Consider the following 95,125-nt stretch of genomic DNA (forward strand, 5'->3'; position numbering starts at 1 on the left):
GGCCCGGCCAGGACCCACTTCGAGCTGTAGCCGGCCCCTTACGCCAAAAGTAGCCATTGCACACGGCTGTGATGCATGCCATACTTTTCCTCGATACGCATCGACGATGCGTATCGACGGCGGCCCTGAATGGCCCGCAGCCCAGACGGCCGGGAGTTCGGGGCCACATCGCACAGGAGAGGCGGGAAAGCCATGCCAACCAGCAAAGACGTCGCGGAGGCGGCCGGCGTTGCCCAAAGCACCGTCTCCTACGTCCTGAGCGGCAAGCGGCCCATCTCGGAAAAAACCCGTAAGAAGGTCGAGGCTGCAATTGAACAGCTGACCTACCAGCCCAACGCCGGGGCGCGGGCACTCGCCAGCCGCAAGACGCGCGTCATCGGCCTGGTCATCCCCTTCATTCCTGAACTCGAGATGGCCTCGATCATGGAATTCGTTTCCGTGATTGCCTCCACTGCCCGGCAGTACGACCACGACATCCTTCTGGTTACGGAGGACGAAGGCGCCGCCGGGCTCCGCCGCGTGGTGAGCCAGCAGATCTGCGACGGCCTGATCCTCATGCAGGTGGAGGACGAGGACGAACGGCTCCCGGTGGCCCGGACCCTGAACGTCCCGGTGCTGCTGATCGGCATCCCCCGCGATCCGTCCGGACTCGTCTGCATCGACGCGGACTTCGAAATGGCCGGCGAACACTGCGTCCGGGACCTCGCCGCCGCGGGGCATTCCGTCATCTCGATCATCGACTGGCAGCCAGCCGTGGTGAACCGCCACGTGAACTACGTGGACCGGTTCATGGGCGGTGCCGACGCGGCCGCCAGCGCTTTGGGAGTGTCTGTGCAGCACCTGCCCGGCGGCCCGGACCAGGCGACGATTGCTGATTCCGTGGACAAGGCCCTGGCCGCAACCGAGGGCGTACCGGCGTTCATTGCCCCCGACCGCACCATCCAGGACATCCTCCGCCGCGCGCTGGCTTCCCGAGGCCTCACTCCGGGAGTGAACGTCTCCGTCATCGGCAGCGCCACCCCCACCCTTGCCGACCTCCAGCCCATCCCGCTCTCCACCATCGACCTGCGCCCGGCGGAAGTTTCCCGCCGAGCAGTAAAAATCATCTGCCAGCTCCTCGAAGCCGATTCCCAGGGACCACACGAATCCCTGGAGTTGGTACCCACGGTCATCACGCACCGTTCCAGCACGCTCCGTCCACCCCACGGCGCCTAGCACGACCTTTCCCTGCCAACACCTTTTTATTTCACCATCGTCGATACGCATCGATGATTCGCTTTTCGGACAATTCGCAAACCCAACAACACAAGGAACAGACAATGAAGTCAGCACTCAGGAACAGCCGTCCCCTGGCCGTGGCCGTGACCGCCCTCGTGGGCCTGCCCATCCTGCTCTCAGGCTGCGGCACCGCCGCGTCGTCCTCCTCGACGGAGTCCGTTTCGGAGATCTCGGTGATGGACTACTACAACAACGAGCCGGACAAGAGCTTCATCGGCGATGCCCTCACCGCTTGCGGCACCAAGGCCGGTGTCACCATCAAGCGCGAGACGGTGCCCGGCAAATCCCTGATCTCCAAGGTCCTCCAGCAGTCCTCCTCCAAGACGCTGCCCGACGTCCTGATGCTGGATAACCCGGACCTGCAGCAGATTGCGGCCACGGGTGCCCTGGCTCCCCTGGCTGATTTCAACATCAGCACGGCCGACTTCGCCCCCGGCGTCCTCAGCGCCGGCACCTACAAGGACAAGGTCTATGGGCTGGCACCGACTGTGAACACCATCGCCCTGTTCTACAACAAGGACATCCTGGCCAAGTCCGGCGTCACCCCGCCCAGCACGTGGGACGAACTCAAAGCCGCGGCCACGAAGCTGACCTCCGGCGACCAGTACGGCCTGGCGTTCAACGCCAACCCCACGTACGAAGGCACGTGGCAGTTCCTCCCCGTCATGTGGTCCAACGGCGGCAACGAGAAGAACATCGACACCGAGGAAACGGCACAGGCCCTGCAGCTCTGGACGGACCTGGTGAAGGACGGTTCGGTATCCTCCTCGGCCCTTAACTGGACACAGGCTGACGTCAAGGACCAGTTCCTGGCCGGCAAGGCCACCATGATGGTCAACGGTCCGTGGCAGATCCCCTCACTCGATAAGCAGGCCTCACTGCAGTACGGCGTGGTGAAGATCCCGGTCCGGGAAGCCGGCCAGACCGCTGTTGCCCCGCTCGGCGGCGAAGTCTGGACCGTTCCACAGACAGGAAACAAGGCCCGCCAGGCCAAAGCCGCAGAGGTGGTCGCCTGCCTGAACAGCGACGAAAACCAGCTGGCCATGGCCAAGGTCCGGAACACCATTCCGTCCAAGACCACCCTTGCCGCCAAATTCGCCGACGAGAACCCCAAACTTGCCACCTTCACCGAACTGGTGAAGACGGCCCGCGCCCGCACCGGCCAGCTCGGCGAGGAATGGCCCGCCCAGGCCACCAAGATCTACACCGCCATCCAGACCGCTCTCACCGGCAAGGCTTCCCCGTCGGACGCCCTGAAGCAAGCGCAGGGACAGTAGGCGGGCATGTCACTGACAACAGATTTGCCGCAATCCACTCCCCCGAACGGGAAGCCTGGACCGGGAAAGGCCGGGGCCAAGCCAGGCCCGGGCCGGGCCGGCTCCGGGGACGGCGCGGGGGACGCTGTTCCCTCGCCGCGGCGCCGCAGCCGGCAGCGGCGGGAGCGCCTCTTCCAGTGGCTGTTCCTGGTCCCCGCCGTCGTCTACATGGCATTGTTCTTCGGCTACCCCGTAGTCAAGAACGTCGTCATGAGCTTCCAGGACTACACCACCGCCACGTTCTTCACCGGCGAGGCCCCGTGGGTGGGGCTGGCCAACTACGTGACGGTCCTGTCGTCGTCGTTGTTCTCCACTTCCCTGCTCAACACCGCGCTGTTCACGGTGGGGTCCATCCTGGGCCAGTTCGTGATCGGGCTGGCACTGGCCATCTTCTTCCAGCGGAAATTCCCGCTCAACGGGATCCTCCGGAGCCTGCTCCTGCTCCCTTGGCTGTTGCCGCTGATTGTCTCCAGCGCCGTGTGGCGCTGGATCCTGGACAAGGATAGCGGTGCGCTGAACCGGTTCCTGGGCGACTTCGGCATTGTGGACACCGGGGTGCCGTGGCTGACCAGCACGTCGCTTGCGCTGATCGCTGTCGTCGGGGTCAACATCTGGATCGGCATTCCGTTCAACCTGACCATCCTTTACGGCGGCCTGCAGGAGATCCCCGACGAGCTGTATGAGGCGGGCTCCCTGGACGGCGCCACGGGCTGGAAAGCGTTCCGGCACATCACCTGGCCCATGCTCCGGCCGGTGGTGAGCGTGGTCCTGGTGCTCGGCGTCGTGTACACGCTCAAGGTCCTGGACATCATCCTGGGCCTGACCAACGGCGGCCCCGCAAACTCGACCCAGACCATCGCAACGCAGTCCTACGCGCTCTCCTTCCAGGAGTTCAAGTTCGGCGAGGGCGCAGCGCTGGGCAACATCCTGGTGATCATTTCGCTGGTGTTCGCGGTCCTGTACCTGCGTGCCAGCCGGCGAGCCGTAGATGAGTGAGGAAACCATGACGACGACCATCACCTCCCGCCGCGGACCCGCCCGCGGTTCGGGCAACGGTACCGGGCGCGGTTCGGGACGCGGTACCGGGCCGGCTCCGGATCGAAAGAACTGGGGTTCCACGGCGCTGGCCATCCTTTTCCTGGCCATCATGCTGTTCCCGGTCTACTGGATGGTGAACGCCTCCCTGCAGCCGAACGGCACCACCCTGGAAACATCCTGGCTGCCGCTGAAACCGGACTTCACCGGTTACGCCACCGCCATCAGCGAGCAGGGCGGCAACCTGGGCACCAGCCTGGTCATTTCGCTCGGCAGCGTGGCGCTGAGCCTGGCCATCGCCGCTCCGGCTGCGTACGCCCTGGCCTACTTCAAGGTCCGCGGCGCCAGCATTGTGCTGTTCGCGATCCTGATCAGCCAGATGATCCCCGGCATCGTGGTGGCCAACGCCCTGTACACCGCCTACAACGACCTGGGCCTGCTCAACTCCATCCCGGGCCTGATCCTGGCGGACTCCGCGCACGGCATCCCGTTCGCCATCCTGATCATCCGAGCCTTCATGAACGGCATGCCGGCGTCGGTGATCGAGGCCGCCCGGGTGGACGGCGCCGGCCACATCCGTGCCTTCTGGTCCATCGTGCTGCCGCTGAGCAGGAACTCGCTCATCACCGCCGGGCTGTTCACGTTCCTGTTCGCCTGGAGCGACTTCCTGTTCGCCCTGACCCTGACCACCACCGAGGCCGTCCGGCCGGTGACGCTGGGCATCTTCCAGTACATCGGCGCCTACGTGAACGACTGGAGTTCGGTGATGGCGACGGCGGTGCTCGCCTCCATCCCGGCCATCATCCTTCTGGTGGCAGCCCAGAAATACATCGCGGCGGGCACAACCGGCGGAGCCGTTAAGTAACAGCGCCGGCAAGTAACGCACCGGTGCAACCACACCCACAACTTCAAGGAGAATCATGTCTGAAACCATCCGCGTCACCGTCTGGAGCGAGAACCGGCACGAAAAGCGCGACGAGAACGTCGCACTGCTCTACCCCGACGGAATGCACGGCGCCGTCAAGTCCGGCATCGAAGAAAACCTCGGCGCCAAGGTAAGCGTCCGCACTGCCACACTGGACGAACCCGAGCACGGCCTCACCGAGGAAGTCCTGGCCAACACCGACGTCCTGACCTGGTGGGGGCACATGTCCCACGGCGACGTCGACGACGAAATCGTGGAGCGCGTGCACCGCCATGTCCTCGCCGGCATGGGCCTGATCGTGCTGCACTCCGGGCACTGGTCGAAGATCTTCACCAAACTCATGGGCACCTCCTGCACACTGCGCTGGCGCTCCGAACAGGACCGCGAACTGGTCTGGACCGTGGACCCCACCCACCCCATCGCCAAAGGCGTGCCGCACCCCATCGTGATCGACCGGCAGGAAATGTACGGCGAATTCTTCGACATCCCCACCCCCGAGGAACTCGTGTTCATCAGCTCCTTCAGCGGCGGCGAGGTCTTCCGCTCCGGCTGCACCTTCCGCCGCGGCCATGGCAAGATCTTCTTCTTCAGCCCCGGCGACCAGGACTACCCCGTCTACCACCACAAGGACGTGCGCCGCGTCATCGCCAATGCCGTTGAGTGGGCGGTCACCGACCGGCCAGAGCGTGCCTACCCCGAACTGCTGCGCTACGACACGAACGATTTCTTCAACGGCAAGAGCTACCAGGGGGCCACCGCGTGAGCACCCCCTTCGCCACCATCCCCGACGACGGAACTCCGCTGCGCGTCGTCGTCGTCGGCGCCGGCGGCATGGGCCGCGCCTGGCTTCGGACCGTGGAAGACTCGCCGCTGGTGGAACTGGCCGGCATCGTGGACCTTGACCTTGATGCCGCCCGCGCGGCAGCCGCGGCGGCCGGACGCCCGGACCTTCCGATCGGCACCGGGACCGCCGCACTGGCGTCCGACGTCGGCGCCCGGGCGGTCATCAACGTCACCGTCCCTGCCGCGCACCATCCGGTGACCACCGAGGCGCTGGCCGCCGGACTGCCAGTCTTGGGCGAAAAGCCTGTGGCCTCCACGGTGGTGCAGGGCCTGTCCCTTGCCGCCGCCGCGGAACTCTCCGGACAGCTGTTTATGGTCAGCCAGTCCCGGCGCTACAACCGGCACCTGTTCGAGGCGAAGCGGCTTTCCTCCTCCCTGGGCTCCGTCGGGATCGTGTCGGCAGAGTTTTTCAAGGCCCCGCACTTCGGCGGCTTCCGTGACGCCATGGACCACCCGCTCCTGTTGGACATGGCCATCCACCAGTTCGATATGGCCCGGTTCCTGCTCGATGCCGACCCGGTTTCAGTGTTCTGCGAGGAGTACAACCCGGCCTGGAGCTGGTACCGCGGTGACGCCGGGGCCAGTGCCATCTTCGAGATGACGGGCGGCGAGCGCTTCGTATTCACCGGCAGCTGGTGCAGCCCCGGACAAGAGACGTCCTGGAACGCTTCGTGGCGGATCAGCGGCGGGAACGGCACCGTGCTGTGGGACGGCGACAACGAGCCCACGATCGAGTCCACCGGGGCGGCAGCCGGCTCCCCGGCTGGAAGCCCCGATCCCGGGCAGGAAATTGCCGGCTCGCTGCGGGACTTCGTAGCAGCGCTCCGGACCGGCAGCACACCCATGGGGCAGGTCCACCGGAACATCATGAGCCTGGCGATGGTGGAGGCTGCAGTGCACAGCGCTTCAACCGGTACCCGGGTGGCCGTGGATGCCCTACTGGAGGAGTCCTACCGCGAGGCTATCCTTGCCGAGCGCGATCCGGGCGTGCTGGAAGTCCTGAAGTCCTGGCCTTCGGTCCGGGCCGCGTTGTCCGCTCCTTAGAAAGCGCGCTAGAACATCGGCAGCAGGAAGCCGATAACCAGGGCGGCCGCCCCGATGCCGCTGAGGATCCAGCCCAGGACCCCGGCTGCCTCGCCGCGCACTTCCGGCGCACTGGTCCGCCAGCGGGTGGGCGTCTTCACCGCGTAGTGGATGGTGACGGCGTCCCCCGGGGCCATGTGCCTGATGTCATGCGGGGACATGGGCGCATTGTGAACCTGGTGATGGTGGTCATACCAGCGGAAACCCACGCCGCTCTCATCGGAATATACGACGCCCTCGGACTTGGCCCACTGATCCTCGAACCGCCTCATCGTTTCCACGGCCACCAGGAGGATCAGGCCGGCGGGCAGGCAAATCCAGGTCAGCACTTCCAGGATGGGACCTGCAATGTCGAGAACTCCGGGCATGGTCATGATGGTACCGTTCCCGCGCATTTGCGGGCCACCTCAGCGGGCCGCCCCCAGGGCCAACGGGGAGGCTGACGTGCCACACTAAGGACCAGGAACGGCGCATGCCCAAGGGGGGCAACACATGGTGACGCGGCAACGCACGCACTGGCTTGGCAGGGAAAGCTGGCGCGGTAACGGCCTGTCCAGTGAAGACGTCTCCGAACGTGTCCGGGGCGGGTTGACCAACCTGGTCTCCGACGCATCCAGCCGCAGCCTGTGGGACATCCTCCGCGCCAACGTCCTGACCCTCTTCAATGCCATTGTGGCCGGCAGCTTCGTGCTGCTCCTGGCGCTGGGGCAGTGGCAGGATGCCCTCTTTGGCTTCGCCGCCGTCGGCAACGCCGTCATCGGGGTGGTCCAGGAACACCGGGCCAAGAGATCACTGGACCGTCTTGCGGTGTTGAACTCCCCGCACGCACGGGTTCTGCGGGACGGTGCCATTCAAGACATTCCCACGGGGGAGGTGGTCCTGGATGACGTCATCCTGCTCTTCGCAGGCGACCAGGTACCCGCGGACGCCGCGGTCTACGACGCCCGCGGGCTGGAAATCGACGAATCCCTGCTCTCCGGCGAATCGAACCCCGTAGACAAGGCACCGGGATCCGAGGTGCTGGCCGGGTCCACCGTTGTGGGCGGACAGGGCCGGGCCCAGGTCATCCGGGTAGGGGACGACTCCTTCGCCGGCAAGCTCACAGTGGCGGCCAAGCGTTTTTCCCTGGTCCATTCGGAAATCCGCACCGGCTTGAACAGGGTCCTGCGCTGGATCACGTGGGGCCTCATCCCCGTCATGGCCATCGTTGTCAACGGCGAGATGCAGGCCCAGGGAGGCTGGGACCAGGCGCTGGCCACGGGCACCTGGAAGACCGCGGCGGTCGGCGCCGTGGCAAGTGTGATCGCCATGGTTCCGCTGGGCCTGGTGCTCATGGCCAGCGTGGCTTTCGCCCTGGGCGGGCTGCGGCTCGCCCGGGACAAGGTCCTCATCCAGGAACTCGCCGCTGTGGAAGGGCTGGCCCGGGTGGACATGCTTTGCCTGGACAAGACCGGCACGCTCACTGAAGGAAAGATCATTTTCGACGGCGCGCACGGCGTCGGCACCACTCCGGCGCTGGGGTGGGAGGAGGCCCTGGGATGGCTGGGGGCCGACCCCAATGCAAACGCCACCGCCCGCTGCCTCGCCGCCGTCTACAAGTACGACGGCGGCCTCCGCCCCGCATCTTCCGTCCCCTTCGCGTCGTCGCGGAAATGGAGCGCGGTCAGCTTCACCGAGGGATCGGCGCCCGGTTCCTGGGTGCTGGGCGCACCGGAACTGGTGCTCGAGGCCACCACCCCGGCAAACGTCCCCGTCCTGGCCTCGGCAGCGGCGCTGGCATCGTCCGGTCTCCGCGCCCTGGTCCTGGCCCACGCCGTGCGTCCCATGGCCGCCGGGGAAACTGAGGATGCAACCTTGCCGTCGGCTCTGGTGCCGGCAGCGCTACTGACATTCCGCGAAAGAATACGGCCCGACGCCGCCACCACCCTCGCCTACTTCCGGGAGCAGGGAGTGGACCTCCGCGTCATTTCCGGTGACGATCCGCGGACCGTGGCGGCTGTTGCCCGCGCCGTGGGCCTGGACTCCGCCAGCGGCTACGATGCCCGCGAGCTGCCCGAAGATCCAGAGCTCATGGCGGACGTCCTGCAGAACCACAAGGTCTTCGGCCGCGTCACACCTGCCCAAAAGAAGGCCATGGTCGCTGCCCTGCGCAGCCGCGGCCACGTGGTGGCCATGACCGGGGACGGAGTAAATGATGCCCTGGCACTGAAAGAAGCGGACATCGGGATTGCCATGGGCTCCGCCGCGGCCGCCACCAAGGCCGTCTCCCGGCTGGTGCTGCTGGACAGCCGCTTCGACCGGCTCCCCGGCGTCGTGGCAGAGGGAAGGCGGGTGATCGCCAACATCGAGCGCGTCTCCATGCTGTTCCTCGCCAAGACAGCGTACGCCGTCGCCCTTTCGGTGGTCTTCGGCGGGCTGCTGTGGGGCTTTCCGTTCCTGCCGCGACAGCTCTCCGCCACCGACGGGCTCACCATTGGCATCCCCGCCTTCTTCCTCGCCCTCATGCCCAATGCCCGGCTCTACAGGCCAGGCTTCCTCAAACGCTCCCTGGCTTTTGCCGTCCCGGCAGGGCTCATCATCACCGCCGCGGTCCTGGCACTGAATGCCTACGCGGCGATTACCGGCGGGTACGGGGAGGACTCCGTGCGGACAGGGTCGGTCATGGTGCTCGCCCTCGTGGCGCTCTGGGTGCTTGTGGTGCTCTCCCGGCCCCTGAACCGCTGGCGGCTCCTGATCGTCATCGCAATGTATGCCGGCCTGCTCCTGCTCCTCATCGTTCCGGCCGCCGCAGACTTTTTCAGCTTGGCCTGGCCGCCACGCCCGCTTCTCAATGCCGCCCTGCTGGCGGCGCTAGGCGGGTGTGCCGCCATCGAACTCGTGTTCCGGTTCCGCCGCCGCAGCGTCTGACGCTCCGGCGGAAGACCGTGGACGCCGGGGGCACCATCACCGACGAGTAATGGCAGCGTCACGGCCGGGACCTTCGCCCCTTCCTTTTCCGAGCATCGGGAACCACTCTGGTCACATGGCAGCCTGCCCCGGGGGAACCGACACCGGCGGGCAATGATCGGTACAGGCGGCGAGAGCCATGGACGAGCCAGTGGTGCACATCAGCGGTTTCCGGATGGACTTCGCGGACACCACCGTGGTCCGCGACCTGTCCTTCGACGTGCGGGCCGGCGAGACCTTCGGCTTCCTGGGCAGCAACGGCTCGGGCAAGACCACCACCATCCGCGCGCTCCTGGGCCTGTACGAGCCCACGGCCGGCGTCCTCCACATCAACGGGCGGCCCTTCAAGCCCGAGCACGGCAGCCGGCTGGGCTACCTTCCGGAGGAGCGCGGGCTCTACAAGAAGGAAAAGGTCATGGACGTCATGACCTACTTCGGCCGGCTCAAGGGAATGGACCGGCACTCTGCGCGGCAATGGTCACTGGCCTACCTGGACCGCGTGGACCTGTCCGGGAAGGCCGCCACCCAGGTGGACAAGCTCTCCAGCGGCGAGCAGCAGAAGGTCCAGCTCGGCGTCACCATCATGAACCGTCCGGAACTCCTCATCCTGGACGAACCCACCAAGGGGTTCGACCCCGTGAACAGGCGCCTCCTGATGGACATCATCGCGGAGCAGAAGAACGACGGTGCCACGGTGGTGATGGTGACCCACCAGATGGAGGAAGTGGAGCGGCTGTGCGACCGCATCATCCTGCTCAAGGACGGCACGTCCGAGGCCTATGGCACCATCGATGAGGTCCAGAACAAATACGGCGGGAGGGTGGTCCGCATCCGGCACACCGGGCCCATCCCGCCGTCGCCGCACTATGAGGTGACGCTGGAGGAAACCAACTACGCGGAGCTCTCCATCACGGACGACACCGACGAAGCGGCCATCCTGCGCGAACTCATGGACGCCGGCATGGTCATCCGCAGTTTCACCACCACGAAGATCTCGATGGAGGACATCTTCATCCGCGTGTACGGGGAACACAACGAGTCCCCGTCCCCCGCCCCCGGGCGTCTGGCCGCAACACGGGGTGCGTAGCCATGGCCCAGCACAACCTTGGAACTGTCATCAGCTTCGAATTCGTCCGCACCGTCACGAAGCTTCGCTTCTGGATCGGCACCCTGTCCGTGCCCGTCATCATGGCCGTGGTGTTCGGGATGATCTTCCTCAGCAACACCAGCACCAGTACCGCCGCCGAGGCCCAGAAGAACGCCCAGTTCAGCATCTCCTACACGGACGCCTCCGGCCTGATCACTCCCGCTGACGCGGCCGCATTCGGCGCCGTTCCCGCAGCCTCGTCCGACGCCGGGATACAGGACGTCCGGTCCGGTGCAGTCGAGGCCTACTTCGAGTTCCCCGCCCATCCCGAGTCCGCCGCGGTGAAGGTCTACGGCGCGGACCGGGGGTTGTTTGAGAACGGCAAATACGCCGCCGTCGCCCAGGCCATGCTGGCCCGCGCCGTGGCCGTGAGAATCGGTTCGCCCCAGTTGTCCGGGCTCGCGGCGGGGTCGGCGCAGGTGGAAACGGTGACCTACCAGGGGTCCGAGGTGGCCGGCGGCATGAACTCCGTGATTCCGCCGATGGCGTTCCTGGTGGTGTTCTACGGGCTGGTGGTGCTCCTCGCCGGGCAGATGCTTAACTCCACGCTGGAGGAAAAGGAGAACAGGGTCACCGAGATGATCCTCACGACGCTCAAGCCCACCACCCTGATCACAGGGAAGGTGCTGGCCCTGTTCATGGTGGGCCTGGTGCAGGTGGCCGTCTTCGCCTCGCCCATCCTGATCGGCGGACTCTTCTACCGTGATGCCCTGAGCATCCCGGCGTTCGAATTTTCCCAGCTGGTCTTCGACCCCCTGCGCATGACCGTCGGATTCCTCATCCTCGTGGGCGGCTTCGCCTTGTTCACCACCACCCTGGTGGCCATCGGCGCCGTGATGCCCACGGCCAAGGAAGCCGGGAATTTCATGGGGGTGATGATCGCCCTGATCTTTATCCCCTTCTATTCGGTCAGCCTGGTGATCTCCGAGCCGCACTCCCCGATCGTTCAGGTGTTCACCTACTTCCCGTTCTCCGCGCCCGTCACGGCGCTGTTGCGGAACGCGTTCGGATCGCTGGGCGTCCTGGAAGCCGCAATGGTGATCGCCATCCTCTACGTCGGGGCCGCCGTGATGCTCCGGTTGGCCGTGCGGCTTTTCCAGTACGGGTCCATTTCCTACACCTCGAAGGTCAGCATCAGGACCGCCCTCAAAGCTGGCTCCCGGCACGCTGTGGCCGGCCCGGCGGAGAAGTAGCCGGGACGTTGGAGTGGCCGGAGGCGGACCGTGCGGCTGGTATTCCTTGGTGACGTGATGCTGGGCCGCCTGGTGAACGAGCGGCTCAGGTCAGCCCCGCCCGCGTACCCCTGGGGCGATACGCTTCCGGTCCTGGCGCAGGCGGACATGCGGTTCGCCAACCTCGAATGCGTCCTGGCCGACGGCGGGACTCCCCAGCCCGGAAAAGTCTTCCATTTCCGCTCGGACACCAGCAACGTTGCAGTCCTGGCCGCGGCGGGCATCGACGCCGTCTCGCTCGCCAACAACCATGTGCTCGACTACGGGGAGGCCGCCTTCCACGAGATGCTGCCCGTGCTGGACCGCGCTGGACTCCTCCACGCCGGAGCCGGCCCGGACCTGGAGGCGGCGCGCCGGCCGGTGATCAGGCGAGTGGGCCGCACCGCCGTCGGCCTCATTGCCTTCACGGACAACCAGCCCGACTGGGAGGCGGCACCGGACCGGCCCGGGGTGTTTTACGTGCCCGTGGACGAGCGGCACCAGGACGACGCGAGGGTCCAGGACCTGCTGGCGCTGGTCCGCCGCACCAGGGCACGCGCGGACCTGCTGGTCGTGTCGGCGCACTGGGGCGGCAACTGGGGCGCCGAGGTGCCGCCCGCCCACCGCGCCCTGGGGCGGGCGCTGGTGGATGCGGGAGCCGACGTCGTGTTCGGGCATTCGGCCCATATCTTCCGCGGCGTGGAGCTCTACCGCGGCCGGCCCCTGATCTACAGCGCCGGCGACTTCATCGACGACTATGCCGTGGACCCGGAGGAACGCAATGACCAGTCGTTCGTCTTCTGCCTGGAAATGCCTGGCGGCGGGCCCGTCCGACTGCAGCTCCATCCCACGGTCATTACCGGGTTCCAGGCTCGGCTGGCCGGAAGAAGTTCACACCGGATCGCAGGCCGGATGCAAGGGCTTTGCGCCGAACTGGGCACCCGGAGCATCTGGGCGGAGGAAGGGAACGTGCTGGAGATACCGGTGGACGGTTAGTCCCGCTTGTCCCGTTCGCTGAATTCCTCGTCGAGGTCGTAGTGCCGGAACTCGGTCTCCGGATTCGGTTCTCCCTCGGCCACGTACTCGTAGTCCAGCTGGCGCTGGACCTGGCTGTCGAGGACCTGCAGTTCCTTGTCGTCCACTTTTGAGAGATCCTCCGGAAACTCGTCTTCCGGGGTGAGATGCAGCTTCTCTGTCATGTCGTGCCTCTCTTGGCCAGGAACTGGGGGTGCTGTTCGTGCAGCATCCTGGCATGTCCCAGATTATCCGCACCTGCGGGCGGGCGGAAGTCCAGCGGGCGGAAGTCCAGCAGGCAGCAGCCTAGCCGGCGGAAGCCTGCCCGCCGGCCTTGCCGGCCGCTGTCCGCCGCCAGGCCGCCGCAAGGAGCCAGCCGGTCCATCCGAGGATCAGCACGATGCCCGCCAGAGTGGGCAGGCTGTTGGATGCGGAGAAGCCCTCGGCGCCGATGATCCAGCCCTGCGCCAGGTACGATGCTCCGGACAACACCATCAGGTAACCGATGAACCGGGAGATCCTGCGCGTGGCGGCGATGCCGGCGCCGAACAGGACGAGCGCTGATCCCAGCATGAAGCTTTGGTAGCTCCGGACTCCCCATTCCAGCCACCGGATGTCCTCCGCGGCCGCGAAGCGCAGCGCCTTCTCCCCTTCGGCCGCGCCTGCCCAGGCATCGACGGCATGCTTCAGGGCAACACCGTCCACACCCTGCAGGACGCCGTAGAGGGCGAGCGCGGCAATGGCCGCCGCGGCACCCAGCCGCACCGCCCACCCCGCCGCCCCGTGACGGACGTTGAGGGCATAGGCCAGGACCAGCAGTCCGCAGAGGAGCAACGCCATGCCAACGAACTGCCCGAGGTGGACGGCGATCCAGGCGTCACTGGCCGCGTACTCGGCGAATGTCGCAGGGTGGTCGTTGGCGCTGGCCGCGTCCGGATGCTGGAGTCCGGCCAGCAGCGAGGCCACGACGCCGGCGAAGAGGAGTGTGGCGGACAGCCGCAACTCGGGGCGGCGGAGCCCGCCGTCGTTCGTGGTGTCGTCCATGTCCGCAAGTCCCTCCTGACGGCTGACGGCTACGGGTTTGCTGCCCGGTAGGGCGGGATGCGCCGCCGGCGCAGGGCATGTCCGCTGCTGCCCTGGCCGGTGGTCCGGGACCTTGCGGCGAGGTACGCCGCCACTGCCGCTGTCAGCACCGCCACCGCCGGGATGAACTGCCACCAGTCCGCCGTGTCCATGCCTTGGGAGGCGTTCATGGACCCGTGCAGGAGCCCCAGAATCAGGATGCTACCGCCGGTCCCCACGAACACCATACCCAGTAGGTAACGTGCCACGGCGGCGAAGCCGAACAGGACTCCCCACGAGAGGGCGACGTCCGCCCAGGGCGTGTCCGCGAACCCGCGCGCGGCGAAGGCCTGGGGCAAATGGATGAGGGCGAAGGGAATGGCAGTCAGCAGTGAGCCCGCGAGCACGCCCTTCCGGTCCATCAGCCGGCGCTGGACCACCCCCGCCCAGGCCAGTTCCTCCCAGACGTTGCCCAGCAGGGCGCCGATGACCACTGCCTTCAGCAGGTACAGCCCCGCGGTGGCGGCCCACCCGCTGCCGGGCTCACGAAGCGTGCCGGTCACGACGGCGGTCAGGAGAGTCAGCAGCGGCAGGGCCAGCAAGGCCATGGCGTACCAGCCGGCGCCCACCCGCCAGCGGACCACCCCGCTGAAGAGGCGACGGACGCCGGCGCGGCCGTCCGCGGCCGCCGTCACCAGGACGGCTGCTCCCAGCAGGACCAGCAGTTCCACCAGGAGCCCGGGAGTAACGTCCTGCAGCAGGACGATGGCCAGGACCTGCGCCAGCCAGGCCAGCGGGATGGCAAGGAGCAGGAACGCGGCGACCGGGTGCGCGGCCATGCGGTCCTTGATCCGGGAGCGGATGCGACCGGCGGTGTTCGGAGTGGGGTCAACGCTCATCACGTGCCTCGGTTCAGGCCAAAATCACCAAGTGCTGACAGGTGCAGGTTACGCCCGTTGCGCAGCCGAATCCATGGTTCCCTGCTTGGCCTGTGCTGACGCTAGCTGCTTCGCGTGCTCCGGGCCTTGCTCTTCCGCCCGCCGCGGACCAGCTGTCCGTGTAAAGGGTGGGCAACGGCGGTGCTGAACCGGGCCGCGCGGCGGGAAATGTGGTGCAATGGCTGCCGGCGCGGAATCACGGCGGGCCGGGCAGGGGGTTGCTGTGCTGCCCGGGCGAAGAACCAGCTCTTGGCGAATTCGACCATGACCAGGTAGACCACGATCATGCCCAGGAGAGCCAGGAAGAAGGGCGTAGGCAGCGGGTCGAACCCGAGGACACCGGCCAGCGGAGATAGCGGCAGGAAGATGCCCACCACCACCACGCCCAGGGATGCCCCCAGCAGCCCGGCTGACGGCCGGCTCCGCAGGAACGGAACCCGCCGGGTGCGGATGGCAAAGATGATGAGCGTTTGCGTGGCGATCGACTCGATGAACCAGCCGGCCCTGAACTCTCCGGGCACCGCATGGAACGCGAACAGCATCAGGGCGAAGGTAGCGAAGTCGAACAGGGAGCTGATGGGCCCGAAGAGGAGCATAAAACGCCGGATGAAGGCGATGTTCCAGTGCGACGGGGCCAGCAGCTGCTCCTTGTCCACGCGGTCTCCCGGGATGGCGAGCTGGCCGCTGTCATAGAGCAGGTTGTTCAGCAGGATCTGGCCGGGCAGCATCGGCAGGAAACTCAGCACAACGGATGCCGTGGCGGCACTGAACATGTTGCCGAAGTTGCTCGAGGTTCCCATCAGCACGTACTTGATGGTGTTCGCGAAAATCCGCCGCCCTTCCATCACGCCCTCGGCCAGCACTGCCAGGTCCTTGTCCAGCAGCACGACGTCGGCCGCGTCCTTGGCGACGTCGGTGGCGCTGTCCACGGAGATGCCGATGTCCGCTGCGTGCAAGGCGAGCGCGTCATTGACCCCATCGCCCATGAACCCGACGGAACCACCGCTCCGGCGCAGCAGCCGGATGATCCGGGCCTTCTGTTCCGGCGAGACACGGGCGAAGATGCTTGCCTCGCGGGCCGCAGCTGCCAGCTCTGCATCAGAGAAAGATTCCACCTCGGCGCCGGTGAGCGTACCTCCGGAGAGCACCCCGAGCTCGTCACAGACCTTCTCGGCAACCTTGGCGTTGTCCCCGGTGGCGATCTTGACCGTGATGCCGAGCGCTTCGAGCTGGTCCAGTGAAGCCCTGGCGTTGGCTTTGGGCCTGTCCAGGAAGACCAGCAGCCCCTCCAGGACCAGGTCCTTCTCGTCGGCCGGTCCGATCGCTGTCAGCCCTGCGGCCGGCCGGCTGGCTACGGCCACCACGCGTGATCCCGCGTTGAACTGTTCGTCCAGCATCGCCTGCACACCTGCCGGGATGTCCGCGCAGAGCGCCAGGACATCTTCCGGCGATCCCTTGGACACCAGCTGTGCAGCGCCGCCCTGTTCCCTGACCAGCACGCTGGTCCGGCGGCGCAGGTGGTCGAAATCAATGACGTCCAGGCGTTCGTAGCGGCCTGGCTCGAAGCCGGCCGCATCGGCGGAAGCCCACAAGGCAGCGTCCAGCGGATTCAGTCCCACTGTGGAGACCTTCGCTTCCGTGTACTCCGCTTCCGTGGCGAGAAGGCCCAGCGTAAAAAGGAAGTCGGGGGCCACTCCGTCCCTGGCGGGCAACGCTGCGGTGAAGCTGATCCTGCCCTCGGTGAGGGTGCCTGTCTTATCGGTGACGAGCACGTCCATGTCCCCGAGGTCCTCAATGCACACCAGTCGCTTGACCAGCACTTTGCGCTTGGCCAACTGCCGGGTTCCCGTGGCCAGGCTGGTGCTCACCACCGCCGGCAACAGCTGCGGCGTAATACCAACGGCAATCGCCAGCGAGAACAGCAGCGATTCGATGACAGGACGCTGCAGCAGCAGGTTGGCAACGAAGATCAGTGTGGTGAGGATGACGGCCACCTGCAGCAGCAGGAAGGAGAAGCGTTTCAGGCCCAGCTGGAACTCGGTCTGCGGCTGCCGCTCGCCGAGCCCCAAAGCGATCCGGCCGAATTCTGCCCGCCCGCCTGTGGCCACCACCGCGGCGGTGCAGCTTCCGGACTGGACCACGGTCCCCATAAACAGGCAGGAAGTGAGGTCGGCGGGTGCAGCGGAGCCGCGGACCGGCGCCGGATCTTTGCTGACAGGCAGCGATTCACCCGTCAGGATGCTTTCGTCGCAGAGCAAGTCTTTGGCCGTCAGCAACCGCATGTCCGCCGGGACCACCGCGCCGATGGCCAGATGCACGACGTCGCCGGGCACCAAGGCTGTGACGCGGACTTCTCCCAGGATCCCGTCGCGGAGAACCGCGGCCAGGTGGGTGACACGTGCATGCAGCGCCTCGGCGGCGCGCTCGGCCCGGAACTCGTTGACGAAGCCCAGCCCCACACTGGCCAGCAGAATCACGCCGATCACAATGGAGTTCGTGGCGTCCCCCAGGAATAAGGAGAGCCCGGCAGTGACGGCCAGCAGGATCAGGATGGGGCTGCCCAACTGCCGCGCCAGCACCGACCACCCGCTGGCCTCGTGTGTTCGCACCGCGTTCGGACCCACGGCAGCCAGCCGCCTGGCGGCTTCGCCGCTGGCGAGCCCCGCGCTGCCGGTTTTCAACTGGTCCAGGACCTCTTCCACGGGAAGCTGCGCGGCGTGCGCGATGGTCACTTGCCCGGGCAGATGCCCCTGGACGTCGAAGTCCGGCGCGTGGAGTTCGGGCACGTCAGGACAGCCGCCAAACGTAGGCGTAGGGCTGCGGGAACTGGGTGATCCGGAACGCCCGGACCACGATTTTGGCAGGGCCCGGCGGCATGCCCGTCCACAGGACCTGTTCCACGTTGTTCGCGTGGTCGAAGCCGGCGGAGGTTCCGGAATTTCCGTGCCGCTCGCTGCCGTCCGCTGCCTGCACAATGAGGTCGAGGTCGTTCTGCAGCTGGGGACCGGGCGGATCGGACCACACCAGGGTGATCTTCAGCGTCACCCCGGCGGCGGTGAGTTCCGGGTCCCCGGCAGGAGCCCCGTGCCGTCTTCCCTTGGCAGCAACCTTGGGGACCTCCGCGGGGATGTCGATGGCGAAGGAGTCCTCCTCCCCCTGCTCCAGCGGCCCGCCTTCGCCCAGGCCGGCGTTGCCAGGCTGCCCGGGAAGGACCACGGACCGGCCCAGGTTGACCCGGCCCCACCCGGAGTTCCCGTTCGGGGACTCCCCGGCTTCGCTGGGATTGTACTGTCCCGGCAGCACGTCGGCGCCGTTGATCAGCAGGGCCTTGATCAAGGCGGCGCTGGGGGCGGCCAGCCCGTTCTTCACCAGGGTTTCCCGCAGCACCGCCGCGCAGCCGGCAACCAGCGGTGTTGCCATGGACGTGCCGGAATCGAAGAAGAACAACGGATCGGTGGAGGTGCCGAAGGTGCTGCCCATCGGGGCGTTCCGCGAAAGCGTGGACAGGATGCTGGTTCCCGGGGCGACGACGTCGGGCTTGATCCGGCCTTCCTTGGTGGGGCCGCGGCTGGAGAAGGCCACCATCCCGTCCGGGTTGTTGGCCTGCTTGTCGCGTTTGACGGGATTCGCGGGGAAGTCGCCCGGCCAGTACGTGCCGTAGGAGGGCGCGAAGTCCTTCCGGAGGCTTTCGCTGGCTCCCACGGTGATGCAGTTCTTGGCCGCGGACTGGGAGCCGATGGAGTTCGAGTCCACGGTACCGTCGCTGTTGCCGTCCACGCCGTCATTCCCGGCCGCGAAGCAGATCACCTGGTCCGGGTGGTTCCACACGAACTCGTCGATCTCCCGCGAGCTTGAGTCATAGGGCAGGTTGAGTCCGGGCACCCCCCACGAGTTCGTATGCACGCGGGCGCCGTCGTCGTACGTCTTTTGGAAGAGGTCGTTCAGGTTGACCGGGATGCCGCCCAGGCCGCCGTTGGCGTCGAGCAGGCTTTGCAGGATCAGCAGGGCCTCAGGTGCCGTGCCGTCAATGTTCCCGCCCATGGTGGCCGAGTTTCCCCGGCCCAGCACGGAGCCGGCCACGTGCGTGCCGTGGCCGTGCGGATCGTCCGCCTTGTCCGGCGCCGTGCGGCCCAGCGCATAGAGCGTCTGGACCCGTCCGGTGAACGCCGGATGCGGGTTGGCGGCGTCACCGGTGTCGAATCCGGTGTCCGCCACGGCCACCACTTCCCCGTCGCCCCGGTACGTTGTCCCGTTGACCAGCACCTCGGCATTCAAAATCTGCCGGGCAACATTGTTGAAGAGCTGGCGCTCGCGGACCGGGTGGATCTCGCGGATCTCGTCGATCTTCGCCAGTTCCGGGAGCTGGTCCACCGAGGTGGTGATGCGCAGCTTTCCCGGGGTGACCGCCACGGCGTCCGGCTCCACCCTGGCCGCCAAGGCAACCCGGGCGATCAGGTCCGGGGTGGCCTCGATGCCCGGGTGCAGCAGCAGGTCCACCTTTTCCAGCCGGCGGTCCGGATGCGGTTCGTGGTCCGCCAGCGACCGGACGTTGCCGGTGTCCGCCCCGCGCGGCAGCAGCGGCGGCGGGATCTTGAAGACCCTGGAGTAGACGTCCGCCCAGCTCACGAACGGCAGGGCGCGCACCCGGTCCAGGTCCGCCGGCGGGAACGCCGCAAGGTAGGTGTTGTCCGAGACGTATTCCTGCATCTCGACGTCGATGCCGGCAAGTTCCGCGCGCTGTTCCGCCGTCAGCGGCTCCGCGGTCTGGATGAGGATGTGGTCCGACTCCGAGGCGTCCTCGGCAACCAGTCCGGCGTCACGCAGGGCACGGTTCTGTTTGATCGGATCAATGGTGATGCCGTTGATGGTGATGTCAGACATGAAGTTGTGCCCCCTGGCGATCAGCCCGAATAGCGCCGCCGGAAACAACCTCGGCACCCGGTGGCCGCGTGTGCTCTAGAAGGAGACCCGGACCCCCGCCGAGCGGGGGCCCCGGAAGGTGAGCGTCAGCATACGCTCGGCGCCCTAGGCGGTCAACGGCGCGTGGAAAGCTGCCCGGCAGCGGACACCTCAGCGGGCAGCTCAGCGGGCATTGTCCCGTCGTCCTCGTACGCGCCGGCACCGGCGAGGTCGCGGCCGGCGATGTAGCCGAAGGTGAGGGCCGGTCCCAGGTTGATGCCGCCCGCGGGGTAGTGCCCGCCCATCACGTTGGCCTGGTCGTTGCCCGCAACGTAGAGCCCTTCGATCGGCCGGCCGTCGTTGTCCAGGACGCGGCTCCGGCCGTCCGCCTCCAGTCCGGCGAAGGTGCCGAAGCTGCCGGGAACCACGCGGACCGCGTAGAAGGGACCCTTCTCGAGCGGACCCAGCGAGGGGTTGGGCCGGTTCCCGGCGTCGCCGCCATACCGGTTGAACGCGGTCTCGCCGCGCCCGAAGCCGGGGTCCACGCCGTCGCGGGCGTTGCGGTTGAACTCCTCCACGGTGGCTTTGAGGCCGGCGGGGTCGATTCCGCACTTCGCCGCGAGTTCCTCGATGGTCCGTCCCTTCGTGAGGTAGCCGGAGCGCAGGTACGGGAAGAGCGGGACCGGCAGCGGCTTGGCCATGCCCAGAGGGAACCTGCGGACGAACCGGCTGTCGGCAATCTGCCAGGACTCCGCGGTTCCGCCCTCGGGGGTGGCGGCCATCATGGCGGCCACGTAGTCGTAGTAGCCGTTGGCCTCGTTGACGAAGCGCTTGCCGTTTGCGAGGACGCCGATGCTGCCGGGCTTGGCGCGGTCCATGATGTGCGGGAAGGTGCCGGTGCGGCCGTTGCGGTACGGCACCAGCGACACGGGGCACCACGCGGCGGCGGATTTCACGTCGGTCTTGAACCGGGCACCCACCGCCTGGGCCAGGGTGATGCCGTCGCCGCTGGTCTCCGCGGGTGCCAGCGTCCAGTGTTCCCGGCCGGTGGGGGTGTGGGGAAACAGCTCCTTCCGGCGCTGGATGTCGTGGGGGAAGCCGCCGGCGGCGAGGACGACGCCGCGTGCAGCGTTGATCTGCAGCTCACCGTCCGGGGAGCCGACGACGGCGCCGGTCACCTTGCCGGTGTTGTCGGTGAGCAGCCGTTTCGCGGGAGTGGAAACGCGGATATCCACGCCGAGATCGTCAGCGGACTTCAGCAGGCGTCCGGTCAGGGCGGTGCCGTTGACCAGTTGCATGTTGCGGCGGTGAATCAGCAGGTCCAGGAGGTGGAGGCCCATGCGCCAGCCGGCGTGGAAGATGCCTTTCGGATTTCCCTGCGAGGCGGAGAGGAACTTGCTGAGGTCCGGTCCGGCCATGATGCCCATGCCCAGGAAGGACGTTTCGTAGAGCTGGTGGCGCATTTTTGCCCGGAGTTCCGGCCTGATCCGCCGCGCGTTGATCGGTTTGGGGCCCACCGAGCGGTTGCCGGTGCCTGCGCCCGGCTCCTTGCCGTAGATGTCATTGATCCTGGTTCCCGGGACGAACTGCAGGGACGTCTTGTCCTGGAAGAAGCCCACCATGTGCGGGACGGCCTCGAGGAAGGCGTCCACCTTGTCCGACTGGTACTCCTCCCCCAGGGTGTGGCGCAAATAGGTGCGGAACGTTTCCTTGTCCTCGTTTACGCCGGCAGCCTTGGCGAGCGGGTTGCCGGGGGTCCAGGCCCAGCCTCCGGACCAGGACGTGGCCCCGCCGCAGACCCCGGCTTTTTCCACCACGATGACTTTGAGGCCGTGGTAGGCGGCGGTGACGGCGGCGGACAATCCGCCGGCGCCGGACCCGACCACCAGGACATCGCAGTCCAGGGCGCCAGGCCGGCCGTCCTGCTCAGTTGGGGCCGGTGTGGCGTCGGTGCTCTCGTTCATGGGGTTCTCCATTGTGGTTCTCTCGGGTGTCTCTTAGCGGCCGAAGTGGTTAGTGGCCGAAGGTGTCTGAATCGAGGCGCGGCGGGGCGCCGGTTTCCAGCGCATCAATGGCGGCGAGCTGCTCCGGAGCCAGCTCGAAGCCGAAGATGTCCAGGTTCTGCCGCTGCCGGTCGTCGCTGGCGGATTTCGGCGTGGCGATGCGGCCCTGCTGGACATGCCAGCGGAGCACGATCTGTCCGGGCGTCCTGCCCAGTTCCTCCGCCGGCCCGGTGATGGCGGGGCTGGCCAGGAAGTCGCCGTTGCGGCCAAGCGGGCTGTACGCGCCGGTGGCAATGCCGTGCTCACGGTGGAAGGCCAGCTGTCCGGGCTGGCCGTGGGCCGGGTCCACCTGCACCTGGTTGACCGGCACGGCGAGTCCGGCCCTTTCGACTGCCAGCAGGTGGGCGGGCTTGAAGTTGGAGACGCCCCAGGCGCGGATGGCGCCGTCGTCCGCCAGCTGCCGGAGGCCTTCGCAGGCCTCGACGAACCGGCCCAGCGCGGGGTTGGGCCAGTGGACCAGGAACAGGTCCAGGTACTCCACGCCGAGCCGGGCCGCTGAGCGTTCAAAGGCGATTCGGACGCCGTCCCGGCTGTGCCAGTCCCGGTTGAACTTGGTAGTGATGAAAATGTCCTGCCGGGCGATGCCGCTGCGCCGGAGGCCCTCCCCCACGGCCTCTTCATTGCCGTAGTTCTCGGCGGTATCGATGTGCCGGTAACCGTTGGCGATGGCGCGGTGCACGGCATCCGCGGCGTCCTCCCCCACCATCGGCCAGGTGCCCAGCCCGATCAGCGGAACGCGGACGCCGGGGGCAAGCTCCGTCGTCGTGCTTTCCAGAACTTCGCTCATTTGGCCCCTGCTTCCTGAAGGTTTTCCGCTGCCGCTAGTACGGCGTCAGCGGCGGCTTTCAGGTTCCGGGCCCAGCCCGGTCCACCGAGTTCGGCAACCCGCCGGTCCGACGGCGTCTCGACGCTCACGGGCGTCCCTGCCGGGAAGGCAGCCACCAGCGCGGCGAGATCGAACCCGCCTTCGCCGGGGACGCCGCGTTCGGAGCGCGACTCTGTCACGAGGTCCTCGCGGGTGGCGGGCCGCTGCACCGGGCCGTCGCACAACTGCAGCAGCGGGACAAGGTCCGCGCTGGCTGCCAGCTGGTCGAGCGTGCCGCCGAAGCGGTTGAAGTGCAGGGCGTCCACCACGATCTTGCAGCCGGCGGCGCGGGCCAGTTCCGCCGCGGCGGGGATGGAATCTACCGCCTGGTAGGAGATCGGTTCCAGCGTGGGCACGATGCCGAAATCCCGGCCGTCCGCCGTCATCCGGGCCAGCGTGTCAGCCAGCCGGGCGGCGTCCGGATCGGCACCGGCAACGGTCAGCGAGCCGGCACCCAAGGCCTGGCCTGCTTCCATCATCCGCAGCCAGGCCCCGCGCTGGTCACTGCCGTCCAGGAGCAGGAACTCGATGTCCTTCACCGTCACGCCGGTGTCCCGCATCCGGGCCAGGGTTTCCTTCAGCATGGGTGAACCGGGCTGCAGGTCATAAGCACGTTCGGCCGCGGTAACCGGCCGCACCCGGGCGCCGATGAAGTCGAATCCCGCCCCGGCGGCGACGGTCACGAGGTCCGGCGGCGCAGTTCCTACGAGGGAAAGCTGGGCCAGGCCCACCTGGCGGCGTGGCGGGGTGTTCATGATGCTGCTCCGTTCAGGGAAAGGTTCGCTGGATCTCGACGGGCCCGATCACCGGTGGCCCGGGCCCGCTCACCGGTGGCGCCGGCGGCCAGTGCAGCGGCCACGCGCTGGGCGGCGTCGTACCCGCTCTTCACGGCGTTGGAGGCGATGGCCGGGGTCTGGTCCACCACCGTTCCGGCGAGGGTCACGGGAACCCCGGCCGCGAAGCTCAGTGCGGCATCGCGCTCGCGGGCCGGCATGGCGCCGTCCAGCGGGGCAACCGAGCGGGAGACCAGCAGGGGCCCCGGGGCGTCCAGCCACTCGCCGCTGCTGAGCCGGACGCGGCCGCCGTCGTACTCTTCGATGGAGCTGCCCAGCCGGATCCGGACCCGCGGGTTCTGCTCCAGCCGGGGCACTGCCAGGATCTTGGCGCGGCGGCCGGACTCCGGCGCGATGACCTCCTGCGGCCCCACCAGCAGCACGGCGGCGCCGCGGTCCGCCAGGGTGTCCGCCACGCTCATGGCCACGGAGTCGGCGCCCCAGATGGTCACTGCCGCGGGGACTTCGCCGGCGGCAGCACCGCTGTCGAGGACGCCGGGGTGGGCGGCGAGCCATTCGCGCACGTCCGTGACGTTCGGGGAATCTCCGCCGGTGAACCCGGCAGCCGGGCGCAGCCCGCCCGTAGCCAGCACGACGGCGTCGGCGCCGGTTTCGCGGACCAGCGCGGCGACGTCGTTCGTGTCTACGTGCGTGCCCGGCCGGACGTCGACGCCGAGCCGGGCGTTCTCGGCCGCCGACCATTCGGCGAAACGGTGGAAGTCCGGGGTGGACTTCATCCGCTCGGCGAGGGCGAACTGGCCGCCGGGGCGGGCGCCGTCGTCGAGCACTGTCACCTGCGCGCCGGCTTCGGCGAGTTCACGGGCCGCGGTGAGGCCTGCGGGGCCGGCTCCCACCACCACAACACGGGACCCGTCACGGACGGCGGGCGTGGGGACGGGGACGCGGGAGCGGCCCACGGCCGGGTTGACGGTGCAGGTCACCTGGCCGAGTCCCAGGTTGTCGATGCAGACGTTGCAGGCGATGCACGGGCGGTAGCGTCCGCCGTGCAGGACGCCGCCCACAAAGGCGGGGTCGGCGTGGATGGCGCGGGCCAGGCTGACGAAGTCGCAGGTGCCGTCGCGGAGGACCTCTTCAATGATGGCCGGGGAGTTCAGCCGGCCGGCCATGCCCAGGGGGAGGCCGAACTGCCGGTAGGCCTTGGCGTAGTCGGCCAGGATGCCCGGCTTCCATTCGCCTGACTGGACGATCCATTCACCCGCCTCGTAGCTGCCGGCGGAGATGTCCAGGAAGTCGAGGCGCTCGAGGTGGGCCTTGGCGATGATGGCCAGCTGCTGCCCTGCGGTGATGCCGTCCGCCGGCCCCTCAACCACGGAGACGCGCATGCCGATGATGGCATCGGGGGCCTCCTTCCTGACTTCGTCGATCACCAGGTTCATGAAGTGTTCCGGGGCGGCGAATTCGTCGGTGCGGTGGTTGGAGATCGGGGACATGAACTGGTGGATCAGGTAGCCGTGGGCGCCGTGGATGTTGATGACGTCGAAGCCGGCGTCCACCGCGCGGCGGGCGGCCTGTCCGTAGGCCGCCACGAGGTCGCGGCATTCCCCGGCGGTCAGTTCCCGCGGCACCTCGCCGCCGGCCACCTCGCACGGCACCGGTGACGGCGCCAGGTTCTTGTATCCGGACACCGCGGCCTGCGCCGTACGGCCGCCGTGGTTGATTTCGACGGCGGCGAGCGCGCCCTCGGCGTGCAGGGCGTCGGTAAGTTTGCGCAGGCCAGGGACCATGGCGTCGGTGTGCAGGCCCAGCTGGTGGGTGCGGCCCTTGCCGTCGGCGCGGACGTAGGTGGCTTCGGTGGTCACCAGGCCCAGGCCGGCCTTGGCACGGGTGACCAGGTAGTCGATGTACTGCTCCGTGATGCGGCCGTCAGTGGTGCCGTAATTGCGTTCCATCGGGGCGGACGCGAGGCGGTTCCGGAGGGTCCGCGGAGTGCGGCCGTTGCGGCCGAGGGTCAGCGGCAGGGCTGCGTAGCGTTCGGTGGTCATTCGTCTTCCCTAACGTGCTGCCGGAATGCGGCTGGTTGGTTGGGCTGCCGGGGCTTCCGGCGGGGCGGGCTGGCCGGTGATGGCCAGCTGGTCCACCGCGGCGAAGCGGACGGGGACGCCGGTGCGGGAGGATTCGTACACGGCCAGCAGGATGCGCAGCGCCTTGGTGGCGTCCTGGCCGGTGATGGCCGGCTCGGTGCCTTTTTCCAGTGCGGCCACGAAGTCGCGGACCTGGCTGGTGTGGTGCGGGATGAGCTGGCCGTTGATGGTGGCCAGGTCCACGTTGGGGCGGATGCCGGCGGGGTGGACGGCTTCAGTGGTGATGGTTTCGCCGACTGCCCAGAGGTCCACCCGGCCGTCGCTGCCCTCCGGAAACTCGGTGAGGGACGCGGTGGCACCGGTCTCGCCGGTGATCCGGATCTGCACGCCCAGGCTGGGCGAGACCGCCGTCGAGGCCTCCAGCGTTGCCATGGCTCCGGAAGTGAAGGTCAGGACCGCCGTGGCGGAGTCCTCCACCTCGATGTTGGCGCCGTGCTTGTAGCTGTTGATCTTGCCGTACACCTCGGCGATATCCCCCATGAACCACTGCAGCAGGTCGATGTAGTGGATGGCCTGGGTCATCAGCACACCGCCGCCGTCGTTGGCCCAGGTCCCCCGCCACGCGTCCCTGGAGTAGTACTCCGGTTCGCGGTGGAGCATCACCGAGCACTGGCCCATGACGGGGCGGCCCAGGGTGCCGTCGTCGATCGCTGCCCGGATCCGCTGGGCGCCCGGCCAGAAGCGGCGCTGGAAGAGCACGCCCAGCTTCACTCCGGCGTCGGCACACGCCGCGGCCATCCGCCCGGCCGAGGGCAGGTCCGTGGCGATCGGCTTCTCGCAGAGCACGTGGACGCCGGCCGCTGCCGACTGCAGCACCACCTCCTCGTGGGTGGGGTGCGGCGTGCAGACCGAGATGATGTCCACGCCGAGATCCAGCAGCTCGCCCACCGTATTCACGGCGTTCGGCACATCCCACGTCTCCGCCGTGGCACGGGCCCGGTCCAGGTCGATGTCGCAGACCCCGACGATCCGGACGTTGTCCAGGGCGCCGAAGGCCTCGAGATGGTTGCGGGAGATGGCGCCGCAGCCAACGATGCCGACGCGGAAGATGCGGGCGGGTGCGGATGCTGATGGAGTCACGGGAGAATCAACTTTCTGGTGCGTGGGCGGTGCTGGGCCGGCAAACGGTGCTGGAGGCTACCCGGCGGGCGCTAGGCGGAAACGCGGCGCTTGCGGGGCAGTCCGAGTTCTTCGAGCGGGGTCTTATGGGTTTCCCTCGCCGTGGCGATGGCGATCGCGGATACCACCAGGCAGACCACCGTGAAGCTCGCCACCGGGATCCAGCCGCCGGGGCCTGGCTGGGCGAGCATCGTGGCGATGACGGGGGCGAAGCCGGTGAGGATCAGGCCCACCTGGCTGCCGATGGCCATCCCCGAGTAGCGGACCGGGGCGGGGAACATCTCGGGGAAGAAGACCGTCCAGACGCCGTTCCAGCAGGAGTAGAACACGGACATGTTCAAGAACCCGAAGACGAAGATCAGGGGAACGTTGTGCTCGCTGATCGCCCAGAAGTAGCCGAACGAGGTGACAGCGCAGCCGAGAGCGCCCACCAGCAGCACCTTCTTGCGGCCGAACTTGTCCGAAATGATGCCGGCCAGCGGGATGGTGAACATGGACAGGCCGATGGTGACGGCGTTGACCGTGAGCATCAGCGTCCGGTCCAGCCCGATGGAGCTGCCCGTGGCGTAGGCCAGGGCGTAGACAGTGAAGGTGGTCTGCATGACGGAGAACAGCATGACGAGGGCAACCCGCAGGACGTCACGCCACTGGGTCTTCAGGACCTCGGCCGCCGGGATGCCCTTCGGCTTGCCCGGATCCACGGCTTCTTCGAAGACCGGCGGGTCCTCCAGGCGGGTGCGGATCCAGTAAGCGACGCCGAGGACCACAACGGAGAGCCAGAACGGGATACGCCAGCCCCAGCTGAGCAACTGGTCTTCGGGAAGGGCGGCCAGCGGAATGAAGACCACCGTGGACAGCACCATGCCGGAGGCGTAGCCGGTCATCACGAAGCTGGTGAAGAAGCCGCGGCGGCCCTCCGGGGAGTGCTCCATGGTGAGCGTTGACGCGCCGGCGGCTTCCGCGCCGGCGGAGAAGCCCTGCGCCAGGCGGCCGACCAGCAGCAGTGCGGTGGCCCAGTAGCCGATCTGCCCGTAGGTGGGGAGGAAGCCGATGCCGATGGACGCGACTCCCATGATCACCAGCGTGATCATGAGGGCCTGTTTCCGGCCCACCTTGTCACCGAAGTGGCTCATCACGATGCCGCCCAGCGGCCGGGCCAGGTAGCCGACGCCGAAGGTTGCCATCGCTCCGAGCAGTGCCACGACGGGGTCGCCGCCGGGGAAGAAGATCTTGGGGAAAACGAGGGCTGCGGCGGTGCCGTAGATGAAGAAGTCGTAGTACTCCAGGGTGGAACCCAGGAATGAAGCCAGTGCCGCTTTCCTGGGCATCTTGGCCGGGTGGTTCGCTGCCGGACGGCTTTCCTGGTTGTCCTGGTTCAGGACGTCGGATTCCAGGACGGCGGTGCTCCGGACGTCTCCTGCCGGGGGTTGCTGGGCATGTCCCATAGTGTCTCCTCATCGAGTGTCACGGGTTAAGGGTGGTGGGGCCGCCGCCACATTGCGGTGGCACGTTCCGTAAGAGTTTTTGGGGCCGGGAGCCTCCGCCGGCCGGCCGGCGGTGGTGTGGATCCCTGAACAAAACTGTATGAGCGGCATCACAGATGTCAGCGGCAAATCCCATTCAACGGGACGCCCGGCATCGGATAGCACCACAGGACGGCACCAGGGGCGGGCGGGATCTGGCTAGATCTTCGCGGCCCGGTCCCCTGCGGCCTGGCGGCCCGGCTCGAGCCATGGCCTGGTGCCGTAGGGCCGGCGCTCGGCACCCATGGTCCGGGAGAGGCCGCGGCCGGCGGCCACCAGCACGGGCAGGATCAGCTGGGGCTTCTCTTCAGCGGTAGGAACGACGACGGCGATGGCACCGATCACGCTGTTGCCCTCGCCGAACACCGGTACGGAGTAGGCGGTGTTTTCGGGGACCAGGACGCCGGCCAGCCGGACATAGCCCCGCTCCCGGATGAGGGCCAGGTGCGCGCGGATCTTCACGGGATCCGTTTCCGTGTTGGGCGTGGTCTTCTCCAGCGGGCCGGCCAGGAAGCGCTCCTGGACGTGGCGGGGCATGTGGGCCATCATGGCGAGGCCCGAGGAGGTGTTGTGGATGTCGAGCCGCCCGGCGACGTCGGCAAGGTTCAGCACTGTGCCGTGCCGGTCAAGGCGTTCGAGGTACAGGACGCTTCCGGACTCGACGTCGGGGACGGACAGCGAGACGTTCTCGCGGACGGCTGCGTGGACACCTTCCAGGAAGGGAAGCCCGCGGCGCCGGAATTCTTCGAGGGGGTTGCTGCGTGAGGCAAGCTCCCACATTTTGACACCCACGCCGTAGTCCCCGGTGGCGCCGCGGTTGAGCAGACCGCTGTCGACGAGGTCGTTGGCCAGGCGGTGCGCGGTGCTGCTGGACATGCCGGTGAGGCGGACCAGCTCCGCGAGCGTCAAACGCGGTTGCCCCCGGGAGAAGGCATCCAGGATCTTCACCACCCGCTGGATGACGGACTCCCCCGATGCGGAGTTCGCCATGGTTCCTCCCGGTTGTGCCAGCTTTTCTCCTGCCAATATATCCCTGCCGCGAAAGGACGGCGGTCCGGTGGAGGCAGCCCGTGGAAGTAGCCTAGGGGTGGGCGGGCCTGCACCTGGCGACAGCCGCGGAGGCACGCATCAGGAGCACGCATCAGGGAACATTGCGGGGAGGAACAACGTGGAGCTGCGGCAGATCGAGGCTTTCCTGGCTGTGGCCGAGGAACTGCACTTTGGCCGCGCCGCCCACCGGCTTCGCATGGCGCAGTCCCCGCTAAGCCAGACGATCAAGAAGCTGGAGAAGAGCCTCGGGGCCGACCTTTTCGAACGAAACACAAGGGCCGTCTCGCTGACCACCGCCGGCTACGCCTTCCTGCCGCACGCACGGAAAATCCTGGAGGAGCTGGATCTGGCGCGGCGGGCCGCCACGGCGGACAGCGGCGAAGTGTACGGCCGGCTCAGCATCGGCTTCTCCGGAGCACTCAACCATAGGACCCTCCCCCCGCTCACCCGGGCACTGCGCAGCAGCTACCCGCATCTGGACCTGACCCTCAGCGGCGGACTGCTCACCCAGGATGCCCTGGACCAGCTCCGTAACGGGTCCCTGGATCTGTCCTTCATCGGGCTGCCGGTGGATGCTCCTTCCCTGGCCACCCGACGCATTGCCGTGGAGCCGCTGGGCGCTGCACTTCCGGTGGACCATCCGCTGGCCGGCCGGCCACAGATTGCCCTGGCCGACCTGGCAGCCGACGGCTTCGTCACCATGCCCGCAGCGCAGGGGTCCACGTTGCGGGAGTCCGTGTTCTCGGCGTGCACGGCTGCCGGGTTCCGGCCCCGCGTGGTGCAGGAGGTGTCCGATCCCTACACGGCCCTTTCCCTGGTGGCCGGCGGTGTGGGCGTCAGCCTGATGCCCGACTCCATGGCCGGAATCATGCCCGGCGGCACGGTCTTCATCCCGCTTTCCGGCGCGGTGCCGCTGCTGGAGTCCGGGATCGCCTGGAATCCGGACCTCATGTCGCCGGCCCTCAAGCTGGCACTTGAACTGGCGGATTCCGTGCTGCCCACGCCGCCTCGCCAGGATCTCCGTACCGCTCAGCACCGCTGATGACTATGTAGTTGTCTCACATAGTCCCAGACCGAATAAGTGTTGGACACGTCTCAATCCCGCTCCCACGATGGAAGGACACCAATTACTCAACGAAGAGGACAACGCCCATGGCAACTTTCGCCGTCACCTACGCCTACTCCGACGCCACGGCCGGCGAGCGCGATGAGCACCGGCCACGCCACGTTGAATTCCTGAAGTCGCAGTTCGACGACGGCCGGCTGCTGACGAGCGGCCCCTTCGGCTCCGGGGAATCACCCGGAGCCCTGCTGATCCTCAAAGGCGATTCCAAGGCCGACGTCGAAGCACTGATGGACCTGGATCCGTTCTTCAGCAACAACCTCATCGAAGAACGGACCATCCGGCAATGGAACATCTTCTTCGGCGCCGAACGCGTGGACGCCTGATGCTGACCGCCCGCACTGTTGCCAGGGAAACCATCAGTTACGAGGAAGTGGCCGAGCCTGTCCTGGAGCAGGGCCGCGCCCTGGTCCGGATCCACCACGTCACGCTCTGCGGCACTGACCTCCATATCTGGGAGGACGACTACCCGGCCGAACTGCCGGTGGTCCAGGGTCACGAGTTCTCCGGCGTCGTCGAAGCAATCGGCCACAACGCTGCCGGCATCCGGACCGGGGACAGGGTTGCCGTCAGCCCGATGACGTACTGCGGAACCTGCCGGCCATGCTTGCAGGGCAGGTTCAACGTCTGCCGCAATATCAGTTGCATCGGCTGCTATTCCGACGGCGCCCTGGTGGAAGTGCTCAGCGTCCCGGTGGACAAGCTGTGCCCGGTTCCCGAGGGCCTGGCGCTGGAACTGGCCGCCATGGCCGAGCCCGCCTCCATCGCCATGCAGGCCGTGAACCGCGGCCGCCCCGCTGCCGGGGAAACCGCGCTCGTCCTGGGCAGCGGCCCCATCGGGCTGCTCGCCACCCTGTACCTGACCGACCTGGGCGTGGACGTGGTCTGCGCTGACACGGAGGCTGACCGCCTGGAGCTGGCACGCGCCTTCGGAGCTGTGGACACGCTGCTGGTTGACCCCGCCGCCTGCTTCCCCGACGCCGAACAGGCGGCGCGGCTGGGGCGGCTGACCGAGGGCTACGGCCCCGGCCTGGTGCTGGAGGCAACCGGTGCGCCGTCCTCGCTGGAGAACGCCATACGCCTCGTGGCCGGAGCCGGCCGTATCGTCCAGGTGGGCATTTCAGCGCGCTCGGCCACGGTATCCATGAAGGACATTCCGTTCAAGGAACTGGACCTGCTGGGCAGCCGGAACAGCCTCAACCTGATCCCCGGCGGACTGGCCCTCCTGGCGCGCCATCCGGACCAGGCCAGGGCCCTCATGACGCACCGTTTCGGCTTCGCGGACCTGCAGCAGGCCTACGAATTGATGCGCAGCCGGACTGAGAAGGTGGGCAAGATCCTCATCGAGATGCCGGCCGCCCTGGGCTCAGGCACCGGACCGGAAACGGCATTCGCGGGGGCGCCGGCATGAACCCGGGTGCAAACATCCGCGTGCTCACGCCGGTGGAGGAACTCGCCCCTGCGTACGACGTCGTGGTGGCCGGCAGCGGGGCGGCCGGCCTGGTGGCGGCGGTCCGCGCGGCGGACGCCGGGCTGAGCGTGCTGGTGGCCGAGAAGGCCGCCCTGCTGGGGGGCACCACGGCCGCCGGCGGCGGGGTGATGTGGGCTCCGAACAACCATCTGGCAGCCCGGGCCGGCTTCAGCGACAGCCATGAACTCGCCGTCGAATATCTCACGGAGGCAGCGGGGCACGTCCTGTCAGCGGCGGAAATCGACTGGTATGTCCGGACCGCACCGCGCGCCGTCAAATACCTGACCGGCAGCACCAGGGTGTCCATGACCCCCATCGCCCGCCCGGATTACCACCTGGAGTGGAACGGCGCGGCCGACGGCGGACGCGGCCTGGACAACAACGCGTTCGATCCGCAGGACCATCCGGGCCTGGCGGAGGCCATCCGGCCGTCGTCGTACTTCCCGCTCCTGACCATGACGGAACGGGACGAGCTCAACGGCCGCGCCGCCGATCCTGCGCTTCTCGCGACGCGGGCGAAAACCGGGGTGCGCACCATGGGCGGCGCGCTGGTGGGCCGGCTGCTGGCGAGCGCCCTGGACCGGGGTATCCACATTGCTGCCGCCGCGCCGGTGGAGGACCTGGTCCGCGCGGGGAGCGGCTGGACGGTCACGCTCGGCCCAGGCGGAGACAGTGCCGCCGGCCCAGGCAGGACCGTCACGGCCGCCGCCGTCGTCCTGGCCTCCGGCGGGTTCGAATGGAACCCGCGGCTGCGCCAGGCGTTCCTGCCCTTCCCGGTGACGCCCATCAGCGCGCCGTCCAACGAGGGCGACGGGCTGGAACTGGGCCTGAAAGCCGGGGCGGCAGTGGCTGATATGACGGCCATCTGGGGTGTCCCCGTGATCGCCGCACCGGCGCACCGGTATGACGGCCGGCAGTCCGGCCGGATGGGCAACGTGGAGATGACCCTGCCCGGTTCTATCACCGTGAACGCCGCGGGAAGGCGTTTCGTCAATGAAGCCCTGAACTACCACGACGCCTGCCGGGTGTTCGCCTCGGTGGACCCCCACACCGGGCGGCAGCGGAACAATCCCGCGTGGCTGGTGTTCGACTCCGCCTACCTGTCCAAGTACCCCGTGGCCGGCTCAACGCCCGGGTCACCGGCGGAATGGATGACCTCGGCCGGAACCGTGGAGGAACTGGCCGGAAAGCTCGGAGTAGACCCCGCCGGGCTCCGCGAAACCGTGGCCCGGTTCAACAAAGATGCCGCCGCGGGCGTGGACACCGAGTTCCACCGCGGCGCCACACCCCAGGACCGTTTCCTGGGCGATTCCGGCAACACCCCCAACCCGTGCCTGGCTCCTCTGGCCACCGGCCCGTTCCATGCCGTGCCGATTTCGGCAGGCGTCCTGGGCACCTCGGGCGGGCTGGAAACCGACTTCGACGGCCGCGTGCTGGACCGCCGGGCGAACCCGATCCCCGGGCTCTACGCCGCCGGAAACGTTGCTGCCAGTGTGTTCCGGAACAACTACCCTGGCGGCGGGGCCACTCTGGGGTCCGCCATCACGCGGGCCTTCGCCGTGGGCGAGCACCTGGCGCGGCGCCGGCAGAACTGACAGCACGAACAGCAAGGACAGCGCTGAGAAGAGAACACCAAGGCGAGGGGCCGACGGCGGGAGTTTCCGCCGTCGGCCCCTCGCCTTTGCGCGCGTGTGACGCGGGACACAAAAGAAATTCCACCGAAGTGATTGCCTTCCGGCGGCCCGGTCGGCCACACTTAGGGTGGATCCGCAGGAACGACAAAACGTTCCCGGTCCCTCCGCCGGAAGTATCGCACCGGCCCCGCCCCATCTCAGAATGCCGGGCCCCCCGCATCACCTTCAGCTCAAATCTCCTCCCGCCTCAAAGGCACCCTTTTTGTCCTCCCCGGATTCCCCCTCACCGAAACACGGCCCGGCCCGGCCACCTTCCCTGGACACCCGCCCCGATCACACCCCTGCGAAAGAGAGCACCCCATGATCAAGCACCACTCAGACATCCTGCTCGAGATCATTGCCCACGATCCCGCAACCATCGAAAACGACCTCAACAGCGCCGTGGACATCGCCCTCCGCCACGCCATGCAGGAACGCCGCCACGGCGTGCTGGTCACCCAGACCGGCTACTCCACCTACACCGTGGCCGTCAGCCGCGACGTTCCCTACGGCGAAACGCGGGAGCTCCGGCAGTGGGCTTCCGCCTCCTAGGCAGGCACGCCCAGCAAGGACCGCCGCTGTACGCACCCGCACCCCGCCTGTAGCGTGGGACCACACCGCGAGATCAGGAGCAGTCGATGAGCACGGAACACAACGAGGCCGACGACATCGTGAGCGATGGCGTCGAGGACGAAACCAACCCGGTGCCGAGGGACAAGCCGGCGGACCAGGCGTCCGGCCGACATGCCGGGCCCGGTCCTGTCGATGCCCGCCCCGGCGCGGATGGCACCGAACCCCCGGGACCGGCCGAGGAACAGAACAGCAAAACGCCGGACCACCGGGGCCTCACCACCGAACCCAGCTCCAGCTGACATAGAAAACACCGACGAAGACGAGGAGCCCGACGGCGGCAATTACCGCCGTCGGGCTCCTCGTCTTTGTGCTTTTCCCGGCCACGTTGCTGACTGGGTTGTGCCGGTCAGGCAGTCCGGCCCGCGTGCCCGCCTTCTTCGATCTCTTCCAGCAGTTTGTCGTTGAAGGCCTTGAGGTCCCCGGGGTGTCTGCTGGTGACGAAGCCCTGGTCCACCACAACCTCCTCATCACTCCAGAGGGCGCCCGCGTTCTTCAGGTCGGTCCGGAGCGTGTGGTACGAGGTCAGCCTGCGCCCGCGGACCACGCCTGCGTCGATGAGCAGCCAGGGGCCGTGGCAGATGGACGCCACCGGCTTGTGCTGTTCGAAGAAGCTGCGGGCAAAGGCCTGCGCGTCGCTGTCCACGCGAAGGTGGTCCGCGTTGACCACTCCGCCCGGGATCACCAGCGCATCGAAATCAGCGGCGTCGGCATTGGCCGCCGCGATGTCGACGTCGAACTTCTCGCCTTTTTCGGTGCCGTGGTAGCCCTGCAGCTTTCCGGTCTTGGGCGCCACCAGCGTGGGCTCGCCGCCGGCTTCCTTCACGGCGTTCCAGGGGCTGGTGAGCTCCACCTGCTCCACGCCGTCGGTCAGCAGGAACGCCACCTTCTTGCCTGCAATATTGTGCGCTGACATATGTCCTCCTTTGCCGGATGCCTACGGCTTTAACACTAAACAGTGCTAGCACGGAAGTCAGGGACAGTGCTCCGAGCGGACCATGGAAACACGGCATCAGGAAAGGATTCCTGGCCGAAACCACCATCACCGCAACAGGAGCAAAAAAATGTCCATGACCGCCGGAACAAAGAAGTCCCGTCCGTCCCGCGCCAAGATCGCGCTCGTCTCAGCAATGACGCTGGGACTTGCCGCGGGCGGCGTCGCCCTGGCCGCACCTGCCCAGGCAGCCGCCACCAACTACGCCTGCCAGGTGGTGCCGCTCAAGCCCATCTTTGCGGGCTTCAACTCGTCCGGCACCAAACTGGTGGACTACCGGATCAACGTTTACTGCGGTGCCAACCGCTACGTCAACATCGAGCAGCAGCGCTGGGAAAGCGACGACTGGCCCAACGGTGACGACCACCTCGGCAACTCCTCGTTCAGCCGCTACCTCGGCCCGGCCAACGGCTGGCACACCATCCACAACGTCCGCACGCTGACCAACACCGAGATCGGCAACGAGGAGGTCTACCAGAAGGTCCGGCATCAGGAAGGCGTGGGTGGCGTCTGGTCGCCGTTCACCGGCTGGACCGGCAGCGGCACCACGTCCATGTCCAACTAGTTCCGTATCCAGCCAGGCCTGACCATCCGGGCCCGAGCACCCCGCAGGCAATCCGGCGGCCGTCCCCACAGGGGGCGGCCGCCGTTTTGCTAGTGCTGGCGCAGGTAGGTCAGCACGGCGAGGACCCGTCGGTGGTCCTCGGGTTCCGGCCGCAGCCCCAGCTTCAGGAAGATGCTCCGGATGTGCGCCTCCACCGTCCGCTCCCCCAGGAACAGGCTCTTGCCGATCGCCTGGTTGGTGCGCCCCTGGGCCATCAGTTCCAGGACGTCCCGCTCGCGGCTGCTGAGCTCGTCCTCCCCCTGGTGGCCGTTGTGCGGCCGGGCCACCATCCGGGCCACCAGTTCAGGATCGACGGCGGTCCCGCCCGCCGCCACCCGGTGCAGGGCGTCGATGAAGTCGTCGATGTCGGACACGCGTTCCTTCAGGAGGTAGCCCAGCCCTTTCGCACCGTTCCCCAGGAGCTGCATGGCGTTCTCCGTCTCCACATACTGGGACAGCAGCAGGACCCCCGTCCCCGGCTGGTCGCGGCGGATCGCCGTGGCGGCCTGGATGCCTTCGGTGGTGAAGGTGGGCGGCATGCGGATGTCCACGATGGCAACGTCAGGCTGCTGCGCTGCGATGCATACCAGCAGCTCCTGGGCGTCCGCGGCCTCGCAGACCACCTCCAGCCCTTCGGAGCTGAGCAGCGCGGCAAGGCCGCGGCGGAGCAGCGCCGAGTCGTCCGCGATGGCGACGCGCAGTGTCATGGGAGGTCCTCCGTCGGGTCGGCCGAGAACGGCAGGGTTGCGGCCACGGTTGTTCCGCGGCCGGCCGGGCTGGTGACCGTCAGGGAGCCGCCCAGGGCCGCGGCCCGGTCGGCCAGCCCCAGCAGGCCGCCGTCGGCACCGGGACTTGCCCCGCCGATCCCGTTATCCGTCACGTGCAGGCTGAGTCCCTCCGCCGTGCCTTTGACGCCGATCTGCAGGTTCGAGGCCCGGGCGTGCTTGGCGGCATTGGTGACGGCCTCGGCGCAGATGAAATAGGCGGCGAGTTCCACGGGCGGCGGAGGCCTTAGCGGCAGGTCAACGTCCAGCTCGATGGGCAGCGGGGACCGCTCCGCCAATGCCGTGAGCGAACCGCCCAGCCCTCTTTCCCGCAGCGACGGCGGGTAGACGCCCCGGGCCAGCTCACGCAGTTCCGCCAGTGCAACGGCGAGCTCGTCGCTGGCCTGCGCCACCAGGACCTTCATCTCCTCGGGGCTCGCGGCACGCCGTGCCCTGGCAAGGTCCATGGATACGCCCACCAGCCGCTGCTGCGCACCGTCGTGGAGGTCCCGTTCGAGTTCACGACGCCGGGCGTCCCCGGCGGTGACTATCCGTTCCCGGGAGCGGCGGACCTCGATCAGCTGGTCCCGCAGCTGCTGCTCCATGTTCTGGTTGTCCAGGGCCAGGGACGTGGCGCTCTGCACGGCCGCCAGCAGCTGGGGCTGGTCCCGGAGCGCTTCGTCGAAAACCAGGGCCCCGACCGGCGTGCCGTTGCGCTCCAGCACCATCGCAGCCCGCCCGGATCCGTCCTCCGGGACGGCGCGGGGCACGCCGTCGTCGTCCACGAATCCGGCCAGCGCGGGCGACCACCGCCACAGGCTGAGGGTGGGGTCCCGGACCGACCTGCGGAGGGCGCGGATCAGCCGGTCGCTCACCGGCGCCGCACCGATCTCCACCAGCAGCTCGCTGAGCGCGCCGCGGGCGAACCGGTAGCGCCACAGCCCCAGCAGCACAGCGAGCGGGACGATCGCCGTCGCCGGGTACTGCCACAGCAGTGCCTCGTTGGACAGTGATCCGGTCAGCTGGACCACGGCAAGGGACACCCAGACGGTGGACGCTGTCTTGATGATCACTGCCAGCCACAACGGCAGGAAGGCCGCCCGGTAGGCGGCTGAGCCGGACTGCCAGCGGGCCACGAGCACGGCCACAATTGCCAGGCCGATGCCCACCTGGAGAATGCGGGCAACGTCGCCGATGGCACTGGTGAGCTCCGGGCTGTCCCGCAGGAGGAACAGGTTCTTGGACGTGGACTCCCCCGCGGTGACGTGCAGCCGGGGATCGAAGAACGCCCAGCTCGCCACCGCAATCACCGCCCAGGCGGCGAAGAAGAAGACAACGGCCGCCCGTTCCGCCCGCGAGCGCAGGACCCCGGAGGGGAAGCTGAGGGCCAGCTGCAGCAGCGGAGGCTGGTACATCAGGGTCAGCCCCACTCCCACCGTAAAGAGGACCGGATCACTGGACCGCCGCACGCCGGCCGCCAGCCACAGCAGGCCGGCCACCACCAGCAGCAGGCCGGGATTCCGGTTGGGCCGGGTCTGCCAGGCGGTCACGCCGGCCAGGACGAAGGCCAGCCCTACGGCCACGAAGAGGGAAAGTTCAAAGACCGAGAATGGAGCCCGGTCCGGGTTCTCGCCCCAGCGGATGACCCCCTGGGCGTTGAGGACACCCAGCGTCCGGGCAGGATCCTGCAGGGCCGCCGGCTGCCAGTCGATCGAGATCAGCACCAGGGCCAGGACGCCCACGGTGGCAGCCACTACGAACACCAGTTGCTTGGGGGTCACGGTGCTTCCCTCCGCCAAGCTTAAGGATAGGCGCCCGTCAGCTCATTCGGCAGCCACCGGCGGCGCCAGCCGGTAGCCAATTCCCCGCACGGTTTCGACCCACCGGGGCGCGCGCGAGTCGTCTCCCAGCCGTTTCCGCAGGTTTCCCATGTGGACTTCCACCGTGCGCTCCTCGGCGGTGCTCACGTAGGAACCGGTGTCATAGGGTTCGTTCCTCAGCCGGCGGACCAGATCGGCCTTGGACTGCACCAGGCGTCCGTTTTCCAGCAGCATCAGGAGAAGGTCGAACTGGGTCCGGGTCAGCTCAATCCGCAGCCCCTCGAACTCGGCGGTCCTGGTTCCCTCGCTCAGCGTGAGGCCGTTGTGCTCGAAATCGGCGAGGTCCGCATCGGCAGGGTCACCCTGCCGGAGTGCCGCCACAGCCGGGACGGAAGAGGGCACGGCCTCGGCCGGAGCGTTCTGCGCTCGCCGCCCGTCACCGGCCGGTCCCGCCGGCGGGTGCGCGGCCCGCCTCGGCCGTCGCAGCATGGCCGCGATCCTGGCCCGAAGCTCGCGCGGACGGAAGGGCTTGGTCAGGAAGTCATCCGCCCCTGCTTCGAAGCCCATGATCGCGTCGGCTTCATCCACCCGGCCCGTCACAATGACGAGGTAGGCGTCGCTGAACGTGCGGATGCGGCGGGAGGCTTCGAGGCCGTCAAAGTCCGGAAGCCCGAGGTCCATGGTGACCACCACCGGGTTGTACCGGCGGACCGCCTCAACACCTTCGAGTCCGGAGGCTGTCGCGTGGACGGCGAACCCTGATTGCGACAGCACTTCCCGCAGGGAATTCCTGACGTCGTCGTCGTCCTCTACTACAACGGCAATGCCGCGTTCTTCCATCTATGCCCCCATAGTGTTCAGCCAGTCACCCCCATATTCGTCGGCAGGGAGCCCGCGGATGGGTATTTCCACTAACTGGACATATGGGGTTGATGATGAGCCTACACACGGCGGGACAGCACGTATTGCCGTCGAATCAAATCTTGCGCATCTCTTGAGTTCGCCTCCGGAATCTCCGGGAACTTGAGCCAAAATTGCGTCAAAGTCGCGTCATTCATGATTCCGCCGGTCCACCCTTGAGTCATACATCCAGGCGGGAACCCAGCACCCGTGAGAAGGAAGCGTCACAGGCTGCAAGGAAGCAGGAACGGCCATGAAAAAGGCTCAAGCTGCCAATGAGGTCGCCGCGATCCACGGCGTCATCACCGATCAGGCACCGGTGGATTTTCACGCCCTGGGGCTCGCCGGCTGCATCGACCGGCTCGCCGCCCCGTTGCGGGAACAGGGAACCACGGTCCGGTGGGAGACACCGCACCACGGCGTCGAGATACCGTCCGGCACTGCCGGGTTGCTGTACCACGCCGCCCAGGAGGCCCTGAGTAATGCGCTCAAATTCGCCGGCGCCACCGAACTGACCGTCCGGCTCGCGGCCGTGCATCACGGCATCCGGCTGACGGTGGCTGACAACGGGGCAGGCTTCGACCGCAATGACCGCACGGGCAACCGCCCGCAGGGATTCGGACTGTTCCTGATGTCCATCGCAGTCCATGAGGCCGGCGGAACCGCAACAGTAGACAGTGCTCCCGGCGAGGGCACCTGCGTCACGGTCACGCTTCCGCTGGACTGACCACACGTTTTACGGGGGGATTACCATGCATATCAGCCCGGGCCGCTGTGCCCACGGATCCGGCAACCGTCTCCAGTATTATTTTGCCCATGACCAGGCCTGTGGTGAGGGCTCCCGTCGCGGGCGTTGCCCGCACGGCACTCGATACCGCATGGGACCGGATCTTCTTCCTGGTCGGTGGTGTCGCCGCCGCGTGGTTGACCTATCTTCTCCTTGAGCTCAGCTTCCAGTGGGGCTGGGGCCAGCTCTGGTTCACGTTCGTCTTCTGGGCCATGCTCGCCTACCTCGTCCTGCCCAGGCTCCACTCGATCCTGACCCGCGTCTATGTGCCCGACTACTTCATCGGGCGCGCCCGCACCAGCGACGGCCTGCTCGGCGATCCGGTGAACGTGGCCCTGCTCGGTTCCGAAGCCCAGCTCCACCACGTGATGCGCCGGGCCGGCTGGACCATAGCGGACGACGTAACCCTGGCCAGCAGTTGGAGGATCATCACCTCCACCCTCCTGCGCCGCAGCTACCTTGAGGCGCCGGTCAGTCCGCTGTTCCTCTTCGGCCGGCAGCAGGACTTCGCCTACCAGCAGGAAGTGGACGGAACCCCGGGCAAGCGCCACCACGTCCGCTTCTGGCGGTGCCCGCCCGGCTGGCTGCTTCCCGGCGGCGTGGCTGCGGACTGGCTGGCCGCGGGCACCTACGACCGCAGCGTCGGCTTCTCGCTGTTCACCCTCCAGATCACGCACAAGATCGACGAACACACGGACGATGAGCGGGACCACATTGTCGCGTCCATTTCCGCCGCCGAGCCCTCGGCCGACGTCCGGGTGATCCGGGACTTCTCCACCGGCTACCACACCCGCAACGGCGGAGGCGATGAAATTGCCACCGACGGCGACCTTCCCATCGTTGACCTGCGGGCAACGCCGGTGCCAGGCGTTGCCGTTCCGCGGCTCCCGAGCGACAGCCGGAACAGGCGCCCTGCGCCCACCATCATCGGAGCCGCCCTCGTGGCCGGCCGGGCACTCGCCGCGGCGGCACTGGCCCTGTCCGTGCTGCTCTTCCCCGCCGAGCACCTGAGCGAGGGCCAATCTCAGCTGGTGCTCTACGCCGGGGTGGCAGTGCTTGTCCTCTCTGCCCTCGCGGAACTGCTGCTGGCCGGGTTCGTGTTCCTGGGGCGGAACTGGGCCCGCACGCTCGCCATGGCCGTGAGCACCGCCGCGATCGGCCTGCAGGTCATTGACGTTGCTCACGGAGGCCCGGGCATCACGCTGCAGACCAACCTCCCCGGCCTCACCCTGGACATCCTGCTGATCCTCGCCCTGTCCAGCGAGCGGTCCCGCGTCTACGCCCGCCGCGACCGCAAGGAGCCGAAACGGATCGCCGCCCGGCCCGGCGGCCGCGCAGCGATCTGACCGCCAGGCCGTCAGAGCGTGGACGGGTCCGTGTTCGCGCCGCACAGGATCACGGCCACGCGCTCGCCTTCAGCCGGGACGTAGGCCCCGGAGGTCAGGGCGGCAAACGCCGCCGCCGCGCCATGCTCCACCACAATCCGGTAGTCGGCCCACAGCCGCGAGCGCGCGGCGACAATCTCGTCGTCGGACACCAGCACGCACGCCACGCCGGTCCGCACCGCGACGTCAAAACCGATCCGGCCGATCCGGCGCGCTCCCAGCGAGTCCGCGGCAATCCCGGAAACCGCAACATCCACCGGCTCACCTGCCGTCAGCGCGGCGTGCAGGGTGGGGGCGGTTGCGGGTTCCACTCCCACCACCCTGGCCAGGCCTTCGACGGCGGCTGCAATCCCGGCCATCAGGCCTCCGCCGCCCACGGCCACCAGTACGGTGTCCACTCCGCCCAGCTGTTCCAGCAGCTCCGAACCGACCGTGCCGGCACCGGCAGCGATTTCCGGCTGGTCGTAGGCGTGGCAGTATACGGCTCCGGTCTCGGCCGCGTAGGCGATGGCGGCGTCGTAGGCCACGGCATATTCGGCGCCGCGCTGGATCACCGTGGCGCCGGATTCCCGGAGTTTCTTCACCTTCATGGCGGGGGCGGTCTCCGGGACAAACACGGCGGCGGGCACTCCCGCCTGGGCTGCGGCGTAGGCGTTGGCCAGGCCGGCGTTGCCGCCCGAAGCCACCACAATGCCGACGTCCTCCTTGAGTTCGCCACGCTCGCGGCAGGCCAGCACGCGGTTGAATGCGCCCCGGGCCTTGAAGGTGCCGGTGTGCTGCATGAACTCGCACTTCAGCCAGACCGTCCCGGGGAAGCTGTCCGGATCCGCTTCGATTACGGGTGTGCGGCGCACCAGCCCGGCAATCCTGGCGGCGGCTTCGTCGACGTCGGACCGGGTGATCACCGCACTCCCCCGGCTGCAGCGCCGGATGGTGCGGTGGTGGTCGGAGCCGTGGCGCGCCCGCCGTAGTCATGGCCGATCTGTTGTGCGGCGTCCTGCAGGAACGGGACCACGGTCTTTTCGATGGCTTCCGCCGGAGCCCGGTGGGTCTGCAGTGACACGTTGACCGCGGCCACGACCTCGTGGCCGCGCCAGACCGGGACGGCCACCCCGCGCAGGCCTTCCTCCAGTTCCTGGGAGACCATGGACCAACCCCTGGTCCTGGCTTGTTCCACTTCGGCCTGGAGCTGTTCGAGCGTGCCGATTGAGCGCTCGGTGAACCGCTGCAGCTGGACGGAGTCGTAGTAGGTCTTCAGCTCGGTCTCGGACAACGCCCCCAGCAGCACGCGCCCCATGGACGTGGCCCAGGCCGGGAACCTGGTGCCCACGCTGATGGAGACGCTCAGGAGGCGGGGCGACGGAACGCACGCGACATACACCACGTCGGTGCCGTCGAGGATGCACAGGGACGTTGTCTCGTTCAGCTCCGCGGCCAGCGACTTCAAGTGCGGCTCGGCGATTCTGGGGAGCGCAAGGTTGGCCAGGAAGGACTGCCCGATGTCCAGCGAGCGGGGGGTCAGCTCGAAGTGGGACCCCTCGGCGCGAAGATAGCCAAGGTCGGTGAGCGTCATCAGGAACCTCCGGGCCGAGGCCCTGGTCATGTCCGATTTCGCGGCGACCTGGGACACCGTCAGGCGGGGTTCGTCCGGAGCGAAGGCACGCAGTACGTCGAAGGCCTTCTCCACCGACTTCACGAAGTATGCGGGTTGTTCCGCCATGGAATCGTTTGCCCTTCCTGAAGCTCACATCCGGCGCCCGCAGACGCATGGCCGCAGGCTTGTTTCGATCATATCCGGCCCCTAACCGCCGCACGACCGCGCAAACAGCAGGGTCCAACCCCCGGCCAGCTCCGTCATTTCCCCGGATCGGTCAGCCGTCCGCCCGGATATGCGTCAGTGTCCGGCCCAGGAGCTGTCCGGTCTCCGGCGCCAGGCCAAGAATGGGGATCATGGCCGCCGCCTGCGCCCGAAGGTGGTCCCACCCGTCGGCGCACGCCAGCCCCTGCGCCTTGGCGCTGGCGATGGTTGCGGTGGTGTGGCCCGCGTAGACGAAGTCATAGACAAAGGCATCCGGGGAGAGCCGTGCCTGCCCCCAGGCCGGTTCATCATCAGCGCCCTTGCCGAGGGGCGTCGCGTTGACGATCAGGGATGCGCCGGGCGCGTGGTCCCGGGATTCGGCCCAGGACACGGCGGTGGCTTTTATGCCCAGGCTGGTGGCAAGGTCCACCAGCTGCTGCGATGCCCCCGGGTCCTTGTCCGTCACTGTGACCCGGTCAGCCAGCCCCGCGAGTGCCACCAGCGTTGCGCGTGCGGCGCCGCCCGCCCCGAGCATCAGGGCGTGCCGCTGGTGCCGGCCACCCAGGAGTTCGACGACGGCGGTGATGTCAGTATTGTGCGCATTCAGCCTCCGGCCGTCCCGGACCAGGAGGTTGGAGGCTCCGCTGAGCCGGACCGGTTCGGTGACGGAGTCAGCAGTTCCGGCGGCCCACTGCTTGTGGGGCATCGTCACATTGGCGGCCACGACGTCGGCCTCCAGCATCGCGGCACGGACGCCGGACATGTCCTGTCCGGCAGGCACGTCCCATGCCTCGTACGTCCAGCTGCTCCCGAGCTCCTCGAAGACCGGGCCCCACAGCCCGGGCGACATGGCGCTTGAAGCAGCCGAGCCGATAAGGAACAAACGGTGTGCGGGCGTTCGGTTCTCCATAGTGACCCTCTCATGTGAAAGACGCAGTCGGGTTGCCCGGTCAGGAAAGTGTTGTGAGGCACCTCACTCTGCGGTACTCTATTCCATAATCGCATACCGCACAGCTGTTCGGAATGCGCACAAATAAGAAATTCAAACAGTCTTTCAACGCGGAGGGACCAGCATCATGACCAACACAGCCACAGGCGCCGGCATCGGAGCCGAGCAGCGCCAGCTCAAGAGGGCCAAGAAGGCAGCCCTGGCCGCGTTCCTCGGCGGCGCCCTTGAGTACTACGACTTCTTCATCTACGCCACTGCGGCGTCGCTGGTCTTTTCCAAGATCTTCTTCCCGTCGGGCGACCCCACGGTCGCCCTGATCGCCTCGTTCGCCACCTTCGGCGTGGCGTATGTGGCACGGCCTTTCGGCGCAGTGGTCTTCGGGCACCTGGGTGACAAGATCGGCCGCAAGAACACCCTGGTGCTGACGCTGGTCCTGATGGGTTCGGCCACGTTCCTCATCGGCGTGCTGCCCGATTTCAACACCGCCGGCTACTGGGCTCCCGCCCTGCTGGTTCTCCTGCGCCTCATGCAGGGCCTCTCTGCCGGGGCCGAAACCGCGGGCGCCTCGGCACTGTCCACCGAGGAAGCCCCCGAAGGACGCCGCGGCTTCTTCGCCAGCTTCGCCATGAGCGGCATCTCCGCCGGCATTGTCCTGGCCTCGCTGGCGTTCCTCCCCGTGGCGGCCATGAGCGAAGCGGACCGCCTGGCCTGGGGCTGGCGCATCCCGTTCTGGCTCTCGCTGGTGGTGCTGATCGTTGCGTACCTTGTCCGCCGCTCACTGGAGGAACCAGAGGTCTTCGAGGAAAAGCACGATCACGGCGAACTGGTGAAACTGCCCTTCGCCAAGATGTTCAAGACCCACCCGGCACAGTTCTTCCAGGTGGCCCTGATGTCCTTTGAAACCGTCACGAACACGTTTATGCAGTCCTTCGGCCTGGCCTACGCCGTTTCCGTGGGCGTGCCGGCCTCCACCATGCTCTGGGTCAGCATCACGGGCAACATCATCGCCGTCGTATCCCAGCCGTTCATGGCCTGGCTCTCCGACAGGTACGGCCGCCGCCCGATCTTCATCACCGGCGTCCTGGGTTCAGGCGTGATGATCTTCGTCTACTTCTCCGTGATTTCCACGGGCAACATCCCCATGATCTTCCTGACCAGCACCCTGATCACCGCAGGCACCTACGCCATGTCCAACGCCATCTACCCGGCCTGGTTCTCGGAACTGTTCAACGTCAAGGTCCGCTATTCCGGCATGGCCATCGGCCTGCAGGTCGGCATCCTGTGCGCCGGCTTCACCCCGCTGCTCGGCACCGCCCTCGTCGGCGCAGACAAGGCGAACTGGGGCCCCGCCGCCTGGATCGTGGCCGCCTCCTCGCTCCTGGCCGTGGCCGGTGCCTACTGGGCCCGCGAGACCAGCAGGACCCCGCTGCGCGAACTGGGAAACTCGGTCCGCTAGCGGAGGACCGCCAACGGCCCGCCTCCGGCGCCTTACGGGCGCCGGAGGCGGGCCAGCAGCGTCGCGGCGAGCAGCGCCGTCGTAAGTTCCAGGGCAAGGACGGCGAGCAGCCCGCCGGCGGACGAGCCAGCATCAGCCGGCACCCCGGAGACTCCGTGGCCGTGGGCGTGTGACCCGGCGCCGGACGCTGTCCCCAGCAACAGGTAAGCGTGCAGCGCCGTCATGGCCAGCGCGCACGCCATGACCTGGCGCAGTGACCCAACCCGGCCCTCGCGCCAGATGTGCACGGCGCACGGCAGGCAGACCCCCACCATGGCCAGCATCAGCAGGTTCAGCCACAGGCCGTGCTGGTTTCCCATCACGAGCCAGAGGTGCACCAGGCTGGACGCGGCCGTCGCCGCGGCCACGATGCGCACGTGTGCACCGGGGCGGGGGTGGAGGATGGGGCCGGCGGTCCGGCCCCATCCCCGGAGGGCGGTCATGGCTCCTGCCTAGCCGTGGCAGTGTCCGCCGGCGGCGGGCCCGGCGTTCGGGTTGGCCGGGACGTCCAGCACGGGGCTGCGGTCAAAGAACCCTTCCGGACGCAGCTTGAAGCCGACCGTGTCCACCGGCATGATGGGCCAGTCCTCGATCCGGGGGAAGTGGGTCAGGCCGAAGGTGTGCCACACCACGATGTCCTGGCCGTCAATCTCGCGGTCCTGGGCGACGTAGGCCGGAAGGCCCGCTCCCCCGGAGTGCTGGTTCACGAAATCGCCGGTGGGGTACCGCTCGTCCTCCGCGAACCGGGTGACCCACAGGTCCTTGGTGGCGAACGCCGCCCGGCGGGCAATGGAGGACTCCGGATCGGCCAGGAGCGTGGGCTGGCCCTGGGCATGCAGTTTGTAGCCGACCGGTTCGCCCAGGCGGTTGCGGGACTCCGGGTTGGAGATGATCCACGTCCGGCCGCTGCGGGCGTCGGCTTCCCGGACGGCTTCGGACTCCCGGCCCAGGACGGTCCGTTTCCGGGAGAAGGCGTTGCCGCGTTCGTTGCCTTCGCCCATGGGCTGGCGGACCACGTCTTCCTCCTCCACCCGGTTGGTGAAGCCGTCGATCGCCATGTCCAGGCGGGCGCTGAAGAGGTGCTGGTGGAACGGCGCGCCGAGCCCGGGGGCCAGCTGGGAGATGTTGGCCGAGCCGCCTTCGGGGAACGCGCTGGTGAAGACGACGCCGGTGGCCTTGGCCTCGAATTCGATGGTGCCGTCGAGGTACAGGTACCAGTAGAAGCCGTAGTCGTAGTTGCCGATGGTGGTGAAGAAGGAGATGACCAGGCGGCGGTTGCGCCGGGTGTAGTTGATGCCCGTCCAGAGGTCGGAGTGCTTGGCCAGGATGCCCCAGTCCTCCTCATGCATGCAGATGCCGTTACGGATTTCGCGCGGATTGCCGAACGCGTCGCTGATCACCGGGCTGAGGTAGGTGATCTCCCCGAGGCAGTCGCAGCCCAGTTCGAGCGAGTTGGCGTATTGGCCCACCAGGTATTCGCCGGTGTCGAAGTAGTTCTGCCAGGACCGGATGGGCGACGGGTCGCCGTAGGGAACCACCATCTCGGCGATGGACGCGCGGTTGATGATGGGCCGCAGACGGTCGCCGTCCTGGAAGGCCAGGTTGTGCAGCACCACACCCTCGCGGACATCGAAGCCGACGTCCACGCTCCACTTTTCCCACTCCACGTGGTTGCCGCCGGTGACCGTGAAGCTGGGACCCTCGGGCTGGGTGATGTGGAGCGGCTTCTGGGTGGTGCGGAGCGGGCCGGTGAGCTCGGGATCGGTGTAGTTGCCGTGCTCGGCGGGAACCGGAACGACGCCGGTATCCAGGACCTGCGTGACTTCCTTGCTGACCACGTCGACGTACGCCACGAGTCCGTCCACGGGATGCGCCCAGGCGCTGTCTTCGGGAAAGTCCTGCACGAAGGCCAGGCCACGGAGGATGCGGCGGCCTTTCTCCTCCGGGTACTCGAAGACTCCGGCGGACAGCGGGGCAACGCGGACTTTGCTGACGTCCAGGTTTCGGTCGGCCAGGGCCTTTAGCCACCGCTCATCGGAGGCCAGGAGTTCCTCGACCACCTCGAACTCCTCTTCCAGCACGGGCAGTTCGCCGGCGACGGCGGTGTCCAGTTCGACGGCGGAGGTCACCTCGCCGCGGGTGGCGGAGACCGTCACATCGAGGGGACGGCCCCCGGACACGTCGTGGATGAACACCCGGAAGCGCCGGTCCTCCGAACCCGGGGTTTCCGGCGGTGCCGGGCGCCGCGCCGGGTCCAGCAGGCCGAGGTAGGCGATCCGCTTTTCCGTACCGAGGAGTCCTCCGGCACGCAGGATGCCCTGGACTTCGGTGATCTCCCCGCCCGTTGCCAGGCGGTACGGGGCGGCTGTGTCAGTTGGTGCAAGTGTCATGAGCGCTGCCTTTGTCCGGGACCGTGTTGGGGTCGGGATTTTTATTTTCTATAGTTGTAGAGAATAAACGGTCCGTAAGATGGATCACAAGGGTTCGATACAAAAAAGTTCCGGGGGATCACCAGAGTGCCAAAGATTGTTGACCATGATGAACGGCGCCTGGAACTGGTGGATGCGACCTGGCGGATCATCGCCAGGCTGGGCATCGAAGGCGCCACGATGCGGGAAATCGCCCTCGAGGCCGGCTTTGCCAACGGCGCACTGAAGCCCTACTTCCCCACCAAGGACACGCTGCTGACGTTCGCGTTCCGGCACGTCTTCAACAGGACCAACGAGCGCATCCGGGAGGTCACGGCGGGCAAGGCCGGGATTGAAGCACTCCGGGCGTTTTGCGTGGAGGTGCTGCCGCTGGACGCCGAGCGGGTCAATGAAGCGCGGATTGTGGTCCCGTTCTGGCAGAAGGCCATCAATGACCCGGAAAAAGCCGCCATCCACCGCGAGTCCATGGACCAGTGGCACGCCGCGATCCTCGGGCACCTGGCGGAGGCGAGGACGCAAGGGGACGTGGGTGCCGCCGTCGACGATTCAGCCGTTGCCGGCCACCTGCTGAACATGCTGCTGGGCGCGCAGATAGCAGCCGCCCTCGCCCCGGACAACGAGGCGGACCTGGGCCTGGGCGACCAGCTGGAAGCATTCCTGACCCTCCTTCGGGCGGGTTCATAATTCTTTTTTCGACGATGGGCGAAAAAAGATGACAACGCCCGCCGTGGCCGCTAACCTGAAATGACTGTGTCGCAGGACACAGCCTGGGGGACCAACTTTCAGATGGCTATCCGGCGTCAGGAACATCCATGTCTGCAACCACAGCCCGCCCGGCGGGCCAGGAACTCACCTCCAGCGTGGCCACCTCATTCGACCACTGGCGGCACCTTGTGGCGGAGTCCTTCGTGCCGCTGGCCGCCGACACGGATCAGCCGGACACCTTCCGCGGCCGGATGCGATCCAGGGTGTTGGACCGGCTGTGCATCGTGGAGGTGTCCGCCTCGGGCCACAATGTCCACCGCACACCGGCCCTGGTGGCCCGGCCCGGCCAGCGCTATTTCAAACTCAATCTCCAGCTGGAGGGCACCGGACTCCTCATCCAGGACAACCGCGAGGCAGTGCTGCGCCCCGGCGACCTCGCCATTTACGACACCAACCGCCCCTACACGCTGGCGTTCGAAGAGCAGGCGCGGGTCATGGTGGTCATGTTCCCGCACGATTCGCTGACCCTGCCCCCGGACTACGTCGGGCAGCTCGCGGCCGTCCGGCTGGCAGGCGGGCACGGGCTGGCGGGCATCGTAGGCCCCTTCATTGCCCGGCTGGCAGAGAACCTTGAAGCCCTCAGCGGCCCCAGCGGATCACGGCTGGCCGCCAACGCCCTGGACCTCGTGTCCACCATGCTGCACTCGGAGCTGGACATGGCGCGGGAGAGCATGAAGCCTCAGGTGCTGCTGGCATCGTCCGTGCGCGAATACATCGAGGCCAACCTCGCCGATCCCCAGCTCTCGCCCGCCAGCATTGCGGCGGCACACTTCATCTCCACCCGGCACCTGCACAACATCTTCCACGAATCGGGCGCCACTGTTGCCAGCTGGATCCGGAGCCAGCGGCTGGAGCGCATCCGCCGCGACCTGAGGGATCCGCTGCTCCACAGCACCTCCGTGGGGGCAGTCGCCGCCCGCTGGGGGTTCCTCGATGCGGCGCATTTCAGCCGCACGTTCCGGGATGCCTACGGCGAATCCCCCAGCGACTGGCGCCGCGGCGCCTAGATCAGCCCCCTGCTAGATCAGCCCCTGGGCCAGCATGGCGTCGGCCACCTTGACGAAGCCGCCGATGTTGGCGCCCAGCACGTAGTTGCCCGGCTCACCGTATTCGTCGGCCGTCGAAGCGCAGCGGTGGTGGATCCCCACCATGATGTCCGTGAGCCGCTGTTCCGTGTGTTCGAAGGACCAGGAGTCACGGCTCGCGTTCTGCTGCATTTCCAGCGCGGACGTCGCCACGCCGCCCGCATTGGCTGCCTTGCCCGGGCCGAACAGTACGCCGGCTTCCTGGAAGACCGCCACGGCTTCGCGGGTGGACGGCATGTTGGCGCCTTCGCCGATGGCGACCAGGCCGTTGCGGACCAGCCTCGCGGCAGCATCGCCGTCGAGCTCGTTCTGCGTGGCGCACGGCAGCGCCACCGTCGCGTCGACGTCCCAGACCGAACCGGCCTCCACGTAGGCGACGCCGGAACGGCGCAGCGCGTAATCCTTCAGGCGCCCGCGCTCCACTTCCTTGACCTGGCGGAGGAGCCCGACGTCGATGCCCGCCTCGTCCACGATGTAGCCGGAAGAGTCGGAGCAGGCCACCACCGTGGCACCGAGCGACTGGGCCTTGGCGACGGCGTTGATGGCCACGTTGCCGGAACCGGAAACCACCACGCGCTGCCCGTCGAAGGACGTTCCGCGGGTCTTCAGCATCTCCTCGGTGAAGATCACGGTGCCGAAGCCGGTGGCCTCGGGCCGGACCAGCGAGCCGCCCCAGGAGATGCCTTTGCCGGTCAGGACGCCGGATTCGTAGCGGTTGGTGATGCGCTTGTACTGGCCGAAGAGATAGCCGATTTCGCGCCCGCCGACGCCTATGTCGCCGGCCGGCACGTCGGTGTATTCGCCGATGTGGCGGTACAGCTCGGTCATGAAGGACTGGCAGAACCGCATGACTTCGGCGTCGCTGCGGCCGCGGGGGTCGAAGTCCGAGCCGCCCTTGCCGCCGCCGATGGGCATGCCGGTGAGGGCGTTCTTGAAGATCTGCTCGAAGCCAAGGAACTTCACAATGCCCAGGTAGACGGACGGGTGGAAACGCAGGCCGCCCTTGTAGGGGCCGAGTGCGGAGTTGAACTCCACCCGGAAGCCGCGGTTGATCTGCACGCGGCCCTGGTCATCGGTCCACGGCACCCGGAAGATGATCTGGCGTTCGGGTTCGCAGAGCCGTTCCAGGATGGCCGCTTCAAGGAATTCGGGGTGCCGGTCATGGACGGGGCCCAGGCTTTCGAAGACCTCGACCACCGCCTGGTGGAACTCCGCTTCTCCCGGGTTCCTGGCCAGGACGGTGTCCCTGATGGCCTCGAGCCGTGCATCCATGATGATTCCTAACGTCGAACCGGGCGCGGCAAATCTCCGGCATACGCGGACCGGCGCCTTTTTATTGAAACTTCAACATAGCCAATTGTGACTGCCCGGGCCTCGCATGACCAATCAGCCCTCCACTAACCTCCGTATTGTGACATTCAATTTCCATCAAACGAAAATTACAGGCCTGGTTCAGCGTCCGGCCGGGAACTTCTGATGAACCACATTTGCCTGCTCCTCTCCGGAGCCGCGCTCCTGCTCAACGGCCTCGCGGCGCTGGATCTCCTCCCCCGCCGGGACGCGGCCGTGTTCAGCCTGGTCACCGGCAGCACCCAGCTGCTCCTCGCCGTTGCATACCTGGGGACCGCCGGCGGCGGTGACGGTACTGCCGGCGGCGGCGGAACGGCGATTCTGCTCGGAGCGGCCGGGATGTTCCTTTTCGGGCTGACCTACGCCTACGTTGGGCTGGATTTCCTCCTGGGACTGGGGTCCCGGGGCCTTGGCTGGTTCTGCGGGATGGTGGCCGGGTGCGGCCTCCTGCTCGCCGCGTCCTGGTCCGCGGAGGATCCGCTCCTGGCCGTGCTCTGGCTCTGCTGGACCTACCTGTGGCTGCTGTTCTTCCTGCAACTGGCCCTCGGGATTGAACGGCTCACGCCGCTCATTGGCTGGTCCCTGATCCTCACGAGCCAGGCATCGGCCACGGTCCCGGCGCTGCTGGGCATCACCGGGCGCTGGCCCGATGGTCCCGAAGCACCGGCGACGGCGACGGCGGCGGTGGGCGCCACGGCGGCCCTGGCCGCGCTTCTGCTGCTGGCCGGTTACCTCGCGTGGCGCGGGCGCCAAACCGCCGCCCGCGCCGCCGTCGTCCTTTCCGTTGCCTGTCCTGATGTCTCTGCCAGCGCGCTACCCGGCGAACTCAAGCGCTGACGCCCGGATCTGCTTTTCCACCCGGATCTCCACCAGGACACCGGCCAGGAACAGTGCGGGGACGGCCACCAGCAGGCCCACTGCCGTTTCCGTGCTGCCTCCGATGAGGGACGTGAAGTTGCTGACCACCAGGTACAGCACCCACGCCAGCAGCACGGAAGCCAGCACCGGGGCGATCAATGTCTGCCATTGCTGGCCGGTCACCTTTTCCCGGCGGAAGTAGGCGACGACGGCAAGGGAGGAGAGCATGTACAGCACCAGCAGCGCCGCGACGGCGAGGCCGCTGAACCAGGAGAAGAGGGTCAGGACCGGGTCCAGCCCCAGCAGCGCGAACGGCGCCACCAGCAGGACCGCAACGATGGTCTGGATCCAGGCCGCCGCAGCCGGGGCGCGGTGCTTGTTGGTCCGGGCAATGACTGCCGGCATGGAGCCGCGCAGGGCCAGCGAGTGCAGGTAGCGGTTGATGCCGTTGTGGAAGGCAATGATGCCGGCCAGCAGCGAGGTCACCAGCAGGACTCCGGCCGTGATCCCTGCCCAGGGTCCGAACATTTCAACGATGGGGCCGATCACGAAGGAGGTGGCGTCCCCCGATTCCAGGGCGGCACCCGCAGCATCCACCACGTGGGACGGCCCGTAGAAGCTGACCAGCATCCAGGTGATGAAGGAGAAGAACACAGCGATGATGCCCACGGACAGATAGGTGGCCCGCGCAACCGTCTTGTGCGGGTCCTTGGCTTCGGCGGAGTAGATGGCCGTGGACTCGAAACCGAACATGGAGGCCACCGCGAACATAATGGCGACGCCGGGGGCTCCGCTGGCGATGGCTTCCGGCGCGAACGACGCGGCGATGTCCAGCCCTTCGGGGCCGCCGCCTTTGAACAGCACGGAGAATCCGAACATCAGCAGGATGGCCACTTCCAGGCCCACCAGGACGGCAAGGACGCGGGCGCCGAGTTCGATGTTCTTGGATCCCAGGACCTGGACGCCAGCCATGGTGATGACGGCGAGCAGCCACCAGGGAACAGTTATGCCGGCGGATGCCAGCAGGCCGGAGAAGGCCGCGCCGTACAGTCCGTACATTGCCGCCTGCACCGTGCTGTAGGCGAGCAGGGCAAGCCAGGCCGCTCCGGCACCGGCCTTGCGCCCGAATGCTGCGGTCACGTAGGCGTAAAAGGCGCCGTTGGTCTGTACTTTCCGGCTCATGGCCACAAAGCCGACGGCGAAGATGACAATGACGACGCCCACCACGAGGTAGGCACCCGGTGCGCCGGCGCCGTTGCCGAGCGCGGCCGCGAGCGGTGCAGCTCCCACGATGCCGGTCAGCGGGGCCTGGGCGGAGAGGACAAAGAACAGAATGCCCAGGACTCCGATGCTTCCTGCGCGCAGGGCGGTGGAGTGTTCCTGGCGTGAACCGGGTTCCGCGGTTCGGGATTCGGGATTCGAAATACTCATTGGATCCTTCTTAACGGTCATGAGTGCTGGGGAAAAGAGCTGGGGCAAAATTCGTGGGACAGCTGCCGGGCCCGGGCAAAGGTGCCGGTGATGCGCACCGTGTAATCCAGCATGGCAGCCGGCGCCGGACCCGGCTTGTCGTGCAGCGATCAGTTGTTGTTCCTGAGCGCAGCGTGGTTCAGGGCCGGCCGTTCTGTTCGCCACCGGTCAAGCGCCGTACGCGGATACACAAGACCCGCGCCGCCCGCCGGAGCACGCTTAAGGCAGCGCTGTTAGGCCGTTCCGGCCGCGTTCTCTGACCTACTCGAAGTGGAGTACCCCATGGAAACCTACGATGCCCTGCTGGCCTCGATCACCCCGGACACCGGCGAAACCCGGACCATCCTGGACCCCGCCACCGGGGAACCCGTAGGCGAGGCGCCGGTCCACAGCGTCGAGGACCTCGAGGCGGCCATCGCCGCCGCCGCAGCCGCCCAGCCCGCGTGGGCAGCACTGGGCCACGACGCCCGGTCCGCCGCGCTCCTCAAAGCAGCCGACGCCGTCGAACGTTCCGCCGAAGAACTCGCCCGGCTGCTCTCCCGCGAGCAGGGCAAACCGCTGAACGGCCCCAACGCCCGCTTCGAAGTCGGCGCCTGTGCCGCATGGCTGCGCGTCGCCGCCGGCACCCCGCTGGAGGCGGAAGTGGTGGTGGACGACGGCGAAACCCGCGCCGAACTGCACTACCGGCCCATCGGCGTCGTGGGCGCGATCGGGCCGTGGAACTGGCCCATGATGATCACCGTCTGGCAGATCGCCCCCGCCCTGCGCATGGGCAACGCCGTGGTGGTCAAGCCCTCCGAATACACGCCGCTGTCCGTCCTGGCCCTGGCCAAGGTCCTGAACGAGGAACTCCCCGAAGGCCTCCTGACCGTCGTCTCCGGCGGGCGCGACGTCGGCGCCCGGCTGGCCGGACACCCCGCGATCGGCAAGGTCATGTTCACCGGCTCCACCGCCACCGGCAAGGCCATCATTCGCTCGTCCTCGGATACGGTCAAGCGCCTCACCCTGGAACTGGGCGGCAACGACGCCGGCATCGTCCTGCCCGACGCCGACCCGAAAGCCATTGCCGAGGGGTTGTTCTGGGGAGCCTTCATCAACACCGGCCAGACCTGCGCGGCCCTGAAGCGGCTCTACGTGCACGACTCGCTGTATGAGGCCGTGTGCGAGGAACTCACCAGCGTGGCCGCCGCGATGCCCATGGGCAACGGCCTGGACGAAAACAACGTCCTCGGCCCGCTGCAGAACCGGCAGCAGTACGAGATCGTGGCCCGGCTCGTGGACGCAGCCCGGAACTCCGGCGCTAGGATCCTGCTCGGCGGCAACCCGGACCCGGACCAGCCCGGCCACTTCTACCCCGCCACCCTCGTGGCAGAGATCGACAACAACAACCCGCTGGTGGCCGAGGAACAGTTCGGCCCGGCCCTGCCAATTATCCGCTACAGCGACGTGGACGAGGCCGTCACCATGGCCAACGCGCTCGACGTCGGACTCGGAGCCTCCGTCTGGTCCTCCGACCCGGCGCGGGCACGCGAAATCGCGGCCCGGCTCGAGGCCGGCACCGTCTGGATCAACAAACACGGCGCCGTGGACCCGCGTGTCCCGTTCGGAGGCGCCAAGCAATCCGGCTACGGCCTGGAATTCGGCGTCGAAGGCCTCAAGGCCCTGGGCGTGCCGCAGGTGATCAACGGCTGATGCGCACGGCCGGGCCGTCCGGCTGTCCCGTCACGAATCCGGGGCTTGTCCGCAGATCCTCACCATCAAGGTTAGGAATGGCGGACAAGCCTCGGATGTTTAACGGAGAACCGGTTACTTCGCGGCGATCGCCAGGAACCTGATGGGCAGGTCCAGCAGTTCCAGCGGGCCGTGGGGGCCTTCGCCGTCGAGAAGCAGCGAGTCACCGGCCTCCATGGTGTATTCGTAGGCACCGTGGCCGTAGACCATCCTGCCGGAGAGCATGTAGATGAATTCGGTGCCCGGGTGCTGGAAGAGCGGAAAGACGTCGGAAGCGTCCGTCAGGGTGACCAGCGTGGGTTCGAGGGCGTCGGTGCGGCCCTTGAGGGTGCCCAGCACGCGGTACTCGTGGCCGTGCTGTGTTCCGCTCCGGACGGTCAGGCTGCCCTGGCCGCTTTTGGTGAAGGTGGCATCCCGGTCCGTGTCGGCGCCCCTGAAGAGCGCGGTGACGGGGATCTTCAGCCCATCTGCCAGCCGCTGCAACGTGGTCAGCGAACAGGACGTGCTGGCGGTTTCGATTTTGGAGATCATCGCTTTGGACAGTCCGGTCCTGGCTGCCAGTTCGGCAGAGGAGAGCCCGTTCGTGGTCCGGTAGTGGCGGACCTGTCCGGCGATGACCCGTTCAAGTTTGCCGGGCCCCTCTTCGGTCGCAGGCCTCTCGGCTGCGGCTCTCTCTTCGCCAGTCTGGTTCGTCATCCTGCCATCTTAGGTGGCTGACCGGCCCCTACCCGAGCACGGTTCCTACCCGAGCCTCCGGGCTTCGCCCACCAGCCCAGCCAGGGTGTCCGCCAGGGCCAGGGCTCCTGCTTCCGCATCGGCATCCTCCACCAGTTCCTCGGGTGAATGTGAGATGCCGGTGGGGTTCCTGACGAACAGCATGGCGGTGGGGATGTGGCCGGCGAGGACACCGGCGTCGTGGCCTGCCCCGGTGTCCAGGACCGGCGCGTCCGGGAGCAGGGTCCTGAGCCGGTCACGCAGGCCGGTGTCGAAGTGCACGGTGGGGCTCAGCGATTCCACGCCGAAGCTCACCGCGCACCCTTCCTCGGCGGCAATGACCTGGGCGTTGAGGTGGATGGATTCCACCAGGGCCGCGGTCACTTCGTCCCGCGGATGCCGCAGGTCGATCCACAGATCCACCCGGGAGGCGATCACATTGGTCCCGCCGGGCACGGGCTGCAGCCTGCCGACGGTGGCCCGCGCGTCCTTGTAGTTCCTCGCCGTGTCCCGGATGCCGATCATGATTTTGGCTGCGGCAATCATCGGGTCCCTGCGGTCCTTCATCAGCGTGGTTCCGGCGTGGTTGCCCTGGCCGGTCACCGAGAGCTTCCACCGGCCGTGGCCCAGGATGGACGAGCCGATGGCCACCGGCTGGCGGAGGTCGGCCAGTCCCCTCCCCTGTTCGACGTGGAGTTCAACGAACATGCCCAGCTGCTGGAGGGTTTTGTGGTCGGCGCCGATGAACCGGGGGTCCTGCCCGTTGGCAGCGGCAACGTCGGCGTAGGTGTTGCCGTCCGCGTCTTTGAGGTTGCGCGCCTTGTTGGGGTCCAGGGCTCCGGTGAGCAGCCGGGAGCCCAGGCAGGCGACGCCGAAGCGGGAGCCTTCCTCCTCGGGAAAGACGGCGATTGCCAGCGGCTTCCGGGGGCGGAGGCCCCGGCTTTTCAGGATGTCGACGGCGACCAGCGCCGATGCGACGCCGAGGGGGCCGTCGTACTCGCCGCCGCCGGGGACGGAATCGAGGTGGCTTCCGGTGACGACGGCGTCCCTGCGCGTGCCGGTGGCAGTGTCCCACCAGGCCCAGATGATCCCGTTGTTGTCGGTGCTGACGTCCAGCCCGCGCCGCCCGGCCTGCTCGATGAACCAGCCGCGCAGGTCGGTTTCGGCGTTCGAGAAGACCGGGCGGGAGTATCCGCCGCGGCGCGAGTCTGTGCCGACGCCGGAGATGTCCCGCATCAGGCCGGAGACGGTGTCGGTTGCAGGTTTGGTCGCAGAAGAGGTCACGGGCGGTTCCGTTCGATAGGTGTTTGCAGGTGCAGGAGCTGGCCGTTCAGCCGGCACCGACAGCTCAGGGGGTGCCGATCCGGGCGGTTGCCGGGCGGAAGCGGGCCGGAACATCGCCGGCGCCGGTGGCCAGGCCGGCCGCCCACTGCCCGATCAGCGGCGCGAACTTCGCACCGTGTCCCGAGCACGGGGAGAGGACCGTGATGCCCTCCGCCCGGTCGATGAGGAAGTCCTCGTTCGGCGTGTTGGTGAACAGGCACGTGGTCTCGGCATACGGTTCCGGATCGAGGCCGGGGAGGTACTTCTGCACATAGTCCACCACCCGGCGCCGGTTGTCCGGGTCCACCAGGCCGCTTTGCTCGGCGGCGGACGGGATCAGGCCGCCGCCGTTGTATTCGGCCACCTTCTGCCCGGCGAAGCCGGCATCCCGTCCGCCGGGCAGTCCGTAGGTCTGGATGGCGGCACTCTTGTGGATAAACGTGGGCCACGCCGCAGCGCCGTCGGGATCGCGGTAGCGGAAGTGGAAGGCCTGCTCCTGCCGGACGGTGATCTCCGGCAGCGCGGCAAGGAACCCTGCGGGGAGGTCCAGCTGTCCCAGCAGTGATGGCAGCCAGCCGCCGGCGCCGATGATGACGTTCCCGGCGTCGATCACCTCTCCTGCTGCCGAATGCACGCGGTAGCCGGAGCCCTGCCGTTCCACACGGGCGACGTTCCACCCGGTCAGCAGCGTGGCTCCGTGCTTCACCGCCTGGTCGACCATGGCGTTGACCGAGCTCTCGGCGTCGATCACCCCGGCGCCCGGGTGCCAGAGCACCGGGGTGTCGAAGGAGAACTGCGGCCAGCGCTCCCGGGCCTCGGCCGCGCCGAGGAGTTCGTGCTCCACGCCGGCGCCGGCGAGGACCCGGGCGAGCTGCTCCGGCTGCCGTTCCGGGCCGTAGTCCACCGCGCCGAACGGGGTGATGAGTTCCAGCCCGCTGGCCTGGTCCAGTTCGTCCCAGAGGACCTTCGACTCCTGGACCGCCCGCGTGTAGAACTCGTCCGGGTAGGCGTAGCGGAAAATCCTCGCCGAGCCGTGGGAGCTGCCGTCATGGGCTGCCGGGACTGAGCGTTCCAGGATGGTGACGTTGTGGCCCTGCGCGGCGAGCTGCCAGGCCGTGGCGGCGCCGGCCAGCCCGGCGCCCACCACCACGTATTCGGATGATTCCGTCATCACTTTGCTCCGTTTACTTCGCGCCGGGGATCCAGCTGGTTCCGGCCAGGGGTACGCGCGCCATGGCGGACGCTTCGATGGTCAGCGCCACCAGGTCCTCGGGTTCGAGGTTGTGCAGGTGGGACTTGCCGCAGGCCCGGGCGATGGTCTGGGCTTCCATGGTCAGGACGCGCAGGTAGTTGGCCAGGCGTCGGCCGCCCTCCACCGGGTCCAGGCGGGAGGAGAGCTCCGGGTCCTGGGTGGTGATGCCTGCGGGGTCGCGGCCGTCCTGGAAGTCGTCGTAGTAGCCGGCGGCCGAGCCGAGGGCGGCGTATTCGGCGGCGTAGCGGGGATCGTTGTCGCCCAGGGCGATCAGTGCCGCGGTGCCGATGGCCACCGCGTCGGCACCGAGGGCCATCGCCTTGGCGACGTCGGCGCCCGTGCGGATGCCGCCGGAAACGATGAGCTGGACCTTCCGGTGCACACCGAGCTCCTGCAGCGCCTGGACCGCCTGCGGGATGGCGGCCAGGGTGGGGATGCCCACGTTTTCGATGAACACCTGCTGCGTGGCGGCGGTGCCGCCCTGCATCCCGTCCACCACAACGACGTCGGCTCCGGCCTTCACGGCCAGGGCGGTGTCGTAGTACGGGCGGGACGCGCCGATCTTGACGTAGATGGGCGTCTTCCAGTCGGTGATTTCGCGCAGTTCGCCGATCTTGATTTCCAGGTCGTCCGGGCCGGTCCAGTCCGGATGGCGGCTGGCGGAGCGCTGGTCGATGCCCACGGGCAGGGTGCGCATGCCGGCGACGCGTTCAGTGATTTTCTGGCCCAGGAGCATGCCGCCGCCGCCCGGCTTGGCACCTTGGCCGAGCACGATCTCGATGGCGTCGGCCTTGCGCAGGTCGTCCGGGTTCATGCCGTAGCGGGAGGGCAGGTACTGGTACACGAGGTGCTTGGACTGGCCGCGCTCCTCAGGCGTCATGCCGCCGTCGCCCGTTGTGGTGGAGGTTCCCACCTCGCTGGCGCCGCGCCCCAGCGCTTCCTTGGCGTTTGCCGAAAGCGCGCCGAAGCTCATGCCGGCGATGGTCACCGGGGTCTGCAGGTGCAGCGGCCGGCTCGCGTGCCGGTCGCCGAGGACGACGTCGGTATCGCACTTTTCGCGGTAGCCCTCCAGCGGGTAGCGGGACATGGAGGCGCCGAGGAACAGCAGGTCGTCGAAGTGCGGGACCTTGCGCTTGGCGCCCCAGCCGCGGATGTCGTACACGCCGGTGGCGGCCGCGCGCTGGATGTCCGCGATGGTGGCGCGGTCAAACGTTGCCGATTCACGCAGGCCGAGCTCCTCAGTGTGCTGGGCGGGCGTGGCGGGTGCCTGTGCGGGGGCAGGCAGTGAGGTGATGGTCATGGCGTTGTCCTTAGTACGACGTCGAGTTGTGGACGCTGAAGTGGTAGAGGTTCCGTGCCGATCCGTAGCGCTTGAAGTCCGCCGGGTTGTCGGTGCGGCCGGCCGCGGCCAGCAGTTCGCCGAGTTCGGCCAGGTGCTCCTCCTTCAGGGGCTTTTCGATGCAGTCAGCGCCGAGCGAGGCCACGGTGCCCTTGACGTAGATCCGGGCTTCGTAGATGGAGTCGCCCAGCGCTTCGCCGGCGTCGCCGCAGACCACCAGGCGTCCGGCCTGCGCCATAAACGCGGACATGTGGCCGATGTTGCCGCCCACCACGATGTCCACGCCCTTCATCGAGATGCCGCAGCGGGCGCTGGCGTTGCCGTCGATGACCACGAGCCCGCCGTGCCCGGTGGCGGCGGCCGACTGGGAGGCGTCTCCCTTGACGTGGACGCGGCCGGACATGATGTTCTCGGCCAGTCCGACGCCGGCATTGCCGTTGATGGTCACGTCGCCTTTTTGGTGCATCCCGGCCGCGTAGTAGCCGGCGTGGCCGTTGATGGTGACGCTGACCCGGGCGTCGATTCCCACGGCCAGGCTGTGCTTGCCTTCGGGGTTGGCGACGGTCCAGGACTGCCCGTCAACCGCGTTGTGGAGTGCCTGGTTGAGTTCGCGGACGGGGCTGCCGGCCAGATCCACGCTGAAGGAATCAGTGCTAGCGGCGTGCTGGGCTGCCTCAGCGTTCGTGTCCGTGCTGGTTTCGGGGGCTGTCAGAGTGACCATGTGTAGACCTTTCCGGGTTCCGGTTCAAAGATGCGGGCGTTTTCGATGCCGGGCAGGGCCGCCAGGGCACGGTATTCGGAGGCCATGGCCACGTAGTCGTCCGTTTCGGCGATGATGGCGGGCTTGCAGGCGATGGGGTCGCGGACCACGGCCATGCTGTCCGCGGTGGTGACCACCAGGGTGTAGAAACCGTCCAGCACCTTGCCCAGGTTCACGAGCGCCTCTTCGAGGGTGTCGCCCTGCTGCAGGCGGGAAGCCACGTAGCGGGCGCCCACCTCGGTGTCGTTTTCGGAGTCGAACACCACGCCTTCGCGTTTCAGGTCGCGCCGGACGGTGGCGTGGTTGGAGAAGGAGCCGTTGTGGACCAGGCACAGGTCGTCGGCCACGGAGAACGGGTGGGAGCCGCCGGCGGTCACCGCGGACTCGGTGGCCATCCGGGTGTGGGACAGGCCCTGGCTGCCTGACATGGCCTCGAGCCCGTGCTCGGCGGCGATGTCCATCGGGTGGCCCACGCTCTTCATCACGGCCACGTGCTCGCCGCGGCCGATGATGGTGGAGCCGGGAAGGGTTTCGCTGACCGCTTTCACCAGGAGATCGGTTCCGACGGCGGCGCTCACCAGGGTGGTGTCACCCACCACCCGTACTGCAGCGGCGGCGTCGGCCGGAAGCATCGCGTCAAGGGAGGCCTTTACCTCCGGGAGCGCCATGCCCTGGTCCTTGCCCAGCAGGCTGAGGGTGGAGGTTCCGGCCGAGACCAGGCCCGGGGTGTTGTAGACGGCGAGGCCGGCTGAGTCCGGTCCGCGGTCCACGATCTGGCACATCATCGAGGACAGCAGGCTGCCCATCTGGGGGTGCAGCAGGGGGTTGCGCAGCTGCAGCGCGGCGATTCCGCACATGGTGGGATTCCTTTACTGGGTGGGAGTTGCTAGATCGAGGTGAGGTAGGTGCGGACTTCCCAGTCGCTGACCTGGTTGTGCCAGCTGAGGAATTCCTCTTCCTTGGCGTCGGCGTAGTACTTGCCGATCTCCGCGTCTCCGCTGAGGCTGGCCAGGATCACCGGGTCCCGGCGCAGGGCCTCCACGGCGTGCAGCAGGGTGGCCGGCAGCAGGTGGGCGTCCGGTTTGGACTCGCCCGGGCCCGACGGGTGCCCCGGATCCACGGAGTTTTCCACGCCGTCCAGGCCTGCCGAGATGGCCGTGGCAATGGCGAGGTAGGGGTTGGCTGAACCGTCCCCGGAGCGGAGTTCGATCCGTTTGTTGTCCGGCACGCGGATCATATGGGTGCGGTCGTTGCCCCCGAACGAGGCCTTCCGGGGAGACCAGGTGGCTCCGGACGAGCTGGTGGTGGCTCCGGAGCGCTTGTACGAATTGACGGTGGGGGCCAGGAACGCCTGCAGTGCCGGCGCGTGGTCCAAAATCCCTCCGATGAACGAGTAGGCGAGGGCCGAAAGCCCAAGTCCCCTGCCGCCGTCGTCCGCTCCACCCTCAACCGGGAACAGCGCCTCGGCGCCGGACCACAGCGACAGGTGGAAGTGGAGGCCCGTGCCCGTGCGGTCGGTGAAGGGCTTGGGCATGAAGGTGGCGGTCATGCCGCGCTGTTCCGCGAGGACGTTCAGGATGTAGCGCAGGGTGACCACGCGGTCGGCCGTGGTGAGGGCGTCGGCGTAGTTGAAGTTCTGCTCGAACTGCCCGGCGGCGTCCTCATGGTCGTTGGCGTAGTTGCCCCAGCCGAGGCCGTTCATCGCCTCCGAGATGGAGGTGAGGTGCTCATACATGCGGGTGACGCCGCGCGCGTCATAGCAGGGCCGGGGCGAGTCATCGCGGGCGTCGGCCGTGCTCAGGGAACCGTCGGCGTTCTTGTTGACGAGGAAGTACTCCACTTCCGCCCCCACCTTGGCCTGCATTCCCTGGCCGGCCAGGCGGGCGAGCGTGTTTTTGAGGATGACGCGCGGGGCGTAGGGCCAGGGCTTGCCGTCCACGTGCGGGTCGCAGTGGATGACCGCGAGCCCTTCCTTGATGAACGGCACGGGGGTGAAGGACGCCAGATCAGGAATGGCAATGAGGTCCGAATCCTGCGGCTTCTGCCCGATCAGCCCTGCTGCGTAGCCGGCAAACCCCATGGCGCCGGCCTCAAGCTGGTCTGCGGCTTCGACCGGAACGAGCTTGGCGCACGGCTTGCCCGTCATGTCGACGAACGTGGCCAGAATGAACCGCACGTCATGGGCCCTGGCGATGTCCGCGAGGGAGATGTGGTCAGCCTCGGCCGGCAATGGGGCGGTAGATAGCGCTGGGGCGCTTGGTACTTCAGGGGTTGCGACACTGGTCATCGGAACTGTCCTGTTCAATTGGTGTTACCTGAGGGGAAACGTTGTTGAACCACAGTAGTCAAATGGATGTTACAGGCGTGCGCCCCGCTTGTTAAATCGGCGTGACGTGGCCAATCGCGATCGCAACCGGAAATTTACGCCCGCGAAACCCACAATCGTTCACTGTCACGAATCATGGTTTCATCCCACGGTTACTTTTTTGTGCCGCCGTTTCCCCGGCGGATACCCCCTTCTGATTGGAGTTCCATGAATTCTGGAGACGTCGCCTGGATCCTCGCCGCGGGCGCACTACTGTGCATCATGATCCCCGGCCTTGCCCTGTTCTACGGAGGCATGGTCGGTTCCCGCAGGATCCTGAACATGATGATGATGTGCTTCGGCGGAATGAGCATCGTGGCCGTCCTGTGGGCCGTGTTCGGCTACTCCATGGTCTTCGGCAATTCCATTGGTGGCGCCGGACTCCTCGGTGATGTCACCGAGTACTTCGGCATGGAGAAATTACTGGCCGAGGACCCGAACGCGCCCATCCCCACGGCCCTGTTCGCAGCCTTCCAGCTGTTCTTTGCCGGGATCACCACGGCAATCATCGCCGGCGCTGCCGCCGGACGAATGAAGTTCGGCGCGTGGATGACCTTCGCCGCCCTCTGGGCCACGCTGGTCTACTTTCCGGTCGCCCACTGGGTGTTCGCCTTCACCTCGGCGGACGGCTCCGTGACCGGCGGCTGGATCGTCAACAGCCTCAAGGCAGTCGACTTCGCCGGCGGTACCGCGGTCCACATGAACGCGGGAATCGCGGCCCTCGCCCTCGCCCTGGTCCTCGGACGCAGCGCCGGCTGGCCCAAGAGCGAACACACCAAACCCCACAGCCGTCCGCTGGTGCTGGTGGGCGCCGGGCTCCTCTGGGCCGGATGGTTCGGCTTCAACGCAGGGTCCGCACTCACCGCCGGCCAGTCCGCGTCCGTGGTATTCCTCAACACCGCCGTCGCCGCGTGTGCCGGCCTGCTCGCCTGGACGCTCGTGGAGCGCATCCGCCTGGGCAGCGCCAGCAGCATGGGCGCAGCTTCCGGCCTGATCTCGGCCCTCGTTGCCATCACTCCTGCCTGTGGCGCCGTCAGCCCCCTGGGCGCCCTGGCCATCGGCCTCATCGCCGGCGCCGTGTGCTCCCTGGCCATTGAGCTGAAGTTCCGGCTCGGCTTCGACGATTCACTCGACGTGGTGGGCGTCCACCTGGTGGGCGGCATCCTGGGAACCCTCCTGATCGGCTTCTTCGCCACCGAGGCCGCCCCCAACAAGGTGAACGGGCTGTTCTACGGCGGCGGCTTTGAGCTCCTCGGGGTCCAGACGATCGCCACGCTGGCCGTGCTCGCCTACTCCTTCGTGGTGACGTGGATCATCGCCAAGGTCCTCAACATGACCATGGGCCTGCGCATCCATGAAGCCGACGAACTGCGCGGCATCGACATCGCCGCGCACTCCGAGGCCGCCTACCTCAGCGACGAAGAGCCCGTGGAGCTCGGCTCGCCCCACCGCGCCTAAGGTCCCCGAGCCGAGCGCGGGAACAGACGTTGGCCGCTGCTCCCGTAATGAATCCGAGGCTTGTCCGCCAAGCCGTACCGTCAAGGTAGGCGATCGCGGACAAGCCTCGGATTCTTTGTGTTCTCCTGAGCTGGCTGCGTGTATTCCTAAGCCGGCTGCCGCAGCCAGGGCCGGGTGGGCGTTTGGCCCAGCTGGTCGTTGAACTCCTGGGCTTCGCGGTAGTAGTCCAGCAGGCTCAGGCGGGACGCGGCCGCCGGATCCAGGATGACCACGGCCCGGCGGTGAAGCTGCAGCACCGACGCCGGGCAGTGTGCGCTGACCGGGCCTTCCACCATGGCCTGGACGGCATCAGCCTTGTTGTCCCCCATGGCCACGAGGACCGCCAGCCCGGCCTCGCGGATCGTCCCGAGCCCCTGGGTCAGGCACAGCCTGGGAACGTCGCCGGCCGGGAAAAAACGCGCGTTGTCGGCGCGGGTGGCTCCGGCAAGGGTCTTCACCCGGGTACGGGAGACCAGCGACGAGGTGGGCTCGTTGAACCCGATATGGCCGTTCGCGCCGATGCCGAGGATCTGGATGTCCACCCCGCCGGCCGCCGTGATGGCTGCGTCGTAGCGCTCGGCTTCCGCGACGAGGTCCGGAGCATCCCCGTGCGGGGTCATGAGTTGCGCCAGCGGCAGGTCCACGTGGTCGACGAATTCCCGCCGGATGGTGGAGTAGTAGCTCTGCTCGTGCTCCGGCGGCAGCCCGGCGTACTCATCCAGGGTGAAGGCCGTGACCTGGCTGAAGCCCAACTGCTCTTCGCGGTGCCGGCGGATCAGTTCCTGGTAGGTGGACTTCGGCGAACCGCCCGTGGCCAGCCCGAGGACGGCCGGGCCCTGGCGGACCCTGGCTTCGATGATGTCAGCGGCCCGGCCCCCTACGTGGTCCGCGGACTCACACAGAATAATCTGCACGCGTTTTCCTTTCCTGCGTTAGTGGTGTGCCGGCCCGGTAGACCTGCAGCAGTTCGAGTTTTTCGGTGGTCACCAGGATGTCGGCGCGGTACCCCCTGGTGAGGGAGCCAATCTGTCCGGACCCCGGCCGGTCCAGGCCGATCAGGCGGGCGGGTGTGGCCGACGCCGCCGTGACAGCATCAGCCAGGGGCACTCCCCATTCGACGCAGCGGCGGACGTTTTCCAGCAGCAGGCTGGTTGCCCCGGCGATGGCACCGGGCCGGGCATCGCCTTCCGCGGGGACCAGGCGCGCCACCCGGTCCCGGACCAGCACGTCCAGGCTGCCGAGGGTGTAGTGGCCGTCGGACATTCCGGCCGCTGCCATGGCATCCGTAATCAGCGCGACCGAGCCCGGGCCCACCAGGTCAAAGACCATGCGGACGATCTCCGGGTCCAGGTGCACGCCGTCGGCGACCAGTTCCAGGACCATCCGGCCGGGCGACTGCCGTGCGGCCTGTAGCAGGACGGGGATTGGTCCGGGCGTCCGGTGCCCCAGCGGGGGCATCCGGTTGAACAGGTGCGTGGCGGACCAGGGACCGCCGCCGCCGGCCAGCGGGCCGGCGTCGTCGCTGTCTAAGGCCCAGCCCAGGGCTTCCCGCGTCTGCGCCGCCGTGGCGCCGGTGTGGCCAAGGGACGGAACCACGCCATAGTCCCGGCACAGGGCCACGAGTTCGGCAAAGTACGGCGTTTCCGGTGCCAGCGTGATGGACCGCACCGTTCCCTGCCCCGCTTCAAGCCACTCCTGCAGCAGCGCCGGGTCGCCGTCGATGATGGCCGCCGGGTCTTGGGCCCCGCACATGCTCCTGGTGATGAACGGTCCTTCCAGGTGCAGGCCGTCCAGGGTGCCGTCCTGCACCAGCTCCCGCAGCGCCGTGATCTGCTCGAGCAGTACCTCCGACGGCGCCGAAACGAGCGAGGCGAGCACCGACGTCGTACCCTGCCCGGCGTGATAATCCGCCGCCCGGCGGGCGCCGTCGGCATCCGCGGAGAAGGTGTGCCCCACGGCGCCGTGGCAGTGCACGTCCACCAGCCCCGGCAGGATGACCGGAACCTGCGTTGTTTCGACGTCGACGCCGGCGGGCAGTTCCGCCGTCGGGCCGCACCACTCGATGCTCCCCCCGGCGATCACCACGGTGCCGTCCTCGATCACGCCGTCCCCTGCCCGGCCGGTGACGAGGCGCCCACGCAGCCCCGGCAGGGTCAGCCCCGGTGCGCCGGCTTCAGCTTGCATCGGCTTTGGCCATCGAACCGTTCTCGTCGGTTTCGTCTTCGCGGCCCATGGTACGGAGGTTCCAGCGCCGGATCACGAAGCGGAACACCACGTAGTACACGGCCGCGTAGCCCAGGCCGATGGGCACCAGCCACAGCGGGTTCTGCGCGATCCCGAAGTTGAGGACGTAGTCGATGGCACCGGCGGAGAAGCCGAATCCGTGATGGATGCCCAGGAAATTGACCAGCATCATGGACGTTCCGGTCAGGACGGCGTGGACGATGTAGAGCGGCCAGGCCACGAACATGAAGGAGAATTCCAGCGGTTCGGTGATGCCGGTGAGGAAGGCGGTGAGGCCGGTGGAGAGCATCACGCCGCCCACGATCTTCTTCTGGGACGGCTTGGCCTCGTGCCAGATCGCGAGGGCGGCCGCGGGCAGGGCGAACATCATGATGGGGAAGAACCCGGTCATGAACACGCCGGCGGAGGGATCACCGGCGAAGAACCGGTTCAGGTCGCCGTGGGCGCCGTTGTAGTCGCCGATGATGAACCAGACGATCGAGTTCAGGATGTGGTGTAGTCCCAGCGGGATGAGCAGCCGGTTGAGCGTGCCATAAATGCCGCTGCCCACCACGGTGTTGTCCGCCACCGTGTTGCCCACGGCCGTCAGTCCGGAGTTGAAGAACGGGTAGATGAGGGCCATGACCACGCCGATGATGATGGCGGCAAAGGAGGTCAGGATGGGCACCAGGCGGCGGCCGGCGAAGAATCCGAGCCAGTCCGGCAGGGTGGTCCGGTGGAACTTCTGCCACAGCCACGCCGTGGTCAGGCCCATCACGATGCCGGCGAGCACGCCGTAGTTGATGACGGGATCCTTGCCGCCCTCCGGGGCGGCGCCCAGCACCAGCGGTGCCATGACTTTGAAGACGTTGGTCAGGACCAGGAAGCCGACGACGGCGGCCAGCGCCGTTGATCCGTCGCCCTTCTTGGCGAAGCCGAAGGAAATGCCGACGGCGAAGAGCAGCGGAAGGTTCTCGAACAGGGCGCCGCCGGCGGCGCCGATCACTTGGGCAACGGTGGTGAGGCCTTCGAACCTGCCCAGCAGGTCGTCCTGGCCCAGGCGCAGGAGGAGCGCGGCGGCGGGGAGGGCGGCGATGGGGAGCATGAGGCTGCGGCCGAATCGCTGCAGGTTCTGCAGCGCTTTGCCGCTGCCCTTGGCCTTGCCCGGGGCCGGTGCGGCCAGCGGGCCTGCCGCGGCGGAAGCGGACGGGTTTTCCGTGGACATGGGGTTCCTCGTTTCGAAAAGGCGGTGCTTGTGCGGGGATGCGGGATTCAGTAGAGTTTTGCTAACTGGTTATAACCAGTGACAATCATCACTGTGAAGTGCACCGGGCTTAGTTGTCAACCTCAGGCAGGAAAAATGCTTCAGGACCGGCCGGACTCACCGCAAAACGACCAACAGGAGTGGACATGTCCAAAGCAGAAATCATCCTCGCCGCCCTGGGCGGGGCCGAGAACGTTGAAGAGATCGAGGGGTGCATCACCCGCCTGCGCACCGAAGTGGTGGATGCGGGAAAGGTTGACGAGGCAGCCCTCAAGGCCGCGGGCGCCCACGGCGTCATGATGTCCGGCACGGTGGTCCAGGTTGTGGTGGGCCCCGAGGCGGAAAGCCTGGCCGAAGACATCCAGGACCTGATGTGAGCACGCCTGAGGTACGCATGGCTCCTGAAGTGGGCACGGCCGCACCGGCCGGGGCCATCAGTGTGGCTTCTCCCCTGCCCGGGCGGCTCATCCCGCTCAGCGAGGTGCCGGACCCGGTGTTCGCCAAGGGACTCGTCGGCGGAGGTGCCGCCGTCGTGCCGGACGATGACGCCGGGGTGATCACCGCCGTCGCGCCCCTGGACGGCAAGGTCATCAAGGTCATGCCGCATGCGTACATCGTCCAGCACGCCTCAGGACCCGCAGTGCTGGTCCACGTGGGCATCGATACGGTCGGGCTGAAGGGCGAGGGCTTCAGCGTGCTGGCGCAGAAGGGCGACCAGGTCCGCGCCGGCGATCCCATGATCAGCGTTGACGTGGCCTTTGTCCGCTCGAAAAACCTCAGCATGTGCAGTCCCGTGGTGATCCTGGACAGCGCACCGGACGCCATTGAGCCTCCGGCCCCGGGCGGCCGGGTGGAAGCCGGTGGGTACCTGTTCAGCCTGCCCGGGAAAATTCCGGAAAAATAGGGACATGGATACGGCAGGGGAACTCAAACACGTCTGGGTGCGCAGGCAGCTCCAGGACCTGGTGGCCACCACGTTGCGGCCCGGGGACGCCCTGCTGGGCGAACGCCAGTTGGAGGAGCAGTTCGGCGTCTCGCGCATCACGGTGCGCCGGGCCATCTCGGACCTCGTCCAGGACGGCGCCCTGGTCCGGATCAAGGGCAAGGGGACCTTCGTCTCGCACGGGCTGGTCCGTTCGACCCTGCACCTGGCCTCCTTCAATGAGGACATGCGGGCGGCCGGCTTCGAACCCAGCACCCGCGTCATTACGGCCTCCACCGCGGAGCCGCCCGCGGCGGCGTCCGAGCACCTGGGGCTGCCGCCGGGGCAGGAGGCCTACCAGGTCCGCAGGCTGCGCCTGGCCAACGGGGCACCCGTCAGCGTGGACGAATCCTGGCTCCCGCCCCGACTCCTGCCGGACCTGCTCTCGGAGGACCTGACGGGGTCCCTCTACCGCGTCCTCGCCGCGTCCGGCCATCCGGTGCAGCATGTGGAACAGACCGTGGAGGCCGCCGCCGCCCCGGAGGACACGGCGGCCCTGCTGGACATCGAGCCCGGGGCGCCGGTGCTCCTCTTCAGGCGCCGTTCGTTTACCGGCCAGGAAGACCCGGGCACACCTATCGAGTACTCCATCTCGACGTACCGCTCCGACCGGTACCAGGTCTCGATGCGGCTGGCGCTGGGCTGACCTGCCCCGCCCAACGCCCAACCCAACGCCCCGCCCGACGCCCCGCCCAACTAGGTCGCAGCAGGTGTCGTTTTGGGCCGTCAAAACGACACCTGCTGCTACTCACTTGGGCGGGCGGGCGCGAGTCGTGAAACCATACGGATCGTGACCCAGAAAATTGCGTACCAGGGTGAGCCCGGCGCCAACTCAAATATCGCGTGCATGCAGATGTTCCCCGGCGTGGAAAGCGTTCCGTGCGCCAGCTTTGAAGATGCCTTCGAACTGGTGTCCACGGGAGCCGCCGACTTCGCCATGATCCCGATCGAGAACTCGATCGCCGGCCGGGTGGCGGACATCCACATCCTGCTGCCGCAGTCCCGACTGCAGATCGTGGGCGAGTTCTTCCTGCCCATTCACTTCGACCTGCTGGGCATCCCCGGCAGCACCATCGAAGGGGCCACCGAGGTCCACAGCCACATCCATGCCCTGGGACAGTGCCGGCGCCTCATCCGCGAAGCCGGGCTGCGCCCCGTTATCGCAGGAGACACCGCGGGTTCCGCCCGTGAAGTCCGGGAATGGAACGACCCCGCCAAACTGTCCCTCGCTCCCCCGCTCGCAGCCAGCATTTACGGCCTCGAGGTGCTGGCCTCACGGGTGGAGGATGACCCGTCCAACACCACCCGCTTCGTGGTCCTCGCTCCCGAAAAGGACCTGCCGACCAGGGAGGATCTGCCCGGACCGGCTGTGACCAGCTTCCTGTTCCGGGTCCGCAATGTTCCGTCTGCACTCTTCAAGGCGCTCGGCGGGTTCGCCACTAACGGCGTGAACATGACGCGGCTGGAAAGCTACATGGTGGGCAATGAGTTCGCCGCCACCATGTTCATGGCCGACGTCGAGGGCCACCCGGAGGACCTGCCGTTGAAGCTCGCCCTGGAGGAACTGGACTTCTTCACTACCGAGGTGCGCATCCTGGGCGTCTACGCCGCCGCAGACTACCGGACGGCGCAGGCCACCGCTGCCTGACGGAGTTCCCGGGCGGCCCAGTTTCGTGAACTCCTTGAGCACGTCGGCCAGCACCGGCCGGGCCGTTGCCGTCAGACCCCCGCGCGCTTGCCGGAGGCCAGGAGGGGCGCGAAGAATGCACCAAGTTCAGCCGTCGCGGTCAGGGGAAGGACATCGGCCACGTACTGGTCCGGCCGCACCACCACCACGACGCCGCCGCGGTCCAGCCCGCGCAGCTCGAAGATGTCCGCTTTGGGGTCGGTGGCGTAGACCTTCTCGTAGTCCGTGAGCTGGAACGGCCCCACCTGCGGCTTGAACACCGCCGGAACCGCGTTGATGTCGATGTCCGCATGGGGCTGCTGGTAGATCACCTTCACGTCGAACCAGGCGTCGGGATCAGCGCCCGACGGCGTGGCCGCCAGCGGCGAGTCCGGCGAGTTCGCGATCCACTCGGCGAAGTCGGCCACGGCTGACGCGGCACCCTGCTTTTCGGCGCCCGGGAGGGCGGCGTCAGCGAAGACGTAGATGCGCCACCGCCCGTCCGCCGTGGCATGGTGGCCCAGGTGCAGCGGGTTGGTGTCGCCCACGCGCACCACGGGGGCCGACTTGAAGCGCTTGCCCACGGGGAAGCCTGCGGCCAGGGCCTGGTGTTCGGCTTCGGCGGTGAGCATGGAGGGGGCGTACTGGGTCATAAAGCCGGCGGGGAACTCTGCCGTGCTCACGTAGAAGTCCTCGAGCTCGGAGGGGCTGTCGAATTCCTCGGGTTTCTTCGCCATCATCGTCGACCACTCCTTGTCGAAGTCGATGAGGTTCTTGGCGATGACCTGGCGTTCGTCCGAGTAGGTGGTCAGCAGGCTCTCGGGGCTGCGGCCCTCGAGGACGTGGCCGAGCTTCCAGGCCAGGTTGAAACCGTCCTGCATGGAAACGTTCATGCCCTGGCCTGCCTTGGCGCTGTGCGTGTGGCAGGCATCGCCGGTGATGAACACGCGGGGCGTCCGGGTGCCGCGCTGCTCCGGCAGGACGTCGTCGAACCGGTCGGTGAGGCGGTGGCCCACCTCGTAGACGCTGTGCCAGGCGACGTCGCGGACATCGAGCGTGTAGGGGCGGAGGATCTCGTTCGCCCTGCGGATGATCTCCTCGATGGAGGTGTTGCGGACGGCACCCTTGTCGCTCGGGTCCACCTCGCCCAGGTCAACGTACATGCGGAACAGGTATCCGCCCTCGCGGGGAATGTGCAGGATGCTGCCACCGGAGCCGGACTGGATGGCGCACTTCGTGCGGATATCGGGGAAGTCGGTGACGGCGAGGACGTCCATCACACCCCAGGCATGGTTGGCCGCATCGCCGGCGAGGGTGCAGCCGATCGCGTCGCGGACCTTGCTGCGCGCACCGTCGGCGCCGATCACATACTTGGCCCGGACAATGCGTTCCTTGCCTTCATCGGGGCCGGCGGTGTGGACCAGCGTCACGGTGACGGGGTATTCGCCTTCCTCGGCGACCTCCAGTCCGCGGAATTCAAAGCCGTAGTCGGGAGCCATGCGCGTGGGTGAATTGGCCATGAACTCCGCGAAATAGTCCAGCACCCGCGCCTGGTTGACGATGAGGTGCGGGAATTCACTGATGCCCATCTCGTCGTCGACGGCACGGGCGCCGCGGATGATGCGTGAATGGTCCGCGGGGTCCGGCTTCCAGAACGCCATCTCGGTGATCCGGTACGCCTCGGCGATGATCCGCTCGGCGAAACCGAAGGCCTGGAAGGTCTCCACGCTCCTCGCCTGGATGCCGTCCGCCTGGCCGATGGGAAGCCTCCCGGCGCGGCGCTCCACGATGCGTGTGGTGATGCCCGGGAACTGGGACAGCTGGGCGGCGGCGAGCATGCCGGCAGGACCTGTGCCGACAATCAGGACGTCGACCTCGTCGGGAAGTTCCGCGGGCCGGTTGATGCCAACTCCGGCGGCCGGCTGGACCCTGGGGTCGGTGGACACGTAACCGTGGTGGTGGAACTGCACGGGCTTTCCTCACTTCGTTGTGTGGCTGACTATCGCCAGGATTTGTGTTCTATATTAGAACTTGAAGTTCGATAATAGAAAAATGCTCTTCATTTCAAAACTGTACGCAGATATGACCCGGGTTACAAGTGCCTTGAAAACACCCGGAAACAAGGGGTTGACGTTACGCCCGTCGTAGGCAATAGTTTTCGTATACGATTTCGTACTCGATGAGGAGTAACTCTTGGAACAGGTCACCGACCATCTCCTGGCCGCGGCCCGCAAAGTCATCGCGGTGCACATCAACTACCCCAGCCGGGCAGCCCAGCGCGGCCGCACTCCGGAGCAGCCCTCCTACTTCCTGAAGCCCTCGTCCTCGCTGGCAACCGGCTCAGCGGAAGCACCCTCAACAGTGGAACGGCCGGCCGGCTGCGAACTCCTCGGCTACGAGGGCGAGATCGCCCTGATCATCGGCAAGCCGGCCCGCCGCGTCAGCGTGGAGGACGCCTGGAGCCACGTCGAATGGATCACCGCCAGCAACGACCTCGGCGTCTACGACCTCCGCTACGCGGACAAGGGCTCCAACCTCCGGTCCAAGGGCGGGGACGGCTTCACCCCGGTGGGCCCGGGACTGATTGCAGCTGACGCCGTTACTCCCGAACAACTGCGCATCCGCACCTGGCACAACGGCAACCTGGTCCAGGACGACACCACTGAAGACCTGCTCTTCCCGTTCGCGCGGCTCGTGGCCGACCTGTCGCAGCTGCTCACCCTCGAAGAGGGCGACATCATCCTCACCGGCACCCCGGCCGGGGCGTCGGTCGCCAAGCCGGGCGACGTCGTCGAGGTTGAAGTAAGCACTCCGGACGGCGCCCTCACCACCGGCCGCCTGGTCACCGCCGTGGAGGAAGGCACGACGCCGTTCGCGGACTTCGGCGCCCGGCCCAAGACCGATGATCTCCAGCGGGAGGAGGCCTACGGTTCGCGGGAAGCGGCCGGTTTGGCACCCGTGGCGGGCGCCGCCGTCGGGCCCGTCCTTTCCCCGGAGCTGAAGGCCAAGCTGGAAAGCGTCTGCACCGCCACCCTGTCCTCCCAGCTGCGCAAGCGCGGCCTGAACAACGTCAGCATCGACGGCCTCAGCTCCACCCGGCCGGAGAAGCGGATCGTGGGCCTGGCCCGGACGCTGCGCTACGTGCCCAACCGCGAAGACCTCTTCAAGACCCACGGCGGCGGATTCAACGCCCAGAAGAAAGCCATCGACTCCGTCAACGAGGGCGAGATCCTGGTGATGGAGGCCCGCGGCGAAAAGGGCACGGGCACCATCGGCGACATCCTGGCCCTCCGCGCCCAGGTCCGCGGCGCCGCAGCCATCATCACCGACGGCGGTGTCCGCGACTTCGCCGCCGTGGCCGCCATGGACATGCCCACCTACTACGCCAACCCGCACCCGGCCGTGCTGGGACGCCGGCACATCCCGTGGGACACGGACATCACCATCGCCTGCGGCGGCACCACCGTGCAGCCCGGGGACATCATCGTGGCCGACTCGGACGGCATCCTGGTCATCCCGCCGGCCCTCGCCGAAGAACTCGCTGACGACTCCATCGCGCAGGAACGCGAGGAGGTCTTCATCGCCGAAATGGTGGCACAGGGCCACAGCGTGGACGGCCTCTACCCGCTGAATGCAGAGTGGCGGGGCAAGTATGAGCAATGGGAAGCAGGCAAAGCCAATGACTGAGACGGTGATTGCCGCCGGCAGCAAATCCGAGCAGGCGTACGCCGCCGTCAAGGCACGGATCGTGGACGGCACCTACTCCCCCGGCTACCGGCTGGTGCTGGCCAAGATCGCCGAAGACCTGGGCGTCAGCGTTGTCCCGGTCCGCGAAGCCATCCGCCGGCTCGAAGCCGAGGGGCTGGTGAAGTTCGAACGGAACGTCGGCGCCACAGTATCCGGCATCGACCCCACCGAGTTCCTCTACACGATGCAGACCCTGAGCATCGTCGAAGGTGCGGCCACCGCGCTCTCCGCTCCCCTGATCGGGGCGGCGGACGTGGCCCGGGCCCGGGCCGTGAACGAGGAAATGCGCGACTGCCTGCAGCATTTCGACCCCGTCCGGTTCACCCGGCTGAACCAGGACTTCCACAGCGTTTTGTTCGAGCACTGCCCCAACCCGCACATCCTGGACCTGGTCCACCGCGGCTGGAACCGGCTTGCGTCGCTCCGCTCCTCCACCTTCCGGTTCGTACCCGGCAGGGCCCACGACTCGGTTGACGAACACGAAGCCCTCCTGAAGCTCATTGAAACCGGTGCCGACGCCGACACCATCGAAAAAGCAGCACGGCTCCACCGCAGCGCCACCCTGGACGCCTACCTCGCACAAACCAAGCAGTAATGACCACCGATAGGACTCAATGATGACGACTGCCGCAGAAACCACCGCCCACTACGTTCCGCAGGACCTGCCCACCCACATCCAGCACTACATCAACGGTGAATTTGTTGATTCGGTGGGCGGCAAGACCTTCGACGTCCTGGACCCGGTGTCCAACACCAACTACGCCACCGCCGCCGCCGGGCAGAAAGAGGACATCGACCTCGCCGTTGCCGCGGCCCGCGAAGCCTTCAAGAACGGGCCCTGGCCGAAGATGAAGCCGCGGGAACGTGCCCGCATCCTGAACAAAATCGCGGATGCCGTCGAAGCCCAGGAGGAGCGCCTGGCCGAACTCGAGACCTTCGACACCGGCCTGCCGATCACCCAGGCCAAGGGCCAGGCGCTCCGGGCGGCGGAGAACTTCCGCTTCTTCGCGGACCTGATCGTGGCCCAGTTCGACGACGCCATGAAAGTCCCGGGCTCGCAGATCAACTATGTGAACCGCAAGCCGATCGGCGTCGCCGGGCTCATCACGCCGTGGAACACCCCGTTCATGCTGGAGTCCTGGAAGCTCGCCCCGGCCCTGGCCACCGGCAATACCGTGGTCCTCAAGCCCGCCGAATTCACCCCGCTCTCCGCCTCGCTCTGGGCGCAGATCTTCAAGGACGCCGGCCTGCCGGACGGGGTGTTCAACCTGGTCAACGGCCTCGGCGAGGAAGCCGGCGACGCGCTGGTCAAGCACCCGGACGTCCCGCTGATCTCGTTCACCGGCGAGACCACCACGGGCCAGACGATCTTCCGGAACGCCGCCGCCAACCTCAAGGGCCTCTCGATGGAGCTCGGCGGCAAGTCCCCGTGCGTGGTGTTCGCCGACGCCGACCTGGATGCAGCGATCGATTCAGCCCTGTTCGGGGTCTTCTCCCTCAACGGCGAGCGCTGCACCGCCGGCTCGCGCATCCTGGTGGAACGCGCCATCTACGACGAGTTCTGCGAGAAGTACGCCGCCCGCGCCAAGAACATCGTCGTCGGCGATCCGCATGACCCCAAGACGCAGGTGGGGGCCCTGGTCCACCCGGAGCACTTCGCGAAGGTGGCCTCCTACGTGGAGATCGGCAAGTCCGAAGGCCGGCTGCTCGCCGGCGGCGGACGGCCGGAGGGCCTGCCCGAAGGCAACTACATTGCCCCCACGGTGTTCGCCGACGTCGCCCCTGACGCGCGGATCTTCCAGGAGGAAATCTTTGGCCCGGTGGTGGCGATCACCCCGTTCGAGAACGACGACGAGGCCCTCGCCCTGGCGAACAACACCAGGTACGGCCTGGCGGCCTACATCTGGACCCAGAACCTCACCCGGGCGCACAACTTTTCCCAGAACGTGGAGGCCGGCATGGTGTGGCTGAACAGCCACAACGTCCGCGACCTCCGCACCCCGTTCGGCGGCGTCAAGGCCTCGGGCCTGGGCCACGAGGGCGGCTACCGCTCCATCGACTTCTACACCGACCAGCAAGCCGTGCACATCACGCTCGGTTCCGTCCACACCCCTAAGTTCGGCGCCTAGTCACCACCAGCAGCCCAACTGGGTCGCAATTGTTGTCGTTATGAGCCCCCAAAACGACACTTACTGCTACCTAGTTGGGAAAGAAACCCCTTTCAACGAAGAGAGAACACCATGAACAACGTCATCCCGAAGCCCTCCGTCCCCGCTCCGGACATCGTCCGCTGCGCCTACATGGAAATCGTGGTCACCGACCTCGCCAAGTCCCGCGAGTTCTACGTTGACCTCCTGGGCCTGCACGTCACCGAAGAAGACGAAAACAACATCTACCTGCGCTCCCTCGAGGAGTTCATCCACCACAACCTGGTGCTGCGCAAGGGGCCCATCGCCGCCGTCGCCGCTTTTGCCTACCGGGTGAAGTCCCCCGCCGAAGTGGACGCCGCCGAGGCCTACTACAAGGAGCTGGGCTGCCGCACGGAACGCCGCAAGGAAGGCTTCACCAAGGGCGTCGGCGACTCCGTCCGCGTGGAGGACCCGCTCGGCTTCCCGTATGAGTTCTTCTACGAGGTGGAGCACGTGGAACGCCTCACCCAGCGCTACGACCTCTACTCTGCCGGGGAACTCGTCCGGCTGGACCACTTCAACCAGGTCACCCCGGACGTGCCCCGCGGCCGCAAGTACCTCGAGGACCTCGGCTTCCGCGTCTCCGAGGACATCCAGGATTCCGACGGCGTCTCCTACGCCGTGTGGATGCACCGCAAGCAGACCGTCCACGACACCGCCCTCACCGGGGGCAACGGCCCGCGCATGCACCACGTCGCCTTCGCCACGCACGAGAAGCACAACATCATCCAGATCTGCGACAAGATGGGCGCCCTGCGCATCAGCGACCGGATCGAACGCGGTCCCGGCCGGCACGGCGTGTCCAACGCGTTCTACCTCTACATCCTGGACCCGGACGGCCACCGCGTCGAGATCTACACCCAGGACTACTACACCGGCGACCCGGACAACCCCACCATCACCTGGGACGTGCACGACAACCAGCGCCGCGACTGGTGGGGCAACCCCGTGGTCCCGTCCTGGTACACCGAGGCCTCCCTGGTCCTGGACCTCGACGGCAACCCGCAGCCCGTCATCCAGCGCACCGACGCCTCGGAGATGGCCGTGACCGTGGGCGCCGACGGATTCTCCTACACCCGTAAAACAGAAGGAGAAGGTGCCGACGCCGTCGAACAGAAAACTGGCTTCAAGCTCGGGGCGCAGCTGTAGCCATGCTGGATGCCAAGACGATCGAGGCCATCGCGGACGAACTGCTCGAGGCCGGCCGGAACCGCAAGCCGGTGCCCCGGCTGACCTCCCGCTACCCGGAGATGACGGTGGAGGATTCCTACGCCGTGCAGCAGCTGTGGCGGAACCGCAACGAAGACGCCGGCCGGAAGCTCGTGGGCCGCAAGATCGGCCTCACGTCCAAGGCGATGCAGGCCGCCACCGGCATCACCGAACCGGACTACGGTGCCATCTTCGATGACATGGTCCTGGAAACGGGCTGCTCGGTGGAGTGGGACCGGTACACGCATCCGCGGGTGGAGGTGGAGCTGGCGTTTGTCCTGAAGGACGCGCTCAAAGGCCCGGGCTGCACGATCTTCGACGTCTTGAACGCCACCGACTACGTGGTTCCGGCCCTCGAGATCCTGGACTCCAGGATCGAAATGGAGGGCCGGACCATCGTGGACACCATCGCGGACAACGCCGCGATGGGCGCCATGGTGGTGGGCGGCCGCCCGGTCAAGCCCGACGCCGTCGACCTCCGCTGGGTCTCGGCCATCCTCTACAAGAACCAGACCGTGGAAGAGACCGGCGTGGCCGCCGGAGTCCTGGACCACCCCGCCAACGGGGTGCACTGGCTGGCCAACAAGATAGCCGCGCACGGCGACGGGATGAAGGCCGGGGACATCATCTTGGCCGGCTCCTTCACCCGCCCGCTCTGGGTCTATAAGGGCGACACCGTGCACGCCGACTATGGACCCCTGGGAGTTGTCACATGCCGGTTCGAGTAGAGCCTGACGCCACGTTCCGGGACGCACTCCGCAACCAAACCGGCAATGCCGGGCGTCCGCTCGCAGGAATGTGGGTCTGTTCCGGCAGCCCGCTGATCGCAGAGCTGTGCGCCGGGGCCGGGCTGGACTGGCTGCTGATTGACGCCGAGCACAGCCCCAACGGGTTGGAATCCATCCTGGCCCAGCTGCAGGCCGTCCGCGGTTACCCGGTCCAGGTCCTGGTCCGGCCTCCCGTCAACGACACTGTGGTGATCAAGCAGTACCTGGACCTCGGCGTCCAGAACCTGCTAGTGCCCATGGTGAACTCCGCCGCGGAGGCCGCAGCCGCGGTGGCGGCCACCCGGTATCCGCCGCACGGCGTCCGCGGCGTGGGCTCGGCACTGGCCAGGGCGTCCCGGTGGAACCGCATCCCGGACTATCTGGGCCGGGCATCCGAAACCATCAGCGTCACCGTCCAGATCGAGTCCGAAGCTGCCGTTGCAGCGGTGGAGGAGATCCTGGCGGTGGACGGCGTGGATGCCATCTTCCTGGGGCCCTCCGACCTCGCCGCGTCCATGGGCGTGCTGGGACAGCAGGAACACCCCGAGGTGCGCGCCGCCGTCGAACGCTGCCTTGCGGCCGCCGCAGCGGCGGGGAAGCCCGCGGGCGTCAACGCGTTCAACAAGGACACCGCCCGCAGCTACCTGGCAGCCGGTGCGTCGTTTGTGCTGGTGGGTGCCGACGTCGCGCTCCTGGCCCGCGGCTCCGAGGCACTCGCCGCCGAATTCGTCCCCAGTGTTCCGGCGCCTGAGCCCGGCGGAACCCCCGCCAGCTACTGACCCTTTCCCACACACTTTCCTGAGGAGCCCCATGACCATTTCCCCTGCCATCTCGCCCGAGCGGGAAGCCGCACTCCTCGCTTCCGTCCCCACCGGGCTGCTGATCGGCGGCCAGTGGACGGAGGCGTCCGACGGCGGCACGTTTGACGTGCACGATCCCGCCACCGGGGAGGTACTCGCCACCCTGGCGTCCGCCACCAGCGCCGACGCGCTGGCCGCGCTCGACGCCGCCGACAAGGTGCAGGCTTCCTGGGCGCGCACGGCACCGCGGGAACGCGCCGAGATCCTGCGCCGCGCCTTTGACCTGGTGACCGAACGCGCCGAGGACTTTGCCCTGCTGATGACCCTGGAAATGGGCAAGCCCCTGGCCGAAGCCCGCGGCGAAGTCACCGACGGGGCCGAGTTCCTGCGCTGGTTCTCCGAAGAGACGGTCCGGGATTACGGCCGCTACCTCGCCACACCCGAGGGCAAGAACAAGATCCTGGTCCAGAAGAAGCCGGTGGGTCCATGCCTGCTGATCACGCCGTGGAACTTCCCGCTCGCCATGGCCACCCGCAAGGTTGCCCCGGCCGTCGCCGCCGGCTGCACCATGGTCCTCAAGCCGGCCAAGCTCACCCCGCTGACCGCCCAGTACTTCGCGCAGACCATGCTCGACGCCGGCCTGCCCGCCGGAGTCCTGAACGTGGTGGCCTCCTCCAGCGCCTCGGGCATTTCCGGCCCGCTGCTCGCCGACCCAAGGCTCCGCAAGGTCTCCTTCACCGGCTCCACCCCGGTCGGCAAGCGCCTCATGGCCGACGCCGCGCAGAACGTGCTGCGGACCTCCATGGAACTGGGCGGGAACGCCCCGTTCATCGTGTTCGGGGACGCCGACCTGGACAAGGCCGTCGAAGGTGCCATGGCCGCGAAGATGCGGAACATGGGCGAAGCCTGCACCGCGGCGAACCGGTTCCTCGTCCACGAATCCGTCGCCGCCGAGTTCACGGAAAGGTTCGCCGCCGCCATGGGCGCACTCACCACCGGCCGCGGCACCGAACCGGCCACCCAGGTGGGTCCGCTCATCGACGCCGGCGCCCGCGACGACGTGCACGCCCTGGTGGCCGCCGCCGTCGACGCCGGAGCAGTTGCCGTCACCGGCGGTTCCCCGGCAGAGGGCGCCGGGTACTTCTACCCGCCCACCGTCCTGGCGAACGTGGCGAACGACGCCGCGATCCTGCGCCAGGAAATCTTCGGCCCCGTCGCCCCGGTGACCACCTTCAGCACGGAGGAGGACGCCATCCGGCTCGCCAACGCCAGCGAATACGGCCTGGCCTCCTACCTCTACAGCCGCGACTTCAACAAGCTCCTGCGCGTGGTCGAACAGATCGAATTCGGCATGGTGGGCTTCAACGCCGGCGTCATCTCCAACGCCGCCGCCCCGTTCGGCGGCGTCAAACACTCCGGGCTCGGCCGCGAAGGCGGCTCCGAGGGCATCGCCGAGTACACCACCACCCAGTACATCGGCATCGCCGACCCCCACGCGAACTGACGGACCGCCCGCCGGACTCTGGCTGGCGGGCGGCCGCCCGGCGTATTCTGGACACACGTCTCTCGCGTGATAGCTGGACAAAATGGCGCCGAAGAAGCGATTGGGTTCACGTCTGGCCGCGGCCTTGGGAAGGCTCGTCGGATTCTTTGCCGTGAGCGCCATCTGCGGAGTGCTGGCCGCCAGCCTGGTGGTTCCGAGCGTGGCGGCCGCCGGGGTGACGGTCAGCAGTTCGATTACATTCTTCAACAGCCTGCCCGGCGACCTCACGGTCAACGTTCCGTCGCAGGCCACCAAGATGGTCACGGCGGACGGCCAGCCGATCGCCACGTTCTACGCGGAAAACCGGGTGCGGGTCGCCCTGGACCAGATGTCCCCGTTCATCAAGGACGCGATCATCGCGATCGAGGACAGCCGCTTCTACGACCATGCCGGCATCGACCCCCAGGGCATCCTGCGTGCACTGACGTACAACCTCACCCAGGGCGGCCGGCAGGGTGCGTCCACGCTGACCCAGCAGTACGTCACCAACGTCATCAATGAGTCGTACCTTTCCGCGGACCAAAGCGAGCAGGTGATCCTTAGCGGCCAGAAGAGCGTTGGCGACAAGCTTCGGGAGATGAAGCTTGCCATCGAGCTGGAAAAGAAATACACAAAGGACCAGATCCTCGAGGGCTACCTGAACATTGTGTTCTTCAACCGTGACGCCTACGGCATCGAGGCCGCGGCACGGCACTTCTTCAGCACGTCCGCCAAGGAGCTCACCCTGCCGCAGGCCGCGCTGCTGGCCGGGCTGGTGAACAGCCCCAGCTTCTATGACCCCGCCGTTCACCCTGAGAACTCGCTGCAACGCCGCAACCAGGTCCTGGGCAACATGCTGGAACAGAGGAAGATCACCCAGGCTGAACACGACGCCGCCGTGGCCACCGGCGTGGACCTGAAGATCACCCCGGGCAGGCAGGGCTGCGCCGCCGCCGTCATCGCACCGTACTTCTGCGACTACGTGTCCCATCTGATCCTCAACAACCCGGCCTACGGTGTGGAACTCAAAGACCGGGAGAGGCTGCTGTACCGCGGCGGCCTGACCATCGTCACCACCCTGGACAGCAGGCTGCAGGCCGCCGCCCAGGCCCAGGTGGATGCCACCGCGGGAGCCAACCCGGACACCTGGGGTGCAGCCTTGGTGACCATCCAGCCCGGATCGGGCCGGATCCTGGCCATGGCCCAGAACACCGTATTCCTTCCGGCGGACGGGAAATTCGACACCCAGCTGAACTTCAACGTCGATTCCATGGATGCCAACGGCAATGACCTGAACGGGGCCGGCGGATTCCAGCCCGGATCCACCATGAAGCCGTTCACGTTCGCGGAGTGGCTGAATGAGGGAAAACCCCTGAACGCGATGATCGATGCGTCCCGGCGGACCTACCCGCTGAACTTTCCGTGGCGGTCCAGCTGCGGCAAGGTGCTCGGCGCCTACAGCACGGCTGAAAAGAACGCCGGGCTGGGGGCTGAAGACGACCTTCAAAACAACGACCTCGGATACTACCGGCCCATGCCCATCAACTACGGCCTGTACAACTCCATCAACACGGCAACCTTCGCCGCCGCCACGCAGCTGGATTTCTGCGGAATCCAGAAGATGGTGGATGCGGTGGGGATCCACAGCGGCCTGGACGGAGCCCAGGTGAACATGCATCAGCTGGGCAATCTGCTGGGCGCCATCGGGGTGGCTCCCCTGCACCTGGCGAACGCCTTTGCCACGTTCTCCAATGACGGCCGGTACTGCACTCCCATCGGCGTCGCGGACGTCAGCGACACCGCAGGGCGGCATTATCCGGCCGAGGCCACGCAGTGCCGCGCCGCCGTCAAGCCCGAGGTGGCCCGCGGGGTCAACGCCGTGCTGCAGGACGTCCTGAAGATGGGATCCGGGGTCTACATCAACCCGAAGGTCCAGAGCCGGGTTCCGGTAGCGGCGAAGACGGGAACGTCCAACAACAACGGCGCCACCTGGGTGGTGGGCTACACCTCGGGCCTGGCCACGGCGTCGTTCTTCGGCGACACCCTGCAGGGCCAAAAGAGGGCCGGCCAGAACATCACCATCAACGGCAACTTCTACAAGGCCATTGACGGCTACATGCTTGCCGGGCCGCAGTGGGCCAACTACATGATGGAGGTTGCCGGGCTGTACCCGGCAGATCCCTTCCCGGCCCCGCCGCCGTCCATGTACGTCCCGCAGCGGCCGACGCCGGCGCCCTTCCGCTAGCACGCAGCCGGCGGGCCAGCCACCTGGCTGGCCGCATGGCCGGCCGCTCCGCCTGCGGTGAGCCGCCCGTCATCTTGCCGAAACGCAACCTGTAGCCGCCCTCCCGTCACGCCGTCGAAGCGCCCCAGTTAACATGCCCGAAACAAGACGGTCATGTGATCTTCACGCTGGCCCCGTTCCTGTAACTTACCCGCAACCTAGCGCCCCATTATCGGAAACACGAAGGGGGAAACATTGAGCGGGGGCGTGGCCCGGAATCACTCGAGGTCCCGTACGGAAGACTTGATGAGAAGGGACACGCAGGTGCAAATCTCTGCGGAAAACGTCTGGCTGATGCTGTCGTCGGCCATGGTGCTGTTCATGACCCCCGGCCTCGGCCTGTTCTACGGCGGCATGACCCGTGCCAAGGCGGCGCTCAACATGATCATGATGAGCTTCATCTCGGCTGGCATCGTCGGTGTTGTGTGGGTCCTGTGGGGCTACTCCATGACCACCGGCGACGGCATCCTCGGCCTGTTCGGCAACCCCTTCGCCAACTTTGGCCTGCAGAACCTGATGGGCTCGCCGGACCTCATGAAGGCGGCCTTCAGCGCCACCTTCGCCATCATCACCGTGGCCCTCATCAGCGGCGCCATCGCGGACCGCGCCAAGTTCAGCGCCTGGGCGCTCTTCGTGCCCATCTGGATCACCCTGGTTTACTGCCCGCTGGCCTACATGATCTGGGGCGGCGGCCTCATGAGCGCCGGCGGCGCCATCACCGCCATCTTCGGCCAGGTGATCGACTTTGCCGGCGGCGCCGTCGTCGAGGTCAGCTCCGGAACCGCCGCCTTCGTCCTCGCATTGATCGTGGGAAAGCGCCAGGGATTCGCCAAGGACCCCAACCACCGGCCGCACAACATCCCGTTCATCATGCTCGGTGCCGCCATCCTCTGGTTCGGCTGGTTCGGCTTCAACGGCGGTGCCGCCACCACTGCCGAGCAGGCCGGCCTCATCTGGGTCAACACCCTGGTGGCACCGGCCGCGGCCATGCTGAGCTGGCTGGTCACCGAAAAGATCCGCCACGGGCACCCCACCTCCCTCGGCGCCGCTTCAGGTGTAGTTGCCGGCCTGGTGGCCATCACCCCCTCCTGCGCCAACATCACCCCCCTCGCAGCCCTGGGCCTGGGCCTCGTGGCCGGCGCGGCCTGCGCGGTCTTCGTCGACCAGAAATACCGGTTCGGCTTTGACGATTCGCTGGACGTCGTGGGTGTCCACTTCGGAGCCGGCGTCATCGGCACGCTCTCCCTTGGCTTCATCGCCCTGCCGGTGGACGGTGTGGGCGGCGGCCTCCTGTACGGCGGCGGTGCACAGCAGCTCGTGGCCCAGCTCGTCGCCGTCCTCGTCACCATCGCCTTGTCCGGCCTGGGCACGTTGGTCATCGGCCGCGCTATCCACAGGACCGTCGGTTTCCGGGTCAGCGAGGAAGCCGAAAACGCGGGCGTGGACCTCTCCGAGCATGCCGAGACGGCCTACGCATTCGGCGAACTGTCGCGCAGCCGGTTCAACCCTTTCCATCACGCACTGCCCGCTCCGGCAACAACCAACGCTCCGGCAACTGCCCAGGCACAGGAAAAGCAAGACAGCCTGGTGTAGCCGCCTTGCTGTTGGCAGGTGAGCCTATGAGAGGTGAGCCCGTGGGAGGTGAGGGGCCGGCGGCGGTCTTTGGGAAGGCCCCCCGGACGTGCCGGGAGTCGTGCCGTCGGCCCTACGTCCATCATAAGAAGCGGCGCGTTGCCGGACCATAGGCCGTAATGCCCTAACCAGTCGCAGGAACCCGGCAATTAGGTCACACGTTTGGGTCTTTTTGATCCGGCCGGGCAGGCTTACCGTGGGTCACAGGGAGCAGCCCGCCCGGGCAGCCGAACCACGGAGGATCTTCCTATGACAACGCACGTCGCAGACTGCAGTGTTTCCAACTGTTCCTTCAACGACCACTCGAATTGCAGTGCCGCCGCCATCACCGTCGGCGGGACCCAGGACCATGCATCCTGCGCTACCTTCATCGACACCGGCATGCACGGCGGACTGCCCAAGGTCCTGGCCGACGTCGGAGCCTGCCAGCGCTCCGAATGCGTCCACAACGACCACCTGATGTGCAAGGCCCCGGAGGTCCATGTGGGTCCGGGCGCAGACAATGCGGACTGCCTGACGTACTCGCACGCGTAGCGGGGCGGGGACTCCCCCGGCATAGGGACCAAACAGCAGCAACTGAAAGCAGAGGACGACGGCGGGACTTCCCGCCGTCGTCCTCTTGCGTTAGTGGCTGCCTGCAGTCAGCCGCGGCGGACGCCGGGTGTCAGCCGCCGTCAGTCATCGCTGGACGGCGGTTCCGGTTCGGGCTCTTCCAGCCAGTTCACAACGCTGCTGCCGCCGTGCGCCCGGTTAAGCGTCTCCTGCAGGGCATCGGCTTCCTGCGCCGCAAGGTCCAGTTCGGACACGGCGATCATCACGCCGCGGGCGCTTTCGTTGTGCGGGCGGGAGTAATGCGTTCCCGCGGCCGCCGCCCTGTGCCATGCGGCCAGTTCCCGGATGGCCTGCGCGATGGAGCCCTGCGTTTCAGTGAGGCTGCGGAGGATTTCGTGGCTGTCCGATGGCGCGTCCAGGTTCCGGGTGGCACGGGCCAGATAGCGGGCCGCCTCCTGCATCTGCTGCGCCGCGCGCCGTGGTCCGTTTGTCTCTGACACCGTCCTGCTCCTTCGCCTGGGCCGTCATCCGATGGACCCATTGTCCCCCACTCCGTCAGCCCCGGCAGGGCCGGAATGGTTCTTGACAGCGCTGCGGCTCCGGGCGCTAGATGATCAGTAGTGGGGGTCCCACGTCACCGCAGAAACCACAGCAACCGCAGCAAAAGGAGCGGACATGAGCGAGAATCCAAAGACGTCGGAGCGTGTCCACAGCGAGGCTCCGGCCGAAGGCGACGTGAACGCGGATCCGCGGGACATCCGGGCCCATTCGCAGGACCCCGCCGAAGGAGCCGACATCACAGTCGCCGACCTTGCAGACGGGGCAGCCGCCGAAAGCTGAGTGGTTGTGGACATTGTCGAGTTCCTGTCCGAGCGCATCAGGGAAGACGAGGCAGCGGCCCGGAAAATCCTCAGTGACCGCACGGTCTCCGAATCAGGGCGATGGTACGAACACCGCCTGCTGCTGGAGTGCGAGGCGAAGAAGAGGGTCATCCGGATCGTCGAATCTGCCCGGCAAACGGCGCTTGCAACCATGGTCAGCGACCCCTTCGAGGAGGAGTCCCGCTGGATCCCCGAAGCCATCGAGTGGACCACCCGATCGCTGAAGGCGCTGGCGCTGCCCTATGCCGATCACCCGGACTTCGAGGAGGAGTGGCTCTAGGCCCGTGCAGCTATCCCGCGGGCCGCAGGGAGGTAACCATGCGCTTGATGCTGCGGTACTCCGAGGTCTCCAGGTAGATCTTGGCTTTCTCCAGGTAGGGCAGGGACTCGTCCGCGGGAGTGTCATTGTTCGCCGGATCGTAGAAGGCCCCGAACATGGCCGCGTTCGGCGGCCACGTGAAGAACTGGAAGATGGCGCAGGCCGAGTCCCCGGCCGGCGGAGGACCGGACGTGATCCCGTACGCCGCAGCCGGAGTGTCTGCCGGTCCCGGGGCGGTGGCGTTTCCCCTGGTCTCATAGACGAACCGCGGCGTGGCGCCTTTCAGGGTCAGCGCCGTCAGGTCCTGGGAGTCGAGCACCGAGTACGGGTACCGGTCCACGCAGGTGGACCCTGTTGCCATGTTGGTCCGCAGCGTCGCCAACGGTTTTCCTGCAGTGTTGGTGACCTCCGCGAAGGCGCCTCCGCCCTCCGCCAGTTCCCCCGCGGGATCCCTGACGCTCCACGTGGTGGGAAGGTCGAACGTGAGCTGGCCGTCCGCCGTCGTGTAGCTCGTCCACGCTACGGACTCAGGGGCCGCGGGCTCAGTGGAGGTCCCGCCGGCAGCCGGCGTTTTCGTGTTGTCCGGGGTTTGCGTCGCGCCTGACGGGGCGCTGGCTGGCGCGGACGCCGGGAGGTCACTCGCCGATTCCGTAGGCGGCCCGGGAGGTCCCGGTTGCTGGCCGCAGCCGGCCAGCAGGAAGGCGAAGACGAGAACGACAGGCAATGCTAAGTGGGACGATGCCGACGCGCGCATGCCAACCTCCAGGGGCCGCGAGATAGTCCCTCTATTGTGGCCCTGTCACGACCCCCCGTTCCAGATCCGCCGCCACCAGGATCTCTTCAGTTCAGGCTCCGCCGGCTGCGCGGCCGCAGCTGCAGTGCGCTCAGCGCGGCGTTCGCGCCAGCGCTCCACTTCAGCATCAATGTCACGGGTCTTCGTGATGACGGGTGGTCCGCCCTGGAGCTGGCGGCGGGCATCGATCACGCGCTTGTTGAAGTCCGCCAGGATGTCGCGGACCTGCTTCTCGGCAAACTGGGCGTCGAGCCGGGCGTCCAGCTCGGAGTCTTCGGTCCGCAGGAGGATGGCTTTCGGCCCCATGCCGGTGAGGTTCTCGCGCTGGATCAGGCCCTTGACCCACCAGTCGGGATCGTAGGCCTCGCCCAGCCCCGGGATGGGTTTGCCGGCGTACTTCAGGTTGTCGAACTTCCCGTGGGCCATGGCGTCCCGGATCAGGTATTCGGCCCGTTTGGCGTCGTCCACTTTCCGGCGCTTTTCCCGCTCTTTTGCCTCGGCGGCGGCGAGCTCGGCTTCCTCGGCGGCCGTCATGCCGGTTGCCCGGACGGCCCGCAGTTCGACGGCCCGTTCCAGGCGGCGCTTGAACGCGCTGCCGGTTCCTTCGCTGGTCATGTCCACACCGCCCCTGGCCGATCCTGAATAGCCTGCCTTCCAGTATTCAGAGGACCGACGGGAGTTTCAACAACATGGCTAAGAAGCAATGCCAAAGCGGTCGACGGCGGGACCTCCCGCCGTCGACCGCTTTCGTTTTGTTCCCTAACGCGAGAGCTTGGCCTCGTCCGGTTTGGGGTCGCCGATGTGGCCGGGAGCGTTGGCGGCGAGGACCCGTTCCACGAACGCGCCGTATTCCTCCATGTAATGGCGCAGGAAGTCCGCGGTGCCCTGGTTGGTGACGGTTCCGTCCTCGGCGAAGTCGGCGGGATTGAACTTCAGGTAGGCCTCGGGGGCGTTGAGCTGGGGCGCGTCGAGGAAGCTGAGGACTGCGCGCATGGAGGACTGCATGACCGCGGTGCCGATGCTGCCCGGTGAGGCGCCGAGGATGCCGGTCGGTTTGCGGGCGAACGAGTTGGTGCCCCAGGGGCGGGATCCCCAGTCGATGGCGTTCTTGAGGGCGCCGGGGATGGAGCGGTTGTATTCGGGGGACACGAACAGGATGCCGTCCGAGCCCTCGATCGCTTCCTTCAGCGCACGTCCGGCCGGGGGAAAATCGGCGTCGTAGTCGTAGCTGTAGAGCGGGAGGTCCTTGATGGGAATCTCGGTGAACTCGAGGTCCTCCGGAGCCAGTTTGATCACGGCGTTGGCGAGTGTGCGGTTGATGGAGCCGCGGGCCAGGCTTCCTACGAAGTAGCCGATCTTGAACGTTGCCATGCGACAGATCCCTTCTTTGGGCCGGCCTGAGCCGGCTGGCCGACTGGTGGGCCATGCCTGACACAGGCTCGGCCCGTCAGCCAGTCCAGCACAGAACGCGGGCGGGGGCTAGGGGCGCGGGACCGCATTCACCGACGCAGCCCGTATGCTGGCATCATCCGTCAGGGACGACGGAATTCGTGCAGTCAGGGGGACACTGTTGCGTTCGTTTTCCACTAAGCGGGGCAATCCGCCCGCCAACCGCCAAAGCGCCAGCGGATTGCCGCCAGCCGTCCGTCGCTCAGCCAGCGGAAGAATACCGCAATGGGCAATTGACGAAGCACTGGGCCGCGCAACGGACAACGACCCGTGGCGTGCGGGCTCCGCGTCCCCTCAACGGGCTAAGAAACCGGGATTCTTTCGGCGCCCGGCATGGACCCGCGTGACCCGAAGGGCGAGAAGAAAGTCCACGGCGGGCTTGGCGATCGCACTCATCGTCGGCCTTTACTTCACTCCATCGCTGCTGGAAAGGTTCGTTCTGCCAGCCGTTCTGCCGTACCTTCCGGGCTCCAAGGTGCCACCGCCAGGCTTTGAGGCTGCAGCTTCCCCGCTGGGCCGGCCGCCCGCTACGACCGGATCGCGCTCATACTTGCTCCAGCCGTCGCCTGATGCAGACCAGCCATTCGCCGCGTATGATCCCTGCCGCCCCGTCCACTATGTTGTCCGGCCAGACAACGCGCCGCCGGGCGCGGATTTGCTGTTGGCGGAGGCCGTTGCTGAGGTTTCCGCCGCAAGCGGTCTCCAGTTTGTGAACGATGGAGCAACGAGCGAGGGTCCCAGCGACGAGCGGAAACCGTACCAGCCGGACCGTTACGGCCAACACTGGGCTCCGGTTCTCATCGCGTGGTCCACTCCGGAGGAGTCACCTGGGCTCGCCGGAAAAGTCGCGGGGCTGGGAGGCAGCACCATGGTCAATGCCTTGGGCTCGCCCTATGTGCTGGTCGCAGGACAGGTGCGCCTTGATGCCCCGACTCTCTCGGAGATCATGCAATGGCCGGAGGGATCAGCCCACGCACGCGCCGTCATCACTCACGAACTCGGACACGTTCTGGGCCTCAGCCACGTCGATGACCCCAGCCAATTGATGTATGGCGAGGGAAACAATGTGACTGGCCTTGCCGACGGCGACCGTGCGGGCCTAGCAGTGTTGGGCACCGGCCAGTGCGTGCCGCAGTTGTAACACATCGAGAAGCGATGCTGAGGACGGCAGAAATCCCGCCGTCCTCAGCATCGCTTGAAGTTCTCTGACCTCAGGCCACCCCTGCAGTCAGCGCCGACGCGAAGTCCGTAATGTCCGCTGCCGCGGCGCTGTTGTCGAAGTCCACGTGGCGGGCTTCCTTCCATTGGCAGGAATTGGCCTGCGCCCCGGCCCAGAAGGTTTCCCAGTTGGCGAGTTTCCACTCGTCCCGCGGGTAGCCCCTGGAAATCAGGCGCTGACGGAGTGCCTCGCCCGCCAGCTTCACGTGGACAACCACCAGTTCCGCCTCCGGCCACTGGTGCTGGCAGCGGATCTTGGACAGGTAGTCGTCGTCCGTGAAGAACTTGCCGAACGGCGCGTCCAGCACCACGGAGTTTCCGGCCATCAGGTTGTCCCGGGTGAGGTCCAGGATGGACGCGTACTCCAGCGGCATGATGGTGCTCTGGTAGAACTCGTTGTTGTCCCGCTCGTTGGGGTCCGAGCCGTTGAGCCGCAGCAGCAGCTCGGTGAACCGGATGGTGGCGGTGTCCTTGTCGATGTACGCAGCCCCGAACCGCTGGGCGATGAGCCTGCTAACGCTGGACTTTCCGGAACCGGCCGGGCCGATCACAAAGAACACTTTGGGGATGGTGGTAGTCAACTGCCTGTTCTTCCTCGAACCGTGGAACTTGAAACGTAGAACCGGTACCGCGCCGTGCCTAGGCCGAGATAGCCGCGCGGCGGTCCTTGACGAAGATGCCGTAGGACAGGGCACCGACGATCAGCAGCATGCCGCCGATTAGGAACACTAGCGTGTAGTTGCCGCCGGTCTCGTTCAGGATGAACCCGGTGACGATCGGTGCCACCGCGGCGCCGAGGAACCCGCCGAAGTTCTGGATCGCGCCCAGGGATGCCACCTGGTTGGATTCCGCGATATCCGACGCCAGTGTCCAGAGGACCCCGATCGGCACCTGGGCCGCGAAGTAGCCGACGGACAGCAGCACGATGGCCAGTGCCGTGTTCTCGACGTACGCCACCGGAAGCACAGCGGCAGCGGCGAGGAGTGCACCACCCACGATCGGGATCTTGCGGGCCGTGATGGTGGGGACTCCGCGTTTGATCAGTTTGCCGGAGAGGATGCCGCCGGTCAGGACACCGATGACGCCGCACAGGAACGGCAGGCCTGCGAGCCAGCCGATCTGACTCAGGCTGAAGCCGCGTGCGGTCTGGAGGTAGCTGGGCAGCCAGGTGAGGTAGACCCACACCGTGTAGAAGATGCCGAACGCGCCGAGGACCATGAACCAGGTGTTCTTCTGCTTGAGGAGTTCGCCCCAGCCGGCCTGCCTTTCCTTCGGCTGCTGCTGTTCCTCGAACTCGGCGCCCTTGATGATGAACTGTTCCTTCATCGTGGGGTCGCGGTAGATCCGCAGCCAGACCAGGGCAATGACGATGCCGAAGGCGCCGATAACGACGAACATGCCGCGCCACGTCATGGTGAGCATCAGGAACGTCAGCAGCGGCGGCGCAATCGCGTTGGCAATCTGTGAACCGGTGTTAACGATTGAGACCGGCAATGCCCGCTCGGTCTTATTGAACCACTTGTCCGCCACCTTGAGCCCCGAGGTAAAGAACGGGGACTCGGAGATACCCAGCGCAACACGGGCCGCGTAAAGGAAGCCGAAGGAGTTGGCCAGCGCCGACAGCATGGACACGATGGACCACAGCCCCGCCGCCCAGGCGAACATCTTCTTCGGTCCGAACCGGTCCACGAGGTAGCCGGCGGGAAGGTTCGCGATGGCATAAGGCCAGGAGAACGCCGAAAGCAACAGGCCCATCTGCAGGGTGTTGAGGCCGAATTCCTTGGCGATGGTGGTGTTGGCGATGCTGAGGTTGTTGCGGTCCAGGTAGTTGACGATGCCGCCGATGACGAGCAGCGCGATCAGGTACCACCTGATCCGGACGCTCTTCAACGGCTTCTCCTGGGACATATCGATTTCTGCTGAAGCTTGGCTCATGCAGCTCACTCCTTTGTGTTCTGGCGACAGTGGCTGTCGGTTCTGGGGGTGCCCGGGCTTAGCGGCGGGCGTCGTCGATTGCTGCGAGGAACGTCCGTGCCGCCTGGGACACGAGTCCGTAATCGCCGTCGTTCTGGGCAGCTTTGGTGACAAAGCTGCCCACGCCGACGGCGGTCACACCCGCAGCGAACCACGCGGCGACGTTCTCCGGGGTCACCCCGCCTGACGGCATGATGGGTGCCTGCGGCAAGGGCGCCATGATTGTTTTCACGTAAGCCGGTCCGCCGAGTTCGGCGGGGAACAGCTTGACGATGTCGGCGCCGGCTTCGAGCGTGTTGAGCACCTCGGTGGGGGTGAACGCTCCACTCGCGGTGACCGCCTGGTACCGGTTGGCGGTGGCGATCATGTTGGGGTTCAGCTGTGGGCTGACCAGCAGACGCGCACCTGCCGAAACCGAGGCGAAGGCTGCTTCGGCATCGAGGACGGTACCTGCTCCCACCACAATGCCTTGGTCGCCGTACTTGTCAACAAGGCGTTCAATGACGCCGAGCGCACCGGGAACAGTCAACGGGACCTCGACGGCGCGGATGCCGCCGTCGATGGCGGCCTCGGCAACGCGGTAGGCCTCGTCGGCCGAATCCAGCCGGGCGATCAGCAGGGCGCCGGTTCGGACGATGGTCTCTAGGGTCTCAAATTTGTTTAACATCGATTAAGAGATTACCCCAAATATTCACAAATCAGAACAGTGTGTGAAAAGTTGTTAAGATGGTTGTGACGACATCCCCGAAGGAGCCCCTCGTGAGCACGACAGCACGACCGCTGATCCCCGAGCAGCGCCACCAGGAGATCCTCCGGCTGCTTCGGCGCGAAGGCGTCCTGAGCATCCGCAGCCTCACGGATTACATGAACGTCTCCCACATGACAGTCCGGCGGGACATCACGGCGCTGGAGGACCTGGGCCAAGTGGTGTCCGTCCAGGGCGGCGTACGCCTGGCTGAGTGGACCAGCCAAGAGCCGCCTCGGGAACGCGAGTTCAGGGCGCAGCTGGAGCTGCCCCGCAAGCAGGCCATCGCTGAACTCGCGGCAGGGTTCGTGGAGGATGACATGGTGATTTTCCTCGACGCGGGCACCACCTGCCAGTCCGTGGTCCCCTACCTTGGCGGACACAAGAACCTCACGGTGGTCACCAACGACTTCTATGTGGTCACCAGCCTCTTCGCATATCCGAACATCGAGACAATACATACCGGCGGCATAGTGGACCCCTCCAGCGCATCCAGCTGCGGTCGCATCGCCGCGGACGCCATCAAGTCCATCAACATCGATTTGTTCTTCCTCAGCACCGGCACGTGGAACATGTCCCGGGGCGTCACGACGCCGTCCATGGACAAGGTGGAAGTGAAGCTGGCAGCCCTGGAGGCTTCGTCGTCGTGCTTCCTGCTGGCGGACAGCACCAAATTCGGCACCGTTTCCAAGTTCAACGTGGCACCGCTTGAAAAGCTTGACGCCGTGGTGACGGACGAGCAGCTCTCTGGGGAAATGCAGGAGAACATCCGGGATCTGGGCGTCGCTGTGCACGTGGCCACATTGGGGAAGTCGGCCTAACCCGGGCCGACAGGTTCTGGTCAGGCACCGCGGGCGACACTACGCTGGCTGGTACCCCCGCCAGGAAGAAGGACACCGTGGACGAACAGGACATCCTGCAACGCATCCAAGGACTCGTTGAGGAGGAACGCGAGCTTCGCGAAAATGCGGAATCTGCTGCGCCCGGGCCGGAGCATGCCCCCGACCGCACGCGGCTCAAGCGCATCGAAGAGGACCTGGACCAGTGCTGGGACCTGCTTCGCCAGCGGCGGGCCAAGCTGCAGTACGGGGAGAACCCGGACGAAGCGGCACCGCGGCCGGTCAAGCAGGTGGAGGACTACCGCGGCTGACCCGGCTGCGGCGAGCCGTTCTGCGGACACAGCAACCGCAACATTCAGGACACCTTTGACACGCCGTGTGACAGGTGCCATAGTTTCAGCATGGACCTGTTGGACAGCTGGACAGCTGCACAAGATCGAGTTGTACGCGTTGGCGCGGCTGAGGCGGTCTTCGCATCCCTCCGTAGCGCTATCGAAGGCGGCAGGATCCCGGTCGGCACCCGCCTCGACTCGGAGGCATCCCTTGCAAAGCAGTACGGCGTGAGCCGCACGATGGTCAGGGAGGCGCTACGTTCATGCACCGCATTGGGGCTGACCGCCACCCACACAGGCAAGGGCACCTTCGTCATTGCTGACAAAGTTGCCCAGGACCTCAAACTTGGCAAGTACTCGGCAAGCGCCCTCGTGGAGGCACGTCCCCACGTGGAAGTGCCTGCCGCTGGGCTTGCTGCGCAACGCCGCAGCAGCGAGGACCTGGAAGCCCTCCGGGAGATCCTGCGCGAAATGTCCGAGGAGGACGATCTCCAGCAGTGGGTGCTTCTGAATACCGAGTTCCACGTGACCATCGCCCGGTGCAGCGGCAATGGCGTGTTCGAATCGTTCCTCTCAGACATCTGCGACGCCATGGCCAACCAGTCGAACACACTCAACCTCGTGGCTGACCGGCGCAAGGAATCGGGTGAGGAGCACGCCCGCATCTTCGCTGCCATCGAGAGCGGATCAGCCGAGGAAGCATCCCAGGCCATGAGAATGCATCTGCACGGGGTGGAATGCGCCCTGGGCACCATCGTCCCCGGAAGCGGGAACTCCAGGGCCGGCCATACGCGCTAGCTCCTAAACCCCGAACCGTACCCACCTTCCCCTGGCTTGCCCTTTCCGCGGCAAGCCCCGCCCCGCCTCCTTGCTGTGGCATAGCCATGCCACCGTGCAGGCTGAGGCGTCACTCCCGCCTGCCCCGGCCCCAGATCCGTACCGCCCAAAATTTTTCGTCCAAGCCCGTCAACGAAGCCCTGTGAGGACCCCAATGAACACATCCCCCACCACCCTGGACACCCGCTCCGAACACGACCTGCTGGGTGACCGCGACGTCCCCGCCGCCGCGTACTGGGGTGTCCACACGCTCCGCGCCGTGGAGAACTTCCCCATCACCGGCCAGCCGCTGTCCTCCAACATGTACCTGGTCCGCGG

The 95,125-nt window shown here is 67.1% G+C and carries 88 protein-coding genes and 1 pseudogene (1 of these 89 cut by a window edge); 47 read left to right on the top strand and 42 right to left on the bottom strand.

All coding sequences use genetic code 11. The features are described 5' to 3' along the window. The 7 genes from BS38_RS0112930 to BS38_RS0112960 all read left to right on the top strand — a co-directional run. Positions 1-30: the 3' portion of a GAF and ANTAR domain-containing protein gene (locus tag BS38_RS0112930; protein WP_028271189.1), read on the top strand. It extends 714 nt beyond the left edge of the window; 30 of the gene's 744 nt are visible here — the last part of the coding sequence; the start codon falls outside the window, past its left edge; its stop codon occupies positions 28-30. A gap of 162 nt (positions 31-192) precedes the next feature. Next, the gene (locus BS38_RS0112935; protein WP_028271190.1) at positions 193-1,215 is read left to right on the top strand and encodes a LacI family DNA-binding transcriptional regulator; all 1,023 of its coding nucleotides are present in this window, start codon (positions 193-195) and stop codon (positions 1,213-1,215) included. 104 nt (positions 1,216-1,319) lie between these two features. Beyond that, positions 1,320-2,555, top strand: a complete 1,236-nt coding sequence (locus tag BS38_RS0112940) for a sugar ABC transporter substrate-binding protein (protein ID WP_028271191.1) — start codon at positions 1,320-1,322, stop codon at positions 2,553-2,555. Positions 2,556-2,561: 6 nt separating this feature from the next. Further along, on the top strand, positions 2,562-3,590 hold the full coding sequence (locus BS38_RS0112945) for a carbohydrate ABC transporter permease (protein ID WP_028271192.1): 1,029 nt from the start codon (positions 2,562-2,564) through the stop codon (positions 3,588-3,590). A 7-nt stretch (positions 3,591-3,597) separates the two neighbouring features. After that, positions 3,598-4,494 (top strand): carbohydrate ABC transporter permease, encoded by an 897-nt coding sequence (locus BS38_RS0112950; RefSeq protein ID WP_028271193.1) that lies wholly within the window; start codon positions 3,598-3,600, stop codon positions 4,492-4,494. Between the two features lie 55 nt (positions 4,495-4,549). Further along, positions 4,550-5,317, top strand: a complete 768-nt coding sequence (locus BS38_RS0112955; RefSeq protein ID WP_028271194.1) for a ThuA domain-containing protein — start codon at positions 4,550-4,552, stop codon at positions 5,315-5,317. Further along, a complete protein-coding gene (locus tag BS38_RS0112960) occupies positions 5,314-6,441 on the top strand; it encodes a Gfo/Idh/MocA family protein (RefSeq protein WP_028271195.1) in 1,128 nt (375 codons plus the stop codon). The genes BS38_RS0112955 and BS38_RS0112960 overlap by 4 nt, the downstream gene beginning before the upstream one ends. Before the next feature lie 8 nt (positions 6,442-6,449). Here the strand turns inward: BS38_RS0112960 and BS38_RS0112965 are convergent, their stop codons facing one another. Continuing rightward, positions 6,450-6,875, bottom strand: coding sequence for a hypothetical protein (locus tag BS38_RS0112965; RefSeq protein ID WP_081818889.1), 426 nt, complete (start codon positions 6,873-6,875; stop codon positions 6,450-6,452). A gap of 97 nt (positions 6,876-6,972) precedes the next feature. On the opposite strand from BS38_RS0112965, the gene BS38_RS0112970 reads away from it, so the two are divergent. The 4 genes from BS38_RS0112970 to BS38_RS0112985 all read left to right on the top strand — a co-directional run bounded on the left by BS38_RS0112970 (position 6,973) and on the right by BS38_RS0112985 (position 12,780). Beyond that, positions 6,973-9,387: an HAD-IC family P-type ATPase gene (locus BS38_RS0112970; RefSeq protein WP_028271197.1), complete on the top strand. Its 2,415-nt coding sequence runs from the start codon at positions 6,973-6,975 to the stop codon at positions 9,385-9,387. Between the two features lie 178 nt (positions 9,388-9,565). Then, positions 9,566-10,513 (top strand): ABC transporter ATP-binding protein, encoded by a 948-nt coding sequence (locus BS38_RS0112975; protein WP_028271198.1) that lies wholly within the window; start codon positions 9,566-9,568, stop codon positions 10,511-10,513. Positions 10,514-10,515: 2 nt separating this feature from the next. After that, positions 10,516-11,766, top strand: a complete 1,251-nt coding sequence (locus tag BS38_RS25110; protein ID WP_051628891.1) for an ABC transporter permease — start codon at positions 10,516-10,518, stop codon at positions 11,764-11,766. A 30-nt stretch (positions 11,767-11,796) separates the two neighbouring features. Continuing rightward, a complete protein-coding gene (locus tag BS38_RS0112985; RefSeq protein ID WP_028271199.1) occupies positions 11,797-12,780 on the top strand; it encodes a CapA family protein in 984 nt (327 codons plus the stop codon). Here the strand turns inward: BS38_RS0112985 and BS38_RS0112990 are convergent. From BS38_RS0112990 to BS38_RS0113050, 12 genes are all read right to left on the bottom strand, one after another. Continuing rightward, the gene (locus tag BS38_RS0112990; protein ID WP_028271200.1) at positions 12,777-12,983 is read right to left on the bottom strand and encodes a hypothetical protein; all 207 of its coding nucleotides are present in this window, start codon (positions 12,981-12,983) and stop codon (positions 12,777-12,779) included. The genes BS38_RS0112985 and BS38_RS0112990 overlap by 4 nt on opposite strands. Before the next feature lie 121 nt (positions 12,984-13,104). Beyond that, positions 13,105-13,842, bottom strand: coding sequence for a hypothetical protein (locus tag BS38_RS0113000; protein ID WP_028271201.1), 738 nt, complete (start codon positions 13,840-13,842; stop codon positions 13,105-13,107). Between the two features lie 29 nt (positions 13,843-13,871). Further along, positions 13,872-14,759, bottom strand: coding sequence for a CPBP family intramembrane glutamic endopeptidase (locus tag BS38_RS0113005; RefSeq protein WP_028271202.1), 888 nt, complete (start codon positions 14,757-14,759; stop codon positions 13,872-13,874). A 101-nt stretch (positions 14,760-14,860) separates the two neighbouring features. Beyond that, positions 14,861-17,584 (bottom strand): magnesium-translocating P-type ATPase, encoded by a 2,724-nt coding sequence (gene mgtA, locus BS38_RS0113010; RefSeq protein WP_231511238.1) that lies wholly within the window; start codon positions 17,582-17,584, stop codon positions 14,861-14,863. 1 nt (position 17,585) lies between these two features. After that, positions 17,586-19,679, bottom strand: coding sequence for a S8 family serine peptidase (locus BS38_RS0113015; protein ID WP_028271204.1), 2,094 nt, complete (start codon positions 19,677-19,679; stop codon positions 17,586-17,588). A 152-nt stretch (positions 19,680-19,831) separates the two neighbouring features. Beyond that, positions 19,832-21,661: an FAD-dependent oxidoreductase gene (locus BS38_RS25115; RefSeq protein WP_051628892.1), complete on the bottom strand. Its 1,830-nt coding sequence runs from the start codon at positions 21,659-21,661 to the stop codon at positions 19,832-19,834. 49 nt (positions 21,662-21,710) lie between these two features. Further along, positions 21,711-22,547 (bottom strand): aldo/keto reductase, encoded by an 837-nt coding sequence (locus tag BS38_RS0113025; RefSeq protein ID WP_028271205.1) that lies wholly within the window; start codon positions 22,545-22,547, stop codon positions 21,711-21,713. Next, positions 22,544-23,380 (bottom strand): sugar phosphate isomerase/epimerase family protein, encoded by an 837-nt coding sequence (locus BS38_RS0113030; protein WP_028271206.1) that lies wholly within the window; start codon positions 23,378-23,380, stop codon positions 22,544-22,546. Before BS38_RS0113030 ends, BS38_RS0113025 begins: the two co-directional genes overlap by 4 nt. Further along, positions 23,377-25,461, bottom strand: a complete 2,085-nt coding sequence (locus BS38_RS0113035; RefSeq protein WP_028271207.1) for an FAD-dependent oxidoreductase — start codon at positions 25,459-25,461, stop codon at positions 23,377-23,379. Before BS38_RS0113035 ends, BS38_RS0113030 begins: the two co-directional genes overlap by 4 nt. Positions 25,462-25,470: 9 nt before the next feature. Continuing rightward, positions 25,471-26,640, bottom strand: a complete 1,170-nt coding sequence (locus BS38_RS0113040; RefSeq protein WP_028271208.1) for a Gfo/Idh/MocA family protein — start codon at positions 26,638-26,640, stop codon at positions 25,471-25,473. A gap of 71 nt (positions 26,641-26,711) precedes the next feature. Further along, entirely contained in the window at positions 26,712-28,124 is a 1,413-nt protein-coding gene (locus BS38_RS0113045) for an MFS transporter (RefSeq protein ID WP_081818890.1), read from the bottom strand. 237 nt (positions 28,125-28,361) lie between these two features. After that, the gene (locus tag BS38_RS0113050; protein WP_028271210.1) at positions 28,362-29,192 is read right to left on the bottom strand and encodes an IclR family transcriptional regulator; all 831 of its coding nucleotides are present in this window, start codon (positions 29,190-29,192) and stop codon (positions 28,362-28,364) included. A 178-nt stretch (positions 29,193-29,370) separates the two neighbouring features. On the opposite strand from BS38_RS0113050, the gene BS38_RS25120 reads away from it, so the two are divergent. The 6 genes from BS38_RS25120 to BS38_RS0113080 all read left to right on the top strand — a co-directional run bounded on the left by BS38_RS25120 (position 29,371) and on the right by BS38_RS0113080 (position 34,391). Next, a complete protein-coding gene (locus tag BS38_RS25120) occupies positions 29,371-30,294 on the top strand; it encodes a LysR family transcriptional regulator (protein WP_051628893.1) in 924 nt (307 codons plus the stop codon). Between the two features lie 110 nt (positions 30,295-30,404). Continuing rightward, positions 30,405-30,701 carry a YciI family protein gene (locus BS38_RS0113060; protein ID WP_028271211.1) on the top strand — a complete coding sequence of 99 codons (297 nt, stop codon included), beginning with the start codon at positions 30,405-30,407 and terminating at the stop codon, positions 30,699-30,701. Then, on the top strand, positions 30,701-31,786 hold the full coding sequence (locus BS38_RS25125; protein WP_051628894.1) for an alcohol dehydrogenase catalytic domain-containing protein: 1,086 nt from the start codon (positions 30,701-30,703) through the stop codon (positions 31,784-31,786). The genes BS38_RS0113060 and BS38_RS25125 overlap by 1 nt, the downstream gene beginning before the upstream one ends. Further along, a complete protein-coding gene (locus BS38_RS0113070; protein WP_051628895.1) occupies positions 31,783-33,441 on the top strand; it encodes an FAD-dependent oxidoreductase in 1,659 nt (552 codons plus the stop codon). The genes BS38_RS25125 and BS38_RS0113070 overlap by 4 nt, the downstream gene beginning before the upstream one ends. 399 nt (positions 33,442-33,840) lie before the next feature. Next, positions 33,841-34,071, top strand: a complete 231-nt coding sequence (locus BS38_RS0113075) for a hypothetical protein (protein ID WP_051628896.1) — start codon at positions 33,841-33,843, stop codon at positions 34,069-34,071. A gap of 86 nt (positions 34,072-34,157) precedes the next feature. After that, positions 34,158-34,391, top strand: coding sequence for a hypothetical protein (locus BS38_RS0113080; protein ID WP_028271214.1), 234 nt, complete (start codon positions 34,158-34,160; stop codon positions 34,389-34,391). Between the two features lie 107 nt (positions 34,392-34,498). On the opposite strand, the gene BS38_RS0113085 is transcribed toward BS38_RS0113080, so the two are convergent. Then, positions 34,499-35,065: a type 1 glutamine amidotransferase domain-containing protein gene (locus tag BS38_RS0113085; protein WP_028271215.1), complete on the bottom strand. Its 567-nt coding sequence runs from the start codon at positions 35,063-35,065 to the stop codon at positions 34,499-34,501. Positions 35,066-35,219: 154 nt separating this feature from the next. Between BS38_RS0113085 and BS38_RS0113090 the strand changes: the two genes are divergently transcribed. Further along, a complete protein-coding gene (locus BS38_RS0113090) occupies positions 35,220-35,708 on the top strand; it encodes a hypothetical protein (RefSeq protein ID WP_231511240.1) in 489 nt (162 codons plus the stop codon). 89 nt (positions 35,709-35,797) lie between these two features. Here the strand turns inward: BS38_RS0113090 and BS38_RS0113095 are convergent, their stop codons facing one another. From BS38_RS0113095 to BS38_RS0113105, 3 genes are read right to left on the bottom strand one after another with little or no spacing between them, the layout of a single operon-like run. Beyond that, positions 35,798-36,454, bottom strand: a complete 657-nt coding sequence (locus BS38_RS0113095; RefSeq protein WP_028271217.1) for a response regulator transcription factor — start codon at positions 36,452-36,454, stop codon at positions 35,798-35,800. Next, the gene (locus BS38_RS0113100) at positions 36,451-38,292 is read right to left on the bottom strand and encodes a sensor histidine kinase (protein WP_028271218.1); all 1,842 of its coding nucleotides are present in this window, start codon (positions 38,290-38,292) and stop codon (positions 36,451-36,453) included. Before BS38_RS0113100 ends, BS38_RS0113095 begins: the two co-directional genes overlap by 4 nt. A gap of 42 nt (positions 38,293-38,334) precedes the next feature. Beyond that, positions 38,335-39,171, bottom strand: a complete 837-nt coding sequence (locus tag BS38_RS0113105) for a response regulator transcription factor (protein WP_028271219.1) — start codon at positions 39,169-39,171, stop codon at positions 38,335-38,337. 313 nt (positions 39,172-39,484) lie between these two features. Between BS38_RS0113105 and BS38_RS0113110 the strand changes: the two genes are divergently transcribed. Both BS38_RS0113110 and BS38_RS0113115 read left to right on the top strand, forming a co-directional pair. After that, positions 39,485-39,958, top strand: a complete 474-nt coding sequence (locus tag BS38_RS0113110; RefSeq protein WP_028271220.1) for a sensor histidine kinase — start codon at positions 39,485-39,487, stop codon at positions 39,956-39,958. Positions 39,959-40,047: 89 nt separating this feature from the next. After that, positions 40,048-41,364, top strand: coding sequence for an LssY C-terminal domain-containing protein (locus BS38_RS0113115; RefSeq protein WP_028271221.1), 1,317 nt, complete (start codon positions 40,048-40,050; stop codon positions 41,362-41,364). Between the two features lie 11 nt (positions 41,365-41,375). On the opposite strand, the gene BS38_RS0113120 is transcribed toward BS38_RS0113115, so the two are convergent. From BS38_RS0113120 to BS38_RS0113130, 3 genes are all read right to left on the bottom strand, one after another. Further along, entirely contained in the window at positions 41,376-42,308 is a 933-nt protein-coding gene (locus BS38_RS0113120) for a threonine/serine dehydratase (RefSeq protein WP_028271222.1), read from the bottom strand. Next, positions 42,305-43,123: an IclR family transcriptional regulator domain-containing protein gene (locus BS38_RS0113125; protein ID WP_028271223.1), complete on the bottom strand. Its 819-nt coding sequence runs from the start codon at positions 43,121-43,123 to the stop codon at positions 42,305-42,307. The genes BS38_RS0113120 and BS38_RS0113125 overlap by 4 nt, the downstream gene beginning before the upstream one ends. Positions 43,124-43,274: 151 nt before the next feature. Continuing rightward, positions 43,275-44,111, bottom strand: a complete 837-nt coding sequence (locus BS38_RS0113130; RefSeq protein WP_028271224.1) for a shikimate dehydrogenase family protein — start codon at positions 44,109-44,111, stop codon at positions 43,275-43,277. Between the two features lie 166 nt (positions 44,112-44,277). Between BS38_RS0113130 and BS38_RS0113135 the strand changes: the two genes are divergently transcribed. Next, positions 44,278-45,606, top strand: coding sequence for an MFS transporter (locus tag BS38_RS0113135; protein ID WP_028271225.1), 1,329 nt, complete (start codon positions 44,278-44,280; stop codon positions 45,604-45,606). A gap of 32 nt (positions 45,607-45,638) precedes the next feature. On the opposite strand, the gene BS38_RS0113140 is transcribed toward BS38_RS0113135, so the two are convergent. Together BS38_RS0113140 and BS38_RS0113145 are read right to left on the bottom strand one after the other, a co-directional pair. Next, on the bottom strand, positions 45,639-46,088 hold the full coding sequence (locus BS38_RS0113140) for a hypothetical protein (RefSeq protein WP_028271226.1): 450 nt from the start codon (positions 46,086-46,088) through the stop codon (positions 45,639-45,641). Between the two features lie 9 nt (positions 46,089-46,097). After that, entirely contained in the window at positions 46,098-48,035 is a 1,938-nt protein-coding gene (locus tag BS38_RS0113145; protein WP_028271227.1) for a primary-amine oxidase, read from the bottom strand. Positions 48,036-48,161: 126 nt separating this feature from the next. Between BS38_RS0113145 and BS38_RS0113150 the strand changes: the two genes are divergently transcribed. Both BS38_RS0113150 and BS38_RS0113155 read left to right on the top strand, forming a co-directional pair. Then, on the top strand, positions 48,162-48,758 hold the full coding sequence (locus BS38_RS0113150; RefSeq protein ID WP_028271228.1) for a TetR/AcrR family transcriptional regulator: 597 nt from the start codon (positions 48,162-48,164) through the stop codon (positions 48,756-48,758). 128 nt (positions 48,759-48,886) lie between these two features. Continuing rightward, positions 48,887-49,846, top strand: a complete 960-nt coding sequence (locus BS38_RS0113155; protein ID WP_028271229.1) for a helix-turn-helix domain-containing protein — start codon at positions 48,887-48,889, stop codon at positions 49,844-49,846. 12 nt (positions 49,847-49,858) lie between these two features. On the opposite strand, the gene gdhA is transcribed toward BS38_RS0113155, so the two are convergent. After that, complete coding sequence (gdhA, locus tag BS38_RS0113160) at positions 49,859-51,196, bottom strand: NADP-specific glutamate dehydrogenase (RefSeq protein ID WP_028271230.1); 1,338 nt, start codon at positions 51,194-51,196, stop codon at positions 49,859-49,861. Positions 51,197-51,400: 204 nt separating this feature from the next. Between gdhA and BS38_RS0113165 the strand changes: the two genes are divergently transcribed. Continuing rightward, positions 51,401-52,111 carry an AmiS/UreI family transporter gene (locus tag BS38_RS0113165; protein ID WP_028271231.1) on the top strand — a complete coding sequence of 237 codons (711 nt, stop codon included), beginning with the start codon at positions 51,401-51,403 and terminating at the stop codon, positions 52,109-52,111. Here BS38_RS0113165 and BS38_RS0113170 read toward each other — a convergent pair. After that, positions 52,088-53,563: an APC family permease gene (locus BS38_RS0113170; RefSeq protein WP_028271232.1), complete on the bottom strand. Its 1,476-nt coding sequence runs from the start codon at positions 53,561-53,563 to the stop codon at positions 52,088-52,090. The genes BS38_RS0113165 and BS38_RS0113170 overlap by 24 nt on opposite strands. 321 nt (positions 53,564-53,884) lie before the next feature. Between BS38_RS0113170 and BS38_RS0113175 the strand changes: the two genes are divergently transcribed. Beyond that, the gene (locus tag BS38_RS0113175; protein WP_028271233.1) at positions 53,885-55,294 is read left to right on the top strand and encodes an aldehyde dehydrogenase family protein; all 1,410 of its coding nucleotides are present in this window, start codon (positions 53,885-53,887) and stop codon (positions 55,292-55,294) included. Positions 55,295-55,408: 114 nt separating this feature from the next. Here BS38_RS0113175 and BS38_RS0113180 read toward each other — a convergent pair whose 3' ends face one another. From BS38_RS0113180 to glnT, 7 genes are all read right to left on the bottom strand, one after another. After that, on the bottom strand, positions 55,409-56,029 hold the full coding sequence (locus tag BS38_RS0113180; RefSeq protein WP_028271234.1) for a helix-turn-helix domain-containing protein: 621 nt from the start codon (positions 56,027-56,029) through the stop codon (positions 55,409-55,411). 45 nt (positions 56,030-56,074) lie between these two features. Continuing rightward, the gene (locus BS38_RS0113185; protein WP_043438593.1) at positions 56,075-57,331 is read right to left on the bottom strand and encodes an allantoate amidohydrolase; all 1,257 of its coding nucleotides are present in this window, start codon (positions 57,329-57,331) and stop codon (positions 56,075-56,077) included. A gap of 64 nt (positions 57,332-57,395) precedes the next feature. Next, positions 57,396-58,541: an FAD-dependent oxidoreductase gene (locus tag BS38_RS0113190; RefSeq protein WP_028271236.1), complete on the bottom strand. Its 1,146-nt coding sequence runs from the start codon at positions 58,539-58,541 to the stop codon at positions 57,396-57,398. A gap of 13 nt (positions 58,542-58,554) precedes the next feature. Beyond that, on the bottom strand, positions 58,555-59,922 hold the full coding sequence (locus tag BS38_RS0113195) for an FMN-binding glutamate synthase family protein (protein WP_051628897.1): 1,368 nt from the start codon (positions 59,920-59,922) through the stop codon (positions 58,555-58,557). A 10-nt stretch (positions 59,923-59,932) separates the two neighbouring features. Continuing rightward, on the bottom strand, positions 59,933-60,682 hold the full coding sequence (locus tag BS38_RS0113200) for a protein glxC (RefSeq protein ID WP_028271238.1): 750 nt from the start codon (positions 60,680-60,682) through the stop codon (positions 59,933-59,935). Beyond that, positions 60,670-61,578, bottom strand: a complete 909-nt coding sequence (locus BS38_RS0113205) for a glutamine amidotransferase (protein ID WP_028271239.1) — start codon at positions 61,576-61,578, stop codon at positions 60,670-60,672. Before BS38_RS0113205 ends, BS38_RS0113200 begins: the two co-directional genes overlap by 13 nt. A gap of 29 nt (positions 61,579-61,607) precedes the next feature. Next, positions 61,608-63,008: a type III glutamate--ammonia ligase gene (glnT, locus tag BS38_RS0113210; RefSeq protein ID WP_028271240.1), complete on the bottom strand. Its 1,401-nt coding sequence runs from the start codon at positions 63,006-63,008 to the stop codon at positions 61,608-61,610. Positions 63,009-63,254: 246 nt separating this feature from the next. On the opposite strand from glnT, the gene BS38_RS0113215 reads away from it, so the two are divergent. Then, a complete protein-coding gene (locus tag BS38_RS0113215) occupies positions 63,255-64,544 on the top strand; it encodes an ammonium transporter (protein ID WP_028271241.1) in 1,290 nt (429 codons plus the stop codon). Between the two features lie 146 nt (positions 64,545-64,690). On the opposite strand, the gene nagB is transcribed toward BS38_RS0113215, so the two are convergent. From nagB to BS38_RS0113230, 3 genes are read right to left on the bottom strand one after another with little or no spacing between them, the layout of a single operon-like run. Then, positions 64,691-65,497: a glucosamine-6-phosphate deaminase gene (gene nagB / locus BS38_RS0113220; protein ID WP_028271242.1), complete on the bottom strand. Its 807-nt coding sequence runs from the start codon at positions 65,495-65,497 to the stop codon at positions 64,691-64,693. Continuing rightward, complete coding sequence (locus tag BS38_RS0113225; RefSeq protein WP_043438597.1) at positions 65,478-66,767, bottom strand: N-acetylglucosamine-6-phosphate deacetylase; 1,290 nt, start codon at positions 66,765-66,767, stop codon at positions 65,478-65,480. The genes nagB and BS38_RS0113225 overlap by 20 nt, the downstream gene beginning before the upstream one ends. After that, positions 66,757-68,031, bottom strand: a complete 1,275-nt coding sequence (locus tag BS38_RS0113230; protein ID WP_197024941.1) for a PTS transporter subunit EIIC — start codon at positions 68,029-68,031, stop codon at positions 66,757-66,759. The genes BS38_RS0113225 and BS38_RS0113230 overlap by 11 nt, the downstream gene beginning before the upstream one ends. Before the next feature lie 113 nt (positions 68,032-68,144). On the opposite strand from BS38_RS0113230, the gene BS38_RS0113235 reads away from it, so the two are divergent. The 4 genes from BS38_RS0113235 (at position 68,145) to BS38_RS0113250 (ending at position 70,700) form a co-directional block, all read left to right on the top strand. Continuing rightward, positions 68,145-68,447: a glucose PTS transporter subunit EIIB gene (locus BS38_RS0113235; protein ID WP_081818893.1), complete on the top strand. Its 303-nt coding sequence runs from the start codon at positions 68,145-68,147 to the stop codon at positions 68,445-68,447. Further along, complete coding sequence (locus BS38_RS0113240) at positions 68,444-68,974, top strand: PTS sugar transporter subunit IIA (RefSeq protein WP_231511242.1); 531 nt, start codon at positions 68,444-68,446, stop codon at positions 68,972-68,974. The genes BS38_RS0113235 and BS38_RS0113240 overlap by 4 nt, the downstream gene beginning before the upstream one ends. A gap of 4 nt (positions 68,975-68,978) precedes the next feature. Next, entirely contained in the window at positions 68,979-69,698 is a 720-nt protein-coding gene (locus BS38_RS0113245) for a GntR family transcriptional regulator (RefSeq protein WP_028271247.1), read from the top strand. Positions 69,699-69,842: 144 nt separating this feature from the next. Then, complete coding sequence (locus tag BS38_RS0113250) at positions 69,843-70,700, top strand: prephenate dehydratase (protein WP_028271248.1); 858 nt, start codon at positions 69,843-69,845, stop codon at positions 70,698-70,700. Between the two features lie 71 nt (positions 70,701-70,771). On the opposite strand, the gene BS38_RS0113255 is transcribed toward BS38_RS0113250, so the two are convergent. Beyond that, on the bottom strand, positions 70,772-72,688 hold the full coding sequence (locus BS38_RS0113255) for an FAD-binding monooxygenase (protein WP_028271249.1): 1,917 nt from the start codon (positions 72,686-72,688) through the stop codon (positions 70,772-70,774). 223 nt (positions 72,689-72,911) lie between these two features. Between BS38_RS0113255 and BS38_RS0113260 the strand changes: the two genes are divergently transcribed. The 10 genes from BS38_RS0113260 to BS38_RS0113305 all read left to right on the top strand — a co-directional run bounded on the left by BS38_RS0113260 (position 72,912) and on the right by BS38_RS0113305 (position 85,402). Continuing rightward, entirely contained in the window at positions 72,912-74,405 is a 1,494-nt protein-coding gene (locus BS38_RS0113260) for a fumarylacetoacetate hydrolase family protein (RefSeq protein WP_028271250.1), read from the top strand. Then, complete coding sequence (locus BS38_RS0113265; protein WP_028271251.1) at positions 74,398-75,060, top strand: GntR family transcriptional regulator; 663 nt, start codon at positions 74,398-74,400, stop codon at positions 75,058-75,060. Before BS38_RS0113260 ends, BS38_RS0113265 begins: the two co-directional genes overlap by 8 nt. A 22-nt stretch (positions 75,061-75,082) precedes the next feature. Next, positions 75,083-76,594 (top strand): 5-carboxymethyl-2-hydroxymuconate semialdehyde dehydrogenase, encoded by a 1,512-nt coding sequence (hpaE, locus tag BS38_RS0113270; RefSeq protein WP_028271252.1) that lies wholly within the window; start codon positions 75,083-75,085, stop codon positions 76,592-76,594. 111 nt (positions 76,595-76,705) lie between these two features. Continuing rightward, a complete protein-coding gene (gene hpaD, locus BS38_RS0113275; RefSeq protein WP_028271253.1) occupies positions 76,706-77,803 on the top strand; it encodes a 3,4-dihydroxyphenylacetate 2,3-dioxygenase in 1,098 nt (365 codons plus the stop codon). 2 nt (positions 77,804-77,805) lie between these two features. After that, positions 77,806-78,591: a 2-oxo-hept-4-ene-1,7-dioate hydratase gene (gene hpaH, locus BS38_RS0113280; protein ID WP_028271254.1), complete on the top strand. Its 786-nt coding sequence runs from the start codon at positions 77,806-77,808 to the stop codon at positions 78,589-78,591. Continuing rightward, complete coding sequence (locus tag BS38_RS0113285; RefSeq protein ID WP_028271255.1) at positions 78,576-79,409, top strand: HpcH/HpaI aldolase family protein; 834 nt, start codon at positions 78,576-78,578, stop codon at positions 79,407-79,409. The genes hpaH and BS38_RS0113285 overlap by 16 nt, the downstream gene beginning before the upstream one ends. Positions 79,410-79,440: 31 nt before the next feature. Then, positions 79,441-80,934, top strand: coding sequence for an NAD-dependent succinate-semialdehyde dehydrogenase (locus BS38_RS0113290; RefSeq protein ID WP_028271256.1), 1,494 nt, complete (start codon positions 79,441-79,443; stop codon positions 80,932-80,934). Positions 80,935-81,016: 82 nt separating this feature from the next. Then, positions 81,017-83,197 carry a transglycosylase domain-containing protein gene (locus BS38_RS0113295; RefSeq protein WP_028271257.1) on the top strand — a complete coding sequence of 727 codons (2,181 nt, stop codon included), beginning with the start codon at positions 81,017-81,019 and terminating at the stop codon, positions 83,195-83,197. 303 nt (positions 83,198-83,500) lie between these two features. After that, on the top strand, positions 83,501-84,829 hold the full coding sequence (locus tag BS38_RS0113300) for an ammonium transporter (RefSeq protein WP_043438651.1): 1,329 nt from the start codon (positions 83,501-83,503) through the stop codon (positions 84,827-84,829). A 288-nt stretch (positions 84,830-85,117) separates the two neighbouring features. Beyond that, the gene (locus BS38_RS0113305) at positions 85,118-85,402 is read left to right on the top strand and encodes a DUF1540 domain-containing protein (RefSeq protein WP_028271259.1); all 285 of its coding nucleotides are present in this window, start codon (positions 85,118-85,120) and stop codon (positions 85,400-85,402) included. A gap of 140 nt (positions 85,403-85,542) precedes the next feature. Here the strand turns inward: BS38_RS0113305 and BS38_RS0113310 are convergent, their stop codons facing one another. Next, a complete protein-coding gene (locus BS38_RS0113310) occupies positions 85,543-85,920 on the bottom strand; it encodes a hypothetical protein (protein ID WP_156037122.1) in 378 nt (125 codons plus the stop codon). Between the two features lie 175 nt (positions 85,921-86,095). Between BS38_RS0113310 and BS38_RS27405 the strand changes: the two genes are divergently transcribed. Then, positions 86,096-86,260, top strand: coding sequence for a hypothetical protein (locus tag BS38_RS27405; protein ID WP_197024942.1), 165 nt, complete (start codon positions 86,096-86,098; stop codon positions 86,258-86,260). A 6-nt stretch (positions 86,261-86,266) separates the two neighbouring features. Further along, complete coding sequence (locus BS38_RS0113320; RefSeq protein ID WP_028271261.1) at positions 86,267-86,581, top strand: DUF6221 family protein; 315 nt, start codon at positions 86,267-86,269, stop codon at positions 86,579-86,581. A 10-nt stretch (positions 86,582-86,591) separates the two neighbouring features. Here the strand turns inward: BS38_RS0113320 and BS38_RS0113325 are convergent, their stop codons facing one another. The 3 genes from BS38_RS0113325 to BS38_RS0113335 all read right to left on the bottom strand — a co-directional run bounded on the left by BS38_RS0113325 (position 86,592) and on the right by BS38_RS0113335 (position 88,784). Then, entirely contained in the window at positions 86,592-87,344 is a 753-nt protein-coding gene (locus tag BS38_RS0113325; RefSeq protein ID WP_028271262.1) for a hypothetical protein, read from the bottom strand. A 75-nt stretch (positions 87,345-87,419) separates the two neighbouring features. Then, complete coding sequence (locus BS38_RS0113330) at positions 87,420-88,028, bottom strand: J-domain-containing protein (protein ID WP_028271263.1); 609 nt, start codon at positions 88,026-88,028, stop codon at positions 87,420-87,422. Between the two features lie 144 nt (positions 88,029-88,172). Further along, on the bottom strand, positions 88,173-88,784 hold the full coding sequence (locus BS38_RS0113335; RefSeq protein ID WP_028271264.1) for an NADPH-dependent FMN reductase: 612 nt from the start codon (positions 88,782-88,784) through the stop codon (positions 88,173-88,175). A gap of 787 nt (positions 88,785-89,571) precedes the next feature. Here BS38_RS0113335 and BS38_RS27615 point away from each other — a divergent pair. Further along, positions 89,572-90,003, top strand: a complete 432-nt coding sequence (locus BS38_RS27615) for a matrixin family metalloprotease (RefSeq protein ID WP_231511243.1) — start codon at positions 89,572-89,574, stop codon at positions 90,001-90,003. A 70-nt stretch (positions 90,004-90,073) separates the two neighbouring features. On the opposite strand, the gene BS38_RS0113345 is transcribed toward BS38_RS27615, so the two are convergent. From BS38_RS0113345 to BS38_RS0113355, 3 genes are read right to left on the bottom strand one after another with little or no spacing between them, the layout of a single operon-like run. Continuing rightward, positions 90,074-90,661 (bottom strand): AAA family ATPase, encoded by a 588-nt coding sequence (locus tag BS38_RS0113345; protein WP_028271266.1) that lies wholly within the window; start codon positions 90,659-90,661, stop codon positions 90,074-90,076. A gap of 58 nt (positions 90,662-90,719) precedes the next feature. Continuing rightward, positions 90,720-92,015, bottom strand: coding sequence for an MFS transporter (locus tag BS38_RS0113350; protein WP_028271267.1), 1,296 nt, complete (start codon positions 92,013-92,015; stop codon positions 90,720-90,722). Between the two features lie 58 nt (positions 92,016-92,073). Beyond that, the gene (locus tag BS38_RS0113355; protein ID WP_028271268.1) at positions 92,074-92,721 is read right to left on the bottom strand and encodes a bifunctional 4-hydroxy-2-oxoglutarate aldolase/2-dehydro-3-deoxy-phosphogluconate aldolase; all 648 of its coding nucleotides are present in this window, start codon (positions 92,719-92,721) and stop codon (positions 92,074-92,076) included. A 92-nt stretch (positions 92,722-92,813) separates the two neighbouring features. On the opposite strand from BS38_RS0113355, the gene BS38_RS0113360 reads away from it, so the two are divergent. From BS38_RS0113360 to aspA, 4 genes and pseudogenes are all read left to right on the top strand, one after another. Next, a complete protein-coding gene (locus BS38_RS0113360) occupies positions 92,814-93,620 on the top strand; it encodes a DeoR/GlpR family DNA-binding transcription regulator (protein WP_028271269.1) in 807 nt (268 codons plus the stop codon). A 77-nt stretch (positions 93,621-93,697) separates the two neighbouring features. Beyond that, positions 93,698-93,949, top strand: a complete 252-nt coding sequence (locus BS38_RS0113365) for a DUF2630 family protein (protein ID WP_028271270.1) — start codon at positions 93,698-93,700, stop codon at positions 93,947-93,949. Positions 93,950-94,039: 90 nt separating this feature from the next. After that, positions 94,040-94,768 carry a FadR/GntR family transcriptional regulator gene (locus BS38_RS25130; protein WP_043438616.1) on the top strand — a complete coding sequence of 243 codons (729 nt, stop codon included), beginning with the start codon at positions 94,040-94,042 and terminating at the stop codon, positions 94,766-94,768. Between the two features lie 193 nt (positions 94,769-94,961). Continuing rightward, positions 94,962-95,125: pseudogene (gene aspA / locus BS38_RS27100) on the top strand (aspartate ammonia-lyase); the annotation flags it as partial.

The organism is Arthrobacter sp. UNC362MFTsu5.1, assembly GCF_000685965.1.
GTDB lineage: Bacteria > Actinomycetota > Actinomycetes > Actinomycetales > Micrococcaceae > Arthrobacter.

What these genes read in the sequence shown, in the direction of transcription:
- BS38_RS0113105 (WP_028271219.1), bottom strand. Translation starts at nt 39,171, where the DNA reads ATGGAAGAACGCGGCATTGCCGTTGTAGTAGAGGACGACGACGACGTC.
- BS38_RS0113130 (WP_028271224.1), bottom strand. Translation starts at nt 44,111, where the DNA reads ATGGAGAACCGAACGCCCGCACACCGTTTGTTCCTTATCGGCTCGGCT.
- BS38_RS0113355 (WP_028271268.1), bottom strand. Translation starts at nt 92,721, where the DNA reads ATGTTAAACAAATTTGAGACCCTAGAGACCATCGTCCGAACCGGCGCC.
- BS38_RS0113060 (WP_028271211.1), top strand. Translation starts at nt 30,405, where the DNA reads ATGGCAACTTTCGCCGTCACCTACGCCTACTCCGACGCCACGGCCGGC.
- BS38_RS0112950 (WP_028271193.1), top strand. Translation starts at nt 3,598, where the DNA reads ATGACGACGACCATCACCTCCCGCCGCGGACCCGCCCGCGGTTCGGGC.
- BS38_RS0113205 (WP_028271239.1), bottom strand. Translation starts at nt 61,578, where the DNA reads ATGTGCGGAATCGCCGCGCTGCAGCTGCGCAACCCCCTGCTGCACCCC.
- BS38_RS0113295 (WP_028271257.1), top strand. Translation starts at nt 81,017, where the DNA reads ATGGCGCCGAAGAAGCGATTGGGTTCACGTCTGGCCGCGGCCTTGGGA.
- BS38_RS0113335 (WP_028271264.1), bottom strand. Translation starts at nt 88,784, where the DNA reads ATGGCAACGTTCAAGATCGGCTACTTCGTAGGAAGCCTGGCCCGCGGC.
- BS38_RS0113350 (WP_028271267.1), bottom strand. Translation starts at nt 92,015, where the DNA reads ATGAGCCAAGCTTCAGCAGAAATCGATATGTCCCAGGAGAAGCCGTTG.
- BS38_RS0113000 (WP_028271201.1), bottom strand. Translation starts at nt 13,842, where the DNA reads ATGGACGACACCACGAACGACGGCGGGCTCCGCCGCCCCGAGTTGCGG.
- BS38_RS0113195 (WP_051628897.1), bottom strand. Translation starts at nt 59,922, where the DNA reads ATGACCATCACCTCACTGCCTGCCCCCGCACAGGCACCCGCCACGCCC.
- BS38_RS0113165 (WP_028271231.1), top strand. Translation starts at nt 51,401, where the DNA reads ATGAACCACATTTGCCTGCTCCTCTCCGGAGCCGCGCTCCTGCTCAAC.
- BS38_RS0113030 (WP_028271206.1), bottom strand. Translation starts at nt 23,380, where the DNA reads ATGAACACCCCGCCACGCCGCCAGGTGGGCCTGGCCCAGCTTTCCCTC.
- BS38_RS0113265 (WP_028271251.1), top strand. Translation starts at nt 74,398, where the DNA reads ATGACTGAGACGGTGATTGCCGCCGGCAGCAAATCCGAGCAGGCGTAC.
- BS38_RS0113330 (WP_028271263.1), bottom strand. Translation starts at nt 88,028, where the DNA reads ATGACCAGCGAAGGAACCGGCAGCGCGTTCAAGCGCCGCCTGGAACGG.
- BS38_RS0113075 (WP_051628896.1), top strand. Translation starts at nt 33,841, where the DNA reads ATGATCAAGCACCACTCAGACATCCTGCTCGAGATCATTGCCCACGAT.
- BS38_RS0113090 (WP_231511240.1), top strand. Translation starts at nt 35,220, where the DNA reads ATGACCGCCGGAACAAAGAAGTCCCGTCCGTCCCGCGCCAAGATCGCG.
- BS38_RS0113135 (WP_028271225.1), top strand. Translation starts at nt 44,278, where the DNA reads ATGACCAACACAGCCACAGGCGCCGGCATCGGAGCCGAGCAGCGCCAG.
- BS38_RS0112935 (WP_028271190.1), top strand. Translation starts at nt 193, where the DNA reads ATGCCAACCAGCAAAGACGTCGCGGAGGCGGCCGGCGTTGCCCAAAGC.
- BS38_RS0113125 (WP_028271223.1), bottom strand. Translation starts at nt 43,123, where the DNA reads ATGGCGGAACAACCCGCATACTTCGTGAAGTCGGTGGAGAAGGCCTTC.
- BS38_RS25115 (WP_051628892.1), bottom strand. Translation starts at nt 21,661, where the DNA reads ATGAACGAGAGCACCGACGCCACACCGGCCCCAACTGAGCAGGACGGC.
- BS38_RS27405 (WP_197024942.1), top strand. Translation starts at nt 86,096, where the DNA reads ATGAGCGAGAATCCAAAGACGTCGGAGCGTGTCCACAGCGAGGCTCCG.
- BS38_RS0113095 (WP_028271217.1), bottom strand. Translation starts at nt 36,454, where the DNA reads ATGACACTGCGCGTCGCCATCGCGGACGACTCGGCGCTGCTCCGCCGC.
- BS38_RS25110 (WP_051628891.1), top strand. Translation starts at nt 10,516, where the DNA reads ATGGCCCAGCACAACCTTGGAACTGTCATCAGCTTCGAATTCGTCCGC.
- BS38_RS0113230 (WP_197024941.1), bottom strand. Translation starts at nt 68,031, where the DNA reads ATGTCCACGGAAAACCCGTCCGCTTCCGCCGCGGCAGGCCCGCTGGCC.
- BS38_RS0113085 (WP_028271215.1), bottom strand. Translation starts at nt 35,065, where the DNA reads ATGTCAGCGCACAATATTGCAGGCAAGAAGGTGGCGTTCCTGCTGACC.
- BS38_RS0113180 (WP_028271234.1), bottom strand. Translation starts at nt 56,029, where the DNA reads ATGACGAACCAGACTGGCGAAGAGAGAGCCGCAGCCGAGAGGCCTGCG.
- BS38_RS0112975 (WP_028271198.1), top strand. Translation starts at nt 9,566, where the DNA reads ATGGACGAGCCAGTGGTGCACATCAGCGGTTTCCGGATGGACTTCGCG.
- BS38_RS0113155 (WP_028271229.1), top strand. Translation starts at nt 48,887, where the DNA reads ATGTCTGCAACCACAGCCCGCCCGGCGGGCCAGGAACTCACCTCCAGC.
- hpaD (WP_028271253.1), top strand. Translation starts at nt 76,706, where the DNA reads ATGAACAACGTCATCCCGAAGCCCTCCGTCCCCGCTCCGGACATCGTC.
- BS38_RS0113070 (WP_051628895.1), top strand. Translation starts at nt 31,783, where the DNA reads ATGAACCCGGGTGCAAACATCCGCGTGCTCACGCCGGTGGAGGAACTC.
- BS38_RS0113080 (WP_028271214.1), top strand. Translation starts at nt 34,158, where the DNA reads ATGAGCACGGAACACAACGAGGCCGACGACATCGTGAGCGATGGCGTC.
- BS38_RS25130 (WP_043438616.1), top strand. Translation starts at nt 94,040, where the DNA reads ATGGACCTGTTGGACAGCTGGACAGCTGCACAAGATCGAGTTGTACGC.
- BS38_RS0113140 (WP_028271226.1), bottom strand. Translation starts at nt 46,088, where the DNA reads ATGACCGCCCTCCGGGGATGGGGCCGGACCGCCGGCCCCATCCTCCAC.
- BS38_RS0113290 (WP_028271256.1), top strand. Translation starts at nt 79,441, where the DNA reads ATGACCATTTCCCCTGCCATCTCGCCCGAGCGGGAAGCCGCACTCCTC.
- BS38_RS0112990 (WP_028271200.1), bottom strand. Translation starts at nt 12,983, where the DNA reads ATGACAGAGAAGCTGCATCTCACCCCGGAAGACGAGTTTCCGGAGGAT.
- BS38_RS0112965 (WP_081818889.1), bottom strand. Translation starts at nt 6,875, where the DNA reads ATGCGCGGGAACGGTACCATCATGACCATGCCCGGAGTTCTCGACATT.
- BS38_RS0113200 (WP_028271238.1), bottom strand. Translation starts at nt 60,682, where the DNA reads ATGGTCACTCTGACAGCCCCCGAAACCAGCACGGACACGAACGCTGAG.
- hpaH (WP_028271254.1), top strand. Translation starts at nt 77,806, where the DNA reads ATGCTGGATGCCAAGACGATCGAGGCCATCGCGGACGAACTGCTCGAG.
- BS38_RS0113025 (WP_028271205.1), bottom strand. Translation starts at nt 22,547, where the DNA reads ATGAGCGAAGTTCTGGAAAGCACGACGACGGAGCTTGCCCCCGGCGTC.
- BS38_RS0112970 (WP_028271197.1), top strand. Translation starts at nt 6,973, where the DNA reads ATGGTGACGCGGCAACGCACGCACTGGCTTGGCAGGGAAAGCTGGCGC.
- glnT (WP_028271240.1), bottom strand. Translation starts at nt 63,008, where the DNA reads ATGACCAGTGTCGCAACCCCTGAAGTACCAAGCGCCCCAGCGCTATCT.
- hpaE (WP_028271252.1), top strand. Translation starts at nt 75,083, where the DNA reads ATGACGACTGCCGCAGAAACCACCGCCCACTACGTTCCGCAGGACCTG.
- BS38_RS0113015 (WP_028271204.1), bottom strand. Translation starts at nt 19,679, where the DNA reads ATGTCTGACATCACCATCAACGGCATCACCATTGATCCGATCAAACAG.
- BS38_RS0112940 (WP_028271191.1), top strand. Translation starts at nt 1,320, where the DNA reads ATGAAGTCAGCACTCAGGAACAGCCGTCCCCTGGCCGTGGCCGTGACC.
- BS38_RS0113285 (WP_028271255.1), top strand. Translation starts at nt 78,576, where the DNA reads ATGCCGGTTCGAGTAGAGCCTGACGCCACGTTCCGGGACGCACTCCGC.
- BS38_RS0113245 (WP_028271247.1), top strand. Translation starts at nt 68,979, where the DNA reads ATGGATACGGCAGGGGAACTCAAACACGTCTGGGTGCGCAGGCAGCTC.
- BS38_RS0113215 (WP_028271241.1), top strand. Translation starts at nt 63,255, where the DNA reads ATGAATTCTGGAGACGTCGCCTGGATCCTCGCCGCGGGCGCACTACTG.
- BS38_RS0113175 (WP_028271233.1), top strand. Translation starts at nt 53,885, where the DNA reads ATGGAAACCTACGATGCCCTGCTGGCCTCGATCACCCCGGACACCGGC.
- BS38_RS0113110 (WP_028271220.1), top strand. Translation starts at nt 39,485, where the DNA reads ATGAAAAAGGCTCAAGCTGCCAATGAGGTCGCCGCGATCCACGGCGTC.
- BS38_RS0112945 (WP_028271192.1), top strand. Translation starts at nt 2,562, where the DNA reads ATGTCACTGACAACAGATTTGCCGCAATCCACTCCCCCGAACGGGAAG.
- BS38_RS0113190 (WP_028271236.1), bottom strand. Translation starts at nt 58,541, where the DNA reads ATGACGGAATCATCCGAATACGTGGTGGTGGGCGCCGGGCTGGCCGGC.
- BS38_RS0112955 (WP_028271194.1), top strand. Translation starts at nt 4,550, where the DNA reads ATGTCTGAAACCATCCGCGTCACCGTCTGGAGCGAGAACCGGCACGAA.
- BS38_RS0113305 (WP_028271259.1), top strand. Translation starts at nt 85,118, where the DNA reads ATGACAACGCACGTCGCAGACTGCAGTGTTTCCAACTGTTCCTTCAAC.
- BS38_RS0113115 (WP_028271221.1), top strand. Translation starts at nt 40,048, where the DNA reads ATGACCAGGCCTGTGGTGAGGGCTCCCGTCGCGGGCGTTGCCCGCACG.
- BS38_RS0113005 (WP_028271202.1), bottom strand. Translation starts at nt 14,759, where the DNA reads ATGAGCGTTGACCCCACTCCGAACACCGCCGGTCGCATCCGCTCCCGG.
- BS38_RS0113225 (WP_043438597.1), bottom strand. Translation starts at nt 66,767, where the DNA reads ATGCAAGCTGAAGCCGGCGCACCGGGGCTGACCCTGCCGGGGCTGCGT.
- BS38_RS0113170 (WP_028271232.1), bottom strand. Translation starts at nt 53,563, where the DNA reads ATGAGTATTTCGAATCCCGAATCCCGAACCGCGGAACCCGGTTCACGC.
- BS38_RS25125 (WP_051628894.1), top strand. Translation starts at nt 30,701, where the DNA reads ATGCTGACCGCCCGCACTGTTGCCAGGGAAACCATCAGTTACGAGGAA.
- BS38_RS0113045 (WP_081818890.1), bottom strand. Translation starts at nt 28,124, where the DNA reads ATGGGACATGCCCAGCAACCCCCGGCAGGAGACGTCCGGAGCACCGCC.
- BS38_RS0113050 (WP_028271210.1), bottom strand. Translation starts at nt 29,192, where the DNA reads ATGGCGAACTCCGCATCGGGGGAGTCCGTCATCCAGCGGGTGGTGAAG.
- BS38_RS0113145 (WP_028271227.1), bottom strand. Translation starts at nt 48,035, where the DNA reads ATGACACTTGCACCAACTGACACAGCCGCCCCGTACCGCCTGGCAACG.
- BS38_RS0113035 (WP_028271207.1), bottom strand. Translation starts at nt 25,461, where the DNA reads ATGACCACCGAACGCTACGCAGCCCTGCCGCTGACCCTCGGCCGCAAC.
- gdhA (WP_028271230.1), bottom strand. Translation starts at nt 51,196, where the DNA reads ATGGATGCACGGCTCGAGGCCATCAGGGACACCGTCCTGGCCAGGAAC.